At 49.7% G+C, this 103,442-nt stretch carries 92 protein-coding genes; 23 read left to right on the top strand and 69 right to left on the bottom strand.

The window, feature by feature from the left end:
• The first annotated feature begins 200 nt into the window (after positions 1-200).
• On the top strand, positions 201-1,055 hold the full coding sequence (locus P1U47_RS14220; RefSeq protein WP_301029825.1) for a DMT family transporter: 855 nt from the start codon (positions 201-203) through the stop codon (positions 1,053-1,055).
• An 83-nt stretch (positions 1,056-1,138) separates the two neighbouring features.
• The gene (locus tag P1U47_RS14225; protein WP_301029826.1) at positions 1,139-1,585 is read left to right on the top strand and encodes a potassium channel family protein; all 447 of its coding nucleotides are present in this window, start codon (positions 1,139-1,141) and stop codon (positions 1,583-1,585) included.
• A gap of 32 nt (positions 1,586-1,617) precedes the next feature.
• Here P1U47_RS14225 and P1U47_RS14230 read toward each other — a convergent pair whose 3' ends face one another.
• Positions 1,618-3,339, bottom strand: coding sequence for a Na/Pi symporter (locus P1U47_RS14230; RefSeq protein ID WP_301029827.1), 1,722 nt, complete (start codon positions 3,337-3,339; stop codon positions 1,618-1,620).
• 163 nt (positions 3,340-3,502) lie between these two features.
• Between P1U47_RS14230 and P1U47_RS14235 the strand changes: the two genes are divergently transcribed.
• Complete coding sequence (locus tag P1U47_RS14235; RefSeq protein ID WP_301029828.1) at positions 3,503-4,594, top strand: CNNM domain-containing protein; 1,092 nt, start codon at positions 3,503-3,505, stop codon at positions 4,592-4,594.
• An 86-nt stretch (positions 4,595-4,680) separates the two neighbouring features.
• Complete coding sequence (locus P1U47_RS14240) at positions 4,681-5,322, top strand: DUF2959 domain-containing protein (RefSeq protein ID WP_301029830.1); 642 nt, start codon at positions 4,681-4,683, stop codon at positions 5,320-5,322.
• 231 nt (positions 5,323-5,553) lie between these two features.
• Here P1U47_RS14240 and P1U47_RS14245 read toward each other — a convergent pair whose 3' ends face one another.
• The 3 genes from P1U47_RS14245 to P1U47_RS14255 form a co-directional block, all read right to left on the bottom strand.
• Positions 5,554-5,775, bottom strand: coding sequence for a penicillin-binding protein (locus tag P1U47_RS14245; RefSeq protein WP_301029832.1), 222 nt, complete (start codon positions 5,773-5,775; stop codon positions 5,554-5,556).
• 108 nt (positions 5,776-5,883) lie between these two features.
• A complete protein-coding gene (locus P1U47_RS14250) occupies positions 5,884-6,420 on the bottom strand; it encodes a hypothetical protein (RefSeq protein ID WP_301029834.1) in 537 nt (178 codons plus the stop codon).
• A 409-nt stretch (positions 6,421-6,829) separates the two neighbouring features.
• Positions 6,830-8,188, bottom strand: coding sequence for a hypothetical protein (locus tag P1U47_RS14255; RefSeq protein ID WP_301029836.1), 1,359 nt, complete (start codon positions 8,186-8,188; stop codon positions 6,830-6,832).
• A 995-nt stretch (positions 8,189-9,183) separates the two neighbouring features.
• On the opposite strand from P1U47_RS14255, the gene P1U47_RS14260 reads away from it, so the two are divergent.
• From P1U47_RS14260 to P1U47_RS14275, 4 genes are all read left to right on the top strand, one after another.
• On the top strand, positions 9,184-10,014 hold the full coding sequence (locus P1U47_RS14260; protein ID WP_301029837.1) for a hypothetical protein: 831 nt from the start codon (positions 9,184-9,186) through the stop codon (positions 10,012-10,014).
• Positions 10,015-10,108: 94 nt separating this feature from the next.
• Positions 10,109-10,723, top strand: coding sequence for a LemA family protein (locus P1U47_RS14265; protein ID WP_301029839.1), 615 nt, complete (start codon positions 10,109-10,111; stop codon positions 10,721-10,723).
• Positions 10,723-11,463: a YgcG family protein gene (locus P1U47_RS14270; protein WP_301029841.1), complete on the top strand. Its 741-nt coding sequence runs from the start codon at positions 10,723-10,725 to the stop codon at positions 11,461-11,463. Before P1U47_RS14265 ends, P1U47_RS14270 begins: the two co-directional genes overlap by 1 nt.
• A 59-nt stretch (positions 11,464-11,522) precedes the next feature.
• On the top strand, positions 11,523-12,152 hold the full coding sequence (locus P1U47_RS14275) for a TPM domain-containing protein (protein ID WP_301029842.1): 630 nt from the start codon (positions 11,523-11,525) through the stop codon (positions 12,150-12,152).
• Between the two features lie 15 nt (positions 12,153-12,167).
• Here P1U47_RS14275 and P1U47_RS14280 read toward each other — a convergent pair whose 3' ends face one another.
• The 4 genes from P1U47_RS14280 to P1U47_RS14295 all read right to left on the bottom strand — a co-directional run bounded on the left by P1U47_RS14280 (position 12,168) and on the right by P1U47_RS14295 (position 15,555).
• Positions 12,168-12,422 carry a YkgJ family cysteine cluster protein gene (locus P1U47_RS14280; protein WP_301029844.1) on the bottom strand — a complete coding sequence of 85 codons (255 nt, stop codon included), beginning with the start codon at positions 12,420-12,422 and terminating at the stop codon, positions 12,168-12,170.
• Between the two features lie 157 nt (positions 12,423-12,579).
• Positions 12,580-13,485, bottom strand: coding sequence for a DMT family transporter (locus tag P1U47_RS14285; RefSeq protein ID WP_301029846.1), 906 nt, complete (start codon positions 13,483-13,485; stop codon positions 12,580-12,582).
• A 124-nt stretch (positions 13,486-13,609) separates the two neighbouring features.
• Complete coding sequence (groL, locus tag P1U47_RS14290; protein WP_301029848.1) at positions 13,610-15,244, bottom strand: chaperonin GroEL; 1,635 nt, start codon at positions 15,242-15,244, stop codon at positions 13,610-13,612.
• On the bottom strand, positions 15,241-15,555 hold the full coding sequence (locus P1U47_RS14295; RefSeq protein WP_301029851.1) for a co-chaperone GroES: 315 nt from the start codon (positions 15,553-15,555) through the stop codon (positions 15,241-15,243). The genes groL and P1U47_RS14295 overlap by 4 nt, the downstream gene beginning before the upstream one ends.
• A 229-nt stretch (positions 15,556-15,784) precedes the next feature.
• Here P1U47_RS14295 and P1U47_RS14300 point away from each other — a divergent pair, with 229 nt between their 5' ends.
• The gene (locus tag P1U47_RS14300; protein WP_301029853.1) at positions 15,785-16,381 is read left to right on the top strand and encodes a hypothetical protein; all 597 of its coding nucleotides are present in this window, start codon (positions 15,785-15,787) and stop codon (positions 16,379-16,381) included.
• Positions 16,382-16,433: 52 nt separating this feature from the next.
• On the opposite strand, the gene P1U47_RS14305 is transcribed toward P1U47_RS14300, so the two are convergent.
• The 7 genes from P1U47_RS14305 to P1U47_RS14335 all read right to left on the bottom strand — a co-directional run bounded on the left by P1U47_RS14305 (position 16,434) and on the right by P1U47_RS14335 (position 27,426).
• Positions 16,434-18,089: an MFS transporter gene (locus tag P1U47_RS14305; RefSeq protein WP_301029855.1), complete on the bottom strand. Its 1,656-nt coding sequence runs from the start codon at positions 18,087-18,089 to the stop codon at positions 16,434-16,436.
• 303 nt (positions 18,090-18,392) lie between these two features.
• Positions 18,393-20,786, bottom strand: a complete 2,394-nt coding sequence (locus tag P1U47_RS14310; protein ID WP_301029856.1) for a TonB-dependent receptor — start codon at positions 20,784-20,786, stop codon at positions 18,393-18,395.
• Between the two features lie 251 nt (positions 20,787-21,037).
• Complete coding sequence (locus tag P1U47_RS14315; protein ID WP_301029857.1) at positions 21,038-21,832, bottom strand: enoyl-CoA hydratase-related protein; 795 nt, start codon at positions 21,830-21,832, stop codon at positions 21,038-21,040.
• Positions 21,833-21,838: 6 nt separating this feature from the next.
• Entirely contained in the window at positions 21,839-22,906 is a 1,068-nt protein-coding gene (locus P1U47_RS14320) for a 2Fe-2S iron-sulfur cluster binding domain-containing protein (RefSeq protein WP_301029859.1), read from the bottom strand.
• Between the two features lie 26 nt (positions 22,907-22,932).
• Positions 22,933-24,054, bottom strand: a complete 1,122-nt coding sequence (locus tag P1U47_RS14325; protein ID WP_301029861.1) for a fatty acid desaturase — start codon at positions 24,052-24,054, stop codon at positions 22,933-22,935.
• 185 nt (positions 24,055-24,239) lie between these two features.
• Positions 24,240-26,933, bottom strand: a complete 2,694-nt coding sequence (locus P1U47_RS14330) for a LuxR C-terminal-related transcriptional regulator (RefSeq protein WP_301029863.1) — start codon at positions 26,931-26,933, stop codon at positions 24,240-24,242.
• A 136-nt stretch (positions 26,934-27,069) separates the two neighbouring features.
• Complete coding sequence (locus tag P1U47_RS14335; protein ID WP_301029865.1) at positions 27,070-27,426, bottom strand: hypothetical protein; 357 nt, start codon at positions 27,424-27,426, stop codon at positions 27,070-27,072.
• A gap of 304 nt (positions 27,427-27,730) precedes the next feature.
• Between P1U47_RS14335 and P1U47_RS14340 the strand changes: the two genes are divergently transcribed.
• Entirely contained in the window at positions 27,731-28,291 is a 561-nt protein-coding gene (locus P1U47_RS14340) for a hypothetical protein (RefSeq protein WP_301029867.1), read from the top strand.
• 133 nt (positions 28,292-28,424) lie between these two features.
• On the opposite strand, the gene P1U47_RS14345 is transcribed toward P1U47_RS14340, so the two are convergent.
• From P1U47_RS14345 to P1U47_RS14370, 6 genes are all read right to left on the bottom strand, one after another.
• Positions 28,425-29,174, bottom strand: coding sequence for a hypothetical protein (locus tag P1U47_RS14345; RefSeq protein ID WP_301029868.1), 750 nt, complete (start codon positions 29,172-29,174; stop codon positions 28,425-28,427).
• Positions 29,175-29,240: 66 nt separating this feature from the next.
• A complete protein-coding gene (locus tag P1U47_RS14350) occupies positions 29,241-30,167 on the bottom strand; it encodes a hypothetical protein (protein WP_301029870.1) in 927 nt (308 codons plus the stop codon).
• A 14-nt stretch (positions 30,168-30,181) separates the two neighbouring features.
• On the bottom strand, positions 30,182-30,730 hold the full coding sequence (locus P1U47_RS14355; RefSeq protein ID WP_301029872.1) for a hypothetical protein: 549 nt from the start codon (positions 30,728-30,730) through the stop codon (positions 30,182-30,184).
• 2 nt (positions 30,731-30,732) lie between these two features.
• A complete protein-coding gene (locus P1U47_RS14360; RefSeq protein WP_301029873.1) occupies positions 30,733-31,947 on the bottom strand; it encodes a phosphotransferase family protein in 1,215 nt (404 codons plus the stop codon).
• A gap of 377 nt (positions 31,948-32,324) precedes the next feature.
• On the bottom strand, positions 32,325-33,719 hold the full coding sequence (locus tag P1U47_RS14365) for a wax ester/triacylglycerol synthase family O-acyltransferase (protein ID WP_301029875.1): 1,395 nt from the start codon (positions 33,717-33,719) through the stop codon (positions 32,325-32,327).
• Positions 33,720-33,858: 139 nt separating this feature from the next.
• Positions 33,859-35,304, bottom strand: a complete 1,446-nt coding sequence (locus P1U47_RS14370) for an HAD-IB family hydrolase (protein WP_301029876.1) — start codon at positions 35,302-35,304, stop codon at positions 33,859-33,861.
• 114 nt (positions 35,305-35,418) lie between these two features.
• On the opposite strand from P1U47_RS14370, the gene P1U47_RS14375 reads away from it, so the two are divergent.
• Positions 35,419-36,300: a LysR family transcriptional regulator gene (locus tag P1U47_RS14375; protein WP_301029877.1), complete on the top strand. Its 882-nt coding sequence runs from the start codon at positions 35,419-35,421 to the stop codon at positions 36,298-36,300.
• A 55-nt stretch (positions 36,301-36,355) separates the two neighbouring features.
• On the opposite strand, the gene glmS is transcribed toward P1U47_RS14375, so the two are convergent.
• From glmS to rpmH, 24 genes are all read right to left on the bottom strand, one after another.
• Complete coding sequence (gene glmS, locus P1U47_RS14380; RefSeq protein WP_301029878.1) at positions 36,356-38,185, bottom strand: glutamine--fructose-6-phosphate transaminase (isomerizing); 1,830 nt, start codon at positions 38,183-38,185, stop codon at positions 36,356-36,358.
• A 23-nt stretch (positions 38,186-38,208) separates the two neighbouring features.
• Entirely contained in the window at positions 38,209-39,591 is a 1,383-nt protein-coding gene (gene glmU, locus P1U47_RS14385; RefSeq protein ID WP_301029880.1) for a bifunctional UDP-N-acetylglucosamine diphosphorylase/glucosamine-1-phosphate N-acetyltransferase GlmU, read from the bottom strand.
• Positions 39,592-39,717: 126 nt separating this feature from the next.
• Positions 39,718-40,143, bottom strand: coding sequence for a F0F1 ATP synthase subunit epsilon (locus P1U47_RS14390; RefSeq protein ID WP_301029881.1), 426 nt, complete (start codon positions 40,141-40,143; stop codon positions 39,718-39,720).
• A gap of 38 nt (positions 40,144-40,181) precedes the next feature.
• Positions 40,182-41,579 (bottom strand): F0F1 ATP synthase subunit beta, encoded by a 1,398-nt coding sequence (gene atpD, locus P1U47_RS14395; RefSeq protein ID WP_301029882.1) that lies wholly within the window; start codon positions 41,577-41,579, stop codon positions 40,182-40,184.
• Positions 41,580-41,636: 57 nt separating this feature from the next.
• Positions 41,637-42,503: a F0F1 ATP synthase subunit gamma gene (atpG, locus tag P1U47_RS14400; protein WP_301029884.1), complete on the bottom strand. Its 867-nt coding sequence runs from the start codon at positions 42,501-42,503 to the stop codon at positions 41,637-41,639.
• Between the two features lie 51 nt (positions 42,504-42,554).
• The gene (gene atpA / locus P1U47_RS14405; protein ID WP_301029886.1) at positions 42,555-44,099 is read right to left on the bottom strand and encodes a F0F1 ATP synthase subunit alpha; all 1,545 of its coding nucleotides are present in this window, start codon (positions 44,097-44,099) and stop codon (positions 42,555-42,557) included.
• A 31-nt stretch (positions 44,100-44,130) separates the two neighbouring features.
• Positions 44,131-44,667, bottom strand: coding sequence for a F0F1 ATP synthase subunit delta (locus P1U47_RS14410; protein ID WP_301029888.1), 537 nt, complete (start codon positions 44,665-44,667; stop codon positions 44,131-44,133).
• 12 nt (positions 44,668-44,679) lie between these two features.
• Positions 44,680-45,150 carry a F0F1 ATP synthase subunit B gene (locus tag P1U47_RS14415; protein ID WP_301029890.1) on the bottom strand — a complete coding sequence of 157 codons (471 nt, stop codon included), beginning with the start codon at positions 45,148-45,150 and terminating at the stop codon, positions 44,680-44,682.
• Between the two features lie 53 nt (positions 45,151-45,203).
• Positions 45,204-45,443, bottom strand: coding sequence for a F0F1 ATP synthase subunit C (atpE, locus tag P1U47_RS14420; RefSeq protein ID WP_008253083.1), 240 nt, complete (start codon positions 45,441-45,443; stop codon positions 45,204-45,206).
• A 43-nt stretch (positions 45,444-45,486) separates the two neighbouring features.
• The gene (gene atpB, locus P1U47_RS14425; RefSeq protein ID WP_301029893.1) at positions 45,487-46,425 is read right to left on the bottom strand and encodes a F0F1 ATP synthase subunit A; all 939 of its coding nucleotides are present in this window, start codon (positions 46,423-46,425) and stop codon (positions 45,487-45,489) included.
• Positions 46,426-46,455: 30 nt separating this feature from the next.
• The gene (locus tag P1U47_RS14430) at positions 46,456-46,881 is read right to left on the bottom strand and encodes an ATP synthase subunit I (protein WP_301029894.1); all 426 of its coding nucleotides are present in this window, start codon (positions 46,879-46,881) and stop codon (positions 46,456-46,458) included.
• Positions 46,882-47,125: 244 nt separating this feature from the next.
• Entirely contained in the window at positions 47,126-48,061 is a 936-nt protein-coding gene (locus tag P1U47_RS14435) for a ParB/RepB/Spo0J family partition protein (protein ID WP_301029896.1), read from the bottom strand.
• Entirely contained in the window at positions 48,054-48,875 is an 822-nt protein-coding gene (locus P1U47_RS14440; RefSeq protein WP_301029898.1) for a ParA family protein, read from the bottom strand. Before P1U47_RS14440 ends, P1U47_RS14435 begins: the two co-directional genes overlap by 8 nt.
• A gap of 39 nt (positions 48,876-48,914) precedes the next feature.
• The gene (gene rsmG / locus P1U47_RS14445; RefSeq protein WP_301029900.1) at positions 48,915-49,541 is read right to left on the bottom strand and encodes a 16S rRNA (guanine(527)-N(7))-methyltransferase RsmG; all 627 of its coding nucleotides are present in this window, start codon (positions 49,539-49,541) and stop codon (positions 48,915-48,917) included.
• The gene (mnmG, locus tag P1U47_RS14450; RefSeq protein WP_301029902.1) at positions 49,542-51,434 is read right to left on the bottom strand and encodes a tRNA uridine-5-carboxymethylaminomethyl(34) synthesis enzyme MnmG; all 1,893 of its coding nucleotides are present in this window, start codon (positions 51,432-51,434) and stop codon (positions 49,542-49,544) included.
• A 331-nt stretch (positions 51,435-51,765) separates the two neighbouring features.
• On the bottom strand, positions 51,766-53,697 hold the full coding sequence (locus tag P1U47_RS14455; RefSeq protein ID WP_301029904.1) for a response regulator: 1,932 nt from the start codon (positions 53,695-53,697) through the stop codon (positions 51,766-51,768).
• Entirely contained in the window at positions 53,694-54,569 is an 876-nt protein-coding gene (locus P1U47_RS14460) for a hypothetical protein (protein ID WP_301029905.1), read from the bottom strand. Before P1U47_RS14460 ends, P1U47_RS14455 begins: the two co-directional genes overlap by 4 nt.
• A gap of 27 nt (positions 54,570-54,596) precedes the next feature.
• A complete protein-coding gene (locus tag P1U47_RS14465) occupies positions 54,597-55,715 on the bottom strand; it encodes a TonB-dependent siderophore receptor (RefSeq protein ID WP_301029906.1) in 1,119 nt (372 codons plus the stop codon).
• Positions 55,621-56,580 carry a TonB-dependent receptor plug domain-containing protein gene (locus P1U47_RS14470; protein WP_301029908.1) on the bottom strand — a complete coding sequence of 320 codons (960 nt, stop codon included), beginning with the start codon at positions 56,578-56,580 and terminating at the stop codon, positions 55,621-55,623. The genes P1U47_RS14465 and P1U47_RS14470 overlap by 95 nt, the downstream gene beginning before the upstream one ends.
• Positions 56,581-56,663: 83 nt before the next feature.
• On the bottom strand, positions 56,664-58,031 hold the full coding sequence (gene mnmE, locus P1U47_RS14475) for a tRNA uridine-5-carboxymethylaminomethyl(34) synthesis GTPase MnmE (RefSeq protein WP_301029909.1): 1,368 nt from the start codon (positions 58,029-58,031) through the stop codon (positions 56,664-56,666).
• A 9-nt stretch (positions 58,032-58,040) separates the two neighbouring features.
• Positions 58,041-59,711, bottom strand: coding sequence for a membrane protein insertase YidC (gene yidC / locus P1U47_RS14480; RefSeq protein ID WP_301029911.1), 1,671 nt, complete (start codon positions 59,709-59,711; stop codon positions 58,041-58,043).
• A complete protein-coding gene (gene yidD, locus P1U47_RS14485; RefSeq protein ID WP_301029913.1) occupies positions 59,704-59,967 on the bottom strand; it encodes a membrane protein insertion efficiency factor YidD in 264 nt (87 codons plus the stop codon). Before yidD ends, yidC begins: the two co-directional genes overlap by 8 nt.
• 5 nt (positions 59,968-59,972) lie before the next feature.
• Positions 59,973-60,350: a ribonuclease P protein component gene (rnpA, locus tag P1U47_RS14490; protein ID WP_301029914.1), complete on the bottom strand. Its 378-nt coding sequence runs from the start codon at positions 60,348-60,350 to the stop codon at positions 59,973-59,975.
• A 30-nt stretch (positions 60,351-60,380) separates the two neighbouring features.
• Positions 60,381-60,518 carry a 50S ribosomal protein L34 gene (gene rpmH / locus P1U47_RS14495; protein ID WP_219043305.1) on the bottom strand — a complete coding sequence of 46 codons (138 nt, stop codon included), beginning with the start codon at positions 60,516-60,518 and terminating at the stop codon, positions 60,381-60,383.
• 479 nt (positions 60,519-60,997) lie between these two features.
• Between rpmH and dnaA the strand changes: the two genes are divergently transcribed.
• The 4 genes from dnaA (at position 60,998) to gyrB (ending at position 67,638) form a co-directional block, all read left to right on the top strand.
• Positions 60,998-62,491: a chromosomal replication initiator protein DnaA gene (gene dnaA / locus P1U47_RS14500; protein WP_301029916.1), complete on the top strand. Its 1,494-nt coding sequence runs from the start codon at positions 60,998-61,000 to the stop codon at positions 62,489-62,491.
• Positions 62,492-62,605: 114 nt separating this feature from the next.
• Positions 62,606-63,715 carry a DNA polymerase III subunit beta gene (gene dnaN, locus P1U47_RS14505; RefSeq protein WP_301029918.1) on the top strand — a complete coding sequence of 370 codons (1,110 nt, stop codon included), beginning with the start codon at positions 62,606-62,608 and terminating at the stop codon, positions 63,713-63,715.
• A gap of 174 nt (positions 63,716-63,889) precedes the next feature.
• The gene (recF, locus tag P1U47_RS14510; protein WP_301029920.1) at positions 63,890-65,065 is read left to right on the top strand and encodes a DNA replication/repair protein RecF; all 1,176 of its coding nucleotides are present in this window, start codon (positions 63,890-63,892) and stop codon (positions 65,063-65,065) included.
• 155 nt (positions 65,066-65,220) lie between these two features.
• On the top strand, positions 65,221-67,638 hold the full coding sequence (gyrB, locus tag P1U47_RS14515; protein ID WP_301029922.1) for a DNA topoisomerase (ATP-hydrolyzing) subunit B: 2,418 nt from the start codon (positions 65,221-65,223) through the stop codon (positions 67,636-67,638).
• Positions 67,639-67,785: 147 nt separating this feature from the next.
• On the opposite strand, the gene P1U47_RS14520 is transcribed toward gyrB, so the two are convergent.
• The 3 genes from P1U47_RS14520 to glyQ all read right to left on the bottom strand — a co-directional run bounded on the left by P1U47_RS14520 (position 67,786) and on the right by glyQ (position 71,633).
• On the bottom strand, positions 67,786-68,520 hold the full coding sequence (locus P1U47_RS14520) for a 1-acyl-sn-glycerol-3-phosphate acyltransferase (protein WP_301029924.1): 735 nt from the start codon (positions 68,518-68,520) through the stop codon (positions 67,786-67,788).
• A gap of 87 nt (positions 68,521-68,607) precedes the next feature.
• Positions 68,608-70,692, bottom strand: a complete 2,085-nt coding sequence (glyS, locus tag P1U47_RS14525; RefSeq protein WP_301029926.1) for a glycine--tRNA ligase subunit beta — start codon at positions 70,690-70,692, stop codon at positions 68,608-68,610.
• On the bottom strand, positions 70,692-71,633 hold the full coding sequence (gene glyQ / locus P1U47_RS14530; RefSeq protein WP_301029928.1) for a glycine--tRNA ligase subunit alpha: 942 nt from the start codon (positions 71,631-71,633) through the stop codon (positions 70,692-70,694). Before glyQ ends, glyS begins: the two co-directional genes overlap by 1 nt.
• Before the next feature lie 136 nt (positions 71,634-71,769).
• On the opposite strand from glyQ, the gene djlA reads away from it, so the two are divergent.
• Positions 71,770-72,564, top strand: a complete 795-nt coding sequence (djlA, locus tag P1U47_RS14535) for a co-chaperone DjlA (protein WP_301029930.1) — start codon at positions 71,770-71,772, stop codon at positions 72,562-72,564.
• Between the two features lie 85 nt (positions 72,565-72,649).
• Here the strand turns inward: djlA and P1U47_RS14540 are convergent, their stop codons facing one another.
• From P1U47_RS14540 to P1U47_RS14550, 3 genes are all read right to left on the bottom strand, one after another.
• Positions 72,650-72,937 carry a YebG family protein gene (locus tag P1U47_RS14540; protein WP_301029931.1) on the bottom strand — a complete coding sequence of 96 codons (288 nt, stop codon included), beginning with the start codon at positions 72,935-72,937 and terminating at the stop codon, positions 72,650-72,652.
• A gap of 114 nt (positions 72,938-73,051) precedes the next feature.
• The gene (locus P1U47_RS14545; protein WP_301029933.1) at positions 73,052-74,392 is read right to left on the bottom strand and encodes a cytochrome P450; all 1,341 of its coding nucleotides are present in this window, start codon (positions 74,390-74,392) and stop codon (positions 73,052-73,054) included.
• Positions 74,393-74,410: 18 nt separating this feature from the next.
• Entirely contained in the window at positions 74,411-76,579 is a 2,169-nt protein-coding gene (locus P1U47_RS14550; protein WP_301029934.1) for a di-heme-cytochrome C peroxidase, read from the bottom strand.
• A gap of 280 nt (positions 76,580-76,859) precedes the next feature.
• Here P1U47_RS14550 and P1U47_RS14555 point away from each other — a divergent pair, with 280 nt between their 5' ends.
• From P1U47_RS14555 to P1U47_RS14570, 4 genes are all read left to right on the top strand, one after another.
• Positions 76,860-77,621 (top strand): hypothetical protein, encoded by a 762-nt coding sequence (locus P1U47_RS14555; RefSeq protein WP_301029935.1) that lies wholly within the window; start codon positions 76,860-76,862, stop codon positions 77,619-77,621.
• An 80-nt stretch (positions 77,622-77,701) separates the two neighbouring features.
• A complete protein-coding gene (locus tag P1U47_RS14560; protein ID WP_301029937.1) occupies positions 77,702-80,380 on the top strand; it encodes a PD-(D/E)XK nuclease family protein in 2,679 nt (892 codons plus the stop codon).
• Positions 80,377-83,736, top strand: a complete 3,360-nt coding sequence (locus P1U47_RS14565) for an exodeoxyribonuclease V subunit beta (RefSeq protein ID WP_301029939.1) — start codon at positions 80,377-80,379, stop codon at positions 83,734-83,736. Before P1U47_RS14560 ends, P1U47_RS14565 begins: the two co-directional genes overlap by 4 nt.
• A 77-nt stretch (positions 83,737-83,813) precedes the next feature.
• Complete coding sequence (locus tag P1U47_RS14570) at positions 83,814-84,398, top strand: hypothetical protein (protein ID WP_301029940.1); 585 nt, start codon at positions 83,814-83,816, stop codon at positions 84,396-84,398.
• A gap of 38 nt (positions 84,399-84,436) precedes the next feature.
• Here the strand turns inward: P1U47_RS14570 and P1U47_RS14575 are convergent, their stop codons facing one another.
• From P1U47_RS14575 to gshA, 5 genes are all read right to left on the bottom strand, one after another.
• Positions 84,437-85,132: an LrgB family protein gene (locus tag P1U47_RS14575; RefSeq protein WP_301029941.1), complete on the bottom strand. Its 696-nt coding sequence runs from the start codon at positions 85,130-85,132 to the stop codon at positions 84,437-84,439.
• On the bottom strand, positions 85,129-85,476 hold the full coding sequence (locus P1U47_RS14580) for a CidA/LrgA family protein (protein ID WP_301029943.1): 348 nt from the start codon (positions 85,474-85,476) through the stop codon (positions 85,129-85,131). Before P1U47_RS14580 ends, P1U47_RS14575 begins: the two co-directional genes overlap by 4 nt.
• Positions 85,476-85,970, bottom strand: coding sequence for a disulfide bond formation protein B (locus P1U47_RS14585; RefSeq protein ID WP_301029945.1), 495 nt, complete (start codon positions 85,968-85,970; stop codon positions 85,476-85,478). Before P1U47_RS14585 ends, P1U47_RS14580 begins: the two co-directional genes overlap by 1 nt.
• A gap of 80 nt (positions 85,971-86,050) precedes the next feature.
• On the bottom strand, positions 86,051-86,659 hold the full coding sequence (locus tag P1U47_RS14590) for an ACP phosphodiesterase (protein WP_301029947.1): 609 nt from the start codon (positions 86,657-86,659) through the stop codon (positions 86,051-86,053).
• Positions 86,656-88,224 (bottom strand): glutamate--cysteine ligase, encoded by a 1,569-nt coding sequence (gene gshA, locus P1U47_RS14595; RefSeq protein WP_301029948.1) that lies wholly within the window; start codon positions 88,222-88,224, stop codon positions 86,656-86,658. The genes P1U47_RS14590 and gshA overlap by 4 nt, the downstream gene beginning before the upstream one ends.
• A 154-nt stretch (positions 88,225-88,378) precedes the next feature.
• Between gshA and P1U47_RS14600 the strand changes: the two genes are divergently transcribed.
• On the top strand, positions 88,379-89,278 hold the full coding sequence (locus P1U47_RS14600; RefSeq protein ID WP_301029950.1) for a Dyp-type peroxidase: 900 nt from the start codon (positions 88,379-88,381) through the stop codon (positions 89,276-89,278).
• 92 nt (positions 89,279-89,370) lie between these two features.
• Here the strand turns inward: P1U47_RS14600 and P1U47_RS14605 are convergent, their stop codons facing one another.
• From P1U47_RS14605 to P1U47_RS17605, 12 genes are all read right to left on the bottom strand, one after another.
• On the bottom strand, positions 89,371-89,625 hold the full coding sequence (locus tag P1U47_RS14605; RefSeq protein WP_301029952.1) for a DUF2164 domain-containing protein: 255 nt from the start codon (positions 89,623-89,625) through the stop codon (positions 89,371-89,373).
• A gap of 49 nt (positions 89,626-89,674) precedes the next feature.
• A complete protein-coding gene (locus P1U47_RS14610) occupies positions 89,675-90,913 on the bottom strand; it encodes a TIGR03862 family flavoprotein (protein ID WP_301029953.1) in 1,239 nt (412 codons plus the stop codon).
• Between the two features lie 87 nt (positions 90,914-91,000).
• Positions 91,001-91,852, bottom strand: a complete 852-nt coding sequence (locus P1U47_RS14615; protein ID WP_301029954.1) for a MipA/OmpV family protein — start codon at positions 91,850-91,852, stop codon at positions 91,001-91,003.
• Positions 91,853-91,895: 43 nt separating this feature from the next.
• Positions 91,896-92,327 (bottom strand): thioesterase family protein, encoded by a 432-nt coding sequence (locus P1U47_RS14620; protein ID WP_301029955.1) that lies wholly within the window; start codon positions 92,325-92,327, stop codon positions 91,896-91,898.
• Positions 92,328-92,409: 82 nt separating this feature from the next.
• Positions 92,410-93,822 (bottom strand): PepSY domain-containing protein, encoded by a 1,413-nt coding sequence (locus tag P1U47_RS14625; RefSeq protein ID WP_301029956.1) that lies wholly within the window; start codon positions 93,820-93,822, stop codon positions 92,410-92,412.
• Positions 93,822-95,957 (bottom strand): TonB-dependent receptor, encoded by a 2,136-nt coding sequence (locus tag P1U47_RS14630; protein ID WP_301029957.1) that lies wholly within the window; start codon positions 95,955-95,957, stop codon positions 93,822-93,824. The genes P1U47_RS14625 and P1U47_RS14630 overlap by 1 nt, the downstream gene beginning before the upstream one ends.
• 205 nt (positions 95,958-96,162) lie before the next feature.
• The gene (locus tag P1U47_RS14635) at positions 96,163-96,579 is read right to left on the bottom strand and encodes a GFA family protein (RefSeq protein ID WP_301029958.1); all 417 of its coding nucleotides are present in this window, start codon (positions 96,577-96,579) and stop codon (positions 96,163-96,165) included.
• Positions 96,580-96,736: 157 nt separating this feature from the next.
• Positions 96,737-97,723 carry a sensor domain-containing diguanylate cyclase gene (locus P1U47_RS14640; protein ID WP_301029959.1) on the bottom strand — a complete coding sequence of 329 codons (987 nt, stop codon included), beginning with the start codon at positions 97,721-97,723 and terminating at the stop codon, positions 96,737-96,739.
• A 250-nt stretch (positions 97,724-97,973) separates the two neighbouring features.
• Positions 97,974-98,777, bottom strand: coding sequence for an ethanolamine ammonia-lyase subunit EutC (gene eutC / locus P1U47_RS14645; protein ID WP_301029960.1), 804 nt, complete (start codon positions 98,775-98,777; stop codon positions 97,974-97,976).
• Positions 98,777-100,171: an ethanolamine ammonia-lyase subunit EutB gene (locus P1U47_RS14650; protein WP_301029961.1), complete on the bottom strand. Its 1,395-nt coding sequence runs from the start codon at positions 100,169-100,171 to the stop codon at positions 98,777-98,779. The genes eutC and P1U47_RS14650 overlap by 1 nt, the downstream gene beginning before the upstream one ends.
• Positions 100,172-100,949: 778 nt before the next feature.
• Entirely contained in the window at positions 100,950-101,174 is a 225-nt protein-coding gene (locus P1U47_RS14655; RefSeq protein ID WP_301029962.1) for a BrnA antitoxin family protein, read from the bottom strand.
• Positions 101,171-101,458, bottom strand: a complete 288-nt coding sequence (locus tag P1U47_RS17605; RefSeq protein WP_366943182.1) for a BrnT family toxin — start codon at positions 101,456-101,458, stop codon at positions 101,171-101,173. Before P1U47_RS17605 ends, P1U47_RS14655 begins: the two co-directional genes overlap by 4 nt.
• Before the next feature lie 163 nt (positions 101,459-101,621).
• Here P1U47_RS17605 and P1U47_RS14660 point away from each other — a divergent pair, with 163 nt between their 5' ends.
• Entirely contained in the window at positions 101,622-101,918 is a 297-nt protein-coding gene (locus P1U47_RS14660) for a group II intron maturase-specific domain-containing protein (protein WP_301029965.1), read from the top strand.
• Between the two features lie 131 nt (positions 101,919-102,049).
• Here P1U47_RS14660 and P1U47_RS14665 read toward each other — a convergent pair whose 3' ends face one another.
• Positions 102,050-102,421, bottom strand: a complete 372-nt coding sequence (locus P1U47_RS14665; RefSeq protein WP_301029963.1) for a hypothetical protein — start codon at positions 102,419-102,421, stop codon at positions 102,050-102,052.
• A gap of 122 nt (positions 102,422-102,543) precedes the next feature.
• On the opposite strand from P1U47_RS14665, the gene istA reads away from it, so the two are divergent.
• Positions 102,544-103,442, top strand: an 899-nt coding sequence (istA, locus tag P1U47_RS14670) for an IS21 family transposase (protein ID WP_301029964.1), incomplete at its 3' end; no start/stop codon positions are given.

The raw sequence follows: 103,442 nt of genomic DNA on the forward strand, positions 1-103,442 counted from the left end.
ATGAGATACCGGATCAAGTCCGGTATGACGTATACGAATTAGTCATTCTGAACTTAATTCAGAATCCAATACCACTAAACCCATTCATTGCCGCCGCACTGTAAATTGACGTAAGAATTTAGGCATCTCTCGCGGTGAATTCAGTAAACTGTTGGTCTGGCGCGAGCTGAGACGCCCACCCCCACTCAATGGAGTACACCATGTCGCGCCTGCGTTTAGCGTTCCTTACCGCAATGGCCATGCTGGTATTTGCGGCTAATTCACTGCTGTGCCGCGAGGCGCTGGCTAAGGGGCATATCGACGCGTCTAGTTTCACCTTGGTGCGAGTCGGTTCAGGCGCGCTGGTACTCGGCGTGCTATTGCTCATCAAGCTTCGCCGCTACTCGCTTGGCGGCAGTTGGTTGGCAGCCGCGGCCTTGTTTGGCTACGCGGCGGGCTTCTCTTTTGCCTATGTGAGCCTAAGCGCAGGAACCGGCGCCCTGATATTATTTGGTGCAGTTCAAGTAACCATGATTGGCTTTGGCTTATGGCGCGGTGAACGCCTTAGTGGCCTCCAAATTATTGGCGGTATTGCCGCCAGCGGTGGACTCGTTTGGCTGATGCTACCAGGTATTAAAGCACCATCGTTGCTAGGCGCGCTTATTATGTTTGGCGCTGGCATTTGCTGGGGAGTGTATTCACTGTTGGGTCGGCGTGCTCAGGAGCCAACAATTGCGACCGCCGGTAATTTCATGCGTGCGGTCCCTTTTGCCGTTATCTTGTTTTTACTTACCGAAAACGCTGCGCCGGTTACTGGACTTGGCGTTGCCTACGCGGCCGCATCTGGCGCATTGGCGTCTGGACTGGGTTATGCTTTGTGGTATGCCGTGTTGCCCACCCTGCCAGCAACGCGCGCCGCCACACTACAATTAAGTGTGCCAATACTGGCCGCCTGCGGTGGAATGGTATTTTTAGACGAGGTGATAACGCTGCGCTTTGGCTTTGCCGCAATGGCGGTATTGGGTGGCATAGCACTTTTTATTGCGAGCAAACAGCAGACACAAAGTGAGCCATAATATTAGCGCAGCTATACAACTACCTTATGGTTTATAGGTAAATACGATTTGGGCTACTAACAGCCAATGCTGGGTAATTTAATATGATCTATGTTTTTTTAATAAATACGATTGTTGTCGCAACGTCGGTCGTTGTGCATTACGAGTTCCTTTATCGCATTACGCTTTATATTCCTAAAATGAAAATAAAACATCGCTATAGAATAGTATTTGGCGTTTTTGGCGCATTAATCGCACACGCGCTTGAAATTTGGATTTTTGCGGTTACCTATTATTTTATGAATCACACGGCTGGATGGGGAAGCTTAGAAGGCAATTTTAACGGCTCGTTAATGGATTGCGGCTATTTTTCATTCACGGTGTTCACCACCTTGGGGTTTGGTGATATTCAACCAAATGGTAGTTTGCGGTATTTAACCGGCATTGAGTCGCTCACTGGCTTGGTGCTCATCACATGGACAGCCTCATTTTTATACGTTGAAATGCAACGATACTGGGGTTCTGATAAAAACATGTCAAAACGCCAATAATAAGCAAGGCGCACGAGCTGTCCCCGCTTATTTTATACCGGCATTTGCTCAACGGCTTCGTCTTGGCTGTTTTCTTCTGTCTCGGCATTTTTTTCTTGCTCGGCCGTTTCGGAATCAGAATTTCCAGAATCTCGATTGCGGGCATCAATTTCTATACGCGATAATATTTTGACGGCTTTATACCATTGCTCGTTGAGCTGTTTAATCTCGGTAATAAAGTCGATGGCATTGCTCATTTGCTCCAAACTAATTAAGCCTCGGGTACCAGTACTCAACAGGTTTTGTTTTAATACATCGCGCTCACTTTTAAGTGTGTGGTAATTGTTTTCGAGTTTTTCAAAATAGAGTTCTGAGTCGGCACTGATCGCAGAGTTGAGAAAATCTCGGGATTTATCGCGATACGTCTCAACCTCTTGTTCAAGGGTAAAGTTCGGTAAGCGGCCAAGCTTAGTTCGGGTTTCTAGCGTAGTACCCAGCACCACTGCACAGCTCATAAAATATTGGTCTACACGCATTAAATCGGACAATTGGTGGGTAACCTCTTCGCTTAATGAGGCGCGCTCTAAATTAACAATAAAATTTGAAATGACGTTTGACAGTTGATGAACGGCATTAATTTTTTGCTCAAGATCGTGATTAGATATTTCAGTATCAAGGGTTTGCTTAGCCGCGTCGCCAATATGAGTTGCCGCCCGCTGCAATTCCAGAATTAGCGCATTTACTGCCAGCATTGGCGCCGCTGCGGTGGTTTTGTCAAGGTATCTTGGCTTGGCTAATGATTCGCCAACCGTCACAAAACGCTTTTCTAAAAATCGTACAAATACGTTGTTAAACGGCAGTACCAACAGCACACCAAGGCAGTTAAATACGGTGTGAAATAGCGCCAATGAAACGCCAATATTAGGCGCGAGCTTCATCATATCGCGCGCCGTTTCAACGGCGTAAAACAATACCGGTAATAACAACACCGCAACAATGGCCGTAGCAATATTAAATATTACTTGAGCCGTCGCCAGCCGTTTAGCATTAGGGGTAGCGCCAATCGACGCCAATACCGCGGTAGACGTAGTACCAACATTGGCGCCAATTACCATTGCCGCCGCCGCGTAAATACCAATCATATTGGCGGATGCCGCAGATATTGTGATGGCAATCGCCGCACTAGAGGATTGGGTAAGAATGGTCATCACGATACCAATAAGCAAATAGCCGGCAACTTCGGCATTACCCGCTAGCGTTATGGTGGCTAAGTCGAAATTCGCTACAATGCCTTCAAATGCCTGTTGGAGTGTTGAAATGCCGAGAAAAAACAGACCAAAACCAACCAGTGCGCGACCAACACCTAAACGCCGACCTTTGCTTTTGGCCAGCATAATAAATGCGCCAATACCAATAGCAGGTAGCGCAAACGCATGAACATCGAGTTTAAAACCGACTATCGCAACCAGCCACGCGGTCATGGTGGTACCAATATTGGCGCCATAAATAATGCCCAAGGCCTGGCGCATTTTAATTAGCTCGGCGTTCACAAAACCCAATGACGCAACCGTAACCGCGCTGGAAGATTGCACAATCGCGGTCATTAGCACGCCAGAAAACACGCCACGCATAAGCGTGTTAGTCCAGTTGCTTAACAATCGGCGCAGCGAATGACCCGCGGCAAGGGTAAGGCCATCGGTCATAAGCTCCATCGCAACAAGGAACAAACCCAAGCCGCCCAGTAGGGTGGCAACAACGGTATAGCTTTCTGACATAATTCTGACCCTTTAAATACCCCAAACTAGGCTACGCCATTTTATCTTAGCTGATTTTTTTAAAGTGGGTGTTGCGCTAAATCAACTAGACTGTGTCTAGGCAGTACTTGACTTTACCCCTCGCCAATGCGGCAATCGGGTTTTATATTTGCGCCGGTTTAACATGATTTTATTACTGATCTATATTGGCATTGCTTTGGTCGTGTCTTTTTTGTGCTCTGTATTAGAGGCGGTGCTGTTAAGTGTAACGCCCTCGTACATTGCCGCAGAAGAGCGCCGTGGCCACCGCAATGGTCGTCTGTGGCGCGGCTATAAGACCGATATCGACCGGCCTCTTGCGGCGATACTGAGCTTAAATACCATTGCCCACACCGTAGGCGCCGCAGGGGCTGGCGCCCAAGCAACCGCCTTATTTGGCGAGGTTTATTTCGGCATTATCTCTGCCGTTTTAACCCTGCTCATTTTGGTTATCTCTGAGATCATTCCTAAAACCCTAGGCGCCCTATTCTGGCGTAAATTAGCACCACTGTGTGCAGTAATACTGCGCACAGTGGTGTGGTCTATGTTCCCACTGGTGGTGATGGCCAAAGGTATAACTCAGCTGATGGCACGTGGCGAAGCTGCCCACTCGATTAGCCGCGAAGAATTTGTTGCGCTCGCCGAAGTTGCCGTTAGCGAGGGCATTTTGGATCAAGAAGAGGCCAATGCGGTAACCAGCTTAATTCGCTTCCGCTCCCTGCAAGCCCGCGACGTAATGACCCCGCGCCTAGTTATTTTTAGCCTAGCAGAAGACGCCTGCGTAAATACCGTAGTTAACAGCAATAGCGCCATTCTGTTTTCACGAATCCCAATCTATGCGGGCGATGCCGACAATATCACCGGCTATATTCGCAAAGACGAACTAATGCAGGCAATGAGCCAAAGCCCAAACGCGCCACTGAGCCGCTTGCGCCGAGAATTGCTGGTGGTACCCGAGACCCTGCCAACACCGGATCTGCTGCAAAACTTAATTGAGACCCGAGTGCAAATGGCGCTGGTGATTAACGAATACGGCAGTGTGATGGGTTTAGTCACCGTAGAGGATCTGATTGAAACCATGCTCGGCATGCAAATTGTTGATGAAACCGACACCACCGAAAATATGCAGATCCTCGCTAGGGAGTTATGGGCCAAGCGCGCGCGGCGTTTAGGGGTATTTGACGACGAAAAAATCACTGCGGCGGCGGGCTCAAATACTGCGGCATCGGGTACTTAGGGGGCTGTTTGATCTCGCTAAATTTGCCGCCCCCCAGCATGCAGGCTACCATTAAGCCCTATACCAATAATGCCACAGGACACCTCATGCGCCTTTTAATGCTGCTACTCGCCACCACCGCCATGATCTCAATTGGCGGCTGTGAATCCACCTATTACAACGCCATGGAGAAAGTGGGTGTTCACAAACGTGATATTTTGGTCGACCGCGTTGGCGAAGCCAAAGAAGCCCAAGAAGACGCCCAAGAACAATTTAAAGACGCACTGAGTGAATTCAGGTCGGTGGTGAGCTTTGACGGCGGCAATTTAGAGAGTCATTACAACCGCCTAAACAGCGAGTTTGAAGACAGCGAAGCCGCCGCCAAAGAAGTAACCGAGCGAATTAACAAGGTAGAGTCGGTAGCCGAGGCCTTGTTTGACGAATGGCAGGACGAACTAGGGCTTTACACCAATGCCCGCCTGCGCAGCGACAGTGCCAATAAGCTGCAAGCCACCAAACGCCAGTACGCGGCACTTATTAAGTCGATGCGCCGCGCCGAAAAAAGCATAGACCCCGTACTTAATGCCCTGCGAGACAATCTGCTGTATCTCAAACACAACTTAAATGCCTCGGCGATTGGCGCCCTTAAAGGCGAGCTGGCGGGAATCGACCGCGATGTGCAGCAGTTGATTGGCGCGATGGAAAAAGCCATTAAAGAATCTGATGCGTTTATTAAGCAATTAAAGTAGGCGCGGGACGGAAACGGTAAACGCTTAAATTCGGCGGTAGCCACCCGTTAACGGATCGACATTCGGCCGAGGCAGATAAACCGACGAAAGCAGCGAATGCCAGCGCGTATTTTTAAACCCCAACATCAGCCGAATTTTTTTCGCGTAAGGTGAATTCTCATAGCGGTGCAGAATAATTGACTCGCTCGTTCTTCCGCTCGATTGCTTAATGAATAGACGGCTACTCGCAAATTAATAAGTAGAGTTAGGCGTATTCTCAGGGTTTATTTCGCCATAAACCTCATCAGGGTCAACGTCATTAATCAGTAAAATTTCTCTCACTGTTTCAACGTGATCTAATACCTTTTGGTAGCCATCACCATACTCATATTTAGTAACTTCAATGGCTTTTGGCATATAGGTAAACGCGATTTTTAATGCGTTTAAAGCAGATGGGCTTAGTTTTTCGGTCATTTTAATGCTCAGTATCTAATGGTTGGTATCCAGAGCGCTGCTAGTATGCGCGGCCTTGTAGTGGAGGTGAAGCCGCAACGAAAAAAGTTGTCGCAGTGACTAGCCTTGTTATAGATCGATCTCGTCCTTAGCGTGGAAGCAGTCTGCAAATTTATCAAATGATTCGTAAACATCTTTGGTTAACCGAGGTTGGCCGGTTAGTATTGATGCAAACACAGCTGTTAATCCATTTACACCATTTGATGCTTTAAGAGCCTGTTCTAGTATTTGAATGGGGTAGCCTTTGCTATGGCGGTCAATCGCGTGCAGACCGCCATGCACATAGGAACTTAATGGCTTCCAAGAATATTGCTTAAACTCTAGGATGGGATCAATAGCATTTTGGGGAGCTTTCTTTTCAAGCTGCCTAATCATTTCACTCAACATGGGGAGCTTGTTGGCTAGTTTTTGGTTCTCTTCGTTTAATTCAGCCGTTAGCTTAGCCAATGCTGTTTCAGAAGCAGCATAAAGAACCCACATACCACGTACCAAACACTCAAATTGAAGGCGAAGTAAACCTATCGCTGAAGTGAAATTCCTTGAGGCTAATAAAATCTTAAAGCTCTCTGCATGCTCTAAAGATACACTGCACATGACCTTACTCACTCTGATCCTGTCAGAATTTTCATAAAGAGGCTGCTTGAGAATATGCAATACATAGTCTTCAAACTCTGAGGATCTTATAAGCAACTTGTCGATGATGAATCCCCTTAAGTTTTAATAGTAAAAGGGGTCAGAGCCCCTTTACTCCGCCAAAATATAGGTTCTCGAGAATGACCTCGCTGAACTATATGAACAGGTACACTCGGTAAATAATAGCGTGGCTTTCTAGGCATCGTTTCTTCCCTGAAACAACTTCGACAAAATCAGACTAGCAAAGCGTCAATGCGCAGTCATCCCAGCCGATCAAAAAGGGCTCTGACCCCTTTCAAGTGCCCCCTTTAAGTAAGGAAGAAGGGCTCTGACCCCTTTAATTCTAATTATTGCCAATCCTTGTTGAGCCACTTGCTAGGCTTTATTTTATTAGAGCGGAAGGTACTGTCGGTAAACCGCACCACTCAGCCACCTTATTGTACTTAGCAGCTAATTCACTAAAGATCTCCCAACCTGATTCTGCTTTTTTTATTGCGGAATTGAGTTCGCTACCATTTGCAACTACTTTGTCGATTAGCCTCTTAAACTTACTCATAGCCGGCGACCGCCTTACAGATTCGGGGTCATTATCAGTTTCAATAGCAGCCAAGGAACCTTCAAGTTCCTTTAGAGCAAAATAAGCATCGTTTGAGCTAGGTAGTTCTTCCATTAGCTCGTTGACATGGCTCAAAGCTGCGGCAATATCTTGGTTAATTGTTACGCTGTTTGAGAGGGTGATTGCAGGCTTAAAATCTATCACCACTTGATGCTTCTGAGACAGACCATCACCGACAATATTTAGTAGTTTATCTATTCGACCATTTTGCATCCCTATCAAATCCTGTTGCGACTCAAGTCTAAATTTAGCTATCCTAAGTTCATTCCTCAGTTCAAGTATCAGTTTGTCACTTTTTGCAAATTTTTCTGGTGGCTCAGCACCAGTGACGATTAATTCATATTCATGCAGTGCTTTTTCAATTATTTCTGATTTTCCATCTTTTGTTTGAATTACTAAACGAACCTTAAGTCCCTGCTGTTCAATTTTTACCGAAGCATTTTCATCTGGGTACTGCTCTCTGAGGTAAGTCCCGAAGTAGTTGAGGATATCTAAACCTGCTTGATGGTATTCTGGTGGAAATTCGATACATCTATCTATTATGGAGTTGTCTTTTTCAACGTAGGAATCAGACTCTAATTCGAAAACTTCAGGGGAGTTTATGCCCAATTGATTAGAATAACCGATAATTAAAAACGGATATTGATGACTGAGAGGAGCCAGCATTTCTAGCTGACTTAAATTGATTTCAAAAGTCTCTCGCCTCATCCAATGAGTATCGAGCTCCTTCGCAAAATCACGAACAGGAACCAACATAATTGGTATTTTTATCAGTCCATGTTTTACTGCAATAGTACTTTGTTGAAAAAGCCATCGACTTATATGGTCAAAGCTACCAAAAGGAAAAGTTGCACTGAGCCCATTTCTTATTGGCCCCAATCTTCCTATATTTATCCGTTTCCCGTCTGTAGAATAATGAGTTCTATCAATGAGCTCCCAACCCCTATCGTACAAGGCCTTTTCCCAGGCCTCACGCGGATGGCTTCTTCCCGAATCGGATTCTATTTCTACGTTGCCAGCAATAAAATCATCAAGTGCAGACTGAATATCAGACAACTCAATGGAGTAATTCTTACTTACTTCGCCCCAAGCATTTTTATAGCTAATGACTTTATCTATAAACATATAATTCTCAATTTTCCTAAATTCTCAATTCCAATTCTAAGTACGGTAACTAGCGCCCTAGCCTAACAGTTATTATAACGACTCAGCCCATATCACTTTGGCCCCCTTCTCAAAGCTAGCGCTTTTGCAGGGATAAAAAAACATGAGGGAATTCAAGAAGGTGACTGCATCGCTATAAGCGAGTGCAGGACAAACGATGACTACTTCCCTATATCTCTGCCAAACATTCCATTGCCCTGATCATATGCCGTTTTTTATAAATTTCAATGAGTTAATGCGTGGGTACAGCGAGTGCCTGCGAGGGATCGGCAATCTGGCAAGTCGCTAATAGCGGGCTTGATCCAGTGTCCGGTTGGGGGGATATGAATTACTTCGGTGGTATATGGATTCTGAATCAAGTTCAGAATGACGATAGGCGGAGCGCAGAATGACGAGACGGGGAGCGCAGAATGACAGTAGGTGGGTTCAGAAGACGATTTGTGGCGTCCAGAATGGCGATGCGCGGCGCTCAGAATACGGCACATACACTCAAAATAACGGGACGCCAAGAGCGATGGGGCGTAGAGGATTACTGTGCGAGTGAGGTAACCCCAATGTAGGCAAAGCCGTCATGCCGGGCTTGATCCGGCATCTGGTGGGGGCGCTGTATATGACTTTGGTGGTACTGGATTCTGAATCAAGTTCAGAATGACGGGACGGGGAGTTCAGGACGACGATTTGCGACATTCAGAAAAGCGATAAGCGGAGCGCAGAATGACGATACGGGGAGTTCATAATGACGGTAGGTGGGGTTCAGAAGGCGGTAGGTGGGGTTCAGAAGGCGGTAGGTGACGCGCAGATTTACGGCACTTACATTACTGGCCAGCATTGGGGTGACTCGCACTGTGGGTTTTTAGCCACCGCCTGCGCCAAAGCCAATAAATGCCACTCTGCACATATTGTCGAATTTCCATTTAGACCGTATAAAGGCGCACCTCAATTTTCTGTAGTCAATCATGGCTTGGATTTCATTCGATATTTTCCGCACCCTTGGCTTTAACGACACTAAGCAGTTAAAACCTGAGCAAATTTTTAAGCACCGCGACGAGATCAGTGCCGCCGATTGGGTGTTATACCCCGAGTACTGGCAGCTCAATGCCTTGATTTACGGCCTTAAAGCGCGGGTGTTCCCCAGCCAAGCCAGCTATTTGCTGGGCCACAATAAAATTGAGATGAGCCGTGCCTTTGAGATGGTGGCACCGGCCAATACTCCGCACACCGAGATTAGGGCGAATACGCCCAGTAACGCCGATGAGTTGTGGGAGCTTATGCTGCGCCCCTTTGTTGCCAAGCTCCCCAAGGCGTCTCAGGGCAGTGGCGTGTGGTTAATCGAAACTCGCGCCGAGTGGAAAGCCTATCAGGATAAAACCGATGTTTTGTATGTGCAGGAATACTTGCCCATAAACCGCGACATCCGCGTGGTTATTATTGGCGACAAGGTAGTGAGCGCTTACTGGAAATTGCAGTCTGACCAAGGTTTTTACAATAATGTGGCCAAGGGTGGGGTGATCGATCAGAGCCCCGTGCCGGCTCAGGCGGTGAACCTCGCCCTACATTTGGCGCAAACGCTCGACATTGACCACGCCGGTTTTGATATTGCCATGGTTGGCGACCACCCTTATGTGTTTGAGTTTAATCGCCTGTTTGGCAATCAGGGCATAGAGGGTGGCGAGCAAAAGATTCGGGAAGCCATCGTCGACTATTTACTGCGCAAGCAGGAACCAACGGGGCCGAACTTTCCCAAAGCGCCAGCCAATGGCCGAAAGCGTCTGCGCCGCGCGGCCTAATACACTCCCTGCAGAGTTGGGCAAATGGTCCTCTCTGCAGGTGTGCGTCGACAGTGTTACCATGAGGGCTTGTTCGTTCCTTGAGGCCTGAATCATGCAAGCAGCTACATCGTCCTTTGCCCGCCGCAGTCACGCACTGCTTATATTGCTCTTTGCCAGCCTACTACTCAGCGGCTGTGGTATTAACAATATTCCCCGCTTAGACGAAGAGGCCAAAGCCGCTTGGGCGCAGGTTGAAAACCAGTATCAGCGCCGCGCCGATCTTATTCCCAATTTGGTCTCTACCGTGAAAGGCTTTGCCGCGCAGGAGCAAGAAACCCTCACCGCCGTGGTTGAGGCTAGGTCCAAGGCAACCTCGATGCAGGTTGATGCCAGCATTTTAGACAACCCCGAGAAACTTCAGCAGTTTGAGGCGGCCCAAGCCAAACTCAGCGGCGCGCTAAGCCGCTTGATGATGGTTCAGGAGCGCTACCCAGATTTAAAATCCAACCAGAACTTTTTGGCGCTGCAATCTCAGCTTGAAGGTACCGAGAATCGCATTAGCGTTGCCCGCCGCGACTTTATTCTGGCGGTAGGCCGTTACAACACCGAGATTCGTACCTTTCCCGGCAAGATCTGGCACAGCATGATGTACAGCGAGCTAAAAGAGCGCGAGACCTTTAAAGCCACTGCTCCCAAGGCGGAAGAAGCGCCCCAGGTTAACTTTTAATGCGCTTATTCCGAACGCCTTTATTAATCGTATGTAGCCTGCTATTCAGCCTGTCTGCCCTCGCCGCCGAGCCGGAATTTCCCAAGCTTAGCGGCAGGGTGGTAGACAATGCCAAACTGCTGTCTGCCGCCACTGAGCAAGATCTGAATCGACAGCTGGCGGCGCAGGAGCAGCGCACCGGCAATCAGATTGTGGTGGTTACCCTGCCCGACTTACAGGGCTACGAGATTAGCGACTACGGTTTTCAGTTGGGTCGGCATTGGGGCATTGGTCAAAAAGATACCAATAATGGCGCCCTGCTGATTATTGCGATGAAAGAACGCAAGATGCGCATTGAAGTGGGCTATGGCCTTGAGGGCTTACTGACCGATGCCCGCAGCGCCGAAATTATTCAGCAAATTCTGACCCCGGCCTTTAAATCTGGCGATTTTGACGGCGGTGTGAAAGCTGCCGTTGAGGCCATGGTGCTGATTATCGACGGCAAGCCCGCCGCGATTCCTAAAACCCAGCAAGCCAATAAAAAGTCGCCACCAAAACTCGGTGGGCTATTGCTGCTGATTATTATATTTTTGATGATGAGCGGTGGCCGAGGTGGTCGTGGTTTTCTGGGTGGCGCCTTGCTCGGCGCAGCATTAGGTGGTCGCGGTGGCGGCTTTGGCGGCGGCGGTGGTTTTGGAGGTGGCGGCTTCGGCGGTGGCGGCGGCGGTTTTGGTGGCGGTGGTGCATCTGGCGGCTGGTAGCTGCCTGATAAAAGCCCAACACCTAACACCCAGCCCCTTTGCCTATTACGGAATACACTATGTCTCTATTCAATAGCACTTTATTAAATGAGCGTGAGCAGCAGTTACTCAGCGACGCCATCCATAATATAGAAAGCCAAACCGACGCCGAGCTGGTGACGGTTTTGGCCAAGCAGGCCGATGACTACCATTATATTCCGCTGCTGTGGGCGAGCTTGCTGGCCCTATTATTACCAGGCGCGATTAACTACTACCCCGAGTGGCTCAATCCTCACCAGCTTATTTTGAGCCAGTGGGCTTTGTTTATTAGCCTTGCCATGCTGTTTCAAATTCCGGCGCTGCAATACCGCTTGGTGCCGCGTCGCGTTCGCCACTGGCGGGCAAGCAATTTGGCGCGTCGGCAATTTTTGGAGCAAAACCTCCACCACACTTCCGGTGAAACTGGGATGTTGATCTTCGTCTCGCAGGCGGAGCGCTACGTGGAAATTTTGGTTGATCGCGGTATTTCATCGAAAATACCCGACGCCTACTGGCAAGCCATTGTGAAGCAATTTACCGAGCAAGTTCGGGCGGGCAATGTTGGCAAGGGCTTTGTGGAATGCGTTGAAGCCTGCGGCGTTGAGTTACAGCGCCAGCTACCTGCCACCAGCGAAAAAAACGAGCTGCCCAATCACTTGGTTATTTTATAAGTGGCGAGAAAATACTTAGCCAATAGGTTCGCGCTCGTTTAAACACTCATAGGAACCGGTCGCAAATTCCCGACAAATAAAGGGCCGGTTTTCATAGATGGTACAAAGCATGGTGTGGCGGTCTAGCGCCGCGCACCAGCCATCATCTAAACGGGCCATCACTTCTCCCCCCCATTCATCGCGTTTAATAAAACGCTCGGGCACACCGGTCTCGGTAATTAGCATTACTTCTAAGCGGCAGCATGAGGCTCGGCAGGTAGAGCAGCTCACTGCCGGCTCACCCACGTCGGTGGCAATAGGCTGTTCGCGTAGGTTTGCCGCGGAGTGCGCGCTAATATGCGCAGCAAGATCTTTAGTAAGCTCTTTGATATATCGCCTCTCTGGCTTAATTGACGGGCTGAATTAACGCGCTCAGTTTACGAATGCCCTATTGCCCCGCAGCGGATTTTTTAACGCCCTGCTCAGCAAGTAAAATACCACCCACCACCATACATAAAGCAAGAAAATGATAAGTTTTAAACTCTTCGGCCAGTATGACAACGGCCATTACCGAACCAAACACCGGTACCAAATTAATGAATAAATTGGCGCGATTACCGCCGATTAAATCCACGCCGCGCATATATAAGGATTGGGCGATGAGCGAGGGAAATATCGCAATATATAACACCACGCCAAAACCCCGCGCATCCGGCATCAGCGAGTAACCCGCACCATATTCATAAGCGCTAAAGGGCAGCGACGAGATAAACGCAAAAAATGCTAACACCATAATCATGCTGCGCCAATGCAGTGGTGGCCGAAAGCGCAGGGCAACGGTATAGCCGCCATAAAGCAAGGTTGCCAGCAGCATCAAGGCATCGCCGCGATTTAAGTCTAAGCTTAATAAACTGCCTAAGTCGCCGTGGGCCACGGTGATCAATACACCCAGCAAGGTCAAACTAAAACCCAGCATTTGCAGTTTTACCGGCCGCAAACCAAACAAGAGGAAATTGCCCAAAAACACAATCAGCGGCATACCCGACTGCTCAATGGTCACGTTAATGGCGCTGGTGTAATTTAAGGCCCAGTAAAACAGCGCATTAAAGGTGGTGAATCCCAAGGCCCCATATAAAAATAAGGTGAGCCAATGCTGGCGAATGAGCGGCCACTCGCGCAGCGCATCCCGCCATGCAAAAGGGACAATAAATACACAGGCAAACAACCAGCGCAACGACGTGAGCAACATCGGCGACACATGGCCGACCGCTAATTTGCCGGCAACGGCATTGCCACCCCAAAGCAGGGCAACCACGATTAAAAGGATGAAGGGATTGCGAAACAGCGATTTCATTGCCTGCCAAACTAGCCATTATTGAGGCGAGCCAGTTTAACAGTAAGACAGTGGGAATACTTGACGGCCAATATATTTTCAAAAGACGAAAAGCACAGGGGGTATTCACCCCCTGTGCAGCGGCTTAGCCGAAATCAGGCATTTGCGGATGCGCAGCGCCGTCCTTTTTATCGGCGGGCTGGTCTGCAATCATCGCGTCGGTAGTGAGCATTAAGCCCGCAATCGACGCCGCGTTTTGCAATGCCGTGCGGGTGACCTTGGTGGGGTCAATAATGCCAAACGCCAACATATCGCCGTAATCGCCGTTTTGAGCGTTGTAACCAAAAGACGTGCTCTCATTGCCGCGAATTTTATCCAGTACGACACTGGCTTCTACGCCGGCATTGTTGACGATCTGCCGGAAGGGTTCTTCCATCGCCCGTAAGGCGATTTTAACCCCCACCTGCTGATCTGCGTTGGCGGCCTTCACACCCGCCTTGCGCAGGGTATCAGCCACTCTTACCAGGCTAACGCCGCCACCGGGCACAATGCCCTCTTCCACCGCCGCGCGAGTGGCGTGAAAAGCGTCATCGACGAGATCCTTCTTCTCCTTCATTTCGACTTCCGTCGCCGCGCCAACCTTGATTACCGCAACACCGCCAGCCAATTTCGCGACGCGCTCTTGGAGTTTTTCACGGTCGTAGTCTGAATTGGTATTGTCAATTTCGGCGCGAATCTGCGCTACCCGCGCGTCGATACCGCCGCGCTTGCCGTAGCCGTCGACCACGGTGGTATTGTCTTTATCAATCACCACCCGCTTGGCGCTGCCCAGCTGCTCTAGGCTGACGTGTTCAAGGTCTAGCCCAACTTCCTCTGCAATCACGGTTGCGCCCGTTAAAATGGCGATATCTTGCAGCATTGCCTTGCGCCGGTCGCCAAAGCCTGGCGCCTTAACGGCCGCCACTTTGAGAATACCGCGCAAGTTGTTCACCACCAGTGTCGCAAGGGCTTCACCCTCAATGTCCTCGGCAATCAACAATAGTGGGCGCCCTGCCTTTGCCACGGCTTCGAGGGTTGGCAGCAGCTCGCGAATATTGCTGATTTTTTTGTCTACCAACAACAGATAGGGGTTGTCGAGTTCGACCTGCATTTTCTCTTGGTTGGTGATGAAATAAGGCGAGAGGTAGCCACGGTCAAACTGCATGCCCTCAACCACTTCCAGTTCGTTTTGGAGTGATTTGCCTTCCTCAACAGTGACCACCCCGTCGCGACCGACCTTGTCCATGGCCTGGGCGAGAATTTCGCCAATGTCGGTATTCCAGTTCGCCGATACCGTGGCAACCTGACCGATGGCCTTGTTGTCGTCGCAGGGCTTAGACATTTTACTAAGTTCGCTAGTGGCGTCGGCCACGGCGGCGTCAATGCCGCGTTTTAAATCCATAGGATTCATACCAGCGGCAATGGCTTTGTGGCCTTCCCGCAGGATCGCTTGCGCAAGTACAGTGGCCGTCGTTGTACCGTCACCGGCAACATCGGCGGTTTTCGACGCGACTTCCTTCACCATTTGCGCGCCCATGTTTTCGAACTTGTCTTGCAGTTCAATTTCTTTGGCGACCGAAACGCCGTCTTTGGTGATGCGCGGTGCGCCAAAACTCTTGTCGAGTACAACGTTGCGGCCTTTGGGGCCGAGGGTGACTTTGACTGCATCAGCGAGAATATTCACGCCATTCAACATGCGCTCACGGGCATCGTCTGAGAATTTAACGACTTTCGCACTCATGCTGCTTTCTCCTGTATTTCTGCTTGTTCAACAAGGGCAAAAATTTCATTTTCTTTGATGATCAGATAGGTCTCGCCGTCAATTTTTACCTCGCTTCCGGCGTACTGGCCAAACAGTATCCGGTCGCCCACCTTGACCGCCAACGGCCGCTGCTGACCATTCTCTAATATGGCGCCAGCCCCTACCGCTACCACTTCGCCCTGGGTGGGTTTTTCTGCTGACTTATCTGGAATGACAATACCGCCTTTGCTTTTGGTTTCTGCGGCAAGCCGTTTTACGAGTACCCGATCATAAAGAGGCTTGATACTCATGAATTAATCCTCCAACAAAAAAATGACACGCGTATATCTCATTTCCCTAGCGGGAATGAAGGAAGCGCTTATTCACTCACCACTCCCTTCTGAATTCCAAAATGGGATCCCTTAGCGATTTTTCAAGTCGGTTTTTTTATATCTTTTTTTTATAAATTCAGGTGTTTTTTATAATTGGATTTTTTGATTATATAGCTATAGAAAAGCATCGCAGATGTTGGAGTAAAGCATGGCAAATGACCCTAGCCTATCCCTTAATAGCAAGCTGGCCGACTATTTCCACCTAAGGTTACAAGAGCTTGGGCAACAGCAATCTGCGCCACCTCAAGACGACACGCTCTGGTATATAGGTGATATGTTGGCGCGCTTTGGTGACAGCGATCAGTTATTTAGCTACGAGTACGGCCGCATGGGTTTACGCCCCCTCGCCTTACTTTATAAAGATGCCCATGAAACCAGTAACCTTCGCGAACGCGGCTTAATTCTTCGGCAACTTGGCGATATGGCGCTGTTTGTGGGCGCCTTGTTTCCGGAAAACTACCAGCGCCGAGGCATTAAGAAAGATTATTTTGTGGGGATGGGCGGCGGCGCGTACAGTTATCTTTCTGAAACAGAATTGAAAAACCGTCACATATTTGCTGAGCTAGCAACAAGTTTTACCCTAATACTCGAATTGATCGCACAAGCCTGTGAGAAACAAACCGCCTTCGATCACGGCGATGTATTGACCCTGTACCAGCGCTGGCAAAAAACTCGTGAGCCGAGAGTCGCAGCGCAGTTACGCGCCTTGGGCATCGCGATACCAGATAGCAATTTTTTACACTAGGGCCAAAATCGGAATCTAAAAATAAGCCCCGCCCAATTGCTCGTAATAGCAGCTAGCTTTCTATATGCAGTGCCTCGTCGCCGCGATCTGGGGCTTCATCGCTCCAGCGCACCGAGCCCGCCGGCCGGTCTAGCCAGCGCCGCACTTTAATAGGCTCAATGCCAATATGCATTCTGGCCGCTTCACGATGGAGTTTGCTGTCTTCAACCGTGCGCCGCTCGCGCAAGCGTAGGTAGTCGTGCCAGGTTGGGCAGCTAAAGCGCTCTAGCCAGCGTTCTGGATCGGCAATATCGCGAGATATCGACCAGCCGTAGGCGCCATTGCGGGAGCGAACTTGCTGCTGCTGGCGCATGAGATTGTAAAAATCACGAGCCTTGTCTTCGGGAATAAGATATTGCAGTTCAATACTAATTGGGCCGCTGCGGCCGCTAATGCCCAATTTAACATCGGGATCGTCGGCAAGCTGCTCGTCGAGTTCGGTAGTTTCGCTGCGGTCGGCGACCGGCAAGAAATACCCCAACACCAGCGACAGCGTAAGGCCTGCCGCTGCAAGCTCTAGCGCCAAAACAAGGCCGTAATCTCTGGCAACCAGCCCCCACAGCCACGACCCTACCGCCACACCAAGGGTAAACGAAGCACTGCAGGTGGCAATGGCACGCCCCGTTACCCAACGAGGTACCAGCAACTGCACTAATACACTGATGCTGGTGGTAATCATCATCCACCCCATACCCGCGAACATGAGTAGCATTAGATCGAGGAGCAAACTCCTGCTAAACGCCAAGCCAACTAGGCTCGCAGCAATAACCAAACAACATAGGCGCAAGGTATTTTCATTGCCTATTTTTATTCGCAGGGGGTGCAGCACAAAGATACCGCACACCGCGCCAATACCAAAAGCACCCAGCAACAAGCCAAAGGTTCCCGCATTACCCACCAACAGCTCGCGTGCAATAAGCGGCATGAGTGACGGCAGCGCAGCGCCCAGCAAGCAAATAATAAATGCCCTACCCATTGCGCGGCGCACCGGCTGCATATTTAAGACATAACGCACCCCAGAGTTAATAGAGCGCAATAGTCGCTCTGGCGGCAGCCGTGATGTTTCTGGCTCTCGCCGCCAGCGCCGCAGTGACTCCAACATGGGTAAAAACGAAATTGCGTTAATCGCAAACGCCGCAGTTACGCCAAAGGCAACCACGATCAAGCCACCAATGGCCGGCCCGACGCTGCGCGCTAGGTTAAAACTAATATTGTTAAGCGCTACGGCTTGGGCAAGCATCCCTTTTGGCACTTGCTCGGCAATGGATGCACCCCGCGCGGGTGCAGACAGTGCATTGCCGGTACCCACCAAAAAACACAAGCCCAGCAAAACCCACGGGGTAATAAGCCCCAGTATCGACACCAGTGTCATTACAACCGCGGCGACCAGCGACAGAAAAAAGAACAGCAGCTGCACTTTGCGCCGATCATAGATATCGGCAATCGCGCCAGCGGGAAGTGCAAATAAGGCCATGGGTAAAAAAGTGGCGGTTTGCACCAGTGCCACATGATCGGCGCTTGAAATACTGGTCATTATCCACGCGGCGGCAACACTCTGAATGAGGCCGCCGGTATTTGACACCGTATTGCTCAGCCACATATTTCGAAATGGGGTTTGCGTGAGCGGCGAAAATATACCTTTGTTATTGTCGTTTTTCGACGCTGTCATCGTACCCTCGGTCGCCAGTGACTGTGCTGAAAAGCCCGCAGCTATTTTGATCGCCACCGCGCCTGAAAGCCAGACCCTATTTTACCGCGGCAACGAAACGGGTATTGCCAGCCTACACTAAGTACACCGCCTAATAACCCGACGCGCGCCCATTGCGCTAACAAACGTGGCTTGCCGCGAGTGTATTGTCCATATTGCTTAGCAATGGCAAATCGCTCCCCCCTCTTTATTGCGGGCAAAAAAAAGCCCAAAACCGTTTTACCGATTCTGGGCACAAAAGCAATTAGCTAGGTTTGCAGTGGTTTAGAACTCAAGTTTAAGTTTTGCGCCATACAGTTTGGGGGCGCCATAGTTTGCTTGTATACCGTAGTCGTTCTCGAGCAACTGAACAAAATAGAGTTCATCTTTCGCGTTACTCACGTATCCGGTCAAGGTTAGGCCCAAGGGCTCGTAGATCCAAGATATGCGACCACCCCAAAGCTCATACTGCGGTTGCAGTGCATTGGGATTGCCCGACGACGTAAGATAAAATTCACTCTTATAGGCGTAATCAATACCAATTTCTATATCACCAAAGGCACCAAACTGCAGGAACTGGTTAATAGAAACGTTTGAGCTAAAGCGCGGCGTGCGCGCTACGCGATTGCCAGTGAAATCACGGCCAGGAAGCTGGGTTAGCGCGCCAGGGCCGTAAGTTAAGCCGGTGTTTTCGTCAAAGCCAGAGCCATCTTTATAATCTGTGTAAATCGCGTCGATATAGGAAGCGCCGGTATTAATTGCCAGGCCTGGGTTCAAGTTAGCCATGGGTTGCCACAGTGCTTCTAACTCTACACCTTCGGTTTGCGACTCGCCGGCATTAAAGAATCGCACCACACCGCCCGATGTTAGCGACACTATCGACGCTATTGGACGGTCTGTTGTGGACTGAAAGATGGCGCCATTGAATCGCAGCGTGTCATCAAATAGATCTGATTTAAAGCCGAGTTCAAATGCCGTTGTTGTAGATTTGTCTACCGCGTCAGGTGCCGAGAAGAAGTTTAGAATATTATAGGTCTGACTTTTAAATGCGCGCGAAGCCGATGCAAACACCTGCACAGAATCGCTGGCAAACCACTGCAATGCAAATCGAGGAGCAATTGATTCATCACTGATATCTGGAACAGAGAAATTCGCTACATTGATATTCTGGCTACGATCATCGCCTTTAAAATATTCAATATTGTTTTGTCTATTAACCAGCGGGTCTACAACGTCTAGGTAATTTCTTACCAAACCGCGGGTTTCTTCTTGGTAGCGCACACCCACTGTTGCGGTTACATTTTCTGTGAGACGGTAATCTCCCTGGGCGTAGATCGAGTCAGACTCGATGGTGATGTTACCACCTGACTCCAAGGTAATTGGTAGACCAGTAATAGGATGGAGAATATCCGTTACGATATCTGGCAGTGCATCCAGAATACTGCCTATTCCGGTTTCACCCGATATTTCAAAGAAAATTCGATCAAAGCCACCACCCGCTTCCAAGTGATATAAACCCGCAACCCACGTTAAGTCTTCCGAAAGCCATGTTTCTTCGTTGGAGCTTATTTGTAGTTCAAAGGTTTCTTGGAATGTTGGCTCATCGTAAGTATGAAAACTGGTGCGTTCAAACTCGGTGCCGTCATAATCGGTGTGGGCGCCAAGATCATTTTGAACATTAGATTTTTGATCTGAATACACAAACTTCAAGTCGACCGGCCCAGCCGCCCACTCGGCAATAAAGCCCAGCAGATCACTTTCGCTAGAGACAAATCCTGTCACATTATTTTTTGAAATGCGGTCAGGTTCATCGGGAACAGAGCCTATTGCTAAGCCTAATGGCTTAATATTTTCATTACGCAATGACTCCGCAATAACCTGCTCGGACTCTTGGTAAATGCCCGTTAATGTAATTGACTCACCCAAAAAATATCGGATCTTTACGCGCAGGCTTTTGGAGTAGTCGTCTAAGGCCTCGGTTTCTGTGCCAAAAAGCATATTCTTTCCGTACGGTTCGCGCTTGTCATCGTAATAAGATACGGACGCCGCCAAATCTTCGGTTAACGCCGCTGCGCCGTAAAATAGAATATGTTCAGCTTCGTAATTACCTTTATTGTAGGTAAGCTCGGCGCGATAGCCTTCGGTAGGCAAAGACTTAGAGATAATACTAATGGCACCGCCGGTCGCCGAACGACCAAACAGTGTTCCCTGCGGTCCCTTAAGTACCTCTATACGTTCAACCGGACCAATAGCGTCTTGCTTGCCGTGTGAGCCCGCAATATTAATATTGTCGATATAAGTAGCAACACTGGGTTCTGAGTTGGGAAGGAATGCCTCACTACCTACGCCTCGCAAATAGATAAGCGTGTAACCATATTGTTCTGTGAAGGTGAGTCCCGGCGTTATTTTTTGCAAATCTGCGGTGTCTTCAATACCAAAGGCTTCTAACTTTTCGCCACCTATCGCCGCCATGGTGATGGGTACATCTTGCGAATTCTCTTCTCGTTTCTGGGCGGTAACTACGACCTCTTCTAATAGTCGGTTGGTTCTTTTCTTCGCTACTGGGGCATCTTGTGCTTCTACAGAAAATGCTAACAAGGGACTACTTACCACCAATATTCGCGCCGACGTTTTAACGATAGCGCCGAATCGACTTGGCCCGTTCAATGCTCTTATCACCTCAAGTACTCCCATACCGAATTTTTATTTGCTGTATTGTCTATTCAGCGACGCCACTATACCCAAACCCTAAGTTTGGTTTTTACCCAAGCCTAGAATACTGAGTAGTAGAGCAACGCTTAGCTCACCTTGAAATTGAATAATGAATCGGCGTGTATTCTGGGATAGCAATATAATTATGTAGTGTTACTACGCCAGAAATATCTTTATATAACAAGCCACTAGCACCCGTGATAAATAGCTTCTTAATACTAGCGGCCGGTGAATTTAGCCATTTCGCGCTTGATAAAGGCGCTCACACCAATTTTGAAATCTGCTGTTTTCGTCGCCGCGCAAAACGCGGCGCGCTCGGCATGGAGTTGCTCCTGAAGACTGTTAGTACGTCCCTCTCGAACCAACTTTTTATATTGGCTATACGCTAGGGTCGGCCCCGCCGCGATTTTGGCTGCCAACTTGTCTGTTTCAATTTGCAAATCATTAGCAGACACCAGCTTATTCACCAACCCGTACTGCAACGCCTCTTCGGCAGACCAGGTTTCACCTAGGTACATTAAGGCTGCAGCGCGACGCTCACCCAATAGCCGCGGTAAAAAATAGCTTCCGCCGCAATCTGGCGGTGCGCCAATTTTGTCGTAGGCGAGCATAAACCGCGTTTCGGTGGCGGCAATGCTTAAGTCTGCCGCCGCCATTAGGCTGATACCCGCGCCGGCCACCGCGCCGTGTACACTGGCCAATACTGGAGCGGGATGATGTTGAAAAGTCATCACCACCGGTTCTAGGGCATCGAGAAGTTGCTTAACGGTGCTATCCGCCGTATCGAAGTCGCTGGCAAACCCAGCCAAATCACCACCCGCCATAAAAGCGCGGCCCGCGCCCCGCACAATAATGCAACGCAAATCTGGTCGTGCAGCTAACTTGGCGGCAACGGATTGCATAGCCTCTGCTGTTGCTACATCTAAGGCATTTAAAACCGCGGGGCGATTCACCGTCATAGTCGCAATTAACCGCGTTTCATCTATCTCTAAGGTCGCTAGTTCCATTGCCATACCACCTCAGCCTGTGGGCATAAATTTATCGGCGTGAATTCGCTCGGGGTTCATACCCATTGCAATCAATTTGGCCTCAACGGCATTCACCATCGGCAAGCCGCCACACACAAACGCCGCGACGCTAGAAAAATCCACACCTAATTGCTCATTGATTGGCGCCGTCACCAAGCCCCTAGCGCCCTGCCATGTCGAGTTTTCTGGCTCGTGAGATACAATGGGGATGATACGCACCCTGCCAGGAAAACGGGTTTGCAGCGCTGCCAATTTATCCATGGCGAATAATTCATTCGCGAATTTAACGCCGAAGATCACTACAAATTTGGCATGAGCTGAACTTGATAAGCGCTGTTCTAAAATAGACAATACCGGCGCAAGGCCTGTGCCACCGGCCACACATATGCCAGAGGTATCGGCGTCATCAATACCCATTACACCGTAGGGGCCATGCAACCACATCTTTAGGCCTGTACGGTCTTCCTTAAACAGCCATTCAGAAAACTGCCCACCTGGTAGCCGCTTTATTAAAAAGCCCACTTCGGTGGCGCCAACGCCAGCTTCTGCAGGGGGCGCATCGCTAAAGCTAAAACAGCGACGCACAAAGGACCCAGATTCGGCGAGAAAGCCATATTGGCCAGCTTCGTATTGAAACGGCGTTTCTAGGGCAATTCTAAGTTCTATTACTTCGCCTGGTAGCCGCTTCCATAGCGATATTCGGCCAGCGACTTGTTGCTCTGGCACCACGTGGTGCTGGCCCAATTTAATCTCGATATTTATATTGCCGCGCACTTTGCCTTGGCAGGCCAAGAAATAGCCACTTTCGATTTCGGCATTGGTCAACGGCGACAGCGCAAGATCGACCATTGGCGTTACTTTTCCAGAAATCAATTTGGTCTTGCACTGACCACAAACTCCAACGCGGCAATTGTGGGGATAGTCTATGCCTTGATCTAGCGCGGCCTTAAGTAGCATGTCATTTCGGTTTACCGAGAAGCCGTCTTTATTTGAGTCACCAACTGACACGGAGCAAATTTGCTCGGCAGCTAAATTGCGCTGCGCGCGTACATCATTCATTACTTCTACCTCGTTCAAGCGCACTACTAAGCAAGCGCCATTGCACCTGAATTTAAATTAGATGAGTCGTTATTTAACTCGTCCCAACCCGCGCGCGTGTTCTCCCTCGCGGCAATTTCTCGCTCTTGGGCGTTGGCGTAGTGGTCATCCCAATCTTTTAATAGAGGCTTCATCGCCATCATGAATAATGGCGGAATAAACGCCATAATCACGCACAAAATAAAGGGCGGTTGCTTGGGGCCAATTTCATCTGGCGCCAACTCGTAGAACGGCTTATAGCTGTCGTCGTGATGACCTGCGTGGTTGGTAATTTCCAAGGCCAAAATTCGGGTAAATGGCGTTAGGTGATTCCATGTGTGATGCTTTTTAAAACGGCCGGGCGTTGCCGAAACCAATCCGTAATGATTGCAGTAGTTAAATACTTCCAACTGCATACGAGGGCCGAGAATCAGTGTTGCGCAGGCCAGCCCGCCACCCACCAAACCACCAACGGAAAACAGCACGGCAAGAAACAGCGAGAAGTACGCAACTTTAAATACCCAGGCATTGCGAAGGTCGTACCACTTGCGGCCGCGCTTGGTCCACATCATTTTTTCAAGGTGGTAGGACTCTTTCCACTGGCCCGGAAAAGTACGAGTGAAATGGCCGTAAACGGTGTCGCCGCGGCGGGCGTAGTCTGGGTCAGTGGGGGTGGCGGTATGCATATGATGAGTCACCACATGGGTGATCTCCCGCCAGGGGTCAAACACTAGGCACTGACCAATCCGCCCTAAGGTTCGCAGCGCTAGGCCTTCGCGGTGAAACAGTTCATGCACTGGCGGCGCGCCAATAACAAAGCCAATCATAACGGTGCCTAAAAACGCGCCGGTCTGCGCTGCGCCGCCAACAAAATGGCCGTTGCCAGCAAGGTAAGCGTAAAAGAATATATTGGCAAAACACGCTAATACTGTGCAGGTAATTACCGCGTCGTAAATCCACGGATATCGCGTGTCGCGGATATGATGGCTGGGCTTAAGAAAGGCATCAAAACACAGTATCCACATAAGTACGGCGAAGCCGACCCACGCGTAGGCACCACCAAGCGCCATACCCCACGCATGTAATACGAGGATAAACGGTGAAAGTAAGTACTTTATATAGTCGGTCATGGCTAATTTCCTGTTGTCATTTTCCGGAGGTAACAACCGGTAAAAACGTTACAGTGATAGCTTGAACGAAGTTGGGAACAGCCGCCCCATCCCTAAGTTTGGCAATCCAAAATGCCTGCGCTCAGAGAGCTAGCGCCAGAGCCCTGTTACAAGACTGTGCTTATTTATTTTAAACCCTTTTAAATTCAGTGCGATATAAGACTAAAGCTGCGCGCTTTTGAAATTGCAGAGGAGCGATTGGCAACCCCCAATTTATTGTAGAGGTTGTATAAATGCCATTTTACAGTGGCAACAGAAACATAGAGGCGGTCGGCAAGTTGCTGATTGGTTAAGCCAGCATCGATCAGGTGCAGTAGCTCTAGCTCACGTGGGGTGAGCGCTTCCAGCAGTTTTGGCTCTGCATCTAGACCATCAAGTTGCTCGAGCACCGCAATATTGGCAATGGGCAGGCTTTGGCATATTTCAGTAAAAAATTCTTTTTCTTTTGCGTCGGCAAAACCCCAGCTTTTGGGCTTGGTTTCATTTACCAAGCCAGCAATAAGGTCGGTCCGATCCCGAAATGGCCGAATATACCGCCGCTTTGCCGCGTAGCTTATGGCGCGAATAAAATGGCGCGGCGCGTTTTCTGGGTTGGTACCACGCATTGCACAGGTCATTTGCTGCAGCGATAGCTCCACAAGATGACCACCGCGACCCTGTGCTTTTGCAAGCTCAATTGCCTTGGTAATTCTGGCCTCGGCCTGCGCGAAGCGACCCTGGGCGAGATCTAGGTCGGCGAGGGTTTGATCTATTAAAAAATTAGTTATTGCGCAATGCTTTTCACTAATAGCATCGGCAGTTAAGCCCATGCGTCTAGCCTCCTCTAGTGCGCCGTCGAGGCGTCCTAATCGAAGTAAGCGCTGCACGATAAAACAAGACAGCATTATCGACAGCCGCCACGGAAAGCCTGAGGCAATGTCCCTAAGCTTGGAGATTGAAATACCTTCGCCCAGCGGCGACGCCCAAAGTTTTACGGCGCAATTGAGGGCGTGCGCGGCGGTGTCTAGCAAACCGTGACTCTGCAATCGATCCATACTGGCGCGCAATAAGTCTGCGGCCTCGGCGTCGCGGCCAGTCTCAACCGCGGTTAACGCTGCCCACGCCGATATGGTGCTGGTCATGCCAGAATAGTCGCCAGCAAAACTCGCAATGCGCGCTATGGTCTCGCCTGCCTTGTCATAGCTATGGCCAAAGTCACCTTCGTAGATACCCACGTGAGCCGATAGCACAGCGACCCACGCCGCGCCGTAGGCGCTATTTGCCTGACCAATGCTGTTTTGTGCATCGCCAAAATATTCTCTGGCACGCAGAAAATTAAACTGGTTGCTAAAGTGTATACCCACCGCGCAAGATACGGTTGCCACATCAAAGGGGTCGTCATCTTGCTTCGCCGCCAACCATTCCATACCCATGTGCTCTACCGCCGAAAAATCGTCGGTATAGGTTGCACAGGTAATGCGAATAACCTCAACGCGGCGGCGCATTTCCGACTCTGCGCCACTGGCGTTAGTTTCTAAGCGCGCCGATAGGCGGTCTAATTGCCTTGCGGCATAATCGTAACGACGATGAAAAACCAAGGCCCAAACATACCAATAATCTGTTTCTAAGCCGGGTTCGGTGCCCGCGGCAAGAATCCGCTCAACCCAATTGATGTATTTGCTGAGATCGCCGCGGTCGCGCACAAAATTCTGCGCTACACGCTCTAAACACTCTACCGCCACCTTGCTGTCGCCCGCTTCCAAAGCGTAGTCGATTGCCTCGGTCCAGCGGCCGCGCTCCTCAAACCAATACGAGGCTCTCAGTAATAATTCGCCGCGTTTAGTATCGCTAATGTGCTGGTTGGCTTGGCCGAGCAAATACTCTCTGAAAAGCGAATGAAGCCGGTATTCGTCGCGGTTTCTGCTCAGGGGAATAATAAATAAATTATCGCTGATCATGCGCTTTACATACGCTTCAGCGGTGCTATTAGAGGTTAGATATTGACACAGCGAAACGGTAAAACTCTTAACCAGCGAAATACTAAATAAAAATTCGCGGAAGGACGGTTCAAAGCCGCTAATCAATTGATCGTTTAGCATTTGCGCAAGATCGACATCGGCGCCGGTAAACACCTGTAGCAGCGCTGAAGGGTCGTCGGCCTTGCCCAGAATTATTTGCATTAAGCGCAGCGCCGCCGGCCAGCCCTCGCTAATTTGTAGGGCCCGGTCAATATCTTCGGTGCTTAGCCTGCTATTCAATTTATCGGTAAACATGGCGCGAACACCGTCGGTGTCCAGCATGAGTTCTTCAAATCCGTACTTGCTCACCATGCCTTCTAGCATCGGCCTATAAAGATTAATACTCGGCTGCCGCGTCGCCGCTAATAATAAGTAAAACTTGTTGCCGGTTCTTGATATGAGAATCTCAATTAGCGAACTGAGCGTTTCATCGTGACACGCATCCAGATTGTCGATAAACAAAAAGACGGGGTCGTCGGTACCAGAAAATAGCGTGGTAACGCGCTCAAGGCGCTGCTCAATAGGGTCGTCGCTTCGATGTACATCTTCGCTACGAAAATAGCTTTCGCCAAGTGGCGCCAAAAAATATTCTAGCCGCGCCAATACACGCTCTGCACTGTCGTCATAATCGGATAGGCAAACCCAGTAACTGCTTGCGCCATTACTGACTGCAAAGCTGTATAACGCGCTCATTAAAACGGTTTTGCCATAACCCGTGGGCGCAATAATTTGCGACACCTTGGTTGGCGGAAGGCCCAATTCAGTGAGCTTTTGGTAAGCTTTTGTGCGCACGAGCGGAAACGCAAAACTCGGTGGCTCATGACGCTGCAGGGAGTGTCGCATAGTTTTTTTACTTATTAGCGGGCAGAAAACAATAACATGAACACTTAGATGCTCGCCAGAGACGATATCTTAAGAAGCCTGCAGCAACTTCGCACCAAGCTTCTATATTAAAAACCAGTGCGCTGTGCGCTAGGGATTATCCCACCATAAAGGCAGGAAAATACAAGAAGCTTAGCCCGATCACCGCGAGCATACCATGCCCCGCATACGTCCAAATTGGCGCCTTCTTTGGGAATAAAACACGGAAGAAAATCAAACCGCCGATGAGGCCTAGGGAAAAAATACCTAACGACCACCACGCGTAACTTCCGCCCTCGTCGCCAAACCGTAAATTAACCACAAAGAAAGCCGCTAGCCCAAATAGTGCTGCCATACCATGAACCGCACCAAGCCATGTAGGTAGGGAAACTTTAAGCGTTCGCATTACCGCAATCGACAGTCCGGCAAGGGATATGCTTGCAAAATAGAGAAATAAATAGAAATACGGAGCCATTTGAAAACCACTATTATTGAATATTAGGCGGATAGTCTAACACTCTTTAACGGCACAACCCCAACCAAAGGTTTGGCTCGCTAATCACGCCTACCCAAACTTCACTCGCCTAGTAGCCGCGCCGCGGTAGCTTAGAGGCCATGCTGCGATCTTATGAAATGTGACGCGGTCCTCATGTTTGCCAAACTTTGGTTTGGTGCCCCCAGGCCCAACAAGACGCACACTGGCTTGGCTAAAAAACCAACACCTATTGTTATAACCATAAGAATCGCTAGATGGGTTTACTGAATCCAAGGAATACACTATGACTAAACGAAGTCTTCCAGCCCTAACCTTGGGTGCAAGTATGCTGTTAAGCGTTTCTGCTGCGCAGGCACAGTCGATGGCATTTGCAAACCTAGGTTTAGTAAATGGCTTGCCTAGCTTATTGGGCACGCTTTCGTCCAGTGGTGGGCAAAGTTTAGGTCCTCTTACCGGCGGCATGTACGCTTTAAACAGCGTACTACCTGCCTTGAATGACCTAACAGTCCTTGTTCCAACATCACTTGGCGGCACAGAAATTATCTTTGGATTTGTGCCCTCTGCGGAAATTCTCCTCACTAATCCCGTCGGCATTTTACAATTTGTTTCAGATGGCGGAAGCATTCTTTCATCTACACTGGGGCCGGTACCCGCGATACCACTTATATCTCAACCTTTAGCGTTAGGCGAATTGGGGGGGCTTGGAGGTTTTGGGCTGCCAGGCTTAGACAGCCTAGCCCTACCAGCAAATATTTTGCCGCTAGACCTACTTAATCCGACTAGTATCATAGATCAAGTTTTAGGGATTGTGTCCGGATTGGCGTCAGCGGTTCCACCATTGTAGGCACACTTGGAAGCACGCGTTATTTTAATCAAGCCCTTCACTTTCGCTCATATCGTGATGACGGGCAAGTGCAACCATTAAGACCCATTTCGTCATTGCGAGCCGCCGCGGCTCGCTTTTTTAATATTTCCGCTTAAATCGCTCGGTGCATTTGGGCGACTGGCACTTGCGCAAGCTGCCGCTTTTTCTCGGTGCTCGCCGCTTTAAGGGTAATCACGCTCATCGTAATGATCCAACCAAAAAACACAAACCACACAAACCAGAACGAGATCGCGCCGTCATAGGCAAACGGGCCGGTATAAAAGAACTCAACAAGCCCTGCGGGAACAATCAGAAGCGCTGTCCATAAATTTAAAAAGCCCACCCAACGTGGAAAAATAGGGACGGGGTTTTTGTCGCCAAGTATCGCCACGGCGATTAGCACCATAAATATTGCAAAGGGCGGCCAGCTTAGAATAAAAACAAACCACACGTAGTCATTGGCTAGCTGTAAAAAGGCAGGATCAAGCGACTCGGGTCTAAACGCCAAGGCCGCCCACGTAATTGGCATAAGTAGAAAAAACACATAGCCGCCACCGGCGTTGGCAATAGCGGTATAGCTCAATACCGGCATGCCCCGCTCCATTTTTTTCATAAAAAAGATAATGGACATTGACCAAGTGAGGTAGAAGGTAAAGCCAACGCACTCGATTAAAGTACCCAAGCGGATGGCCATTTTGCGGTCGATGTAGATTTGCGCGATTTCGTCGGCGCTTAATGCCGGCGATGGCGGCGGAATAAAGCCCATCAACCAGCCTTGCGCAACAATTAAAGAGATGACCAACACAATACCCGACCACGCCATTAAACTGACCACGCGCGTGTTCATATACTCGTCTTGCATAACATCTTTTCCTTATCAGTATTATTCGATTTTTTGCTAAGCAATGGGATGATAGCGGAATTTTCCTTAACCGTATTTACCAACGTAATCCCGCGCAAAGTTAAAGTAGTCGCGATTCCAACAAAATTCACACCAGCCTACTCCTTGTTCGCCGTCTACGTCTAAGCGCAGCGCCGCTTCGTTGAGGTACACCATGGGGTCAAATTCTAGCTGAATATCGGCAAACGCATTGGCACTTATATTGGCGACCCGCCCCGCTTGGTCCACAACGTGGATCTGCAGCGAACGCTGCATCATGTGCTCGTCGTAGCAAAAATCACACTCTAGCGTAGCTAGGTGTTCCATCTGGCCATCGCGCCACAGGAAGCCTCGCAATTGGCGACGGCCAAACGATTCCATCTCAAAGAAGTGTACCGAGCAGTTGTTGGTCACAGCATGGAACCACTTATAGTGCTGGTTTAGTCCCCATATCCGCGGCCCCCATGAGTGGTCGCGAATCAAGAACCCGTTGGCGGCCATTTCATGACCATCCACCACCAAGTTTCCGCTAATGCGGCCGTGTTGCTCCGTTCGATTATTGCCAAAATACGGAGGATTTCCGGCTGGGTGCAAACTAAAGGCATAGGGCGGGTGCAGCGCCTCAAATTTAGCGCGGAACTGAAAGCGTTCGCCCATCCATGCTAATTCCACTGACTGATAAGGCTCGCCTACCGCCATGTGCAATGGCCCTAGCTGCAAGTTATCAAAGTTGGCTGCTGGGGAAATCTGGCTCGCCACCTGCTCGTGAATATCGCCGTCTATACCGGGTCCGATCAGGGTAGCGAGAACTTTGGCCTGACCATCACTCAATACCGCCGGATAAATAAAGCCGGCAATTCCCAGCTCTGGAAACATGAGCATATGCGCCATCGACTCGCGTCCGCCGTCGTGCAATTTATGCCGAAATGCATGCTCAGTGGGGAAAGCCCGTGCGTCATCCGTAAGCGTAGCCATTATTTTCTCCTTGTTTATATTTGTGCGCTGCTGGCCAGTAACGATTCTATACTGGGCACGGCGTCAGGCTCGGGCTCCCAGCCCTGCAATACGACCAGGGCGCGGTCGCGAAGTAGTTGTTGTTTAGAGTATTCAAGTACTGCTTGCTCAATGCGCAGCGTCGTTTCTGGTGCCGCGGTCTGCCCAGCTTCGCGAACCATGGCGCCGATCATGTAACGGCAATCGCGCACTGTGTCACATAGTTCTGCCGGATCAATACGGCTGCCCTCCAAAGCAACATTGGCATCGTTGAGTTGGGTTTGGAACTGACACCGCAGCGTTGCTAAGCTGGCATCTTGACTAGCTAAACTGTGTAATTTGCTCATTAACGCTACTGACCGCGCCAGTTCATCGCGATCAAATTGGTACTGTAGCGGCGCTTGATGCTGCATTAAGCGCAACATGCCAAGTACCAGCTGGGCCTGCTCCACGGCAAGGCTATTACTGGGATCAATGGCGGGAATGACCACATCCAACATTGCTTTGCTCATGCTTTTCAGTTGAACATCTGTGCGTAGTTGCATGCTTAAGCCTCCTCTTCAAGCTGGACGCGCATTTGATCTAAGATCATGGAACCCAAGCCCATCAACCAGCTAATCAATACGTCTTGGTGGGTTTTACCATTTGACGCAACACGATAACCGCTGCCAATAAGTAAAATGGCTAGGCTGTAATTATTATAAATTTTATACCACTGTAGCGATTTGACATTTACGCTAAAGCCCGAGGCGCGTTCGTAGGCGTCGAGAAACTCGGCCTCTGGCAACATGCCACAAACGAGTACAGTTTTACCATCGCTATCAAGATTGGCGAAGGCGCGGCTGGTGGTCCACGCTAGGTCTTGATGTCGATCACCAATGCGGCCCAACTCCCAGTCTAACCACGCGGTGATTTTAGCGTCGTGTTCAGTGAATAAGAAATTGCCCAGCCGGTAATCGGAATGAACAATGACCGGCGCTTGTAATTCGGGCATATTGCGTCGCAACCAATTGGCGGCAACCCGCAACAGGGGAATATCTTCATCGCTGTCTTCTTCCCAAACCCGCTCCCACCAATCCAATCCCCAAGCGGCGCACTGTGTGCCACTATTTGGAATATCAAAGGCGCTGAGCTCGGCCTTGCGCCAGTCGTGGCTATGAATTGCAGCTAAGTGACTGGTAAATTGCGGTGCGAGTATTCGGCGTAATTCTGGGGTTAACTGCGTGCCGGCACCCGAGACGTTACTGGCCGCATTGGAAGGCTTGGTCACCCCAGTGGCAAAACTACATATTAATGCGGGGTATGGCAGGAACTCGCCGCCCTCATCGCACCAGAACACGGTGGGAACTGGCACCACGCCAGCCATCGCTTTAATCAATTGAAACTCTCTTAAACGACTCGTTTCAACGATGGATTCTGCCGGTTCCATGCGCAAGACCATTGCCGTAGATTCTCGCCCCACTTCGGGTCGGTCCCAGCTCAGGGTAAACGCCATTTGCAATTTTGAGGCGCCACCAGACAACCAGCGCGCCTCACTAATAACAAAATCTGATCCAATTTTGCTGTGCAGTAAGCTGCTTACCCCATGGGTGAGTTGCGCCAATGTTACGGGGCTGTAGCCTGGGCCGGCGCGACGCGCCAACTTGCGGCTTAGCAGCTGATCTATTGACGACTCCACGGTATAGCGGCGACGCAGCTCCGCGATCCACTCCGCAGACGGGTGGTTTTTATCTGGCCGATTTAAACGATTTTTTATTGTCATATTGCCGATCTTCCTTGCCAGCGAAACGGTCTAGAGAATTACCACTTAGCGACTAGTTTTTTCCTAGGGAAAATGCAAACAGCTAAGCGCAACGCCAAACCTGCAAAAAAGTATGTAAGAGACTGACGTCAATATCTGCCAGTGCTAGCGATTTGAACAGCTCAATACTTGTGGGCATGGTGGTCGACATTTGCGCGTCCTCTTAATACCGTATTTTATCTTTATAGTTACGGCTTAGGGTAATGCGAGAGGCGACAAAATAACCTGCACTAAAGTACGGCCTTAGCCGTATTTCATATGCAGCGACGCGAACAATTACAACTTTTAAAGAAATGTGTTTTTTTGATTCAGCGCCGCCGCGTTTATTCCGCTAGTGCTTAGTTCCGCCTACTTGCCAGCGCGTGCTGATACTCAGCAAAGGATGCCTGAATACAGCTCATAAAAAATGCAATATCGGGAAGAATGTTTTCTGTTGAAATCACATTGAAATACAAGTTGCCATTATAACTAGGGGTAGCAATAAAGAGTCCCATGCCTTCGCCAAGCGGAGGCAGCCCAAACAGACTTTCCAGTTGATGACCCGCAAAGGTAATCGGCTGGGCCGGGCCGGGCACATTGGATACAAATAAATTACATGCCGAGGCCACCGCCGAGGTCGCATTAAGTGCTCGAGCAAATAGGTACTGCTCAGCCGCAGGCAAACATTTTGTAAGATCCATAAGCAGGCCAGCGCCCGCTTTTTCTGCCTTGCCGCGCTGGGTTGCCGCATGGATTTTGGCGAGCCGCGCGGCAGGGTCGGCAATGTTGGTATAAATAGGCGCGGTGAACGCACTTATGCTATTGCCACTATCCGTGTTATCCGTACCACTTGTGGTGCGTGCATTGACCGGCACCCACGCCACCAAGGACTCGGGCGGTAGGTCTGCATGGTGCGCCAAATAGTGCCGCAACCCCCCGGCGCAAATCGCCAATACCACGTCATTTACTGTTGCACCGCGGTGAAGTGCTCGCAGCGCATTTAATGCGCTAAACTCTACACGGGTCACATCAAATATTTTCTCGCCTTTAACACTCGCGTTAAATCGGCATGCTGGCACAATCTTGCGCTCAGAGGGTTTGGTATTGAGGTAGTGCTTAGCAGACTCGCTAATGGCTGAGCGACTGTTATACAGAGAGCCGCCAAATTTCAGTGAGTAGCGAAGGCGATTCGTAGTCGCCTTTAACGCCATTGTTTTCCAAGGTAATGCAGCGGCGTTTGGTTGGGCCGGCGCGGGAGATTCTGGGCTCGTCAAATAAGCCAGTAATTTGGTAATACCAATCCCGTCAATGGCCACGTGGTGTACTCGCAGGGCTATTGTAAAACCCTTTCTGTGAGCGCCATTACAGTGAACACCCGTGAATATTGTCACGTCCCATAGCGGCCGCTCCATGTCCATTGGCTGGGAGTGAAGCGCGCTGATCGCCTCTTGAAGTTGTCGCCAGTCACCCGGGTCGCTCAAGGCGTACACCGCAAAGTGCTCCTCGTGATTAAAATCTTTATCATCAACCCAATACGGATAATCCAGCTCAGCGGGAAGACGCATTAATCGCCGGCGATAAATGGAATGGTGCTGTAATTTGTGCTGCAAATAGCCGCACAGCGCAGCGCTGTCTACTTCGCTTGCCGCATCATCTGCCGGCCCATCAAAGTTGAGGAGAACGGTGATATGGTTAAAATTATCGTCGGTTTGGGTGTAGAGAAACTGCGCGTCTAGCGCCGTTAACTGGTCCATGTTGGTTCTCGCTTAATGCAATAAAGATATTCGCGCCGGTGTGCCTGCGGCCAGCAATATAAGGGAGCTGGCCAACCATGACTTGATACCAGCACGGTGTTTTTCTTCTTTGTAAACCGCTACGTTAAACGTATACCATCTAGCTATTAACGACCTTTGTTGCCTCGCCAAGCGTCGATTTATAGAGCGCCTCTATTTTTGCTACGTTCTTGTTCAGATTGGCTTTGGTCCAACGGCTTGTGTCAATCGGTGCCAATATTTCAACCTCTACCGTACCAGGGTAATACAGGCTGTCGCCCTTTGGCGATACATCCATCGCATTGCGAATAACAATGGGCACAATAGGTACGCCCGCCTGCATGGCGAGGTGAAACGCACCCTTTTTAAAGGGCAAGATTTGCTTAGCGTGTGTGCGCGTGCCCTCTGGGGCGATCACCACAGAAATTTTCTCATCTTTAATTCTGTCAACGAGCGGCTGCATAGCTTCAATGGCGCTCTTACTATTGCTGCGGTCGATCAGGACAACGCCGAACATCTCCATTGCCAAACCAATAAGGGGCATTTTCTTAATCTCGGCTTTTCCCACGCCAGAGAAATTTCGACGCAAAATTTTTGCGCATATCAAAACGTCAATATCGCTCTGATGGTTAAAAATAAATACCGCGGGCCGCGCTGCCCACAAATGTTCTTCGCCAACGATATCCAGCTTTAAACCGGCCAGCGCTGCGCCTACATCGGCAAAAAAGGACGCTGAAAAATTTCTCGCCTCTTGCTTTGATCCGGTTAACGCCCATATTGGCAGACCGGCGACAACCGAGCCGGCAAGGCTAAGCTTGGTGGCGATATTACGCACCGCGCCCAGCACTGGGCTGGCTGACCGGCTGCGAAAAGTTTGAGTCGGCCAGCCGCGCTGATCGGCAATAAGCCTGAGCTTTTCGCTTGGATTAAGTGGCCGCGGATTACCCACATATTCAAGCAGCTCTATGTCATCGGTACTGTCGGAGTAAAAATAGCTACGCGCCAAATCGAGACCCTTGGCGGCCGCCAGCTCAAGCGCGGCGTCAACCTTGCCCTGACCAAAGCACAGTGCCCCGCCCAGCTCTCCAGTAAAAATACCGTTTTGGATTTCCATTGTGCTGCACGCCACATTATCAATCCCGAGATATTTAGCACAGGGTTCTACTTGGTAGGGCGTTGCCGAAGATATAATGGCAACGGTATGACCTTTACGCATATGCGCCTCAATTAAGGCGCGGGTTTCTGGAATAATTTTTTTAGCGAGGTCGCGATCGAAGATTTTTTGTGCGACTACAAGATAGTCCTTTTCTTGTAGTCCTTTCATATTGTGGGCGCAAAGCTGCATTAAAGTAGTAAAGTCGGCACTACCCATTCCAAAGCGTGCCATGACCTCAACCGCCGCCAGCATTTCTACTGGTGAGAGATCTCCACGTCGCACTTGCTCCCGAAGAAAACTGAAAACAGAATAACCAGCGATAATAGTACCGTCGAAATCAAACAGCGCTGAGATATGCGGCCCTGCTGGGGAGGCATCGATTTCGGCGGTAATTTTAGAATGCAGTGGCATTGCGCTTATATCCTTATTTATTGTAATCAGGTCAAAAATCCAAGGATATTTGACAACGTAACCATTATTCAGTCCAATACTATTTCTTCTGTAATATTTGGTTTACGTATACCTGTGAATACCAGCAAACTACGCTACATAGTCGCGGTTGATCACTATGGGTCAATGACTGCCGCTGCCGAGGCTATTCACGTTTCTCAGCCAAGCTTAACGAGAACCGTCGCCGAACTTGAAAAGGAGCTGGGCGTGGTGTTGTTTGAACGCAGAGCGCGCGGCGTTATAGCAACACCCCAAGGGCGCTATATTATTGATCGCGCGGCGAGGATACTGGCAGACATCGAACGGCTGAATATGGATGCAAAGGATTACCGAGCCTATCGCGAATCCAATCTGCGACTGTGTATATCACCACCGCCGCTGGTTACCTTAATGAATCCCGCGCTACCGCGACTGCTAGCCGCCTACCCGAAGCTTAGAGCTGATCTCAAATCAGTATCGACAGAGCGCGCGATAAGCCTGTTAAGAACCGGCGATACCGACCTTATTATTGGCCCTACTCGGGTGCTTGAAGAAAGGCGCGAATTTAATATTATTATTTTAAAGCCCTTTGACGTTTGCTGCTTTACTAGGCGTTCGCACCCCTTAGCAAGCAGTAAAACGGTATCGCCACAGCAAATATTGGATTATCCGCTGATACTTCCGGAGCGCGCCGGCTCCTCCCCAGAAATCACCAACCGTTTGTTTGGCGATACAGAAATTCCGGCCGATCACCAACTGCATATTATTGGACACTTTCCATTAGTCTGCGAAGTTGTTGCGGCCACCGACGCTGTAGCCACCGTCGGAGAAGCGTACCGCCACAATAGCGAGTTTTTAAAACGCTTCTCAATTCTACCCATCAACGCCGCGGACAAACTCAGTGTGTGCTGTGCGCACCGCCACGACTTTGAATTATCGGCGCCAGCGGCGGCGTTAGTTAAAATGCTTGCACGCTGAACGGATTTTTAGTGCGCGTTTTATAATAAATTTTTAATTAAAAATTAGTTTAGCGCTATTCTACAGTGACAGATTTTGCAAGGTTACGCGGCTGATCCACATCCGTACCTTTCAAAATAGCCACGTGGTAGGAAAGCAATTGCAGCGGAATAGTGTAGATAATCGGTGCTATTACGTCGCTTACGTGGGGCAGTTCAATGATGTCCATGCCTTTGGCCGCTGTGAAGCCAGCGGCCTTGTCGCAGAATACAAAAAGCTGGCCGCCGCGCGCTTGAACTTCTTCGATATTAGATTTGAGTTTTTCTAAAAGCACGTCGTTGGGCGCAACGGCAATAACGGGCATATCGGCGTCGACCAAGGCCAGTGGGCCGTGCTTTAGTTCCCCTGCCGGATAACTTTCGGCGTGGATATACGATATTTCTTTTAGTTTTAATGCGCCTTCCATGGCCACTGGCCACTGTGCGCCACGGCCTAAGAAAAGCGCGTGGTGTTTGTCGGCAAAGGCATTGGACATTTGCTGAATACTGGAATTTAACGCCAGTGTTTCAGTTAATAAATCGGGGAGTTTATGCAGTGCGCTGACTATCTCGGTTTCTTCTTCTTCTGTCATATCGTGATGACGGCCAAGGGCAACCGTTAAAAATAGTAAGGCCACTAACTGGGTAGTAAAGGCTTTAGTAGAGGCGACGCCAATTTCTGGCCCCGCTTCCGTCATAAGATATAAATCAGATTCTCTAACCAGTGAACTCTGGGCCACATTGCATACGGTTAGTGATGCGCAGTAACCAAGCGTTTTCGCCAATCGCAAGGCCGCTAAGGTATCGGCTGTTTCGCCGGATTGAGAGATAGTGACTAACAGGGTGTTATCTTGCACTTTAAATTTTCGGTAGCGAAATTCACTGGCTACCTCTACTCGGCAGGGTACCCCGGCCAGTCCTTCGATCCAGTATTTTGCAACCATGCCCGCGTGGTAGCTGGTGCCGCAGGCAACAATTTGTATTGACGACACGGTTTTAAGTATTTCTTCAGCGCGGGCGCCCATGGCCTCAGCGAGAATTTTTTTGGCGCCCAATCTTCCAAGTAATGAGCGGCGGATAACAGCGGGCTGCTCATAAATTTCTTTGAGCATATAATGGCGGTATATGCCTTTATCGGTTGTTTCTGCAGCGGTATCTATCTGGGTAATATTTCGCGACACTAAATTAAAATCGCTGTCGCGGATAATATATTTGTCGGTGTATATTTCGGCAATATCGCCCTCTTCCAAATACACAAAGCGATCGGTAACTTGGCGCAGAGCGAGTTGATCTGATGCAATAAAGTTCTCGCCAATACCCATACCAATAACAAGCGGGCTGCCCTTGCGCGCGCAGAGTATCCGCTGAGGTTCCTTGGCATGAATAACGGCTAAACCGTAGGCGCCGTCTAATTCGGGAATGGTGTCGCGCAGTGCTGTTAATAAGTCGCCACTTTGCTGGTAGTGGAAATGCATTAAATGCACGATGGTTTCGGTGTCGGTTTGCGAGACAAAAACATAGCCGAGACTTTCTAAGCGTATGCGCAACTCGGCATGATTTTCAATAATGCCATTGTGAACCAAGGCGATATCACCCGAGTTGTGAGGGTGCGCGTTAACTTCTGAGGGTTGACCGTGGGTTGCCCAGCGGGTGTGGGCGATACCGATATGGCTAGACAGCGGGTTGTTATCCAGCTCCTCTGCAAGCTTTTGGACCTTACCCACTTCTTTGCGGGTATCTAGTTCGCCACTGGCGGTAATTACCGCCATACCTGCAGAGTCGTAACCACGGTATTCTAAACGCCGCAGGCCTTCGAGTAATATTCTGGGAACCTCACGTTGCGCGACCGCGCCTACAATGCCACACATAGTCTGGTTTCCTTATTAATCATTTAATCGCGAGCTAGTTTTTTGGGCCGTTGCCAACCGCTTATATTACGTTGTTTGCCCCGCGCCACCGCCAATTCACCCTCGGCAATATTGCCAGTGATTACTGAGCCTGCGCCAATGGTTGCCGCTTTGCCAACGGTGACCGGCGCTACCAACGCGGTATTGGAGCCTACAAATACGTCGTCTGCTAAGGTAGTTTTATACTTGTTTACGCCGTCGTAGTTACACGTAATGGTGCCGGCGCCAACGTTAACGTTGCATCCTATCTCGGCGTCGCCGATATAGCTTAGATGACTAACCTTGCTGCCAATACCGATATTGGCTTTTTTGGTTTCAACAAAGTTTCCTATTTTTACATCGGCAGCTAATACGGTGCCGGGCCGCAAACGCGCAAAAGGGCCAATACTACAATCCTCGCCGACAACCGCGCCTTCGAGCACGGAGTTTGCTTTTATCTCAGCCTTGCTGGCGATGTTTGAGTTAGTGATATGGCAGTTAGGGCCAATACGCACACCGTCGCCAATAATGACCTCTCCCTCAAATACGCAGTTAATATCAATGAATACGTCGCTACCAGTGATTAAGCTACCTCGCACATCTATACGGCTCGCATCGGCTAAGCTCGCGCCCGCTAACATAAGCTGTTCGGCATAGCGCCGCTGATAGAAGCGTTCTAGCTGCTCTAGCTGTAAACGGGTATTTGCGCCTTGAACTTCCATTGGTTCATCGGCCTTAGCCACATTTATTGCGATACCGTCGTTAACCGCCATGGCAATAATATCGGTGAGATAGTATTCGCCTTGGACGTTGTTGGCGCTGAGCGCGGGTAGCCACCGTTTTAGCGCCGTCGCTGAGACACACATAATGCCGGTATTTACTTCATTGATTTTAAGTTGCTCTACGCTGGCCTCTTTATGTTCGACGATTGCAACAACGCGATTGTCGCTATTGCGAACAATACGACCGTAGCCGGCGGGATTCGCTAATTCAACGGTGAGCAAGGCGAGCTGCTCTGCAGCGGCCTTTTCAGTATTGATAGTGATTAGCTGCATTAGTGTTTCGGCCGTAATCAAGGGCACATCACCATAGAGAATCAGCACCTGAGCTTGATCACTAATCGCGGGCAGGGCTTGCGCAACAGCGTGGCCTGTCCCTTTTTGCTCACTTTGCAGCGCCCATTGAATAGCTGTATCAGCAATAGTTTGCTTAACTTGCTCTGCGCCATGCCCTATTACGACATGTGTCTTATTGCTGGCAATGGCCTTTGCGAGGTCGAGCACGTGGCCCAGCATGCTTTTACCGGCGATGGGATGGAGTACTTTGGGGAGTGCTGAGCGCATTCGGCTACCCTGTCCGGCTGCCAATACCACCACTTCTAATGTCATTGTTATGCCCTTATCCCAGCGCGAATTTTGTTCGTAAAACTTACATACTTGATTGTAGCGGGAAATAGTAACGGATACGAAAAAGGGCGGCCAGAGCCGCCCTTTTCTTAATACAGCAGAGCTGTATTATTTACTCAGAGATTTCCGAATTTGTTGCAGTGTCCGGAGCTGAGCGGTAGCTGCTGCTAACTGCGCGGCTGCGCGTGAGTAGTCGATATCACCACTCTGATTTAGCATCGCTTGTTGAGCGTGTTTCTGTGCTTCCAGCGCTGCAGCCTCATCGAGATCGCCAGCGCGAATCGCGGTGTCGGCCAGAATACTTACCACATTGGGCTGTACTTCTAGATAACCACCAGAAACATAAAAAATCTGCTCTTCGCCGTTGTCCAGCACAATACGTACCGGGCCGGGCTCTAGCGCTGTTAGCAACGGCGCGTGACCATAGGTCACACCCAAGTCACCCTGAGTACCGTTTGCAACAATCAGCTTAGCGCGACCAGAAAACAACTCTGCTTCTGCACTAACGATGTCACAATGAATAGTCATAGCCATATTTTAGCCTCTCAGGCGTACAGCTCGCTTACGCGAGCTTACAGTTTAGCCGCTTTCTCGATTGCTTCTTCGATGGTACCAACCATGTAGAAAGCCTGTTCTGGCAGGTGATCGTAGTCACCGTTCAGAATACCGCTAAAGCCAGCAATGGTGTCTTTCAGAGACACGTACTTACCTGGGCTACCGGTGAAGATTTCAGCAACGTGGAAAGGCTGTGACAAGAAACGTTCGATCTTACGAGCACGCTCAACGGTCGTTTTGTCTTCTTCTGACAATTCGTCCATACCGAGAATGGCGATAATATCTTTCAGTTCTTTGTAGCGCTGCAATACGTTCTGTACGCCGCGAGCCACTTCGTAGTGCTCAGCACCAATGATCAGCGGATCCAACTGACGTGAAGTTGAGTCCAATGGATCTACTGCAGGGTAAATACCCTTAGCAGCAATATCACGGCTCAGTACAACAGTTGAGTCTAAGTGAGCAAAGGTGGTTGCTGGCGATGGGTCAGTCAAGTCATCCGCCGGTACGTATACCGCCTGGATAGAGGTGATAGAGCCAGTCTTAGTCGAGGTGATACGTTCCTGAAGAACACCCATCTCTTCGGCCAGTGTTGGCTGGTAACCTACCGCTGAAGGCATACGGCCCAACAGTGCAGATACTTCGGTACCGGCCAAGGTGTAACGGTAGATGTTGTCAACGAACAACAGTACGTCACGACCTTCGTCACGGAATTTCTCAGCCATGGTCAAACCAGTTAGTGCAACGCGCAAACGGTTGCCCGGTGGCTCGTTCATCTGGCCGTAAACCATTGCTACTTTAGATTTGCTGAAGTCTTGAACGTTTACAACGCCCGCTTCCTGCATCTCGTGATAGAAGTCGTTACCTTCACGAGTACGCTCACCAACACCGGCAAATACCGACAAACCGCTGTGCTCGGTTGCGATGTTGTTGATTAATTCCATCATGTTTACGGTTTTACCAACACCGGCACCACCGAACAGACCAACTTTACCACCCCGTGCGAACGGGCAAACCAAGTCGATAACCTTGATACCGGTTTCGAGCAGGTCGTTAGAAGACGCTAATTCTTCGTAAGCTGGTGCCTTACGGTGAATAGGCATACGCTCTTTTTCACCAATAGGGCCACATTCGTCAATGGGGTTACCAAGAACGTCCATGATCCGGCCCAGGGTTTCAATGCCCACGGGTACTTTAATCTTGTCGTTAGTGTTGCTAACGTCTAGACCACGACGCAATCCTTCAGAAGAACCGAGGGCGATGGTGCGAACTACGCCGTCTCCTAATTGCTGTTGCACTTCCAGGGTTAGACCGCTGTCAGTAACCAACAGTGCATCATAGACCTGTGGTACCGCATCGCGTGGAAATTCCACGTCGATAACGGCGCCGATAACTTGTACGATACGTCCGCTACTCATGTCCGGTTCCTCTTCAAAACCTTAAATAATCAAATTCTGTTTCAGTGGTGAAAAATCTTACGACGCTACCGCCGCTGCACCACTCACGATTTCTGACAGTTCTTGGGTAATTGCTGCCTGACGTGCTTTGTTATAAACCAGCTGCAGACCGTCGATAATATCGCCGGCATTGTCAGTCGCGTTCTTCATCGCGATCATTCTTGCAGCTTGCTCACAGGCACCGTTCTCAACCACTGTTTGGTAAACCTGTGACTCAACGTAGCGAGTCAGTAAGCCTTCCAGTAATTCTTCAGGGCTGGGCTCGTAAATATAATCCCAATGATGCTTTAAACTGTCGTCTTGCTCTGCTTCCAGAGGCAGTAACTGGCTTACAAATGGGCTCTGAGTCATGGTATTCACAAACTCATTACCAACCAGATACAGGCGGTCGATATTGCCTTCGCCGTAAGCGTCGAGCATAACCTTTACACTGCCAATCAAATCAGCAACGCTGGGCGCTTCGCCCATGTCTTTAGCCGCTGCAACCACGTTGCCGCCGTAGCTCTTGAAAAATGCGCCGGCCTTGCTGCCGATTAAGCACAAATCAATTTCTACGTTCTTGTCAGACCAGCCTTTCATCGCCTTGATAGCTTTTTTGAACACATTGGTGTTCAAGCCGCCGCACAGACCGCGGTCTGTAGAAACAATGACGAAACCGACGCGTTTAACTTCCCGCTCAGTCATATACTGATGACGGTACTCTGGATTTGCATTGGCGATATGGCCCACCACCGCGCGCATGCGCCGTGCGTAGGGTTTACCCACTTCCATGCGATCTTGAGCTCTACGCATTTTACTCGCCGCAACCATTTCCATGGCGCTAGTGATTTTTTGCGTGCTCTTGATGCTGGATATCTGGGTGCGTATCTCTTTTGCACCTGCCATGATTCAACAATCCTCAAGCAGAAAAGCTGCGCGATAGCGCAGCTTAACGTCTTACCAAGTCTGAGTTGCCTTGAACTTTTCAACGAGTTCTTTGAACTTGCCTTCGAGTTCTGCGTTCCAGTTACCGCTGTCGTTGATTTCTTTCATTACGCCAGCGTATTCACTGTTGGCGAAAGACAGAATTGCAGATTCAAAATCAAGAATCTTGGCAACTTCAACGTTTTTCAGGTGACCTTCGTTAGCGCAGTACAAAGATAGACCCATGTCAGCAATACTGAGCGGGCTGTACTGTTTCTGCTTCATCAGTTCGGTAACGCGCTCACCTTGTGAAAGCTGAGCTTTAGTCGCTTCATCAAGGTCAGAAGCGAACTGCGAGAACGCCGCCAATTCACGGTACTGAGCCAGCGCGGTACGAATACCACCAGACAATTTCTTGATGATCTTGGTCTGCGCTGCACCACCAACCCGCGATACCGAAATACCGGCGTTCATCGCTGGGCGAATACCTGAGTTGAACATATCTGTTTCAACAAAGATCTGACCGTCGGTGATGGAGATAACGTTGGTCGGTACGAAAGCCGATACGTCACCTGCTTGGGTTTCGATAACAGGCAGAGCTGTTAATGAACCTGTTTTACCTTTCACTTCACCGTTGGTGAATTTCTCTACGTAATCTTCTGAAACGCGGGCTGCGCGCTCAAGTAGACGAGAGTGGAGGTAGAATACATCGCCGGGGTAAGCTTCACGACCCGGTGGACGACGCAGTAACAGGGAGATTTGACGGTAGGCCCAAGCCTGCTTAGTCAAATCATCATAAATGATCAATGCATCTTCGCCGCGATCACGGTAGTACTCACCAATAGTACAGCCAGTGAAAGGCGCAATGAACTGCATAGATGCTGGATCAGAAGCCGTCGCCGCAACTACCACAGTGTGGTCCATTGCGCCGTGCTCTTCTAATTTACGCACAACGGCGGCAATAGAAGAGGCTTTCTGACCGATTGCTACGTACACACACTTAATACCAGAAGATTTCTGGTTAATGATGGCGTCGATAGCAATTGCAGTTTTACCGATTTGACGGTCACCGATAATCAGTTCGCGTTGACCGCGACCGATTGGCACCATGGCATCAACGGCTTTAAGGCCGATCTGCACGGGCTGGTCTACCGACTTACGCCAAATTACACCGGGCGCAACTTTTTCAATTGCATCGGTTAATTTTGCGTTGATGGGGCCTTTACCGTCGATAGGGTTACCCAGTGCATCTACAACGCGACCAAGCAATTCCGGACCAACCGGTACTTCTAATATACGACCAGTACACTTACAGGTCTGGCCTTCGGCGATACCAAGGTAATCACCTAAAACCACGGCGCCGACCGAATCGCGCTCAAGGTTAAGTGCCATACCAAAACGGCCACCTTCAAACTCGATCATTTCGCCGTACATCACATCGGTTAAACCGTGGATGCGTACGATACCGTCAGATACCGATACTACCGTGCCCTCGTTTTGGGCTTGGGCAGACACATCTAAATTTTCGATGCGCTGTTTGATAATATCGCTAATCTCGGATGGATTCAGTTGCTGCATGCTCTGTTCCTCAATCCTATTCTTTAAACGCTCAGGAATTTAATGCTTCAGCGAGTTTCGCTAAGCGACCGCGCACCGAGCCATCTATCACCAAGTCACCTGCTCTAATCACCACGCCACCGATTAACTTGGCATCTACATGGGAGTGAACATTCACTTGGCGAGCCAATTTCTTAATCAAAACTTCGGCAAGACGCTGCTCAGAGGCTGTGTCCAAGGCAAACGCGGAGGTAATTTCGACATCCACGGTTTTTTCTTGAATCGCCTTCAGCGCTTCAAACAATTCGCTGATTGTTGGAAGCAAGCTCAGTCGCTTGTTCTCTGCGAGTATCTTGATGAAATTTTCGCCGCCAGCATTAAAGGTATCGGCGCAAATATCAATAAATGCCTGCGCCTGCTGAGCGGTTGTCAATGCAGGGGAGCTCAATACGTTCTGAACACCCGCCTGCTGAGCAACTGCTGCTGCGGTATTCAGCATTTTTGACCATTCGGCCAATGCTGAAGATGCCAAAGCATGCTCGAAAGCTGCCTTGGCATAGGGTCTTGCTGTTGTGCTTAATTCCGCCATGATCAACTCCGCTTACAGGCTTGCTGCCAGCTTGTCGACCATGTCTTTATGAACAGACTCATCGATAGATGCTTCCAGCACTTTGCTCGCGCCAACCAAGGCCAGTTTTGCAACTTGTGAACGCAGCTGTTCTTTAGCGCGGTTTACATCTTGCTCAATCTGGGCTTCGGCGGCGGCTTTCAGGCGTTCGCCTTCAGCACGTGCCACGTCTTTAGCTTCTTCAACGATTTGGCTAGCGCGCTTGTTAGCAGCATCAATAATAGTTGCTGCTTCGCCCTTCGCTTCGCGCAGTTGCTTGGCGGCTTTCTCTTGAGCTAACTCAAGATCACGGCCAGCGCGGTCTGCGGCATCCAAACCATCAGCGATTTGCTTTTCACGCTCGTCCATCGCTTTGCGAATAGCACTCCACACAAATGCGTGGCAGAACCATACAAAGAACAGAAAGCTGATCGATTGTCCAATCAGTGTGAGATTAATATTCACGCCGATACCTCTGCTGTATGAATTTGCTGTCTATGTTTTGTCGTAGCGAGCAATTAAGCAGGCAGACCAGGAACAACAACAAACAGGACGTACATCGCGATACCAACACCGATCATTGGAACCGCATCAAGCAGACCAGCGATCAGGAACATTTTACCTTGTAGCATTGGTGCTAATTCTGGCTGGCGAGCTGAACCTTCGAGCAATTTTCCGCCCAAGATAGCGAAGCCAATGGCCGTACCCAGTGCGCCAAAACCAATCATCAAAGCAACAGCGATCAGTGCTAAACCCATGGTAGTTCTCCTACTTTCAACTTTAAGTTAATAAAAATGGTAATCAGTGAAACTGGTCTTCTTCTTCAATTTGATGTGCCGTTGCCATATAGACAATGGTTAACACCATGAAGACGAATGCTTGTAGGGTGATTACAAGGATGTGGAATACTGCCCACGCCCACTGCAACACACCAGCAAATATACCTAGTACTAAACCCGCACCAAACATAGTCGCAATAAGGATAAAGATCATCTCACCGGCGTACATGTTACCGAACAGTCGCAAACCCAATGAAATCGGTTTAGAGATCCAAGAAATTGCTTCTAGTGCAAAGTTAATTGGCACTAACAATATATTGACGTACCACTTGGGGCTGTGGAAAGGATGCAGGGTAAGCTCCTTTACAAAACCCATAAAGCCTTTTTTGGCGATAGTGAAATACACCATCAGTCCAAATACTGTGAAACCCATACCCAAGGTAACGTTTGGGTCGGTAGTTGGCACAACTTTAAAGAAGAAATGCGAATTACCGGTTACCCAGCCCATAAAGGCGGGAATCCAGTCTACCGGCACTAAGTCCATGGTATTCATCAGAATAATCCACATGAAAATAGTTAGCGCCATTGGCGCGATCATGGCATTTTTATGATGAAAACCGTCTTTTACGGTTTGATCAATAAAGCCAATAATCATTTCAACTAAGTTTTGTGCGCCGCGCGGTACGCCACTGTGCGCGCGTTTGGCGATTCGTGCAAAAATCAGCAAGAATAAAAAGCCCAAACCAATTGACCAAAACATGGAATCGACATGAATAGCCATAAAGCCCATATCTGATGCTTCAGCGCCACTGTGAGCCATTGTCCACGTGTCTTGGCTTAAGACTTCATGCACATGACCTTTGTCATCTAGACGTTCATAGCCGGCGGGAAGCTTACCATAGGTTAAATTGGTAAGATGGTGCTGGATATAACCAACGGTAGACTGTGATTCAGCTGCCATGTATCTCTCTCGTAAATGTTAAGCGTTGAGCTAATTTGACGCTTTTTTGTTTACCACGGTGAAGTGGGCAAGTATTACAGCGTTCAGCAGCATAACGATCAGATATGCCAGAAATAAGACAAACACCTGCAAAGGCTTTACAACGGCAAATGTCGTGGCAAATAAACCCAGTGTTGCAATAAATTTCCCCGATTCACCACGGTAAAATGACTGAGTCACCTCACGTGCGTAAGCCGCACCTGTGTATCGAAATATTTGGCGCGCAAAATACGCATTGGGTATTACGGAAATCATTCCCCCGATTACGATGGAATAGGCCACAACCACATCCAAGGGGATTGCTATAACACTGGCCAATAGCACCACTGCAAATTGCAAACCATACATTTTCATCACCGGCGGCCTAGCTATTTGATGAGCAGTGCGCGGGATTTTCCGCTGTCTTTCTGCTTTCATATTGCTTCCGCTGTTGCCGAAAATGGCTAATTTTATGCCTGTACTGCTTGTCCAAAAAGCGGGGCGAATTATATGGGCTATATGGTTAATGTTCAACCGATTTCAGTACTTATGGTACTAAAGTCATATATTCACGAAATCTATTTTAACTACTAAAATCAAGAATTTATCTTTTAAGTCCACCATCACGCTCAATAAATACACTACATAATGTAGGGCTTTATACACATAAACACAAAATACGCTATTTAATGTGATTTAAAATGCCGTCTAGCTCATCTAGGCTGCTGTATTTAATACTTACCGTGCCGCGACCTTTGGCACTGTGAGCAATCGCCACGGGTGAACCGAGCCGCTCCGACAGACTTTCTTGCAATTGCTTAATATCGGGGTCGAGTGATTTTTGGGGCTTGAAGCTCTGCTTTTCGTCAACCATACGACGAACTAGCGCTTCGGTTTGCCTAACAGACAAACCTTTGCTTACTACCATCGACGCCGCGCCAGACTGCTCTTCTTGAGGCAAGCCCAATAGCGCGCGACCATGACCCATTTCAATGTCACCGTTTTCGAGCAGGGTTTGCACTTCCTCTCGCAAACCAGTGAGGCGCAATAAATTAGTGATTGTGGTGCGGGATTTGCCCACTAATTGTGCAATTTCAGCGTGGGTTAATTCAAATTCCTTTTGCAAACGGACCATGGCTAAGGCTTCTTCCATGGGGTTGAGGTCTTCGCGCTGCAAATTTTCGATTAGCGCCATCGCGGCAGCGGCTTCGTCGGGCACATCGCGAATTAAGGCGGGTACCGAATCCAGCCCAGCTAATTGGCAGGCGCGCCAACGCCGTTCACCGGCGATTATTTCGTAGCGACCGCCATCGATTGGCCGCACTACGATCGGCTGCATAATACCTTGTGAACGAATGGAGTTCGCGAGCTCTTCTAAGGCTTCTGGCTGCATATCGCGACGCGGCTGATAGCGACCGCGTTGCATAAATTCAACTGGCAAATTACGCAGCGTACCATCTGGTGTCGCCACGTTAGACACCGTCGATGGCGGCGCTGCGAACTCATCTTCAGCTCCGGCGGGGCTTGGCGCATTATCTGGCGTTGCTATTGCGACTGGCGTTGACGCCGCGCCCAACAAGGCGTCCAAGCCACGACCTAAACCTCTTTTTTTAACCATGAATTTGCCCAAGCTGTTCGTCTTCTTTTACGTCACCGTGGGAGTCTGTTTTCCCCGCGCGGCGCAACATTTCGCCGGCTAAGGCCAAGTACGCCAACGAGCCTTTTGACTGCTTATCGTAAAACAATATTGGCAGGCCATGACTCGGCGCTTCCGCGAGACGGACATTGCGAGGAATAACAGTGCTGTATAATTTTTCGCCAAAATGCCGACGCAGCTCGTCAGTCACTTGGTTTGTTAAGCTATTGCGACCATCAAACATGGTACGCAAAATACCTTCAATTTCTAATTTGGGGTTTATTAGCTGCTTGACCCTGTTGATTGTATTAATCAAGGCGCTTAAGCCTTCCAGTGCATAGTATTCGCACTGCATGGGAATAATTACTGCGCCGGAACCAGCCAAGGCATTGATTGTTAACATGTTTAGCGATGGCGGGCAGTCAATTAGGATATAGTCGTAATCACCTAATATTGGGGCTAAGGCTTCGCGGAGACGAAATTCTCGACCAATCTCATTGAGTAATTCGACTTCTGCCGCGGTTAGGTCTTGGTTGGCCGGTAGAACCATAAACCCGCATTCTGGTGCCACCACTACGGTGTCTGCCACACTGCGGCCCGCGACCAACACATCGTAAACTGAGTATTCCAAACTGGCTTTATCTATTCCGCAACCCATGGTGGCATTGCCCTGAGGGTCGAGATCGATCAGTAGGATTTTACGTTTGGTTGCCGCCAGGGACGCGGCCAGATTCACGCTGGTCGTGGTTTTGCCCACGCCACCTTTCTGGTTGGTGACTGCATATACCTTGGCCACGAAATTTCCCTGTCAATTGCGCTATATGGTGTTGGCCGATTAGTGACGGCTAAGAACCAGTAAATGTCTGGCTTCATCCACGGCGGGCACAGACAAAACGTGCGAATGCTCGACGATAAAGTGTTTTGGAAGCTGACTCAACTCCCCTTCTGGAAAAACGCCTTTCATGGCGTACAGTTTGCCCTCTGGACTAAGCAAGCTTTGGCAACCGTTTACCATGTCGAGCAGTGAGGCAAACGCCCGCGACAAAATCCCATCGAATAACACATCGCTTTGAAATTGCTCAACCCGCGCGGTGTGGACGCTTATATTCGTTAATTTAAGCTGCATTTGCGCTTCAATCAAAAACCGCGTTTTTTTGCCATTACTGTCGAGTAAGCCAAATTGCTTGTCGGGGAAAAGAATGGCTAAGGGAATGCCAGGCAAACCTGCGCCGGTACCCACATCCAGACACCGCTTGGCGCTAATATACGGGGCAATGCTCAAACTGTCCAAAATATGGCGCGTAATCATCGCCTCTGGATCGCGAATGGCCGTTAAATTATAGGCCTTGTTCCATTTATAAAGCAGGGCGACATACTTCAGCAGTAAATCGCTTTGGGCCTCGCTAACATTCAGTCCCAAAGCACTAATCCCTTCAGTAAGGGTCTTTTTTAACACATCCACTCAGGCAGATTTCCTGTCCAGCAAGCCACGTTTTTTTAAATAGATAAGTAATAACGACACAGCAGCAGGTGTTACCCCTGGTATCCGCGACGCTTGGGCTAAGGTTTGCGGCCGCGTATTACCAAGTTTTTGTTTCACTTCGTTAGACAGACCTTCGATAATGCTGTAATCAAAATCTATTGGCAGCCGCGTGTCTTCATGACGGCGCAGACGATTAATTTCGTCTTGTTGACGATCGATATAACCCGCGTACTTCACCCCAATTTCGATCTGCTCGGCGATCTGTTCGTCGACAATACCCATTTCACCCTGTGCAAAAGGTGCCAAATCGGTGTATTTGAGTTCTGGACGTTTTAGCAAATCCAGCAAGTTGTACTCGTGGCTGAGGGGCTTTTCGATTTTTTCAGCCAATATCGCCGCTTCACTGCTGCCCGGCTGAACCCAACACTCGGCCAAGCGCTGACGTTCAATCTCGATGTTTTCACGCTTAGCTGAAAATATCGACCACCGCTCATCGTTCACCAAGCCTAATTCGCGGCCTTTCTCGGTTAAGCGCAAGTCCGCATTATCTTCTCTAAGCAATAAGCGGTATTCCGCCCGCGAAGTGAACATGCGGTAAGGCTCTTTGGTGCCCATGGTAATAAGATCATCAACCAAAACGCCGATGTAAGCCTCATCGCGACGCGGACACCAAGCATCACGCCCTTGGGCCAATAACGAAGCGTTCGCGCCAGCCAGTAAACCTTGGGCCGCGGCCTCTTCGTAACCTGTTGTGCCATTAATTTGGCCAGCAAAAAATAGGCCTTTTACAAATTTTGTTTCCAGCGAGTATTTTAGGTCTCGAGGTTCAAAATAATCATACTCAATCGCATACCCTGCCCGCGTCATATGAGCATTTTCGAAGCCCTTAATTGAACGGACCAAATTTAACTGCACATCGAAGGGCAAACTGGTCGAGATGCCATTGGGATAAAGCTCGTGGGTATTTAAGCCCTCTGGCTCAATAAAGACCTGATGACCGGTTTTATCGGCAAAACGATGCACTTTATCTTCTATTGATGGGCAATAACGGGGGCCAATACCTTCAATCACTCCGGTGTACATTGGCGAGCGATCTAAACCACCGCGAATAATTTCATGGGTCTTTTCGTTGGTATGGGTGATCCAGCAACACACTTGCTCTGGGTGTTGTTGGCGATTACCCAAATACGACATCACTGGCCGCGGGGTATCGCCCCACTGCGCTTCCAGCCCGTCAAAATTGACTGTTTTGGCATCAATTCGTGGTGGTGTTCCGGTTTTTAGGCGGTCTACCCGAAAAGGCAATTCGCGTAACCGCGATGCGAGCGCGATGGATGGCGGATCGCCTGCTCGGCCGCCACTGTGGTTGTCTAAACCAATATGAATTTTTCCACCGAGGAAGGTACCAGCAGTAAGCACCACGCTTTTAGCAAAAAAGCGCAAGCCAATATTGGTCACTACACCGCGGACTTCGTCGTTTTCAACAATGAGATCGTCAACAGCTTGCTGAAAAATAGCGAGGTTTTCTTGGTTTTCAAGAATCGTGCGAATCGCGGCCTTGTATAAAACGCGGTCTGCCTGAGCACGCGTTGCCCGCACTGCGGGGCCTTTACGGGCGTTGAGGACACGAAATTGGATACCGCCAAGATCAGTCGCTTTTGCCATTGCGCCGCCCAAGGCATCGATCTCTTTTACCAAATGACTCTTGCCAATCCCACCAATAGCAGGATTACACGACATTTGGCCTAGGGTTTCTATGTTATGGGTCAACAGTAGAGTTGCCGAACCCATACGAGCTGCCGCTAAGGCGGCCTCGGTTCCGGCGTGACCACCACCAATAACTATAACGTCGAAATGCTGCGGATAATCCACGAGACACCTAAAAAGGAAGAAAATGAGAAGGAGCGAAATTATACGTGTATCTAAGCATCCTGCAATGAATTGGTGAAAATTTAATCAGTTATCATTTATATAATCTTTTATATACATATATGTTAATTATCTTAAGTTACTTATTATAAATACTGTTATTAAGAAAGCCTATTTTGTTGATAACTTAGCTAACATACTGAATTAAAAAGACTTTTTAAGATGATAAGTAGGGGTTTTATCCACAGGAAGGCTGTCAGGATCGTGGGGGGGAGCTGGGGATGAAATGTGGATAACTTTGCAGTTATTTTTGGTCTGTGAATAAAGCCACTAATTAAGCCTTACTATCCACATCTTCCGGTGGGCTTGTCCCAGGGCTTTGGTTTAGCCAAAAGGCGATTTTATTCTTCAATATGGTCAGCGAAACCGGTTTACTCAGGAAATCGTTCATGCCAACGGCGAAGCATCGCTCCCTATCTTCCTGAAAATTATTGGCAGTTAGGGCAATTATGGGAAGTTTGGCGTAATCCAAATGCTGACGTATTGCTCTTGTTGCCTCAAATCCATCCATAATAGGCATTTGCAAATCCATTAAAACGATGTCGAAACGCTGCTTTTTCAGCTCAGCGAGCGCTTCTTCGCCATTGTCACTGGTGATGGTAGTCATCCCCCATCGACTCAATATGTTTTTTATGAGTAATTGATTAATGCGATTGTCTTCAACAATAAGCACTGATTTGGCGTTTAACAGATGGACGTCAGCAGGGGAGGTAGCGTCAATAGTGTCGGTATTGAGTTGGTAGGATGCTGCCCAGCGCACGTAAAAGCTTGAGCCAACACCTGTTTCACTCTTAAGCTCTATTTGCGCGGGTATTAGCTCACATAGGCGACGAACGATGGCAAGACCCAGCCCAGACCCACCGTAGCGGCGCCGATGCGAGCCGTCGGCCTGCCTAAAGCTGTTAAAGATAATTTTTTGATCTGCGTCGCTAATACCAATTCCGGTATCGCTCACTTCTAGCTCAAGGCTTAGTTGCTCGCTATTTATTTGTTGAGCGTTGAGACGGATGGCAATATTCCCTTTGTGGGTGAATTTAACCGCGTTAGCGGCTAGATTCAGCAGAATTTGCCGTATTCGAGTGTCATCGCCATGTATTTTTAAGGTAGTCAGTATCGGGTCTATATGGGTGCTAAAGACGAGGCCTTTCTTTTCTGCGTCATAACGCAATGGTGCAAGAAGATTGTCAAATAGTTGCAAGGCCGAGAAGTACCTCTCGTGCAGTTTTAATTCACCTTTTTCAATACGGGAAAAGTCGAGAATATTATTTACGATATTAAGAAGGTGCTCGCTGGATTCCCTGGCGATATCAATATAGTGTTTTTGCTCAGTATCGAGCCTGGTATTTGCGAGAAGCTGTAACATGCCAAGTGCGCCGTTCATGGGGGTGCGCAATTCATGGGTCATGGTTGCTAGAAACATACTTTTTGCTGAGTTAGCTTCGTCGGCTTCCTCTTTGGCAATTTGCAGCAATTGTAGGTGTTCTTTTAATTCTTCTTGCTGCATTTCTATACTTTTGGCCATATCGTTGATGTGGGTCTGCAGTTCTCCCAATTCGCCGCGGCTAAATTTTTCTATTCGACTTAAATAATTGCCTTCAGCTATATTTTTAGTTACTCGTCTTATTTCGGCGAGTGGGCTAGACAGTCGACGACTGATATACCAAGCGAGGCCGATACTAACCATTATGGAAATCAGCGCGATAAATGTAGAAACCTTGATAATACGTTGTTGGAGATGTATTAGTTGCGTTTTAGATTGCTTTATACTAACGCTACCAATTAGCTTATCTTGGCCTTCGTTGGTGCTCTCCCCTGTTATTGGGTCTTCTAGAAAAATACTATGCTGCAAAATGGGTACAGTTATTACTTGGTAGACATCATTAGTGCTTCTGTGATTATTTAAACTGAGTGATTTTCCTGTTTCAGAATTGTGAATGGTAATTGAGTGTATATCGGTCGCTAAAGCAGATCCCATGATATCCAGTAGCTGGCTATCGTTCCCGCTAATAATAGCCAACTCACTAACTGCCGCAATATTTTCTGCAATTCGCCTAGCTATTTCCTGCTGGCTGTGCGCGGCATCATTGAGTCTTGCCACTAGCGAGTAACTAAATAGGGCAATAAATAAAATAAAGGCTGGAGCAATACCGGCAATTAGTATTTGTTGAAATATGGTGTATTTTTTTAGGTAGAGACGAATATTCATTGTGATTCGCTACCTGCTATTTCCTTGAGTAGAATCTCTTCTGAAGGCAGTTCTATACCGAGTGATTCCGCAACGCTGTAGTTTAATTTAACGTTGTAATTATGCGGATGGCGAGCTTCTGGAATGATATTAGATTTAACAAACGAATTTACCATTGCTATTATTTCATTCGTGTATTGATCTGGACTTGAAATAATCGATGCCAGCGCGCCTGCGTTAACAAAGCCTTCGTTGGGACCAATGATCAGTGTTTGGTGTCGATAACTACTTAATAGTATTGAACGAATAGTTTGCGAATTGTAAAGTGTAGTTTCTGGAGTCGCTAAGACAATATCGCTATTTTGTATGACTTTGTTGATTGATCTTAATTTATTATTTTCGTTTGCCTGTTCAACAATAAAATGCATTAGCGGAAATTTTTCTGCTTCTTTTTCCAGTGCATAAAGATAGTTGGGGTCTTGATATGCAATACCAACGCGAATTGACCTAAATTTATATATTGACGATATTAGCGAAAGTTGTTTGTGTATGGATTGGTCAGAGAACAATGCGGTGGCGTTTTTATAATGCCCAGATTTATAAACAACCGAGTTTACATAAAGCGCAAAATTAGCCTTATAATGATTATTATTAATTAGTGGAAGTAATTTTTCGGAGACGATAATGAGTATTTCACCGCGGTCCTTCGCGGAGGGTAAATTTTTTGTATAAGTGTGTACGATAAAGTCGAGATTGCTTTCTATTTGTTTTGCTAGTAATTCAAGTTTTTCATTTTTTTCAGGCAATATTAAGTCTATCACCGGCTTAAAACTTTGTGGGAAAGCCGGTGTGCAAAAAACTAAAAGCAATATTCCATATAAATATTTTCTCAAGAGGCTAATCCTTGACCCTTGTTTAAGCTAGTAACGCAATATTACGCTAACTAATTGGCGTAGTTTGTTGGTGTAAATATTGTCGCGTAACAATTCACTGTCGTCATCGTTACGGTATTGACCACTGTAACTTAGTTCAAGTTCATTACTATTTACGTTAAATGTTTTGGTAAGTTTAATATCTGTGCGTGAAAATTTATTTCCTGATGTACCTATTTCTTTCGCGTAATATTTAGCCATGGAAAATTGAATATCAGGTTTGTACTTATAACTTAATAAAACACTAGCCGAATTTCTTGGTGTAAAGGTGGTTTCGGTATTGGTATTTGATTCGTCTGATATATAGGCGTAACTTCCGTGAAGAAGCCATTGGTGATTTGGGCGGTAATCTATTTCGGTTTCTATGCCGCGTTGTTTAAGATAGCTATCATTGACGGGATCAAATCTATCAAGTGATATTGAGTTAGACATGAGCTGTTTTAGGTGGTCACTAAAAATTTTTACATCCCACTGTAAACGCAGTTTTTTGTTATTTCCGTAGTAGCCTATTTCCCGAGATTGTATTAATTCTGGTTTAAGATTGGGTTTTCCTTTTGCGGACTGAAGTAAAACGGCGCTAGTGGGGCCGCCATTAGATGGCCTAACATTGCTCCCTGTGTAGGTCCAGTTTGCTGAGGTTTCTAGTAAGTCTGGTGTTCTTATTGCTTCTGAATAAATAAAACGGAAGCTGTGACTTGTGTTTAAGTGGTAGTGTAAGGCTAGACGAGGTGAGAAATTTTTCCCTATATTTTCTTCATACTCATAGGACCCGCCACTATTTACAGTAAATTTATCGGACAGTTTTTTTTCTACATTATAGAAGAACTGATAATTATTACTTGTAAGGGTTCCACCATAATAGGTTTCTGAGCTAACTCTGGATTGCTTTAGATGAACGCCTGCAATGCTTGTTAAGCTTTCATTCCAAATATAGGTATCTTGAAAATCGATGTCATGGCGATTTACTTGCTGGTCTTCGTTGGCGTCTACAAGAATAAAGGGTGCTGGATTATCAGCTAAGTTTGTATAGTAAGGTGGAATTTGTGCTGTCCAACGGTGTATTTGTTGCTGTCCAACGGTGTATTTGTTGCTGGCCGGAAAAATCATATTGGACTTTAAGCTGATGGAAAACGGATAGTTCGTGTTCAACTTTAGATGAGAAATAGTAGTCATCTACGTTGGTGTCTGGTGAAGTAACATCGATATCAGAATAGTCGTCGCTAACACGCCCTTCCTTATAGCCTAAATTTAAGCTGAGGCTTGTGTTACTAAATTGGCGTTCGTAACGGGTGTTGAAGAGTTGTAGCGTTTTACTGTCTAGTCGTTCTTTACCATTATTTTTGATATCAAATCCGTCGTCATGGCGACTGGCGATGGTAATTCGGTAGTGGCCACCGAGGTATTCGTCGGCGTGGCTGAGTCGATAGTTTTCGGTATGTTCTGAACCGCGCTGAGCACTTGCTTCTAAATTGGCGATGTCGGCGGGGTGCCGAGTAATAATATTTATAACGCCGAGAAAGGCATTGGCGCCATAACTGGCGGTAGACGGCCCGCGCACCACTTCTATGCGCTCAATATCCTCAATGGTAATGGGGATATCATTCCAGTCTACTGTCGCGAGACCGGCCTGATAAACAGAGCGGCCATCAATTAATACTTGCATGCGTCTAGAATCGCGGTAATTGCTACCGTGATAACTAACGACGTAATTCCAACCGTCGCGCGCGCCTACCGATGTGCCGGGAATGAGCCTAAAAAGTTCGGGAATTTCGTGTAAGCCAGAAGCAATAATCATTTCACGGTCAATTACACTAACGCTGGCCGGCACCTCACTGCGATTTTGTTTTAGTCGCGCAGGGGTTAATACAATGGGTAGATCGTCGCTTTCTAAAAAGCTTGCTTGCAGCGGGCTTGCTAGACTGAGAACGATTAAGCCTAAGAGAATAAGGTGCGGCTGTTTTACACGGAACATAAGTTATCCTTAACATTTTCAACAGAATTGAGTGTAGCGTTAAAAGAGTGAATTTGACTATGGCGGGATATAAGCGCTTGTGCTTATTTACCGATACAGAAGCTGGAAAAAATCCGTCCTAGCAGGTCGTCGGAGCTAAATTCGCCGGTGATTTCTGCCAAAGCCTGCTGGGCTATTCGCAGTTCTTCTGCCAATAGTTCGCCAGCATTGTAATGAAGCAGCTGTTGTTCGCCGGCGTGAATGTGCTCTCGTCCGAGATTTAATGCTTCGATATGGCGTCGGCGGGCGATAAAAGGGGTGTCGCCGTCGTTATAACCAACGCAAGACTTAAGGTGCTCGCGAAGTAGATCGATGCCGTCGGCGTGTTTTGCGGAGAGGTATATACGGGAGATGTCGCTATTATCTATAGCTACTTGGTGACCAGAGAGATCACATTTATTGTAGATAATACTGAGCTTTTGCTGGGCAATAAATGGCTGTAACTCGCTGGGAATAGCCTCCTTTTCATCCTCTGCGCTCTGGCTGTCGATAACCAGTAAGATACGGTCGGCATTCGTTATTTCGGTCCATGCTCGCTTAATGCCCTCTTGTTCTACTATGTCGTCGCTGTCGCGCAGGCCTGCGGTATCAATGATATGCAAGGGCATTCCGTCGATGAGAATATTTTCTCTTAGTACGTCTCGGGTGGTGCCCGCTATATTGGTAACAATGGCAGATTCTCTGCCGGCTAGGGCATTTAATAGGCTAGATTTTCCTGCATTGGGTCTGCCGGCGATAACAACGGTCATGCCTTCGCGAAGAATACTGCCTTGTTTGGCTGAGGCGAAAACGCGCTCGAGATTTTGTTTTATTCGGCTTAGTTCGCTGGCGACGCGGCCATCACTAATAAAATCGATTTCTTCTTCGGGAAAGTCTATAGCAGCTTCAACATAGATTCTAAGCTGAGTAATGGCCTCTACCAGCTGGTTTATTTCTTTGCTGAATTCACCCTCTAAGGAGCGCACAGCCTGACGTGCAGCTTGTTCTGAGGCGCTGTCAATAAGGTCGGCAATTGCTTCTGCTTGGGCGAGGTCAATTTTGTTGTTGAGAAATGCGCGTTCAGAAAATTCACCCGGCCTTGCCATTCTGGCGCCGGCTTTAATAACTTCACGCAGTAGGCAGTCGAGTATTATTGGCCCGCCATGGCCTTGTAGCTCGAGCACATCTTCGCCAGTAAAGGAGTTGGGGCCGGGAAAATACAGCGCAATACCTTGGTCGAGAGTGCGGGGGCCGTTTTCGCCAGCTTCAAAAAAGCTGCCGTAGTGAGCGTAGCGGGGTTTGAGGTCTGCTTTATCGAGCAGGCGATGGCCAATTTCTAGAGCTTTTGGGCCAGACACTCTAACAATGCCAACACCGCCTTTTCCGGGCGGTGTTGCAATTGCAGCAATAGTATCTTGATAGCTGTTTAGCATAGTGTGCTATCAGCGGGTGGGAAGCCCGCTCTTCTCGATGCGCTTCGTAATAATATATTGCTGAATAATAGATAAGGTGTTGTTAACCACCCAGTACAGTACCAAGCCAGACGGGAAGAATAGGAAGAAGAAGGTAAAGACCACCGGCATCCACTGCATGATTTTGGCCTGCATTGGATCTGGCGGCGGCGGATTAAGGCGCTGCTGGATAAACATAGATAAACCCATAACCAAGGGCAGAATAAAATACGGGTCCATGGCTGACAAATCTTGGATCCACAAAATAAACGGCGCGTGGCGCAGCTCGATACTCTCCATTAACACCCAGTACAGCGACATAAATACGGGCATTTGCACGACCATAGGTAAGCAGCCGCCAAGAGGGTTAATTTTCTCGGTCTTGTAAAGCTCCATCATTGCTTGAGACTGCTTTTGACGGTCATCAGCATAGCGCTCTTTAAGTTCAGCCAGCTTGGGTTGAACTTTGCGCATATTGGCCATCGACGTAAACGCTTTGGCATTAAGTTGGAAGAACGCTGCTTTTACTAGCATCGTTAAGCCGATAATGGCGAAGCCCCAGTTGCCAAGAAAGCCGTGGATTTTGGTAAGTAGCCAGAACAAGGGCTGGGCAATCCACCACAGAAAGCCGTAATCGACAGTCAGTTCTAAACCTGGTGAGATTTCCTCTAAGCGATACTGATCTTTTGGGCCGGTATAAAAAGACGCGGCAACACTGCCTTGGCTGTGAGGCTCAATGGTTACGGCGGCGCTAGTAGCGCGGGCAATATTGATACCCTGCTTGGTAACGATGGTGCTGAGTTCGTTAACGCTGTCTGGGTTTGGTATCCACGCACTTAAGAAATAGTGTTGGATGATGCCGATCCAGCCGCCATTGACGGCGGTTTTCAGCGGTTTGTCTTTCATTTTTCCGAAAGCCAATTTGCTGTATTTGTCTTCGTTGTCGGCGTAAGCCACGCCCATAAAGGGCTTCATGGCAAACATGCCGCCTTCGCCATCAACACTGGGGTCGGTGCTATTACCGCGTTTTAATTGGCCGAAGAAGCTAGCTTGAAATGCTGAATCGCTTTGATTGTCGATCAAGTATTCAATTTTAATTACGTATTCGCCGCGCTTGAAATGGAAGCGTTTAATAATGTTGATTTGATCGCTGTACTGATAGTGAAGATCAACATTGATCGTATCGCTGCCTTCACTAAGCTGGTAACTGTCGGTATTGGCAATAAATTGCGGACGACCTTTGGCGGTATCGGTTGCATTCTGGCCAATTAAGCCACTTTGGGCGATATAGTCACGTTTTTCGTTACTCTCGAGAATAACAAAGGGATCGTCTGATTCAAGGTTGGCGGTGTAAGCCGGTAAACCAGCGTAAACAATATCTCCGCCATGCAGGTCTATTTTAATATTTAGAACGTCGGTGCTAACGGTTAGGAAACCACTGCTATTACTACTGTTCGCTGCGGGTAAGCTGCTGCCGGCATCTTGATTTAAAATGGGTAGATCGCTGTCGCCGCTACTTGTTACCGGAGACGCAGTGTTGTTAGCGGTTGTTGAGCTGGCAATAATTGTTTCAGGCCCCTCAAAATTCTTCCACTCGATCAATAACATAAAAGAGAGGGCAGCGATGGCGGCGATAAGGAGATAGCGCTGAATATCAATCATTGCTTGAATGCCTTGAAAGTTTGAGTTCGGTTGAATGACAGTGGCAGGATGGTACAGGATCGTAGCCGCCGCTGCTAAGGGGGTGGCAACGGAGTAGGCGTTTTAATCCTAAATAGCTACCACGACGTGCGCCGTGGAGCTTTATAGCTTCAATAGCATAACTGGAACAACTAGGATAAAAACGGCAATGCGGAGCCATCAGAGGACTGATAAACAGGCGGTAGAACGAAATGCAGGCGATAAGCAACCGCTGCATAGTATTTAACCCTCTCGCTGACGGAAGCGTTTTTCAGCTCGTTTTTCTAACTGCTGCCAAAGCTGACTACAGATTTCTTGCATTTGTGCGTTGTCTAGCTGGTCGAGACCACGCCGAGCAAGCACGATAACATCAATACCCTTTAGATTATGTTGATAGTGTCTAAAGGTTTCTCTAATGTTGCGCTTTACTCTGTTGCGCTGAACGGATAAGCGCACATTTTTCTTGGCAATTACTAAACCCAGTCGCGGCCGATCGAGATCGTTTTTTCGAGCTAAAAATAATATTTCAGCAGAAGAAACTTTCAGACGTGACTGATCGAACACCGCTTGGTATTCGCTGGCGTTTAGCAGGCGCAGTGTTTTTTCAAACTGAAAATTCACTGCGTTGCCAGTGATATTACAAGTCTAAAATTAAGCTGACAGTACTACGCGGCCTTTGGCGCGGCGACGGTTAATCAGCTTGCGGCCATTCTTGGTAGCCATACGTGCACGGAAACCGTGGTTGCGGGCTTTTTTCAGGTTGCTTGGTTGAAATGTTCTTTTGCTCATGATCTCTGACCTTGACTAAATTAGCCGACCTACGCAGTCGGCGCTGTTTGGTTTTAAAGCCCAATACAGCGAAAAATCGGATCGCGAATTTTAGTGGATACCACGCCCAATAGCAAATACTTGTTATGGTAGGGGTGAGGTTTTCGATGGCTGGGGCTTTTAAGCGATTTAGCACAGCTTACCCTCTGTTTATCCACAGTTAAAACGCCGTGTTATCCACAGCGAAAGGAATTTATCGGTTTTCCCTAGGGATTTTATTTTTTGTTCTTATCATGTTGAAAACAAAGCGTTTTTAATATTTCCATAAAATGGTAAGGGATTAAATATGTGGATAACTCTGTTGTTGAAAGGTAGAATGGCGACTCATATAAGACTGTTTATGACTGATTGCTGCTGGTTCAGTTCTGGCTCGCATTTAGCTGTCTTTTCGGCTGATAAATCTATCGGTTCTAAAATTTTTATTTAAGCTAATTTGGAGAATGGTGTTGTCAGAAGCGACGTGGCAGAAATGTATTGCGCATTTGCAAGACGAGTTGCCAGCTCAGCAATTTAACACCTGGATTAGACCGCTACAGGTGGAACTTGGTGAGGATCTAATTTATTTGTTTGCGCCTAATCGTTTTATTCGAGACTGGGTAAACGATCGCTTCTTTGCGCGTATTTTAGAGTTGGTTTCGGAATTATCGCCAGCGGGGCGTAAATTAGATGTAGAGCTGGGGATTGTAGATCGTCAGCCAATTCCGGTACGTGGTGGCGGGAGTTCGCGTCCTATGCCATCCTCGCCTAATCCAACTATTAATAATCGTGCGCCAATGCCGGCGCCGAGTCGGCAGCGCAGCGAACGTCAAAATACTGAAGTAAGTCCAGATTTTCACTCCCAACCGGCTATTATAACTTCGCCACAAAATATAGGTGGCCAGCGCCAAGTAGAGGTTGAGGGCGGTATTCGCCACCAAAGCTCGTTAATGCAGGCTTATACCTTTGATACCTTTGTTGAGGGTAAGTCCAACCAATTAGCCCGTGCGGCCGCCAGCCAAGTTGCTAGCAATCCTGGGCGCGGTTATAACCCACTGTTCTTATATGGTGGTGTGGGTTTAGGTAAAACCCATTTGATGCATGCGGTGGGTAATTCGCTAATGCAGCAGAATCCAAATGCCAAGGTGGTTTATCTGCACTCTGAGCGTTTTGTGGCCGATATGGTTAAAGCGCTGCAGTTAAATGCGATAAATGAGTTTAAACGCTATTACCGTTCAGTTGACGCGCTGCTGATAGATGATATTCAGTTCTTTTCTGGTAAAGATCGCTCGCAAGAAGAATTCTTCCACACTTTTAATGCATTGCTAGAAGGTGGGCAGCAAATGATCTTGACCTGCGACCGCTATCCCAAAGAAATAAAAGGTCTTGAGGAGCGCTTAAAATCTCGTTTTGGCTGGGGGCTGACGGTAGCTGTTGAACCGCCCGAGCTTGAAACACGCGTGGCTATTTTAATGAAAAAGGCTGAGCAGGATAAAACTGACCTACCCTCGGATGCGGCGTTTTTTATAGCACAGCGCGTTCGCTCCAATGTTCGGGAGCTTGAGGGTGTTTTAAAGCGGGTTATCGCGAGCTCGCGCTTTATGGCTAAGCCTATTGATATCCCGTTAATAAAGGAGTCTCTTAAGGATTTACTGGCCTTACAAGACAAGCAGGTGAGTTTGGATAATATCCAGCGCACGGTAGCTGAGTATTACAAAATCAAGATGGCAGATTTAATGTCTAAGCGGCGGAGTCGATCGGTGGCTAGGCCTCGTCAGGTGGCAATGGCCCTATCCAAGGAATTGACCAACCACAGCCTGCCTGAAATTGGCGATGGCTTTGGTGGGCGTGACCACACCACCGTGTTACATGCATGTCGGAAAATTAAAGAGTTGCGTGAAACAGACGGTGATATGCGAGAAGACTATCAAAATTTGATCAGGCTACTCACAAGCTGATGTCTTAACGCGGCTTTATATAATAAAGTAATACCATAGTTGGGTGTTTTTGGTGGTGGTGTTTTTAACTGTCATCAGCCTTGAGATTTTTGATAAGGAACAGGAACCGAAAGCATGAAATTTTCGATTTCGCGGGAAGCGTTAATCAAGCCATTAAATCTTGTTGCCGGTGTTGTTGAGCGTCGGCAAACTCTGCCTATCTTGGCGAATGTTCAGTTGGTGCTGAATGGTCAAGAATTAGCGCTAACGGGAACAGATTTAGAGGTTGAACTTATCGGCAGAGTTCAGTTGCCTGAGGGCGCAGTGCAGCAAACCGGCGAAATTACCATTCCGGCAAAGAAGCTTGTTGATATTTGTAAGGCCCTACCCGATGGTTCCGATATCAGTATTCAGCTCGATGAGCAAAAGCTGGTGATGAAGTCCGGCCGCAGTCGCTTTCAGCTATCCACCCTGCCTGCCAATGATTTTCCGAGTGTTGAGCAAGCAAAAGGTGGCCAGGTTTTTTCGCTTAAGCAAGGTGAGTTGAAGCGCCTTATTGAGCGTACCAGTTTCGCTATGGCCCAGCAGGATGTTCGCTACTATTTGAATGGTATGTTGCTCGAGTTGAGTAGTGGCCATTTGCGTCTAGTGGCCACAGATGGCCATCGTCTAGCAATGGCTACCTATTTGGGCGACATCAACGTTGATCAAGTTGTACAGGTAATAGTGCCTCGTAAAGGTGTTGTTGAGCTCGCACGGCTTCTGATTAATGAAGAGGAGCAAGCCGAAGTTATTGTGGGTAGTAATCATATTCGGGTGGTGACCACTGACTTTACCTTTACCTCTAAGCTTATAGATGGAAAATTCCCTGATTACGAGCGGGTATTGCCACGCAGTAGCACCAAGGTTGTACTCGGTGCTCGCGCAGACTTAAGACAAGCATTTGCGAGAACGGCGATACTCTCTAATGAAAAATACCGTGGTATTCGTATGCTGCTCACTAATGGCGAGTTGCGAATTGTTGCGAACAACCCAGAGCAGGAAGAGGCAGAGGAAACGGTTGCTGTTGATTATCACGGCGATAATTTAGAAATTGGTTTTAATGTTAGTTATTTGTTGGATGTTTTATCGGCTATACACGGTGAAACGGCCAAATTCTCTCTTTCCGATGCTAATAGTTCGGTTTTAGTAGAAGAGGCAGATGGTGGCAATTGCCAGTATGTTGTTATGCCTATGCGGCTTTAATGGCACTACCTCCCCTATCGTTTTTAGCATCGGCAAATTCGAATTTATTGCAAGGTCGAAAGCAACTATCACTAAATTGTTTAATTAGGGCCGTTTTTGGCCCTAATATTAAGTGTGCCACAGCTTTATCTTTATTCCGTAACAGCTCCTCAAGCCTTTCTCGGTATTGATTAAGTGCGTATCCGTAAGTTAAGTATCCATAATTTTAGAAACCTTAAGGTATCCAGTTTATCTGGGCTTGAGGACTTTAATTTTATCCACGGGCTTAATGGCAGCGGTAAGACCAGTGTACTTGAATCTATACACACTCTTGCGCTTACTCGCTCCTTTCGATCTAGGAAAATGCAAACGGTTATTTCTTTCGAGGAAGAGGCATTAACTGTGAGGGGTGAATTTTCTGTAGGCGAGCCAAATAATGGTGTTATCGATGTTCCACGTGAAACACTCTCCTCTATTGGTGTGCGCCGTTCCCGCCAGGACCTGGTTTTAGTTAAGCTTAATGGCGAAAAATTAGCTTCTGTTGGTGAGTTGGCTGGTGTGCTGCCGGTGCAAGTAATTAATCCTGCGAGTTTTGAATTGCTCGAGGGTAGCCCTAGTGTGCGAAGGCAATACTTGGACTGGGGCGTGTTCCACGTGAAACACTCAGGGTTTTATGAGTTGTGGCCTCGTTACCGTAAGGCGCTACAACAGCGTAATTCTCTGCTCAGACGTGGTAATATAGGGGCTTCGGTGTTGGCACCTTGGGATGCGGAATTGTCCGCCACAGCTGCGCTAATTACTGCTGCGCGGCAGCGGCACTTTGTACAGCTCTCCACTGCTTTTGATGAGGTTTATCGTCGGCTTTTGGCTAACGCCGCCCATTTGGCCGAAGATAATTTGGATGAGGCGCTTACCAAGATGCCGAGTCTTTCTCTAGAGTTTTATGCTGGGTGGAAAGACGCGGAAGATGCGCCCTTTTCGGAGGTGTTGAAGGCAGAGTTAAGTCAGGATTTAAAGTCTGGCTTTACCCGTAATGGCCCGCACCGAGCAGATATTGTATTGAAATGTGGGCGGCTGCGCGCAGGAGAAGTTCTCTCGCGGGGGCAAATAAAAACCATCGTTTGTGCGTTGAAGCTAGCACAGTCTAAGGTTTTACTCAGCCAAGGTATTCCCACTGTTTTTTTAATTGATGATTTGGCGGCTGAGCTTGATGAGCGGCGTTGTAAGGCGGTGTTTTTAGAACTTATAGATTTGGGTGTGCAAGTGTTTGCTACTGCCGTTAAAGAGTCGGATTTACATAATGAGTGGTGTGGTGATCGACCCTTAAAAAGGTTTCACGTGGAACATGGAAATATAAATGCAATTTTGTAGTTAAGGCCTAGTGTTCTGGTGATTATCAGATACTTAGGTTTTGTGGGAATAGGCCTTACCCCGAAGCGGGTATGGGTAATGTATAGGATTTGGCAGCCTTTGCTGCAGAACAACAATAACTCGTTGCCTGACCGCAGGCGCAAGAGGTTTTAGAAATGACAGAGAACAAAGCTTACGATTCTTCGAGTATCAAAGTACTTAAGGGCTTGGATGCAGTACGGAAACGTCCCGGTATGTATATTGGTGATACCGATGATGGATCAGGCTTGCACCATATGGTGTTTGAAGTTGTTGATAACTCGATCGACGAAGCGTTGGCTGGGCACTGCAGTAAGATAATGGTCGTAATTCATGCGGATGAGTCAGTGTCCGTTTCTGATGATGGCCGTGGAATTCCCACTGAAATGCATGAGGAAGGCGTAACAGCAGCCGAAGTTATTATGACCGTTCTCCACGCGGGCGGTAAATTTGACGACAACACCTACAAAGTCTCTGGTGGGCTTCACGGTGTAGGGGTTTCGGTTGTTAATGCGCTTTCTGAAGAGCTTATGCTAACAATTCGTCGCGGTGGTAAGGTTTTCGAGCAGCAATATAAGCACGGTGTTCCCCAAGAACCTCTAAAAATAATCGGTGATACAGAACGAACTGGAACCGAGATTCGCTTTAAACCATCGGCAGCGACTTTTACTAACATTGAGTTTCATTTCGATTACTTAGCGAAACGGATTCGGGAGCTCGCCTTCCTAAACTCTGGAATTAAAATAGAGTTACTTGATGAGCGCGATGGTAAAAAAGAGGCTTTTTGCTACGAAGGGGGTTTGAGCGCCTTTGTTGAGTACTTAAATACCAATAAAACCCCTGTTAATAAAGTATTTCATTTCACCACTGAGCATGACGGCGTGGTTGTTGAAGTTGCGCTACAGTGGAACGATGGCTTTCAAGAAAACCTGTACTGCTACACAAACAATATTCCACAGCGCGATGGTGGCACCCATTTGGCGGGTTTCCGCGCCGGTTTAACTCGGAACTTGAATACCTATATAGAGCGCGAAGGTTTAGCTAAAAAAGCTAAAATTGCTACTACGGGTGACGACGCACGCGAAGGTCTTACAGCGGTTGTGTCGGTAAAAGTACCTGACCCTAAGTTCTCATCGCAAACTAAAGACAAGCTGGTATCCAGTGAAGTAAAAACCATTGTTGAGCAGGCAATGACCGCTAAATTTGGCGACTTTCTCATGGAAAGCCCCAATGAAGCCAAACAAATTGTTCAAAAAATGATGGATGCGGCTCGTGCTCGCGAGGCAGCTCGCAAGGCGCGGGAAATGACCCGCCGTAAGGGCGCGCTGGACATTGCTGGTTTGCCAGGTAAGTTGGCAGATTGTCAGGAAAAAGACCCTGCCCTTTCCGAAATTTACCTAGTCGAGGGTGATTCGGCGGGTGGTTCAGCAAAACAGGGTCGCGATCGTCGCACCCAAGCCATTTTGCCGTTGAAAGGTAAAATATTAAATGTCGAAAAAGCGCGCTTCGACAAGATGATTTCCTCGGTGGAAGTGGGCACCATCGTTACTGCTCTCGGCTGTGGTATTGGTAAAGACGAGTTCAATATCGAAAAACTGCGTTACCATAGTATTATTATCATGACGGATGCTGACGTCGATGGTTCGCATATTCGAACCTTGTTACTTACCTTTTTCTTCCGTCAAATGCCGTCACTTATAGAAAATGGCCATATCTTTATTGCTCAGCCACCGCTGTTCAAAATTGGCCGCGGTAAACAACACCAGTATTTAAAAGACGAACCGGCATTCGCAAACTATTTAACCCAAGCGGCTTTAGAAGGTGCGGCGCTATATGTAAATCCAGAAGCCGCGCCGATTAATGGCGCGGGTCTGGAAGACTTGATAAATCAATATCGTAAAATAGATGGGATTATTAATCGCTTATCGCGTTTGTATCCGTCTGGCATTTTGCGCGAGCTGACCTACCTCCCACGGCTATCGCTCGACGATTTGGCCGATCGCGTCTTAGTTGCCAAATGGTGCGAAGCACTGGCAGAAGTAACGGTTGAATTGGAGCAAAAAGACCAACAGCATCGCTACGATGTTCGGATAATTGAAGATCCTGAACTGCATATTTTCTTGCCAGGAGTCGATATCATTTCTCATGGGGTGAGTGATCACTACCTATTTGGCCGCGATTTCTTTAAATCGGCCGATTACCAAGCTATTTTAGGTTTGGGTGAAAGTATCACGGGCTTACTTGAAGAGGGAGCATATATTCAGCGCGGTGAAAAACGCCAAGAGGTGTCGGAGTTTGCCGAGGTAATTACTTGGCTGATGGGGCAAGCGGAGCGCGGGCTTAATGTTCAGCGCTATAAAGGCCTCGGTGAAATGAATCCGGAGCAGTTGTGGGAAACCACCATGGATCCAGAAGCGCGACGTATGTTGAGAGTGACAATTGACGATGCGGTAGCGGCAGATCAAATCTTTACTACCCTAATGGGCGATCACGTCGAACCTCGCCGTGAGTTTATTGAGACCAACGCCCTTAAAGTGGCAAACCTCGATATTTAAACTTTGTCACAACTGGCCCTATTATTTGGTGTAGGGCCGGCCTTCTCTTTCTGTCTTAGTTTGTTACCGCCTCCCCTTCCCTTGGTTGCCAGTATCGCTCGGTGGTTTTGAGTTGGTGAGTGCTAACTTATGGCGTGCCCGCCACCGTTAGTCTGCTTTATGTATTAAAGCACACTGATCCTCAATCCAGTTTTCTACTTCAAGGGTTAATTCTTTACTGTCACGTCCCGCGGTAGCAATGGCTTCGCCGATAATTAAGGTAACCGTGCCAGGCCGGATTAATAAGCTTTTTGCCGGCCAAATCAGGCCACCGTTATGGGCAATTGGTAGCACAGGCACACCAGCGGCAATGGCAACACTAGCCCCACTGCGGGCGTAGCGGCCGCGAACACCCGGTTCGGTACGGGTGCCCTCGGGGAAAATCAATACGCTGTAATTGTTTCTTAGGCGAATTAAACCCTGCTCTGTAATTTGGCGCATTGCGGCGCGGGGGTTGCTGCGGTCGATGCCTATCGCATTCACCATCCGCAGCGCCCAACCAAAGAAGGGGATATTTAGGAGCTCGCGCTTAACAACGGTAGCAACCGGAAAGAGGTACCACTGTAAATAAAAAGTCTCCCACTGGCTCTGGTGCTTGGCCATCGCAACATAAACGTGGTGCTTGGGTAGTTCGCCGCGAATTTCGGTTTTTACACCACAGACAACTCGCAACATAAATATAATGGCGGCATTGCCCAGCACAAAATAGCGGCCGCGAATATGAAAGGGTAAAAACCAGGTGAACAACAAGCCGGTAACGCTAATAAACAGTGTAATCAGTACGTAGCTTGTAAAAAACAGGGCCGATCGAAACGCCAATATACTTTTTGCCAAAAACGTCATTGAAAAATCCTGTCCGTGTATGTTGTCTATAAGCGGGTAATTACACCCAGCTATTGCGCTAATACGCTAGTGCAATAGCTGGTCAGATTACTTGGAGCTTACCAACTGGGATATATCAGCAACCTCAAGGAACAAGCCTTGCAGCTGTTTGAGCAAGGCTTGCCGATTACTGCGCAAGGCCAGGTCGTCGGCGTTCACCATCACCGTATCAAAGAAGCCATCAACGGCAGCCTGAAGCCCAGCCAGCGATTTTAATCCTTCTTCATAGCGAGCCGCAGAAAATAATGGCGCCACAATGGCTTGCTGTTCATTCAACTGCGTAGCCAATGTTTTCTCTGCAGCTTCCACCAATAGATTGGTGTCGATCTGATCGGCAATATCGCCGTCCACTTTAGCGAGAATATTTGACACCCGCTTATTGGCTGCAGCGAGGGCCGCGGCCTCGGGCAATTGGCAGAAGGCCTGTACCGCATTAACTCTGTGCTCGATATCCAGCGGTGCACTAAGCTGCTTGGCGCTGACCGCCATAAAGACTTCAGGAGCGATGCCATTGTCTTCATAGCCTGCTTTTAAGCGCTCTAAAATATAATTTAGAACGGTGTCGGCCAAGTCGGCGGCGACCTTAATGCCGTTGTGCTGGCTAATTGCTAATTCTATTAGCTGGCGCAAATCTAGGGGATGTTGGTTTTCAATAATAAGACGTAGCACACCAAGCGAGGCGCGGCGTAACGCAAAGGGGTCTTTGGAGCCGCTCGGGATTTGCCCAATAGCGAAAATACCGCAAATGGTATCAAGGCGGTCTGCTAGGGCGACGATGGTGCCTGTGGTAGTTTGGGGTAATACATCGCCGGCAAAGCGCGGCATATACTGCTCGTTCATTGCCAGTGCAACGTCAGCAGCTTCGCCATCGTTCTGGGCGTAGTAGTAGCCCGCAATGCCCTGCATATCATCAAACTCAAGTACCATTTCGGTGACGAGATCGCTCTTGCTGAGTTTCGCAGCGCGCACGGCGCTTGCCGCATCGGCGGCGATTAGCTGCGCAATTTCGGCGCTGAGTGCAGCCACCCTTTCGGTCTTATCGTAGATGGTGCCAAGCTTCGCTTGGAAGACAATACTGCGCAGGCGCTCGCGGCGACTTTCTAAACTGGTTTTGCAGTCGGTTTCAAAGAAAAATGCAGCGTCGCTGAGACGTGGTCGTATAACCCGCTCATTGCCATCAATAACCTTCTGCGGCTCACGACTTTCAATATTGGCCACGGTAATGAAGTTCGGCATAAGCTTGCCGTTAGTATCTCTCACGTGGAAATATTTTTGATGCTCTTTCATTGACGAGATCAAGGCTTCGGGCGGTACTTTCAAAAAGCGTTGCTCAAAGCTGCCCGCTAAAGCCACTGGCCACTCGACCAGCGAGGTAACTTCATCTAATAGATCGTCATCGATGATCGCAGTGCCACCTAGGCCTTTGCCTAGGTCGCTCACTTGCTGACGAATAAGCTGCTGACGTTTATCGTAGTCTGCAATTATCTTTCCCTGCTCCTGCAAGATAGTCTCGTAGGCGCTGGCCGACGTGATATTTAAGCTTTTATTGCAGTGGAAGCGATGCCCGCGACTAAGGCGGTCGGCGCGCAAATCGAAAACCGTTTCGGCAATTGCCTCTTCGCCGTAAACAATACACAGCCAGTGAATTGGTCGCACAAACTCGGCGCGGGATGCGCCCCAGCGCATACGCTTGGCGATCGGCAAACTCGCCAATGCCTTATTAATTAAATCGCCAAATACGTCAACGCTATTGGCGCCGCTAACAAGACTGCGATAGCAAAGCTTGTCCTGTTTGCCGTCATTGGCTACGTGGTTTTGCAAGTCGTCAGTATTGAGTTGATTCTTTTTGGCAAAGGCCATCGCGGCATTGGTCGGCTTGCCGTCGGCATCGAAGGCTACTTTTGCTGGCGGCCCCCAAACTTCTATTTCACGATCCGGTGCGCGCTCTGCAAGGTCGCTAATTAATATCGCTAAGCGGCGTGGTGTGGCAAAGCTTTTAAGACCAGTAAAGCTCAGTTCCATGGCGCCGAGTTGACTGGCGATACTGTCGCTAAACGCCGCAGACAAAGTCTTTAAGGCCTTAGGTGGCAGTTCTTCGGTGCCAATTTCAATTAATAAATCACGGGTGCTCATTACTTGTTCTCCTCGGCGGCAGCGATAACTTCGTCGCGCAGATGCGCTGGGGCCAGTGGGAAGCCGAGTTTTAAACGGGCGTCAAAATAGGCTTGTGCCACTGCTCGGGCCAAGCTGCGCACCCGCAGAATAAAACGCTGGCGCTCAGTGACAGAAATTGCATGGCGAGCATCGAGGAGATTAAACGCGTGAGAAGCTTTCATCACCATCTCATAGGCTGGCAGTGGCAGGCCCTTGGCAATCAGGCGCTCGCTCTCGGCTTCACAGTGATCAAACTGCGCAAATAATTGCGTAACGTCCGCTTCTTCAAAATTGAAGTGCGACATTTCAACTTCATTTTGGTGGAACACATCACCGTAGGTGACATCACCGGCGGGGCCTTTGGTCCAGACCAAATCGTAAATACTGTCTACGCCCTGCAAGTACATCGCTATGCGTTCAAGGCCGTAGGTGATCTCACCACTAACGGGGTAGCACTCTAAGCCACCAACTTGCTGGAAATAGGTAAACTGGGTAACTTCCATCCCGTTTAGCCACACCTCCCAACCCAAGCCCCAAGCGCCGAGGGTTGGTGATTCCCAGTTATCTTCAACAAAGCGGATATCGTGAACCTCGGGGTCTATACCCAGCATTTTCAGTGAGTCTAAATACAGCTCCTGTATATTGGCGGGCGAAGGTTTCATGATCACTTGAAACTGATAGTAATGCTGCAAGCGATTGGGGTTGGTGCCGTAGCGACCGTCGGTGGGGCGGCGGCAAGGCTGAACGTAGGCGGCATTCCACGTTTCCGGACCGATTGCCCGCAAAAAAGTGGCTGGATGAAAAGTACCGGCCCCTACTTCCATGTCGAGTGGTTGTAACAGCACACAGCCACGCTCGGCCCAGTATTGTTGCAATGCCAAGATTAGCCCCTGAAAGGTGCTGACGTCTGCCTTGCTCACGGCGTTCCCCATAGAATAAATAAAGAGGGGAATTATACAGAGTTGCGAGGCTGTGGGCTAAGGCTATGGATGATTCTGGCCGTCGACCGTCACGACTTGCTATGATCGAGCCTCAGATTTGAAAGGAATATTGGTAATGGCAAAATTTATCGGCGCATTTTTGGGTTATTTGATGGGCGGCCCCCTCTTTGCGCTATTGGGCTTCGGTGTCGGCATGATGTTCGATCGCGGCCTAAAGCAGGCGATGGGCTTTAATTACGGGGCTCAACGCGAGCGTATTCAGGGTATTGTATTTGAAACTGTATTTCGGGTTATGGGTCATGTCGCCAAGGCTGATGGCCGTGTGTGTGAATCCGAGGTGGCGCAGGCCGAAGCGATTATTGCCCAGTTTGGTTTAGTTGGGGCGCGGCGTGACGAAGCGATTAGCCGCTTTAAAGAAGGCATCGCCGACAGTTTTGAATTAGAACCGCAGATTTCCGACTTTATGCTGGTCGCTAAATCCCAGCCGCTGCTGCGCCAAATGCTCTTAGAGGCATTGCTAACCATGGCCCTAGCCGATGGCGACGTCGATGCGGCCGAGCGCGATATCTTGCTAAAAGTGGCGGGCTATATCGGAATTTCAGCGCGGGACTTTCAGCGCTTACTCGATATGGCGATGGCCCAGCGACAGTTTCACGGTCGCGGTGCTGGCGGGCAGCAATCGAGCGCCAGTCGCGGCAATGAGTTAAAGGCGGCCTATCAGGCGATTGGGGTAACAGAGGCGGCGACTGACGCGGAATTAAAGCGCGCTTATCGTAAACTAATGAGCCAGCATCATCCCGACAAGCTGATTGCCAAAGGTGTGCCCGAAGACATGCTTAAATTGGCAACCGAAAAAGCCCAGGAAATACAGGCGGCCTATGAGCTAATTAAAAACAGCCGGAAAAAATAGCCCGCGGCGGTGCAGCTTAGTCAGCCAGCACCGCCACGGTTTAGCGCTCAATGCTTAATGTAAGCGGTGAGCGTGGGAGTTGCTATTACGCTTGAGCGCTTAGCGGGCTAACATTGCTTGGGTTGGCATCGCTGTCTATTTCTTCTAGCGCCTCTACCCTACCCTTACAAGCCTGCATTACCGCCTCTTTGTTTTTAGCGAGAAAAATGCCAAATTCCTCAGCTTGTGATTCGTCTACACTGGGTATGTGTTGCAGCAACAAAGCACTAAAACCTTCTGCCAGTTCCAACATTTTGTCGTAGGCGTCAGCGTCTTTTTTGTTATCAAACATAGTATTGTCCCTGTCACACATCCACTTCGCTACTACCGCCATATTCCACCTCGTTTACTTGTTGAACGGTATTTATCGGTTGCTAGACACTGTATATAAATACAGTTTAATGCGCAAGCCTATGGGCGTAAGAGGACACCGGCGGTTACAGGCAGCTTACCACCTTAAGCGATAGTGCTCGGGAAAGGGTCCGTCTTTATAATCCATTGCTGACGCAGCCTGCAATTCTGGACGACGTAAGATTTGGCGTAGCATTTCTGGAATCATCGCCATGCCCACGTATTTGCCCAGACATTCGTGCGAGCCAAAGCCAAAATTAAAGTGATGGTAGTAATTGCGGTCGGCTTGAAATTCGTCTGCTTGATCATAGGCGTAGTCATCAAACATAGCCGACTGAGTAAGCAGTAATATATTGCTGTCGGCGTGAATGGTGGTTTGCCAAGGGCTCGCTTTGGCAAGGGTATGGCTCTGCGAGGTGCGACGAAATACGTAGGGCGCAATAGGCACAAAGCGAAGCGCTTCCCAGACCATTTTATCAAAAAGCTCTACATTATCTTGCAGCGCGGCCGCGCGAACGGCGGGCAGTAAATCCTCGCGCGCCAAGAAAAATTGTAGAGTTTGGGCAACCGCTTGCGAAGTGGTTTCTATCGCGCCAATTAACAAGCCGCCCGCGTTCACACCTACGCGCAGCAATGAAAAATCGACTTCTTTGGCAAAGCTGCTACGCAGCATACGGGTGACGATATCGTCGCTTGCGGCGGCGGGTTTGCGCCCAGCTAATTTATTGATCAGCGCTTTTAGCGCGTACCACCCCACAAGTACAATATTTTTGGCTTGCTCGGCTTTAACCATCACTAGTTTTCGCGCCATAAGTTTGGTGATATAGCTTACTAGCTCGCCGGAAACCGCGTTGTGCTCGTCAATAATGTGCTGATATTTTTCTGGGCTATTTAAATCAAAGGGCTGATTGTGAAAGGCGTCGTACTGATTCCAAAAAGACCATTTAATCAGCGTCTTTTTGTCGATGCCGTCTAGGCCAAAATAGTCCTGTACTACGGTTGTTGGTACCGAGCGGCAATAGTCATTAACAACTTCTATACTGCCCGCCGCGGCAGTTAAAATGTCGTCGCTGGCCTTGGCTATAAGCTCACGTACCCGCGGAATATCGTCGCGATTGAGCATGCCTTGCATCAGCGATTTCTCGCGGTGATGTAGGGCATCATCGTCGTGCGCCATTAAGTAACCAGGATCGTCGTCGCTTACTCCCATTTTCGACTTATACAAATCTACGGTAAATATTTTTGGCATTTGTAGCGCGTCACGAATATCGCAGAACTTGGCGACGAGCACGCACTCGGGGGTAATTAAAATTGGCCGCTCGGCGCGCAACTGTTTAAAAAACGGCAGTGGCTCGGTTTCCATCCAGCCCTTTACTAGGGGATATTTTTGCGCCGTTGGCGCAGCATCATACTCAGCGAGATAATTGCGATTACTCATAGCGATCCCCGTCATCCTTTACAAGGTTTTAATATATTCAATCAAATCCCAGCGCTGCTTTGCCGTTAAGGCTGGCAGCACCGTTTTACCATCTATCTGTGGGGTGCGTCCGGCGCCGTATTCATGGCCAGAATTTAAATCGCCAACTCTGAAGGTAGTAAAATTTGAACCATCGTAGCCAGTGCTGCGCAGGCCAACCTTAACCGGATCAAACTCGCGGCTGCCAACTTTAAATTCCTCTGGTCGATACTCGCCTTCGTCGGGGTCATTCACACAGTCTGCAATTGCGGGCTCTGGGCACTGGCGCTTTTTCGGTAGCAGTAAATCGTACAAACTGGGTACTGAGCCATTGTGTAAAAAAGGCGCAGTCGCCCAAATCCCGTTTAGCGATCGCGCCTTATACGCAAGCAGTGAGTTATACGGTTGGGCAGTGGTGTCTGCTTGGTAATTACCGCTTTTTATGGTGGCTTTAATATTATTATCAAAAAAAGACATTGCGATGGTGTAGAGCCAGTCTAAGGTGCGCCGAATGACATTTTTGTCTGGGTCGGCTGTGGCAACTACACCTTTGGTTGCTGAGGTGAGAATTTGCACTACCGGCGCATCGACAGCGATATAAAGTTTGCCAGCATCGGTGGCCTGCACGGTTTGATTAAAATTTCCCGATTTACCCGTGCTGCTTACGCTATTAACCGCCATAGCAGGATCGGTGCCGACCAAGTTGATATCCATCATTTTGCCAATAACCACTCGATCCCAGTTATCTGTCTTAATCACTTCGTGGCACGACTGGCAGTATTGGGCGTATACAAAGCGGCCGCGCTGGGCCTTTTCGCGGTCGATTTTACCCAGTATTTGTTCTGGCCACTTTGGCGATTGCAGACCGCGTAAATGGGATTCTAAACGCTGTAAATTTATTAAATCGATAGAAGATTTAAAATTAATTTGTTCACTTTTTTTGCTTTGCCCAGTTATCCACGCCGAGATATAGGAAAAGTCAAAACTGGGTTTATGCGAGGACCAATCTAAATTGCCAAACACCCCAATTACTTCACCCGCATTACGCCCCAAGGGGCCTACGCCAGCATTATTTGCCAAGCCGTTCCACTGCACGTAGTCGGACTGCGCAATATCCCAGAGAAAGGGATAGCTAACCGGCGCATTGGGCTCATTAAAAATCATATCGCGAATACGCAATAACTCGCGCTGATTTAGGCCGGGGTAATCGCCGTCACTCGAAGCCAAGCGGGTTAGCACCATGCCAAATTGCGAGTCGACTAAAATATTTTCATCGACACCGTCCAGCACGGCATTTATTTGGGTTTTATTGAGCAGCGGGCGCCCAGCTACCGAGGTGCTCATTGCCAAAACTTCGGCGAGTTGTTCCCGGTTAATAATGTGTTGCAGTACTCGATTATAAATACGGCCGAAGGCATCGAGCCTAGCGTAACCGTATTTTATATGGCTGTGATTTACGGTGTTATACAAGGATATAATTTGCATCCATTCCTGCAGGCCGGAAATTACTTCTTCTCGCTCTTCGTAGTTATTATTTAGCGCCAGTACTTTTTCGGAAAAGCGATTAAGTTTTTCCTCGTTATTGAGGGTGGCGCGCATGGCCTTTTCAAGACCGTGTAAAAAGCCAACGAGGTCTGCCATTGCTGGGCCGCCGTCAATACGAATAGCCTTACCTTGATAATTGATTTGCCCAGTGTGGCAGGCGGCGCAGCTAAAGCCCATATAGTCGTGGCCTTGATAGCTGTCTTTAACAAAGCCAACTGGTAAACCGTCGGGATTAAAGAAAGTGGGCTTTTGCGGTAGGTAGCGAAACTTGTCGATATTGAGCTCGGAGCGAAATAGCTCCTCGTTATTTTCTTGCTCTAAAACTAAAAAGAAATCGTAGGGAATAAGGTCCGAGCCCTGAGTGGTATTGTAAAACCACAGGCTGTCGGCGGCATCCCAACCCTGGTCGCCAGTGTAAATGGGCGTGCTGTAATTTTCGCCAAAGGCGCCGCCGACAATACCAATTGCGCCTCGGTCAGGGTCTTGATCCCAGTGTTGGTAAGCTTTGCCCGCAGCGAGGGTCAGCGCCATGATTAAGGCCAAAATGAGTGCGAAAATAAAGAGATGTTTGCGATAGCGACAGGCTAAGGATACGGGTGCTACTGCACGTTCTAAGAGAGACATTGGGCGCTCCTTGCCAAATATAATTCAGTCTAATTCGCTAAGAATTAGCTGTGTCGTAGTGTTTGATAGTCTAAGCCACTGCTATTATTGATTTTTATTTCGTACCATAAATAGCAGGAAATACCTTTTTGAGCAATAAAGACTGCAATATAAGTAGAGTATTTTCACTATGACATAGCGATATAATTTTCAACACATAGCGCTTCCTCATGCTGACTTAATAATTATCATGCTTACTAGGCCATTACTAAGCCAAGAACCAAGCTAGTGGGACAGTAGTATGAATGACGGTGTAACTAATTATGGCAATAAGGTTGCGCAGATTGGTCTTAGCTTTTGGCTAATGAAAATTTGTGCAACTACCTTGGGCGAAACCGCAGGGGATTTATTGTCGATGACCCTGAATATTGGTTACGGCAGCAGTTCTCTGATTCTAATTGGCTTATTCTTTATTTCCTTATTAATGCAGCTTGGCGCGAGGCGCTTTCACCCCGCTCTGTATTGGTCAGTTATTCTTACTACGAGTACCGCTGGTACCACCATGTCAGATTACATGGACCGCACCTTGGGCTTGGGTTATGCCACCGGCTCCATGATTCTGGTTGGACTGCTCGCGGTGGTGCTCGCAACGTGGGCTATTACTGAAAAATCCTTGTCAGTCAGCAATATCAATACGGTGCGCGCCGAGCTGCTTTATTGGATCGCCATTCTTTGTTCAAATACTTTGGGTACCGCCTTGGGTGATTACCTAGCGGATGATTCTGGTCTCGGGTTTATGGGCGGCGCGCTATTAATTGGCAGTTTGATTATGGCAATCGCGCTAACCGCGTATCTTAGTCGAGTGAATCGAATTTTCTTGTTTTGGCTCGCCTTTGTACTAACTCGGCCCTTTGGTGCAACTTTAGGGGATCTGATGAGTAAACCACTAGATAAAGGCGGTCTAGATTTTGGCACCGTGGGTTCTTCAGCGGTGTTGGCGGCATTATTGGTCGCGATGGTGGGCTACGCAATGTGGCGGCGTTCCCCAGAGCCAGTACGCTAAAGTCACACAGGTTTTCGTTGGGCGAGTGCGTTATCATTAGCGGCTAAGATTATTGCACGCTAATGAGAAGGGACGCGCATTTGGAACAGCTCAAGCTAGCGGAATTACTGACGTTTACCGGCCACAGTGTGGTGCTGATGCCCAGCGACGCCAGCGCCCGCCAATGTCGCGAGCGCATCGCCCAGCTGCGCGGCAGTCACGACCAAGCCTTTATCGAAACCATAACGGTCATGCCGCTGGATCAGTGGTTTGCCGAGTTATGGGATGCCAGTTTTCCTGCTAAACAAGTACTGCGCCCTATTCAACTGCTGGCCTTGGCCAGAGACATTATTGAATCCAGCGATTACTTCCCAGACAACTGCCTAAATAGCATGGCGATTGCTCGCCAGTTTGTAGATGCTTTTCAGCTCCACGCCCAGTATCGCCTGAGCAGTGACCGCGAGTATTATTTATTTTCCCAAGAGTACCAAGCTTTTCATCACTGGCAGCAAGCGCTGCAGGCCAAATTAGATGAGCAGCAGGCGCTGAGTGCCCAGCAATTACCAGCGGCTTTATTGCCTATGTTGGCCGAGGGCAGCTTGGACTTGCCCGATCAACTAATACTGAGCACCGAGTTAAACCTTAGCCCGGCGCCACGGCATTTTATTGAGCAGTGCGCCGAAGTACTGTCGATTAAACAACTGACCATCGACGGCTTTAGCGCCACCCCGCTTTTTCAATCTGCTGCGCAATTAGAGCAAGAGTGCGAAGCGCTCACCGCGTGGTTGGGAGATTACCTGAGCGCAGAGGGCGAACACGCTAATAAATTGCTCGCGGTATTGGTGCCAGATATAAATCAATACCAGCCGGTATTGCAGGCGGTGTTGCAACGTCAGCTTTATCCCAGTGGCCTATTTCCGGCGGCAGACACTCAGACCCGTGAACCGTGGCTGTTTGATGGCAGCGAAACACTCTTGTCTTACCCGCTGATTAAATCAGCGTGGGATCTGATCTCACTCGCTTCTAAGGCATTGCCACTAGAGCAATTTAGCCGCGTGCTGCGCTCGCGTTTTGTGCGCGGCTGGCCAGCGGCGCGCAGCGTGCGGGCGCGGCTGGATTTGCGCTGGCGAGATCGCCTCGGCCCAGAGACCACCCTCAAAAGCGCGCTGGCCTTGGCAAAGAAGATCGAGCAAGACGAGCCGCAGGTCAGTGATTTTCTTCACGATTTAGCCGCCCAGCTCAAGACCATGCCGAGCGCGCAATTGCCTTCGGAGTGGGTGCGATTTTTTGATCAGTTGCTGCTCAGCGCGGGCTGGCCCAATGCCGATGATGACGACCCCGTGGTGGAACAATGCCGCCGTGGTTTTAGTCAGGCCATGGATGTGTTTCGCGCCCTCGACCGGCAACTGGGGCCGGTGAGCCACGACAGCGCCCTGTCTTGGCTGCAACATATTCTCAGTACCAAACGCTTTTCAGTCAGTCGCGACTGGGCTTGCCCAGTGCGAATTATGCAATACGACGATGCCCTCGGCCTACGCTTTGACGCCGTGTGGGTTATGGGCCTTGATGACGGCGCTCTGCCGCGCCGCGTTGAACCCTCGCCATTTTTGCCACTGGAATTACAGCAGCGAGCGGGGCTAGAAGACAGCGATCCCAGCCTGTGTTTGCAGCGCGACCGCGCCTTGCTCAACAGTTTATTAGCCTCGGCGCCGCTGGTAAAAATCAGCCACTGCCGCGAGAGCGAAGTCGGCAGTCCCCAAGGCCCCTGTTCACTGCTGCCTCAGTGGCAGGACGACGAGCAGCGAGAGATTGGCAATCGCTACCAAGCCAGCGGCCAAGTGCTTACACCTGCCAGCGATGATGTGCGGGCGATTGATCCCGCCCAGCGCGACAGTATTCGCGGCGGCACCGGCTTGTTTAAGGAGTACGCCAGCAGCCCATTTTTCGCTTTTTTAAAATACCGCTTAAATCTGCGGGAATTCCCCCAGCCCGCTGAAGGCCTAGATCATCGGGTGCAGGGCATTTTGGTTCACGACACTATGCAGCATGTCTGGGAGCGGTTAAAAAACAAGGCGGCTCTCGATGCTCTAAATAGCGTGCAGCTAGAGGCCGCCGTGCGCAGCTGCTGCGAACAGGCATTAGCAGGCCCAGAGTTTAGCGTTGCCCGCTTTGGCGAATCCTTATTAAATATTGAAAAAGAGCGAGTGATTCGCTTGGTGTGCAGCTGGTTAGAAGAAAAAGAAAAACAGCGCCTGCAAGATTTTGAAGTGATCGCGGTTGAGCAATTAATTGAAACCAAATTAGCAGGCATTCCCCTGCGCTTGCGCATGGACCGCATTGATAATATTGGCGGCAAGCATCTGGTAATCGACTATAAAACCGGCAGCATTAATGGTCGCTCACTTAATGTCGATAGCCTGACCGAACCCCAGTTGCCGATCTATGCTTTGGTGCAGTCGGGAGATGAAGCTAAGGACTCACTGCATATCGACGGTGTCATGCTCGCCCAGCTTAAAAGCCCCGAGGACTTAGCCATTCATATGCGCAGCAATTGGGCAAATAGCGTGATTGCAAAACGCCCAGACAAAGACAATGACGTAGATAGCCCCGATAAATGGCAAGCGGAACTCGATGCGTGGTCAACCGCACTGCAAGGCATGGCCGAAGGCATTTTGGCGGGCAATATTCAGCATGATTACAGCCAGAATTATGGCCGCAGTTTTAGTCAGTTTTTACTACCCCTGCTGCGCGATACCGTTGAACAGGAGGATGCCGAATGAGCAATTTTCCGCGTCCGCCAGACCAAGATCAGCGCGAGCTTGCCGTTGACCCCAGCCACTCAGTATTGGTACGCGCCCCCGCGGGTTCCGGTAAAACCGGCGTGTTGCTGCTGCGCTATTTGCGCTGCCTGCTCACCGTTGACCAGCCAGAAAAAGTGGTCGCCATCACCTTTACGAATAAAGCGGCAGGCGAAATTAAAGAGCGGGTTATCCATGCCCTGCAAGCCGGCGCCAAGGCCCAGAGCGGTGATAATAGCGAGCCGCCTAGCTCAGGCTTTGAAGAAGATATTCGGGATGCCGTGAATCAGGTGTTGGCCCACGACGCTGCCCAGCATTGGTCCCTGCTAGAGAACAGCGCTCGCCTGCGCATAACCACCTTCGATAGTTTTTGCGGCAGCCTAGTTCGCCGCCTGCCCTTGCTGTCAGGTTTGGGCGCCGCCGCGCCGCTTAGCGATGCCGATGCCCTTTACCGCGAGGCGATACTCAGCCTGTTTAGGCAAATGGACGCGGCCAATTGCCCGCCCGCCTTGGCTGAGGCCCTGCAGAGTTTATTGGCCTACGGCAGCAACCGTATAGAAACCCTATTGCCTCTGCTTGCCGCGCTGCTGTCTAAGCGCGATCAGTGGTTAAAGGACGTGCTCAGTGGCGATATAGATGCCATGGAGCAGGCGCTTGCCGAGGAAGTGGCCAGTCAATTTGAGCCCGCCTGGGAGGCATTGCAGGCCTTAAACATCGATCAATTAATTCGCGGTTTTATTGAATCCTCTGGCAGTAATGAAGCCCATGCCTGGGCGGCAGATCTGCGCTCAGCCGATAATTTAGGGCTGGATGATTTTGAGTTAATTCAAACCTTGGCAAGCACCATGCTCAGCGGCAAGGGTGAGCTGTATAAGCCCCGCTCTTTAAATTACGCCGGACTCAAAGCCGGTCAGCCTGGCACCGCCGAGGCCAAGGCTTGGCTTAAAAACCTAGAAGACACCGATCAGTTTGCGCAGGTATCAGACCATCTCGCCTGTATCGCCAATTTACCGCCGCCGTATTTCCCCGACAGCAGCAGGGAGTTGGTGGGTCATTTCCGTCTCGCCCTCGCCTATTTGCTCGCCCATCTGCGGCTCAGTTTTGAGCGCAAAGGCGGCGTTGATTTTGGCGAGATCGCCCAGCGCGCGATTATTGCCCTGAGCAGTGAAGGCGCCATTGAACACGGCGAAGCCATCGGCGATGCACTATTAGTAGAAGATCGCGTTCGCCATATTTTGGTCGACGAGATGCAAGATACCTCGGTGAGCCAAATCGAATTACTCGAGGCGCTGTGTCAGGGCTGGGAAGACGGTGACGGCCGCAGTGTGTTTTTCTGTGGCGATTTACAGCAGTCCATTTACGCCTTCCGTGGCAGCTTGGTTAGTTTATTTGACGAACTTATGCAACGCGGCAGCTTTGCGGGTAAAACCCTCGCGCCCCTGCAACTTAAAGCTAACTTTCGGTCCTCGCCCGATTTGGTTAACTGGGTGAACGACGCTTTTAAAGTCTTGTTTACCGACCGTGGCCGTCACTACGAAGCGGCCCTGCCCCAGCGCAGCAATGCTGGTGTGGTAAAAATTCACCCCCAAGTTTTGGCTAAGGGTGTTGATGCCAAAGCGGGCGCGGCGCTGGCCGAGGCCAAGCAAATTGCAGACTATCTACTGGACTTGCAGGCGCGGGATGCCGAGACCGGCAAGACCTCTTCGGTGGCTATTCTCATCCGCAGCCGCAGTCATTTAAAACATATTATTCCGGCGCTCAAGGCGGCGGGTTTGGGTTTTTCTGGTCAAGACATCGACAGCCTTGGCACCACGCCCGCGGTAATGGATTTTATGGCTCTGCTGCGGGCGCTGTGGCACGAGGCCGACGATGTGGCGTGGGCAAGCGTGTTGCGCGCGCCCTTTGTGGGTTTGAGTTGGGACGACGTACTGCAATTGCGTGAAGGCACTGGCCTACTCCGCGATGCCATTATGGACGAGGCCTTAGCCGCCCAGCTCAGTGATGACGGCCAGCTCGCGGTGAACCGCTTGCGCAGCACCATGCAGTGGTTGGAGAGTTGCCCCGAAAGTCGCGACCTGCGCTGGGCGCTGCGCAGTGCTTGGCATTTACTGGGTGGCCCCGCCTGTATCGAAACCCATCAGCAAAGTGATATTGATCGGGTGCTGCGGCTTTTAGACGACTACGCGCCGGCAGGTTTGCTGGAAGATATTCAGGGGCTCGAGCGCGCTTTAGCGCGTTTATACGCCGCGCCGCCTAGCAACCACATCGAATTAATGACCATTCATAAATCCAAGGGTCTGGAATTCGACGTAGTAATCCTGCCAGGTTTAGGATCCGCGGGCCGTAATGCCGACCGCGATCTATTGGCGTGGCAGCGCCTGCGGGGCCATATGATTTTTGCGCCCAAGCCCCAGCGCAATAATGGTGATAAGGCAGCAGACAAACTCTATAACTATATGAGCGAGAGTCAGCGCCGCGCCCTAGACGAGGAAATGGACAGGCTAATTTATGTGGCCTTGACCCGCGCCAAGCGTGAGCTACATTTGTTTGGGGTTTGCCAAATAAACAGTAAAGGCGATGTGGCCGCCAAATCCGGCAGCGTACTGGCGCGCTTGTGGGATAGCATCGGTGATGCCTTTGAACGTGCCGACATTATTGAGCAAGACGACGTTGTAGCGCCCATGCGGGTGCCGCTGGCGCCGCGTTTGCGAGATTACCGCGTTGCGCTAAATCCCGCGTGGCAGCCGCCAGAGCCGGTGGCGTCGCCCTTGCAACGCGCTCAGCGCCAAACCGAGAACGCGGTGCTGGAAGACAATATAGAAGATCGCGCGGTGGGCATTGTCTTCCATGAACTGATGGAACGGCTGGGTCGCGGTGGCGATAGCGCGAGTTGGACGGCAGACGAAAGCCGTTTACGGCAGGGGGTAATTCAGCGTCTGCGCCATCACTGTCACCCGGAACCGGCGTTACAAGATAGCGTTGAGCGGGTGCTGAGTTTATTAAACAATACGCTCAGCTGCCCCAAGGGTCAGTGGATATTGGCGAGCTACCAATGGCAGGACAGCGAGCAGACCATTCGCCGTATGCTTGGTGGCCAGTGGCAGACCCTAATTTTAGACCGCGTTTTCATCGACGATGGCCGCTGCTGGATTGTAGATTATAAAACCGCGAGCAGCCGCGGTAGTGTCGACGCATTTTTAGACGCGCAAGCAGAGAGATATAGTGCAAAAATGCGAATTTATGCACAAGCTTTACGGGCAACTGGGGTAGAATGCGCGATCTCGACGGCGCTGTATTTCCCAGCTCATCAGCGTTTGCTGGTATTGGAAGAAATTTAAGGGTTTGAGTAGCTTCTTTGCGGGACGAGAACGTTATTGGATAGTGGCCGTGTTGGTCTATGGGAATGGCTTTTAACATGAAACAAGCGCTTTATTTCGGTGTGCTGTCGGTATTGCTGGCGGGTTGCAGTCAGTTTAAAACTAATAAGCCGCAAAGACCGCAGCCGATCAATATGCAGGTGCAAACCCAAGAGGACGACATCCAAGCAGATGTGCCGACGCCTGCACAAAAAATTGCCACCAGTAATAGTCGCACTATGTTACTGGGCAAATGGTATGGCATTCGTAAAACCGCAGACGGTGGTCAAAAAGAGTGGCTTACCGAGCGTTCAGCAGACGGTACCTACCGTGTCGACTTTCGTTTTATGGCCAAAAATGGCGATGTGCGCTCCCAATCTGAAGTGGGCTTTTGGGGTGTATCTGGGGGCACCTATTTTCGCATATTCCGCGGCTGGGTAACTGTCGAGGGAATGAAACCAGCTGACCCGACCGATGCTGATCACTACGACGCCTACGTTATTGAATCGTTAAGCGACACGTATTTTAGCTATAAACATGCAGTTCGCGAGCAGCGCTATACCGTGAAAAAAATGCCCGCCGACTTCCGGCTGCCGGTAACAGTGAAAAGTGATAATAGTGAGCCGCTGACCTTTAGTTATTAAAATTTTATTAATGGTTATTAAAAATCATTAAGCGCGAATTAAAAAAACCAGCGCGCAGCAATGGGTACAAACACAGCGGTAAAGGTGCCTGTTAAACACAGCGCCAAACTCGAAAATGCCCCGGCCACGGGGCTGCGTTCAAACGCCCGCGAAGTGCCAATGGCGTGGGCCGCTAAACCTAAACAAAATCCCCACAGGCGATCGTCTTGAATATCCAATTTATTGAATAACCACGTGATGGTGGTGATCCCGACCACGCCGGTTAAGATTACCGAGGCCACCGCGATGGTGGTAATGCCGCCAATATCTTGGGTCACCGTAATCGCGATTGGTGTGGTAATAGATTTGGTGGTCAGCGACAGCAAAGTGCTTTGATTGGCGCCGAATAACCACGCTAATAGTAGCGCCGATACCGAGGCAAAAACAGCGCCGACGCTAACCGTAATTAGCAGCGGCCCCGCCATATTGCGCAGTAAATGCAACTGCCGATAGAGCGGCACCGCCAGTGCCACGGTGGCTGGGCCCAGTAAAAACGTCAGCCAATCTATATTGCGGTAATAGGCGTGGTAGTCTTGGCCGAGCAGTATTAGGGCAATGGCGATGAGGCTGGCGCCGCTAATAGTGGGGTGTAAAATTGCGGCGCGGCCGCTGCGCAAGTACAGAAACATGGCGCCTTGATATGCCAATAAGGTCAGGGTGATTGCAAACAGCGGGCCGTGGAATAAGTCGATCATGGGCGGCTATTTCGGCGCTGTAAAAAACGAATTAGCAAACCGCAAAATACCAAGGTGCAAACAGTGCCAAGGCTGACCGCAGCAATAAAGCCCGGCCACTGGTCGGCAAAGCCGGCGCCAAGAAAGAACACCCCCGCCGCTGGCGCCATCAATAATAAGGGTAGTAATTCAATTAAGCGTTGGCTGCCCGCTTCTAAATCCTTGGGTACGCTGCCGCGTAGGCACAGCCCGCCAAATAATAGCAGCATGCCAAGCACGGGGCCGGGTAAGGGCAGGTTTAGCGCACGCTGTAAAAACTCGCCCGCCAGTTGGCAGCCGAGTAAGGTGAGTAAACCTGCCAGCATCAGCGCTTAACCATGGGCAGTGCGCTGGCGATTGCACACAGGGCTAGCCCGATAAAGGCAAACAAAGACCAGTTAGGCATGCTTAGGCCAAATAGAGTCCACACAATTTCTGCGCAATTGCCGTCGCCAATCATGAGGGTGCTAAAGGCTTCCCCAAAGGGTAGGTTGGCAAACATATATTCAAGGCTCGGGCCGCAGGCGGGCGCTTGGTCGGCGGGTAGGCTTTGCAGCCATACTTGGCGGTAGGCTACCGCGCCACCCAACGTGGTAAACAGCACCATTAAACCGGCGCTGAGGTAGCGGCCTTTTTGTTGGGGGTGAATGATTAAGGCGAGTAGCGCGACCAGCGCAGTTAATACAAAAAAGGCACGCTGGGTGATGCACAGCGGGCATGGGTGCAGGCCGTCGAAATACTGGGTATATAGCGCGTAGCCCAGCAGCGCGCAGCAACTGGATACAATAAACGCGTAAATCCAGCGGGATGTGAGTGGCATAGTGAGTCTCTCCGTGAGCGCCTTACAGTAGGGGCATATTCAAAAACTGACAAGTCCGACCTTAGTCGTGGTTTTTAGTGCTAGCGCGTAGCGAATTCGTCGCATAATTGGGCGCTTAAGGCTGGGTATAATGCCTTGAACTGCCGCTCGATTAAAGGCAGCAGCCGTGCCAATTCTGGGCCACAGTGGCCTAGTGGGTTGTCGCGTTTCACCCGCTGGCCAATACGGTCGAGCATGGCTTCAATATTAGGCCAGTTGTGCATTTTACTCAGTACATCGTATTCGGCTAAAAATCGAATCTGGCGCTTGGCCGCCTTGGGGTAGGCGCTGCTGCTGTCGAGCAAGTTGGCATAACTTTGGGCGTTAAAGGTCCCAATGCTCTGGTGGTGAAAGTCTTGCCAATTAATGCTGAGGCAGTGATCAAAACACACATCGAGCATGATGCCGCCAAAGCGACGATAGTCTTTGGGCAGCGCATCTAAGCACTCGGTTACCAGCGGGTGGCTGTCGGTTAGGGCATCGATGCGCCGGTGCAGGCGAATTCCTGTTTCCCAAGCGCTGGGGTAGTCGCCGCGCAGTGGGCCTTTTACAAAGTCGCCTAATAAACCACCTATTAACAATCCCTGCTCGTCGAGTTGGCAGCGCTTGGCTAGCTGATCAGCGAGCAGGAAATGGGCGAGATAGTTCACAGTTCTTTATATTGCTCGTAGAAGCGGGCGAGGTAATCCTCAAAATCTTCGCCCTCTTGCTCCGCTTCCAATTTTGCTTGGGCCGCGAGAGATTGCTCCTGCAGGCGCTTAAACCGGGCAACTTCGGCCTGGCGCAGGCCGCGCTCGCGAAAATCCTTGGCATGAATTTGCGACTGCGCCATGGCGTAGTGGTAGTAGGACTCCACGCCACTTTCAAGCTCGGCAACGATCTGCGCCGATGGCGTGAGCGCCGAATCGTGGACTTTAGCCAGCTGCTGAACGCAGCTTGCGCTGTAGTCTGTGCTGCGGTGAGCGGTGTCTAACTGCGTGGCGATTTTACTAATGCCGCCAATCAGCTCTTCGGCCCAGTCTTGCATCGCACGGGGCTGACCATGCTGGCTTAATTGCAGGCTTGGCTCTCGGCCGCGGTTGACCACCTCTAATAAATTAGCGCTGATTTCGGCATTATTATCGTCGTCGCAGGGCGGGCTGTCTTGGTATAGGCAGAACAGCAAAAAGGCGTCGATAAAGCGAATTTGTTCGGCGTTGATACCCAGTGGTAGCATTGGGTTTACGTCTAAACAGCGCACCTCAATATACTCAACACCGGCGCGGCGCAGTGCACCAATTGGAATTTCGCCGCTTTGGGTGACTCGCTTGGGGCGAATCGGGCTGTAAAATTCATTTTCTATCTGCAACAAGCCGCTCGACAGTTGTTCGTTCTTGGGAATCTTTTCGTAGTCGGGGTGCGAGGTGGTAATACCCTTGCGCAGCGTTTCTACATAGAAGTCGAGGTGGTTATAGCAAATATGGAGGTTTTGCTGGGCATCACTCTGGTAGCCCAAATCGCCCATCCGTAGCGAAGTGGCGTGGGGGCCGTAAAGTGTGTACTCACCACAGGCTTGCAATTTATGGGAGCGACCGTTTAAAAAGCAGCGGGAAACGGCGGGCGCGGCGCCAAATAAATACACCAGCAGCCAAGCGTAACGGCGGAAATTGCGGATCAGACCGAAATAGCTATTGGTAATATAGGTTTCTAGCAGCAGCTCGCTGCCGTCGGCGGCGTGCAGCTCGGCCCACAGCGATTTAGGCAGCGAGAAATTGTAGTGAATGCCGGCAATGGTCTGCATTTTGCGGCCGTAGCGGTGGCCAAGCCCTTGGCGGTAGCGGGTTTTCATGGTCGCGGTGTTGCTACTGCCGTAGCGGGCTACGGGTATTGCCTCGTCGCCTTCGCCTAAGCGGCAGGGCATACTGGCATTCCAGATAATCTCGTCGTTGAGCTCGCTATTGGCAAAGCGATGGATGGCATCCAGTTCGGCAAGGGTCTCGTCAATAGAGGGGCTGACCGGTGTAATAAATTCGAGCAGCGCTTCTGAGAAATCGGTGGTGATTGACGGGTGGCACAGCGCCGAACCAAAGGCAGCGGGATGCCCAGTTTGCGCTAACATGCCGTCGGGGTCGGCGCGCAGGCTTTCTTTCTCGATACCGCGCAGAATTTGGCGCAATAGATGTTGTTTTGGTTCTTCTGCGAAAAATGCCAGTCTTTGTTCTAACGATGCGGTCAAAATGGCATCCTCTGTGGAGCATAAAAAGGCCGCTCAGTGTAAATCCGCGTTAAGCTACTAACAAGCATTGTTGATGACGTGTTTGTCATGTTCGCAAATACGCCTACAACGGTAAACATGACCATATAAGCACACCCAAAATAGGAGAAAGCGTATGTCAGAACCGCAAGCCGGTATTTTTGTGGAGGGTGCTACCTCGCACTTTTTTCTGGAGTATCAGCTCATTGAAGGGCTAAGTGAACAGCAGTTGCGTTCGACCCTAGCCAAGGCCATTGCGCTGCCACTGAGCGACGAGGTCAACAGCGTATGGGCCTTTGGTGCAGATTGCTGGCAGCAGCTTGCCCCAGCCAGTGTGCCCAAGGCCCTAAAACCTTTTGCTGCTATTGGCAGCGGCCAGCGACTTGCCCCTGCTACCCAGCACAGTATTTTACTGTGGTTACACGGCAATAATCACAGTGCAAATTTTGACGCGGCGATGGCTATCAGCTCGGCGTTGGCCGAGGTGGCGAGCTTATGCCTTGAGAAAATTGGTTTTCTGTATAAAGACTCCCGCGATTTGTCGGGCTTTATCGACGGCACCGAAAACCCCAAGGGGCGAGGCCAAAAGTTGGTGGCCTTAATACCAGAAGGCGAAGTGGGCGCTGGCGGCAGCTTTGTGATGAGTCAGCAGTGGATACACAATTTGGCCAGTTTTCACGCCCTTAGCCAAAGCCAGCAAGAAGAGGTGATTGGCCGCACCAAGCCCGACAGTATTGAGCTTGACGACGAGCGTATGCCCGAAAACTCCCACGTTAGCCGCAGTGATGTGAAAATAAATGGCGAGGCCCAAAAATTATATCGGCGCAGCGTGCCCTACGGTGGCGTGCTAGAACATGGCTTGTATTTTCTGGCTTTTAGCTGCGATATTCAGCGATTTGACCGTATTCTAGCCAGTATGTTTGGCTGCACAGACGACGGTATTCACGATCATTTAACTGATTTTTCCACACCTGTTAGCGGAAGTTATTGGTTTGCGCCCTCTGCGGCTGAACTTTCTAGCATAGGCTCCCTCTAATCATTTGAAGTCTCCTACTCTAGGTATGTTTGAGCGCTCTTATGAGCGCTCTTTTTTTGTCTGAATTTATTGTTTATCTGGACGTTGTAAACTTAGCGCACAAAACTTGTGGGTTTCTCTATTTCATACAAATCATCCGAAATTGACGCTAACTTAGCTTCTAACACCATCTTGGCATCGTTCAATCCGCGATTATAGAAATACGCGCCGACTTCTTCTGAGAAAAAGTCGATGAGAAACTCTGCGTCGAACTTGCCAATATCCTGATCTAATTCAGCCACAAAATAGCGCTGCACCTTATCGATTATGAGGTCTTTTTCTGCGGGGGAAAATTCGATCATCGCCATGTTAAGGTCTCCGTTTTATAAAATGAATACGCGGTGCGTAGCGGCGTGTTTATGCGCTGGCGAGTCGTGCACTCGCAGCTCGGCCGGCCCAGCGGCCACTGGCAAAACAAGCCGTTAATAAGTAGCCGCCAGTCGGCGCCTCCCAGTCGAGCATCTCTCCTACGCAGTAGCTGCCTGGCAGCTTCTTGATCATGAAATGCTCATCTAATTCGCTGAAACACAGCCCGCCCGCCGTGCTAATTGCCTCGTCTAAACTGCGGGTGCTGTTGAAGGTTTGCGGCAGGGCTTTGATTAAGGCGGGGATGGCATCAATATCTGCCATTTGCGCCTTGCTGGTGAGGGTTTTTAGCAGTGCCAGCTTGGCGCCAGACAAACCACATTGCTTGCGCAGCACATTGGCGAGGGAGTCTTTGGGGCGGCGCTTGGCAATGGCTTGTTGTAATTTTTCTAGGCTGCGGTCGGGGTCTAGATCCCAGTACGCGGTGCATTCCCCGCGCTCGGCAATACCGTCGCGAATGGCCGCCGACACGCCATACACTGGCCCGCCCTCGATACCGTAGGCAGAAATAACGGCGTCGCCCCGCTGCTGCCAGCGCCGACCTTTGTGGTCAGTCACACTAATTTCAATGGTTTTGAGGGGCGCGCCACTGTGCTCGGCAATAAACTCGGGGCGCCAAGGGTATTCAAAACCACAGTTGCTAGGTCGCCACGGCGCACATTGAATACCGCGTTGCTCAAATAGATTGAGCCACTGGCCGGTGGAACCCAATGCCGACCAGCTGCCGCCGCCCAAGGCGAATACGGTGATGTCTGGGCTAAGGCTGAGCGTATGTTCTGGCCCTTGGATGAGCAGCGCGCCCTCTTCACTCCAACCCTGCCAGCGGTGGCGGTGATGAATTTTCACCCCGCTGGCGCGCAGTCTTTGCAGCCAGCGGCGCAGTAAGGGCGCGGCCTTCTTTTCGATGGGGAATACCCGCCCTGAGCTGCCAACAAAGGTTTCGACGCCTAAGCCCGCCGCCCACTCGCGCAGCGCATCGGCATTAAAGGCATCTAGGCAGGGTTGCAATAGCGGCGCGCGGTCGCCAAAGCGGGCGACAAAGTCTGGCCAAGCTTCATTGTGGGTGAGATTGAGGCCGCCAATACCGGCCCGTAAAAACTTGCGCCCCACGGTTGGCATACTGTCGTACACCGCCACCACATGCCCCGCTGCGCTCAACTGCTCGGCGGCCATTAAACCCGCGGGGCCGCCGCCAATAACGACGGCAGTTGGGGATGTTGAATGGGGCATAAAACCGGATTTCCAAGATTAACTAGCGGCTGGTGCAGGTACTAAGCCGGCTATTGTAGCCCAATCACGCGGGCAGTTCAGCTGGGCTCAGTCGCTTGGGTCAGCCCCTACCCGCGTGCTTGCCCGCCATAAAATACGCGATACCGACAAGCCAAAATACACGCCATTGTTTTGTTTAAATAAGGGGCTGTCGTTAAAGCTGGCATCGTGTAAATCAATATAGGCAGCGGCCACATTGAGTCGCCAGTCGGCATTGGCAAGCCAGCGCAAATTAAGCCCAACCCCGCTGCTATTGTAACCCTCTTCCGCTTGATAGGCTGGTCGGCTGGCGGTGGCAAAACGGTTTGCCACACCGTAAAAATACTGGTGATAGTCGTCGCTGCCATAGCGCATCTGTAGGCTTGCGCCCCAGGTTAGCGAGTCGGTTAGGTGCTGCCGCCAGCGCAATTCGGGGTTAAACAGCCAGCCTTCGTAGTTGAAGGCCGGAAAACCATCCACGGCGAGCAAGGCCCGTAAATTGAAGCGTAATTGCAGATTTTGGCTTGGCGTATCGTAGAATTTAAAGCGCAGCGATGGCCCAAGTTCAAAGCTAAAGTCGAGGCTCTCCATACCGGCGCGGGCGTCGTTGTCGCTGCTATTGACCGGCAGACTGCCACCGACGGAAATATCTAAATCCCAGCGGCGATGTTCAATTAGCAGGCCGCGCAGGCCGTCTCGATTAGCCTTGATGCGCTCACCGCGATAAATTATGTAGGGAAAGGGCAGCACATAGCTGCTGCTCTGATCGGCGCCGGGGTAGTCGGGCAGGCTCAAGCCTGCCACGCCTGCGCCCAACTCCCACTTAGGCAGGGGGCCGGTGGGTGATGATTCCTCGGCCTGAGTGGCAAAGCTGAGTAATAGCCCCACCGCCAGTAAGCTGAATGCCGTTTTTATTTGCACGCTGTTAGCCTCGTATACGCTTGCGCTTGTCTGCAAGCTTGGGTCACATGTTTGCCACTTTAGCCTTAAAACTCGCTGGCACAGGGCAGACAGATTTTGTCGTGTAATCGAAAAACAGCATGGTATTTTTTAGGCGTGCGGTTTCGGTGCCTTTGCTTAAATTGCGTAATCTAAACACCAGATCAAAGCTCTTGGTGGTGAAGTTACAGGCGGTTACGTCAATTTCTAAGCGGTCGCCGTAATCAGTCTCGGTGAGATAGGAAATTTCCGAGTGGGCCATAATTAAGCCCGCCTCTTCAAATGCAGTGGCGTGCTCATAACCCAAGGCAATAATAAAGCGCAGTTGGGCTTCAATGGCGATGGAGGGAATGCGATCGGCGGCGAGATGGTTGGCCACATTTACGTCAGAGTACAAAACCACGTATTCGGTGGTGAATAGAAAGCGCTCGGGGAGGTCTATGGATTTTCTGGCCATGGTTGGTCTCGTCATTTTGTTTGTGAGAGCAGCCTGACTGTTGCGGCGGGCTTTTTCAAGCCCGAAACATTAACGGCGGGTTTTACTTGCGCCGGCGAAGGGCCCGACGCAGATACATGATCATACCCAGGGCAAACACCAGCGCGATGCCCGCGGCAAAGAGCGCCGAAATACTGTCTCGGGCGGTGCGGCCCAAGCCATCTATAAAATGCCATTTATGCAGCACTGAAAAGCTCAGGCCTTCAAGGCGATCACTGTCGCGAACCACTGCGGCCAAGGCGCCACTGCGCGGCTCTACATACACACTAAGGTGCTCGGCATTGTCGTAATCGAGGGCAATCACGGGCAGGCGTTTGTTCACAAAGCCGTATTCATCGGCAAAGGCCGTTACGGTGCGCATTGCCAGTAGCGGCGCCGCCACTGGCATATAGGCTTGTGCAATCGCTTGGGCGTGAACCGCCTCGCCGTTGGCCAGTAGTTCACCGTTCACGGCGCTGCGGTATGCCAATTCACCGCCTGCCCAAACCCGAAAGTAATAGTCGTCGCCGATATTCACTAGGTCGGCCTGCACCACGCTGGCGCCTTGGGCAGACCAATCTAAATTTAGGCTAGCAAGCGGCGCGGTCATTGGCGATACCGCCGCAGCACTTGGCGCAAATTGCTTTTGCCATAAATGGTATAAACCGCTGCCCGTAAACGTGACCGCCGTTATTGCCACAGTGAGGCCAAGGCTGCGGTGCAGACGCAATAAGCGTGAGCGCTGCCGCCAGCCGCGATTGGCCCGCCACTGCAAGTAATATTGCACTAGGCCAGCAAGGGCGATTAGCCCCCCGCCAAGCAGGCAGATAGTCATTATGCTGAGGCGCAAATTGGTGTTTTCAATAAAAACCCAAGAGTGAACATTGCGAAAAAACGCGCTGGTAAGGGCCTTGGTGTTATTCACTACCGTGCCGAGGCGGTCGCTGGCGGTATCCACATAAACCCGCATGCCGTCGTCTCGCGCAAAATTTACCCGCCACACCGGCAGCAAGCGATTTACGTAAACATAGTCTTCATTAAATTCGGTTTGTAACTGAACGGAGCGGATGGCGCTGTGCTGATCCCCCAAATAATGCCTAGCAAGGTGTACCGCGTAATCGGCTTCGCCCTGCTCAATAATCTCGCCGCTGCGGGCATCCAGCCATACCGGCTCGCCGGCCACAACAAGGCGATAACAAGGCCGGCCCTGCCACGCGAGCAAGCGCAGCGCCGAAGCGTTGCCAGTAATACCGGCGCGATCAGCGGCCTCGGCCACGGTGAGTAAATCTGCCGTGGGTAGCGCGTCTAGCTTGTAAATAAAGGCGTCGGCAACCGGCTGGATGCGCGAAATAATCGGATGCGACAGCCCGCTCAATCCCCAGCCAATTATGGCTAAGCCGACCACCATGCCGACCCGCGCGTGCCAGCGCAGCAGTATGGCAATAAGTTTATTTGGACGCGTTTGGCTGGCCGTCATTACAGGTCCACCCGCATACCAAAGGTCACTAAGCGCGGACTTCCTGGGGTAAATGCGGGGCCGTATTTACTGGTGGTTTCCGCGTACCGGCGGTCGGTCACATTATAAATGCGGGTATAAAAACTCAGCTGGGCATTGAGCTGATATTCGGCGTGAATATTCAGCAAGCTGTGGCCGTCGTATTTATCCAGATCGCCGACAATACCGTCGTTGGCGTTTTTTTCATCCAGCCAATGCTCGCCCTGGCGCAACCACTCAAACTCGATATAACCGCCGTTTAACAGTTCAGGGCGGTAATTGAGCCGCGCATTGATGAAGCTTTCTGGCGCGTCAGGCATGGTATTGCCGCTGTAATCGCCACTGCGGTCAATCCACTCTTCATAACGATGTTTGGAGCGCGTGTAGGCAAGGCCTATATCCAGTCGTTCGCTAATATCTCGCTCCAGTCCTAATTCAATACCGCGATGGGAGGTTTCCCCGGCATTGGCATTGCGCCTAGTGCCGGTTTGCGGATCGGCTATCGATAAAATTTCATCTTGTTTGCGCATGTAATACACCGCCAGATCAAAGCGGCTGGCGGCATCTAAATTACCTCGCAGGCCAAATTCAATGCTGTCGGCTGTTACTGGCGACAAGGCGGTGGAATCGGCGGTGTCGCCAGCACGAAATAGTTGTGAAGCCGAGGGAATACGAAACGCGTGGCGGTATGATGTGTAACCATTGATGGCGTCTGAGAAATCGTAAACCAATCCCAGTTTTGGACTTAGGTGCTCAAAATCTAAGGTTTGATCTAGCGGCCGCAAGTGCCCAGGATCTTGGGGGGCGCTGGCAATATTGTCTTGATAGTCGTAGGCAATCGCGTCGTAACGCAGGCCCGCGCTGCCCCGCAGCCGTTCAGTAAACTGACTCTCGGCGTGGATATACGGCGATACCGAGAGGTAATCAACGGTGTAATCGTATAAACGCCCCGCTTTTTGGTAGCTTAACCAATACTGGCCGGGGTCATTGTCTGTGCGCTCAATATAAAACTGGGTTTGTTCGCCGCGGCTGCGATCTATGTCTACGCCACTAATGACGAAGCTGTACTCAGAGAGGTCTTGGCGATACTTCAGCAGTACGCCGATGGAGTCGTGGCCGTCTTCATTAATATGGGCGTCTTGAGAGTCTAGCGCGGGTGAACAACTCGGGCACCACGCTGGCGCGGGCTGCACGCGACCGGTGTTTAAGGCCCACGTTGCCACATAGGTAAGAGCATTGCTGCGAATAAACGGCGTAATGCTAAGGCTGTGATCGTCGCCACTAAACTCAAATGCCGAAGACAGCCGCAGCGCGCTCACATCGCGGTAGCCAATGGTATTGCCGGCTTTTTCTGGCTGGCTATAGAAGTCGGCCAAACTCAGCGCCGAGCCGCCGGTGGCCATGGCGACCTTGCTGACGCTCAACACGGTGTTAACCTGCCACGCGGAATCGAACTGGCGAAACCAGCCCAACACCAACTCTTGGCGCTCGCTGTCGTTATTGTCTCGCCAGCTACCGTTTTTGCCCACCGACACATTAGCGGTGTAACTATTGTGGTCGCTAACACGAGCGGCCCGTAACTGACTGCGGTAATGATCAAATTCACCGGCTTCAAGTGTGATTGTGCTGCGGTCTTCTGTTGCGGGCTGACCAACCAAGCTATTAATGACCGCGCCCATGGCATCGGAGCCGTACAGCGCTGAACCGGGGCCTTTAATAATTTCTACCCCGTTCGCCAAGGCGGTGTTTACCTCGTAGAGGGCGTTGTGGTTAAAAAATCCCGCAGAACGCGTGGGCACACCGTTTTCTAAATACAGATAAACAGGGTTGTAAGACACGGGTTGGCGTATGGCCGCGGCCACGCCTTCGCCGCCAGAGCCGAGCTGTACAATATTGACGCCGGGAATGCGGTTCATCAATTCGCTGGCATGGCTGGGATTGAGTGCTTCGATGGTCGCTTGGTCTAAAACGCCCACGCTGGCGGCAACGTCTGCCAAGTGCTGAGGTGCGCGTGTTGCAGTAACTAAAACCGTTTCAAGCGTCGAGTGCTCGGCAAAAGCCGATAAGTTTACGAGCGCAGAGCCGAGTAATAAAAAGCGTGGGAAGGAAATTGACATGTGCACCTCAAATTTGAGCTGCACATTCTAGAGATTAAACGGCCAACAGCAATGCGACATGATGTCGCAGGCTTATGCTGTTAAAGCTCCTAGGGAGGACTTGCGATGTGTCAGACATGTGGTGCCGTGACCCAAAATTTAAGTTTTTAATTGTGGCCGCGGTGAAAACGATACAACATGAATTTCAGCCTCTCTGTCGTTAAGCCTAGGGCTGTTTGTCGAACTGGGCTACCCCTTCAGGAATCTGGTACCAGTCTTGTTTTTGACAAACCCAAATATGCGCTTCGGGTTTGAGAATACGGGTGTCGTCGAGGCTGGCCGCCTTGAGCTTAATCGTCGCCGGCTGATCGGGATTAAAGTGATAAATGCGATTGCCGCAGTGTGGACAAAACTTGGCGTAGTTTTTATTGCCGCTTTCGGCGAGGCGCTCCCACTGGGCCAATTCCCCTTGCACAATAAGTGTATCTGCATTGATCAAAGCGGTAATACTAAAAGCGCTGGTCGATAGCTTTTGGCACTCTTTGCAGTGACAGGCCATAATTTTTAAGGGCGGAGCTAATAATTGATAGCGAATATTGCCGCACTGGCAGGAGCCTTCTAGGGGGTATTGAATGTTACTCACTTCGTCACTCCTTCGTGGTACCGCTCTTTAGTTGCTCACCGTAGGGTGTGCATGCGGCATTTTACGAATAGTAACGCCAGCGGCTAGTGGAATACAGCCATTCAGTGTAAGGATAGGGGTTTCCGCCACTTCCTTGTTGGCGGGAGAGGATGCTGCTTTAGACTTTTTCTGCGCGGCGTTGAGAATAGCGTTTTTGTTTCTTTTGGTCGTACATAATGATGTCGGCATCGCTGAGCATTTTTTCTACGGTGGAATGCTTGCTGGCGTTAAAATCAACAATGCCGTAGGAAAAGGCCAGATCATAGCTCCTGCTAACGCGACTATTAAACTCACTCAAAATAACGGTAAAGTCGGTCATTACTTGCTCGGCTTGGGCCGACTGGGTATTGGTTAACAGCACAACAAACTCATTGCCGCTAATGCGGGCAAAAAGATCCGACGCGCGCAAATTGCATTTCATTTGTTCAGTAAAACTGCGCAGCGCACGATCGCCCTCGCGCCGACCAAAGGTTTCATTTATCGCTTTAAATTTATCAATATTGAGTACCACCAGCGACGCCGGCAAGTCACGGCGCGCGCACATGTTTAAACCGTGCTCAGCGAGCATCAAAAAGCCGCGCCGATTACTGATATTGGTAAGTTCGTCGAGGGTGGCGAGTTCCACCGCGGCAATTTCGCGCTCGACTATTAACGCTAAATCGCGAAATATTTCTAACTCTTCCTCGCATAACTGGCGTGGCTTGTTATCAATTAAACACAAGGTGCCAATTGCTTGGCCATTAAGGGCGTGAATAGGGTAACCCGCATAAAAGCCTATATTCGGATCGCCAGCTACCAGAGGGTTGTCGGCAAAACGCGCATCGGTGCCTGCGTTTTCTACCACCATCACGTCGTCGCCAAGTATTGCGTGACCGCAGAAGGAAATATCCCGTGGCGTTTCCCGCACGTCTAAGCCCATACAGGATTTAAACCATTGCCGATTCTCATCAACTAGGCTTACTAGGGCAATTGGAATATCGAATAAGCGCCGCGCCATACGGGTAATACGGTCAAAGCGCTCCTCCATTGGAGTGTCTAAAAGACCCAGTGCACGGAGGGTATCTAATCGTTCATATTCATTCTCTGGTATCTTTGGAGCTTCCACAAAATCACCTCTACAACTTATTTGTATCCAGTTTTATTTTCCGCTGCTTTACGCTGTTGCCTCGTTAAGCATCTCCATACCGTGCTGCGGTTATGGTGTTGAATACGGACTGGGGAAGCCGACATCTGCCTGACGCAGCTACGCATAATCTGACCTTAATATAGTAGGAGATTTTGACTGGCGCAGCGTTAATAAAACATACGGGCTTACCACTACCGAATAGCGTGCCGCCAAGCCATTGATATAGCGGTTATTTTAAAAAGGGAATGCCGCGAGCAGCCACATCAAAATTTGTTGATTCATCTTTTAATATGGTGCCACTGAGACCTTTGCGTATGGCACCTTGCAGTAGATACAGCGCCGTATCTACCGCTTGCGAGTAGCCGAGACCACCCGTGCGTATATTGGAAATGCAATTGCGCTCGGCATCTGAACGGCCTCGTTGCGGGCCATAGGTAATATACATGCCAAGGCTGTCTGGCGAGCTTAAGCCTGGTCGCTCGCCAATCAACATCACACTGAGCTTTGCCTTAAGGGCTTCACCAATGTCGTCGGCCAGCGCCACCCTAGCTTGGCTAGCGATACACAGTGGTCCGAGCTGTAGGCCACGTTTATGTAAAGCGGGTGCCAATAAGCGCAATACCGCAACCGCGTGAGCTGCTATTGCCGCCGACGATAGGCCGTCGCCAATAATTAGCGCCACATCTATTGGCGGCTGCCCTGTGGCTTGGTCCCGTAATAATTGCCACTGGGCCTCGGGCAATTGTCGGCCTAGGTCGGGTCGCTGCAAATAGGTTTGGCGATTAGCCGCTAGGCTGCATAGTACTTGCTCTGGAAATAGCGCATTGCTAATGCCGGCGAGCGCGGTCTTACACTGGGCAGCCAGCGCGAGTGGGTCGAACGCTTGGTGCACGGCGTCTCGCGCCCTTGCGTGGTCGAGCTGAAACTGCAAATGATTTGCCGTGGTTGCAGACACGCCAGTGCGGCCAAGGGCGATACGTGCCGAGGTGTAGTCGCCTAACGCCAGCCAGCGGTCTGGTGACTTGCTGCTCATCAGTTACCCACCTCCATGTTGAGGGCTTTGGCAAATGCAGGGGGCAGATTTTGCCCGCTTAGTAAATTGCCCTTGGCATCCATAATGTCGGCTTTTTGTAACCACTGGTAGAACTCAGGCGCGGGTGGCAGCTTTAAGAGTCGACGAATCATAAGCGCGTCTTGAAAGGAGGTGCTTTGGTAATTCAGCATAATATCGTCGCCGCCGGGTACCCCCATAATAAAGCTGCCCCCCGCCAAGGCAAACTGCGTCAGCAATATATCCATGTCATCTTGATCGGCCTCGGCGTGGTTGGTGTAACAAATATCACAGCCCATCGGCAGGCCCAGCAACTTGCCGCAAAAATGATCTTCTAAGCCAGCGCGAATAATCTGCTTGCCGTTATATAAATACTCTGGCCCTATAAAACCCACCACGGTATTGACCAACAGCGGCGAAAACGCCCGTGCCAGCCCGTAGGCGCGGGCCTCCATTGTCTGCTGATCGACCCCGTGATGGGCATTGGCCGACAGCGCGCTACCCTGCCCCGTTTCAAAATACATCACATTATTACCAACTCTGCCCCGTCCCAGCGACTGCGCCGCATCATGAGCCTCAGCGAGCATTGCGATATTAATACCAAAACTGCTGTTGGCCGCCTCGCTGCCAGCAATGGATTGAAAGACCAAATCCACCGGCGCGCCCTGATTTATCAGCGCTAATGTTGTACTAACATGGGTGAGCACACAGGATTGAGTGGGAATTTCAAAGCGCTGAATAAAATCATCGAGTAGGCTCAGCAATCTTCCCACGGTTTGGGTGTTGTCTGACGCGGGGTTAATGCCAATCACCGCATCGCCACTGGCATTGAGCAGACCGTCAATGAGGCTGGCAGCAATACCCGCCTCATTATCGGTGGGATGGTTAGGTTGCAGCCGTGTAGAAAAATGGCCCGCCAATCCAATAGTATTGCGAAAACGGGTAACAACCTCGCACTTCTTGGCGACCACAATTAGGTCTTGCAGTCGCATTAGCTTGCTAACTGCCGCCACCATTTCTGGCATCAAGCCCGGCGCTAGGACGGTTAGCGCGGCGGTGTCGGCGGCATCGGATAATAGCCAGTCGCGAAAGCCGCCAACGGTTAAATGGGCTACCGGCGCAAAGGCGAGCGGATCGTGGCCGTCGACAATAAGCCGAGTAATCTCATCGCTTTCATAGGGAATAAGCAGCTCGTTCAGAAAATGGCGCAGCGGCAAATCTGCCAAAGCCCACTGGGCGGCAACGCGTTCGGCATTGCTCCCTGCGCCAATACCCGCCAAATAATCACCCGAGCGCGCCGGACTGGCCTTGGCCAGCAGGGTCTTTAAATCGGCAAATTGGTAGCCTTGTTGGCCCAAGCGAATCGTAAAGCTCATTGTGCACCTGCGCATAGGGGATGCCTTATCCTACCCCTACAAAGACACCATTACATGCCCGCTAGCATGGGAATTTACTTATAAACTGCTTGGGTCGCTGCTTATTACCCAAAATGGCGGCTGGACGTTTGTTGCTGGGTAATAAACAGACGGCCAATAACATGTGCTCCAATGAAATCCTCTGGCTTGTCTACAGCCACAAAGCTTAGGTAATTTGCGGAAAAGGCCACGGGCTTTTCGCGTGTAATCGACCGGTTTTTTGCAAACGCCCCAATTGTGGCATGTTGCTAAAGTTCGGATATTACAGATTTCAAAAGTCGATTGAAGCTGGCCGTATTCAATGGCACTCAAAAGCGCTGCTGAAATTCAAACAGCGGATTCGCCTGTTAACGAATCGCAACTGGGGCGTATCGATCTCGATCATTGGATTCGGCGCAGAGTGCGGATGGCATTCTTCAGAAGCAGAGAGGGGCGGCAGTGGCTAAAGCCACCAACCAAAGCCACCAACCAAAGCAAGAAACCTGATGAGTCGAGGCGTTCACCTACAGGCTGCCGTTGCGTGTGGCATTACCAGCACCAACAGTAGGCGCTTTAGGCGAAGGCCCACGGCGCAGCTCCAAAACACCGAGGATTAATCAGGCATTATCCAATGCCTATTTAAAATCTCAGGGGTTGTACGAATTGCGCGATGGTTGGATCAAGCTTCACCATTCTTAGTGAAACGCCCTGTGCGGATCCGCATGCAGGGTGTTGTGGGCTGAGACCCTCGGCTACCCGATTAAGGCTTGTCTTGCCACGATATATCAATTTCACGATGATGAGCCACGCAATCACGAAGATAGAGATTTATTAGGCTTTGATATGGGACATCCTTTTTCTCCGCCATACTTTTGAAATACGCAATCACATCCTCACTCAGCCGCATCGTAACGGGCTTCTTGAGTTTCGAAGCATAAGGGTTCTTGCGGGACTTCATTTTTGAAAGATCGTATTCAGCTTTCATTGGGCACCACCAGTGTAAAATTTGGATTCCTTCTTCGTCGCTTTACGTGCAGAAATGATTCGAATTGACTCCCCTGAATGACGTTCACAATGACACACCATTAGAATATGTAGGTCATTGCTGAGCCCGAGCATAAGGAAGCGCTCTTCCTGAAGGGACTCGTCCGTATCATCGAATTGGATAGCAAACTCATCATAGAAGACCGATCTGGCCTCCTCAAAGGAGACGCCATGCTTTCTCAGGTTGGATCGAGCCTTTTCGGGGTCCCATTCGAACTTAATCATAAGTACATTGTATGTACGCAGAGCGTGATGTCAAGCGTCTTAACGCCTGAGGCAAATGTCCCCTGCAATGATTTGTGTACGCCCGTATACAATGGAACTCAAAACACTGCAGAAATTCAAGCAGCAGATTCGTTTGTTAACGAATCGCAACTGGGGAGTGTCGATGAAATATCAGCTCTTTAAAACCAGCCAATTTATACGAGGCTGGATTAACTATTTTGGTATCGCCAACTGTTATCAATTGTGCGTCGATCTAGATCATTGGATTCGGCGCAGAGTGCGGATGGCATTCTTCAGAAGCAGAGAGGGGCGGCAGTGGCTAAAGCCACCAACCAAAGCAAGAAACCTGATGAGTCGAGGCGTTCACGTACAGGCTGCCGTTGCGTGTGGCATTACCAGCACCAACAGTAGGCGCTTTAGGCGAAGGCCCACGGCGCAGCTCCAAAACACCGAGGATTAATCAGGCATTATCCAATGCCTATTTAAAATCTCAGGGGTTGTACGAATTGCGCGATGGTTGGATCAAGCTTCACCATTCTTAGTGAAACGCCCTGTGCGGATCCGCATGCAGGGTGTTGTGGGGGCTGAGGGTTAGAGACCCTCGGCTACCCGATTATACGATTTTAGCTTATTTAAAAAAGTGGAGCTGTTCTCTTTAGCTGTAACATCTCTTGATTCAGTGTTTTGACTAGAAATAGACTCACCGACTTTAGAAGAAATATCGACAACAAGGACCATCATTAATGACAGCAGATCATGCGCTTGATTCGGAGTAATATTAACTTCTGATTTTGTATACCCAAGCTTTACGTCTTTATCATTGTGCCCTAGTTTTTTATTTCTATAATCCTTAATATTTGTAGCTTTATAGATTGCATCTATTTTTTTGTATTGCTTTGATATAATTAGATCTTTTTCTAATTGATATTTTTTAATCAAGTTTTGTAGTGTGTTCGGCGACAATTAGGATGACCGGTTGACGACAACTATCTTGGCCGGTTGGGTGTAACGTTCGGTACTTTGATTTTCCCTTGGAGAACAGCGTGCCGGGATTACATATCACCCAACGACAAGAGGAGCTGTATATGCAGCATCGACAACGTGGTATCACCCAAGAAACCGCAGCCGCGAAGACAAATATTTCCGTTCGTTCAGGCCGTAGAATCGAGAAAGACCCAATCCACCACCCACCTGAGCGTCACTGGCGCACCCGCGAAGATCCGCTGGAGGCCGTCTGGGCGCGTGAGCTTGTGGTGTTACTCGAACGCGAGCCGAGCCTCACTGGACTGACGCTATTGGAGTATTTGCAAGAGCACTACCCCGAGCACTACGATCAACGTGTATTGAGAACGCTACAACGACGGGTAAAGCAATGGCGAGCGCTGTGCGGCCCCGACAAAGAGGTAATGTTTCGCCAGCAAGCGGTGATCGGGCAACAAGGGTTTTCCGATTTCACCCACCCCGATGACGCGGTTACCCTTGCGGGTCAGGCCTTTCCCCACTTGCTCTATCAGTTTCGTCTTGCTTATAGCGGCTGGCGCTCAGTCACGATAGTGCAAGGCGGCGAAAGCTACGCCGCGTTAGCCTGTGGTTTACAGCGCGCACTGCAACAAGCAGGCGGCAGCCCGGTTGAGCATCGCACCGACAGCCTCAGCGCAGCACGCAATAATACCCAGAATATATGGACAGATGCGTACCGCGATTTGTGTGATCATTATCGTATGCAGCCCACCCGCAATAACCCTGGCCAGTCGCATGAAAACGGTGTTGTAGAATGCGCCAACGGTTCGTTGAAACATCGCTTGTCACAACAATTCAAGCTGCGTGGCAATCACGATTTTGAGTGCATTGAGGCGTACCAATTCTGGATCGACAAAACTGTAGCCAAGCTCAATCAGCGGATTCGTTCTCGGTTTGCCGACGAACAAACTGCACTGAGTCCACTGCCAGATCAACCCTCTGTTGACTATCAAGTTCTGTCAGT

This window comes from Zhongshania sp., from assembly GCF_029212375.1.
Lineage (GTDB): Bacteria > Pseudomonadota > Gammaproteobacteria > Pseudomonadales > Spongiibacteraceae > Spongiibacter.

Coding starts and splice junctions, on each gene's coding strand:
- P1U47_RS14220 (WP_301029825.1), top strand. CDS start 201: ATGTCGCGCCTGCGTTTAGCGTTCCTTACCGCAATGGCCATGCTGGTA.
- P1U47_RS14225 (WP_301029826.1), top strand. CDS start 1,139: ATGATCTATGTTTTTTTAATAAATACGATTGTTGTCGCAACGTCGGTC.
- P1U47_RS14230 (WP_301029827.1), bottom strand. CDS start 3,339: ATGTCAGAAAGCTATACCGTTGTTGCCACCCTACTGGGCGGCTTGGGT.
- P1U47_RS14235 (WP_301029828.1), top strand. CDS start 3,503: ATGATTTTATTACTGATCTATATTGGCATTGCTTTGGTCGTGTCTTTT.
- P1U47_RS14240 (WP_301029830.1), top strand. CDS start 4,681: ATGCGCCTTTTAATGCTGCTACTCGCCACCACCGCCATGATCTCAATT.
- P1U47_RS14245 (WP_301029832.1), bottom strand. CDS start 5,775: ATGACCGAAAAACTAAGCCCATCTGCTTTAAACGCATTAAAAATCGCG.
- P1U47_RS14255 (WP_301029836.1), bottom strand. CDS start 8,188: ATGTTTATAGATAAAGTCATTAGCTATAAAAATGCTTGGGGCGAAGTA.
- P1U47_RS14260 (WP_301029837.1), top strand. CDS start 9,184: ATGGCTTGGATTTCATTCGATATTTTCCGCACCCTTGGCTTTAACGAC.
- P1U47_RS14265 (WP_301029839.1), top strand. CDS start 10,109: ATGCAAGCAGCTACATCGTCCTTTGCCCGCCGCAGTCACGCACTGCTT.
- P1U47_RS14270 (WP_301029841.1), top strand. CDS start 10,723: ATGCGCTTATTCCGAACGCCTTTATTAATCGTATGTAGCCTGCTATTC.
- P1U47_RS14275 (WP_301029842.1), top strand. CDS start 11,523: ATGTCTCTATTCAATAGCACTTTATTAAATGAGCGTGAGCAGCAGTTA.
- P1U47_RS14285 (WP_301029846.1), bottom strand. CDS start 13,485: ATGAAATCGCTGTTTCGCAATCCCTTCATCCTTTTAATCGTGGTTGCC.
- groL (WP_301029848.1), bottom strand. CDS start 15,244: ATGAGTGCGAAAGTCGTTAAATTCTCAGACGATGCCCGTGAGCGCATG.
- P1U47_RS14295 (WP_301029851.1), bottom strand. CDS start 15,555: ATGAGTATCAAGCCTCTTTATGATCGGGTACTCGTAAAACGGCTTGCC.
- P1U47_RS14300 (WP_301029853.1), top strand. CDS start 15,785: ATGGCAAATGACCCTAGCCTATCCCTTAATAGCAAGCTGGCCGACTAT.
- P1U47_RS14305 (WP_301029855.1), bottom strand. CDS start 18,089: ATGACAGCGTCGAAAAACGACAATAACAAAGGTATATTTTCGCCGCTC.
- P1U47_RS14315 (WP_301029857.1), bottom strand. CDS start 21,832: ATGGCAATGGAACTAGCGACCTTAGAGATAGATGAAACGCGGTTAATT.
- P1U47_RS14320 (WP_301029859.1), bottom strand. CDS start 22,906: ATGAATGATGTACGCGCGCAGCGCAATTTAGCTGCCGAGCAAATTTGC.
- P1U47_RS14325 (WP_301029861.1), bottom strand. CDS start 24,054: ATGACCGACTATATAAAGTACTTACTTTCACCGTTTATCCTCGTATTA.
- P1U47_RS14330 (WP_301029863.1), bottom strand. CDS start 26,933: ATGCGACACTCCCTGCAGCGTCATGAGCCACCGAGTTTTGCGTTTCCG.
- P1U47_RS14335 (WP_301029865.1), bottom strand. CDS start 27,426: ATGGCTCCGTATTTCTATTTATTTCTCTATTTTGCAAGCATATCCCTT.
- P1U47_RS14340 (WP_301029867.1), top strand. CDS start 27,731: ATGACTAAACGAAGTCTTCCAGCCCTAACCTTGGGTGCAAGTATGCTG.
- P1U47_RS14345 (WP_301029868.1), bottom strand. CDS start 29,174: ATGCAAGACGAGTATATGAACACGCGCGTGGTCAGTTTAATGGCGTGG.
- P1U47_RS14350 (WP_301029870.1), bottom strand. CDS start 30,167: ATGGCTACGCTTACGGATGACGCACGGGCTTTCCCCACTGAGCATGCA.
- P1U47_RS14355 (WP_301029872.1), bottom strand. CDS start 30,730: ATGCAACTACGCACAGATGTTCAACTGAAAAGCATGAGCAAAGCAATG.
- P1U47_RS14360 (WP_301029873.1), bottom strand. CDS start 31,947: ATGACAATAAAAAATCGTTTAAATCGGCCAGATAAAAACCACCCGTCT.
- P1U47_RS14365 (WP_301029875.1), bottom strand. CDS start 33,719: ATGGACCAGTTAACGGCGCTAGACGCGCAGTTTCTCTACACCCAAACC.
- P1U47_RS14370 (WP_301029876.1), bottom strand. CDS start 35,304: ATGCCACTGCATTCTAAAATTACCGCCGAAATCGATGCCTCCCCAGCA.
- glmS (WP_301029878.1), bottom strand. CDS start 38,185: ATGTGTGGCATTGTAGGCGCGGTCGCGCAACGTGAGGTTCCCAGAATA.
- glmU (WP_301029880.1), bottom strand. CDS start 39,591: ATGACATTAGAAGTGGTGGTATTGGCAGCCGGACAGGGTAGCCGAATG.
- P1U47_RS14390 (WP_301029881.1), bottom strand. CDS start 40,143: ATGGCTATGACTATTCATTGTGACATCGTTAGTGCAGAAGCAGAGTTG.
- atpD (WP_301029882.1), bottom strand. CDS start 41,579: ATGAGTAGCGGACGTATCGTACAAGTTATCGGCGCCGTTATCGACGTG.
- atpG (WP_301029884.1), bottom strand. CDS start 42,503: ATGGCAGGTGCAAAAGAGATACGCACCCAGATATCCAGCATCAAGAGC.
- atpA (WP_301029886.1), bottom strand. CDS start 44,099: ATGCAGCAACTGAATCCATCCGAGATTAGCGATATTATCAAACAGCGC.
- P1U47_RS14410 (WP_301029888.1), bottom strand. CDS start 44,667: ATGGCGGAATTAAGCACAACAGCAAGACCCTATGCCAAGGCAGCTTTC.
- atpE (WP_008253083.1), bottom strand. CDS start 45,443: ATGGGTTTAGCACTGATCGCTGTTGCTTTGATGATTGGTTTTGGCGCA.
- atpB (WP_301029893.1), bottom strand. CDS start 46,425: ATGGCAGCTGAATCACAGTCTACCGTTGGTTATATCCAGCACCATCTT.
- P1U47_RS14430 (WP_301029894.1), bottom strand. CDS start 46,881: ATGAAAGCAGAAAGACAGCGGAAAATCCCGCGCACTGCTCATCAAATA.
- P1U47_RS14435 (WP_301029896.1), bottom strand. CDS start 48,061: ATGGTTAAAAAAAGAGGTTTAGGTCGTGGCTTGGACGCCTTGTTGGGC.
- P1U47_RS14455 (WP_301029904.1), bottom strand. CDS start 53,697: ATGAATATTCGTCTCTACCTAAAAAAATACACCATATTTCAACAAATA.
- P1U47_RS14465 (WP_301029906.1), bottom strand. CDS start 55,715: ATGATTTTTCCGGCCAGCAACAAATACACCGTTGGACAGCAACAAATA.
- P1U47_RS14470 (WP_301029908.1), bottom strand. CDS start 56,580: ATGTTCCGTGTAAAACAGCCGCACCTTATTCTCTTAGGCTTAATCGTT.
- mnmE (WP_301029909.1), bottom strand. CDS start 58,031: ATGCTAAACAGCTATCAAGATACTATTGCTGCAATTGCAACACCGCCC.
- yidC (WP_301029911.1), bottom strand. CDS start 59,711: ATGATTGATATTCAGCGCTATCTCCTTATCGCCGCCATCGCTGCCCTC.
- yidD (WP_301029913.1), bottom strand. CDS start 59,967: ATGCAGCGGTTGCTTATCGCCTGCATTTCGTTCTACCGCCTGTTTATC.
- rpmH (WP_219043305.1), bottom strand. CDS start 60,518: ATGAGCAAAAGAACATTTCAACCAAGCAACCTGAAAAAAGCCCGCAAC.
- dnaA (WP_301029916.1), top strand. CDS start 60,998: ATGGTGTTGTCAGAAGCGACGTGGCAGAAATGTATTGCGCATTTGCAA.
- dnaN (WP_301029918.1), top strand. CDS start 62,606: ATGAAATTTTCGATTTCGCGGGAAGCGTTAATCAAGCCATTAAATCTT.
- gyrB (WP_301029922.1), top strand. CDS start 65,221: ATGACAGAGAACAAAGCTTACGATTCTTCGAGTATCAAAGTACTTAAG.
- P1U47_RS14520 (WP_301029924.1), bottom strand. CDS start 68,520: ATGACGTTTTTGGCAAAAAGTATATTGGCGTTTCGATCGGCCCTGTTT.
- glyS (WP_301029926.1), bottom strand. CDS start 70,692: ATGAGCACCCGTGATTTATTAATTGAAATTGGCACCGAAGAACTGCCA.
- djlA (WP_301029930.1), top strand. CDS start 71,770: ATGGCAAAATTTATCGGCGCATTTTTGGGTTATTTGATGGGCGGCCCC.
- P1U47_RS14540 (WP_301029931.1), bottom strand. CDS start 72,937: ATGGCGGTAGTAGCGAAGTGGATGTGTGACAGGGACAATACTATGTTT.
- P1U47_RS14545 (WP_301029933.1), bottom strand. CDS start 74,392: ATGAGTAATCGCAATTATCTCGCTGAGTATGATGCTGCGCCAACGGCG.
- P1U47_RS14550 (WP_301029934.1), bottom strand. CDS start 76,579: ATGTCTCTCTTAGAACGTGCAGTAGCACCCGTATCCTTAGCCTGTCGC.
- P1U47_RS14555 (WP_301029935.1), top strand. CDS start 76,860: ATGAATGACGGTGTAACTAATTATGGCAATAAGGTTGCGCAGATTGGT.
- P1U47_RS14565 (WP_301029939.1), top strand. CDS start 80,377: ATGAGCAATTTTCCGCGTCCGCCAGACCAAGATCAGCGCGAGCTTGCC.
- P1U47_RS14570 (WP_301029940.1), top strand. CDS start 83,814: ATGAAACAAGCGCTTTATTTCGGTGTGCTGTCGGTATTGCTGGCGGGT.
- P1U47_RS14575 (WP_301029941.1), bottom strand. CDS start 85,132: ATGATCGACTTATTCCACGGCCCGCTGTTTGCAATCACCCTGACCTTA.
- P1U47_RS14580 (WP_301029943.1), bottom strand. CDS start 85,476: ATGCTGGCAGGTTTACTCACCTTACTCGGCTGCCAACTGGCGGGCGAG.
- P1U47_RS14585 (WP_301029945.1), bottom strand. CDS start 85,970: ATGCCACTCACATCCCGCTGGATTTACGCGTTTATTGTATCCAGTTGC.
- P1U47_RS14600 (WP_301029950.1), top strand. CDS start 88,379: ATGTCAGAACCGCAAGCCGGTATTTTTGTGGAGGGTGCTACCTCGCAC.
- P1U47_RS14605 (WP_301029952.1), bottom strand. CDS start 89,625: ATGGCGATGATCGAATTTTCCCCCGCAGAAAAAGACCTCATAATCGAT.
- P1U47_RS14610 (WP_301029953.1), bottom strand. CDS start 90,913: ATGCCCCATTCAACATCCCCAACTGCCGTCGTTATTGGCGGCGGCCCC.
- P1U47_RS14620 (WP_301029955.1), bottom strand. CDS start 92,327: ATGGCCAGAAAATCCATAGACCTCCCCGAGCGCTTTCTATTCACCACC.
- P1U47_RS14625 (WP_301029956.1), bottom strand. CDS start 93,822: ATGACGGCCAGCCAAACGCGTCCAAATAAACTTATTGCCATACTGCTG.
- P1U47_RS14630 (WP_301029957.1), bottom strand. CDS start 95,957: ATGTCAATTTCCTTCCCACGCTTTTTATTACTCGGCTCTGCGCTCGTA.
- eutC (WP_301029960.1), bottom strand. CDS start 98,777: ATGAGCAGCAAGTCACCAGACCGCTGGCTGGCGTTAGGCGACTACACC.
- P1U47_RS14650 (WP_301029961.1), bottom strand. CDS start 100,171: ATGAGCTTTACGATTCGCTTGGGCCAACAAGGCTACCAATTTGCCGAT.
- P1U47_RS14655 (WP_301029962.1), bottom strand. CDS start 101,174: ATGAAAGCTGAATACGATCTTTCAAAAATGAAGTCCCGCAAGAACCCT.
- P1U47_RS17605 (WP_366943182.1), bottom strand. CDS start 101,458: ATGATTAAGTTCGAATGGGACCCCGAAAAGGCTCGATCCAACCTGAGA.
- P1U47_RS14660 (WP_301029965.1), top strand. CDS start 101,622: ATGAAATATCAGCTCTTTAAAACCAGCCAATTTATACGAGGCTGGATT.